This window comes from Chryseobacterium sp. FR054 (assembly GCF_056844565.1).
In genome coordinates this window covers 459,488-574,830 of sequence record NZ_JBXDSA010000004.1, presented here as the reverse complement: position 1 = coordinate 574,830, position 115,343 = coordinate 459,488, and the positions used below count along the sequence as shown (strand labels likewise).

Sequence of the window (115,343 nt, the reverse complement as noted above, 5' to 3'; positions counted from 1 at the left end):
CGAATGTATTCAGTCCTGAAGTATGATTCAGAAGCTGATGAATAGTAATATTTTCATATTCTTTAAGCTGGAATTCCTTCAGGTATTTTGAAGCTTTATCATTCACATTCAGTTTTCCCTGTTCTGCCTGAAGAAGAATAAGAACTGCTGTGAACTGTTTGCTTACAGAACCGATGGCGAATATGGTACTGCTGTCAATTTTAGCTTTGGTTTTAAAGTCAGAATATCCGTTTGAATTCCTGTACAGCTTCAGAGAATCTTTAAATACCGCAACACTTCCGTTGAAATGATATTTTTTAAAAACAGAATCAATCTGCTGTTCAAGAATGGTTTTCTGAAAGGCTGCAATAGTGGAATCGATAACCGCATTTTTATCAAGCGGTTTTTTAGCATGCTCAGAAGAGTTTTTGCAGGCCGTGATAAGGACTGAAAGAAATAATAATGCAAAGAGGGAATTGAAAATTTTCGGCATTTGTATTGAAGTTTATGCTAAAAATAGTCAAAAAGAACAGAAATTAAAAATCAAATCCCGGAATAAGGCTTTCCGGGAACTTATGGTTTATCAATAAACTGTTTTTATGATTAAAAATTATCCATCGCCTGCAATTCAGGTATGCCGGATCAGCATGAAAAAGAAATATCTGAGGTCAGATCAATACCTGGAAAAAATTTAAAAAAATTGGAGGAGGAGGGAGGAATACTTTTTATTTCAGATCGCAGAACCAGAAAATATATTCTCCTTCTTCTTCAGAATCTGTTTTGGGCCTGGGATACGTTTTCTTTACCGTTTCCCCGATTTCAAAAATAACAGGTTTTTTAAAAACAGGACCCTCGAAAGTAAAAGTATGAAACTCTCCGTTTTCCCCGCACGGATCGACATGACCGGGAAGATCCCGGATAAAATCCCTGTCGATAACTCTTCCGGCAAAACTTTTATCGAGATAGGTTTCATTAACGCAGGTAACAATCGTTTTAAACCCCAGGTCAATAAATTCATGAATAAGCTCCAGAGTATCTTTTTTCCAAAGCGGGAAAACCGCTTCCATTCCAATGGTGTTCAGCTGTTCTTCACGGTATTGGCGGAGATCTTCCAGGAAAATATCTCCAAAAACAGAGGCTGTAACTCCCATAGACTGTATATGAGACATTGTTTTATCCATGATTGAGCGGTATTCCTCCATAGACGGTTCTTTGGGAAGCTCCATTTTAATCAGGGGAAACCCTAAGCTTTCTGCCTGCTTTTCCAGGAGTGAAACGGGAACACCATGCATGGAAATGCGTTGGAATTCCTTATTAATACTCGTTAATAAAGATGTTATCTCATATTTATTTTCCTGTATTATTTTAAATAAGGCAAGGCTGGAATCTTTTCCGCTGCTCCAGTTGAAGATGGCTTTGGGTTTCATTCTTTAAAATAAAAATCTTCCAAAAATAGGAAGATTCTGCCAATATATACATTCATTTATAATACCGTATTCCTGTTTATTTAAAATGAAAACCTGATGAAAGGAAAAAGATGAAAATTAGCAGAATTTGACAAGTTCTGTTATTTCCAATATATTATTTTTGGCAATAAAACAGATCGTTATGAACTCTCAGAATTTTTGGAAATCCACACCGGCTAAAATACTGCTGGGGATTATGATGGCAGCCACAGCTCTATTTATTTTTAAGAAAGGTTACAGCTTCGGACAGTGGCTGCAAAGTCTGTAAATATTGAACCATGAATCTTGAATTTTAATCTGAACGCAATGAAAAAAATATACATTTTACTGTTACTGCTGAGTTTTTCCTGGTTCTATTCCCAGGCTAAATCATCATTAAGCAGCCGTATTTATGGGAAAAACGGACAGCCAATGTCCAATGTTACCGTTATGCTTCTGAAAGCGGACAGTGATGTGGTGCTGAAAACAGCTATTACCGATCAGGACGGAAATTTTGAATTTGATGATTTCGTTTCAGAGCCGGTGAAACTGGTTGTTGAACAGCAGGGATATGAGAAGTTTACTTCTGAAACAATCAGTTCTTCAGAAGGAAAAACAGTTTTTCCGGAAATCCGTCTCAGCGCGGCTGCAAAAGAAATAGAAGGGGTTACGCTTACTTCCAAAAAACCTTTTGTCACTCAGAAAATAGACCGGATTGTGGTCAATCCGGATGCTCTGATCAGCAATGCAGGAACAACAGCGCTGGAAGTGCTGGAAAAAACACCGTCGGTAAGTGTAGATATGAACGGTATTATTTCAATGAAAAGTAAATCCGGAGTGCAGGTTTTTATCGATGATAAACCGTCCTATCTTTCCGCTTCTGATCTTGCGGATTATCTGCGCTCAATTCCGTCTTCCAGTATAGAGGCCATAGAAGTGATTGCCAATCCTCCTGCAAAATATGATGCCGCAGGCAATGCCGGGATTATCAATATCAGGCTTAAAAAAAATGCGGCAAGAGGGTTCAACGGAGGAATAAATCTTGCATATGGGCAGGGTAAGCACATGAGATCCAATAATAGCGCCAACTTCAATTACCGCGTAAAGAAATGGAACTTTTTCTCCAATTTCAGCCTGAATAAAAACGAAACTTACCAGGATCTTACCATTACGAGGGAATATTTTACCCCTAATGGAGAGAGAAGTTCTACCTTTACGCAGAATTCTTATATCACCCCAAGCAGCAGAACCCATTCCGCAAAAATCGGAGCCGACTTCTATGCAACACCTAAAACAACTTTCGGTATTGTACTGAGCGGGTTCATCAATCCTTCGGACCGTAATATCGCGAACAATGCAGTCATTCAGAATGCAGATTATGAAACGGTAAGCCTGGTGGAAGCCCAGAATCCGATGAAGATCCGGTTTAAAAATGATGCGGTCAATCTGAATATGAACCATAAATTCACAGACAAGCAGGAGCTGAGCGTTAATTTTGACCATATTAATTACCACTCCAGAGTTTCCCAGAATTTATATAATGCCATACTGAACCCGGACAGAAGTATTGTGGAGCAGACGCAGATGGATTCTGAGCTTCCCTCGGATATCAGGATCAAAGTGGTTAAAGCAGATTACAGCGGAGTAGAGGCGCTGGGTGGTAATTTAGGCTTCGGGGCAAAATCAAGCTTTGTAAAGACCAATAATGTGGCTGATTTCAGAGATGTAATCAATGGAGTAAAGCTACCCAATTATCAGTTTTCAAATGACTTTACCTATAAGGAGAATATTCATGCTTTGTACGCCAATTATTCGAAGGACTTCAGTAAGTTCTCCGTTCAGGCAGGGCTGCGTATGGAATATTCCGATATTAAAGGGTATCAGAAAGGAAATCCGATGGTCAGGGATTCGGCATTCAGTAAAAAATATACAAGCCTGTTCCCTACACTGTATGTGCAGTACAGGGCAGATTCTCTGCAGAATCATGTATTCGGGCTTTCATTGGGAAGAAGAATAGACCGCCCGAACTATAAAGACCTGAATCCGTTTACCTATCCGATGGATAAATTTACGTTCTATGGAGGAAATCCGTTTCTGGAGCCTACATTTTCCTATAATGCGGAATTTAATTATACATGGAATAAAAAATATATTTTCGGACTGAATTACAGCTATATTGATAACCTGATCTCCGAGACGAATGAACAGAGGGATAATATTTATTACAGCCGTCCCGGAAATTTTGCCAAGCAGATCTCTTACGGAATATCATTCAACGGGACCATTCCTGTGACTAAATGGTGGACGTTGCAGTGCTATACCGCACTTTCTTCCAACCGCTTCAGCAGCCAGGTATATACAGAAAGTCTGAATGATTCCAAATGGAACTGGGTCATCATGCCGACCAATCAGTTTGTGATCAGTAAAAAATGGAATGCGGAATTATCAGGGCAATATCAGTCTGCCGCATTGTCCGGACAATTCCTGATTTCTCCGGTCGGTTCGGTAAGAGCCGGAATATCCACCAAGATCCTGAAGGATAAAGGAACACTGAAGCTGAATGTCTCTGATATTTTTTATACCAATAAGATTAAAGGACAGATCAGGAATATCCAGAATGCCAATGCCTCGTGGTACAGTACTTTTGATTCGCGGGTGATCACCTTATCGTTTAGCTACCGTTTCAGTAAAGGGGAAAACCTTAAAGTGCGTGAAAGCGGAGGTTCAGAAACAGAACAGGGAAGAGTGAAAATCTAATTTAAGTTTTTTACCAGATAACAGAGCCGGGCATTAAGTCCGGCTTTTTTGTCACCGGAGTTATTCTATTTTTAGTTTCTTCAGATAAGCATTGTCTATAAGCCTTTGGGTTTAATTTTATGCCGTGGATACATGAATTTTTTATTTATTATGATTTGCAGATCCATTGTATAGGTTTGGACTAAAAGACTTTTGAACCTTTTGCGGTTAAGAATAATTTCCCGGAGATCGCACAAATTACACAGATTTCTATGGATATTTTTTCTCTCGCTGATTTTGCAGGTTGAGCAGATGTTTTATTCCGGATCAATAAAAATCGTAGATTTTTAAAAACTAAGAGAACTTCTATGCTCAAAGTAATTAACCTTAAGCATAACTAAAGTGTTAAAAACTTTTGAACCTTTTGCGGTTAAAAATAATTTCCCGGAGATCGCACAAATTACACAGATTTCTATGGATATTTTTTCTCTCGCTGATTTTGCAGATTGAGCAGATGTTTTATTCCGGGATCAATAAAAATCGTAGATTTTTAAAAACTAAATTGAACTTCTATGCTCAAAGTAATTAACCTTAAGCATAACTAAAGTGTTAAAAACTTTTGAACCTTTTGCAGTTAAAAATAATTTCCCGGAGATCGCACAAATTACACAGATTTCTATGGATATTTTTTCTCTCGCTGATTTTGCAGATTGAACAGATGTTTTAAAAACTTTTGTGCTTTTTGCGGTTAAAAATTCACTACCACAGATGTGCTGTAACTTTTCAGATATACCTGCCGACATATCCTGAACAAAAACACGTGATATGTTCAACCGTCTTTCAGAGCATAATTTTAAGAAGATCAAGCTGCCGAGGGAAAGCAGCCTGGTTAACTTTTCGTCTTTCCGTGAACTGAAGACCGATGTTCTGTTCCGGAGTTTCAGCCTGAAATTTGTAACAGAAGGATGTGAACAGTACCTGATCGACGGAACCTTATTTAAAGTGTCAAAAGGAGAATTTCTGGTAGGAAACCACTTTTCCAACGGAAAATTACTGATCCAGAGTGATAAGGCAGTTAAAGGATTGTGCATAGATATTGCCCCGGAGATCATGTCGGATGTTGCCAATGGCTTCCGCTGTCCGGAAATAACAGAGCATGATCCGGAGCTGGTCACCTTTTTTACTTCGGAAAGCTTTGTGGAAAATAAAAGTCATTTTTCCAACAACAGTATAGGAAGACAGCTGCAGCAGATTTCAAGTCAGATATCTTACCGGAAAGACCATCAGTTTGAATTTAATAAAGAGTTTTACTATCTGCTGGCAGAAAATCTGGTTTCTGTTTACTCGCCTGATTTTTACAGGGTTCAGAAGTTGAATGTATCCAAAATAAAGACCCGGAAATCGCTTTACCGGAAACTGCTTGCCGCTAAAAATTATATGGATGAATATTTTGTATCCATAGAGCATATTGAAGAGGTGGCCAGAGCATCCTCCATTTCGGAATATCATTTTTTCCGGCTGTTCCGGCAGGTTTTTAATGAAAGTCCTTATCAGTATATTACCCGCAAAAAACTGAATCTGGCACTCCGGCTGCTGAAGGATAAAGAATTTTCCCTTACCGATGTTGCTTTGTCATGCGGTTTTGCAGATCTTTCCTCATTCAGCAAGAATTTCAAAAAACAGTTTGGGGTTTCTCCCGGCGGCTTTACAGCATAAAAAAGACCTCATACAATGATGAGGTCCTTATATTATTTTAAAGAAGGCTGTTTTACATATTTCTTCTGTACTTACCGCCTACTTCAAATAAGGCGTTGGTAATCTGTCCCAGAGAACAGTATTTCACAGCATCCATCATCACTCCGAATAAGTTCTGCTGGTTGATAGCCGCATGCTGAAGCTGCTTTAATGCTTCTTCAGACTTATCTTCATTGGCTTTCTGGAAGTTGTGAAGCGATTCGATCTGAGCCTGTTTTTCCTCTTCGGTGGAGCGGATGACTTCTCCCGGAAGTACCGTTGGAGATCCGTCTTTACCGAGGAAAGTATTTACCCCGATGATCGGATATTCACCTGTATGCTTCAGCCATTCGTAATGCATGGATTCCTCCTGGATTTTGGAACGCTGATACATGGTTTCCATTGCTCCCAAAACACCGCCTCTTTCTGTAATTCTGTCGAATTCCGCATAAACGGCTTCTTCCACAAGATCAGTCAGCTCTTCAATGATGAACGATCCCTGAAGCGGGTTTTCGTTCTTCGCAAGCCCCAGTTCTTTATTGATGATCAGCTGGATCGCCATTGCTCTTCTTACAGACTGTTCGGTAGGAGTGGTAATGGCCTCGTCATACGCGTTCGTGTGAAGAGAGTTACAGTTATCATAGATTGCATAAAGTGCCTGAAGCGTTGTTCTGATATCGTTGAAATCAATTTCCTGTGCGTGAAGGGAACGTCCGGAAGTCTGGATGTGGTATTTCAGCATCTGGCTTCTTTCGTCGGCTCCGTATTTCAGTTTCATGGCTTTTGCCCAGATTCTTCTGGCTACACGTCCGATCACAGAATATTCAGGGTCGATACCATTGGAGAAGAAGAAAGATAAGTTCGGAGCAAAATCATTAATATCCATTCCGCGGCTCAGGTAATATTCTACATAAGTGAAACCGTTAGCCAGGGTGAATGCCAGCTGGGAAACCGGGTTGGCTCCTGCTTCTGCAATATGGTATCCGGAGATAGAAACGGAGTAGAAATTTCTTACTTTTTCTGTGATGAAATATTCCTGAACGTCTCCCATCAGTCTTAAAGCAAATTCTGTTGAGAAAATACAGGTATTCTGAGCCTGATCCTCTTTCAGAATATCAGCCTGAACGGTTCCACGAACAGTAGCGATCGTTTTAGCTTTAATTTCGGCATAAGCTTCCGCAGGAATAACTTCATCTCCTGTGATTCCGAGTAATTTTAAGCCTAACCCGTTGTTTGAAGGAGGAAGCTCTCCGTTATATTTTGGTCTTGCGAGGCCTCTGTTGTCAAATTTTGCTTTTAAAACTTCTTCTACTTTAGATTCAAGACCGTTCTCAACGATGTATTTTTCAACATTCTGATCGATAGCGGCGTTCATAAAGAAAGCCAGCAGCATCGGAGCAGGTCCGTTGATCGTCATGGATACAGAGGTAAGTGCATTCACAAGATCAAATCCTGAATACAGTTTTTTAGCATCATCCAGAGTGGCGATGGAAACTCCCGCGTTACCGATCTTTCCATAAATATCCGGTGGTAAAGCAGGATCCTGCCCGTATAATGTTACCGAGTCGAAAGCCGTAGACAGACGCTTTGCCGGCATCTCCGCAGATACATAATGGAATCTTCTGTTGGTTCTTTCCGGACCTCCTTCTCCTGCAAACATTCGGGTTGGATCTTCCCCGGTTCTTTTGAACGGGTAAATTCCCGCGGTGTAAGGGAAGCTTCCCGGAAGGTTTTCCTGGCCTTTCCACTGGATAAGATCTCCCCAGTCGTTGTATTTCGGAAGGGCAATCTTCGGAATTCTTAAATGGGATAAAGATTCGGTTGAGGTTTCCACCTTAATTTCTTTTCCACGAACATAATAGGAATAAAACTCTTCATGGAAAGCTTTTTTCGTGTCATCCCATGTTCTCAGGAAGTCGATATTTTCCTGTTGAAGTTCTTTTTCCGCTTTCTGGTATTCAGCATCTAAAGCTTCATTGGAAATGATATTCTTAACACCGTCAATATGATACATTTTTCTGGCAAGTTCAGCCTGCTTTTCAATGTTGGCATCATACTGTTTGTTGTTTTCTACAATTTCGGAAAGGTAACGTACTCTTTTTGGAGGAATGATCGTTACTTCATCGGTTACTTCCTGCTCAACGAAAGTTTTCAGATCCAGTCCTGCGAACTTGTCATTTACTTTAGAAACCAGTCTGTTATAAAGTTCTGTGGTTCCGTGATCATTGAACTGGGAAGCTTTGGTAGCATATACCGGCATCTCTTCCAGCGGGCTTTCCCACAGAAGATGATTTCTCTGGAACTGTTTTCTTACGGCCTGAAGAGCATCCAGTGCGCCTCGTTTATCAGATTTATTTAAAGCGACAAGATCTGCATAATCAAGCATGTCGATCTTTTCAAGCTGTGTGGAAGCTCCGTATTCAGGAGTCATTACATACATCGAAACATCTGCAAAATCAGATACTTCTGAACCGGACTGTCCGATACCGGAAGTTTCAAGAATGATTACATCCGGGTGTGCCAGTTTCAGGACATTGAGCGCAGAATGGATGAACGGAGATACGGAAACATTGTTCTCTCTTGTAGCCATAGATCTCATATAGACTCTCGGATCGTTGATGGCGTTCATGCGGATTCTGTCTCCCAATAGCGCACCTCCTGTTTTCTTTTTGGAAGGGTCTATGGAGATAATGGCAATCTTTTTATCGGTATTGGAACGGAGGAAGCGTCTTACCAGCTCATCCGTTAAAGAAGATTTTCCTGCTCCCCCGGTTCCGGTGATTCCGATGATCGGAATAACAAGATCTTTGGATTTTTCGTCGATGGCCTGTACCAGTTCAGGTTTTTCTTCTGAGAAGTTTTCTACCGCAGAGATAATCTGGGCGATGCTTGTAGGATTTTCAAAGCTGATGGTCTCAAGATCTTTTGCGGTAACGTCTTTTCCGGTGGCAAAATCGGATCTCTGTACAAGATCGTCAATCATTCCCTGAAGACCAAGCTCACGGCCGTCATCCGGAGAATAAATTCTGTCGATTCCATAGGACATGAGGTCTTTGATTTCTTCCGGAAGGATTACTCCGCCGCCGCCGCCGAAAATTTTGATCTGCGGTGAATTCTTTTCTCTTAAAAGATCGTAGATGTATTTAAAATATTCATTGTGCCCGCCCTGATAAGAGGTTAGGGCAATAGCATTGGCATCTTCCTGGATGGCTGTGTTTACAACTTCTTCAGCAGATTTGTCGTGGCCCAGGTGAATGACTTCACATCCGGTTCCCTGGATCACACGGCGCATAATATTGATCGCAGCATCGTGGCCGTCAAATAATGAGGCTGCAGTTACGATTCTTACTTTGTTGGTAGGAGTATATTTTTGGGTTTCCATAAAAAAATAGAAAATTTCTGAATTTTCAAATATAATAATAAAAAAAGAACTTGTGTTTAGTTGTAAGTCTTTGGTTTATATTCTGTTCTGATATTTTATTTAATTATTTTTCTCCGGTTTTCCGGGGTAAGGTTCAACAGCAGCCCTGCTGAAATTAAGCAGCGTTAATTTCATTTTCCAATGACCGGATTTTCAGATTCTCAAATTAAATTCTCTACTTTTGCATCATATTTTACGGATATGCAGAAAGCTTTGATTTATTTCGCGTTGGGAACAGGGGTAAGTTTCCTTATCAATTACTTTTTTTTAAGCTCAGAGAATATTGCGGTAGATGCCTATTATGCCGTTGCTTTCGGATGTGCATGGGGCCTTGCTTACTACCTCGATACTCCGGAATTTTCACTGCCTAAAAAATTAGGACTGTCTTTTGCCGCGATGGGAGTGCTGGTTCTGATAGGAAGTCTGCTCTTTAATCTTCAGCTTGCCATTCCGTCTATTCTGAAATTTTCTACGGTATTTGTAGCTTATTATTTAATAGCCAGTTTCAGGGGAAGCAAATCGCTGCGCCAGTAAACCTCCGGGATCCGGACATTGTATTTCTGCTTTTAATGGAGCATCAGGAAGCTGATAAGGGCTAATCCGGTTACTAAAAACAGGAATGCAAACATATTGAGGAAGAATATAATTCCTCCGATGATAACGCTTACAACGCCGTGGGATTTATACACCCGGTGGTGGGCAACAAAGAAGTAGATCCAGCCATACAGCACAATTGCAATCATTATTATCCTGATCAGCACGGTGAGAAAAGTGATGTCCAGTGCGTTTGTAATTCTGTTTAGGATCGCAAAAATCAGGATGTTTACCAACAGGAAAGAGAAATAGTGCAGGGTAAAGATGCCATGATCAAAATACCACCATTTTTTCTTCCTGTGGAATATCCATAAAAAGAAGGCGAAAACCGGAAGATAGATGAACAGGGCTTTTGGAAGATTATGAAAAGAGGTTTCCATCAGATTTCTCATAATATCCCCTTTTTTTACTCCCTCTTCTTTCAGGCTGAAAAACTTATGGGCAAAGGCATCATTGATAAAACCGAACAGGCGTTTTTTACCGGCCATTCCTTTATCATATTCCTCCTGTGTTTTATAGCCCAGAAAGCTGCTGTTATCGGATATTTTATTCTCCGTATCCATGGTACTTTCAAGGCCTTCCTGGAAACTCTTTAGCTTCATGGAGTCTTCAACATGTTTCTGTACTTCTGTAAGCTTGGTAATTTTGGCAGAGTCTTTCTGTATCAGTTTTTCCTTTTCAATGGCTTTGTTAATTTCTTTTACGACCTGTTGCTGAGGCTGGGTGCTCAGGGTTATTTTGTCTCCCTTGCCTTTACCTTTTTCTGTATGGCCTATATTGAAGGGAGGGAAAATGGCAAACATAAAGAAGGTAATAAAGCTGACAAATATATAAAGCTTTACGGGAGGTACGAATTTCTGTCTTTTTCCTTCCAGATAAGTGGTGGTAAGTTTTCCCGGTTTGAACAGCAGGTTTTTTACGGTACTCCAGAACTGTCCGTCGTAATGAGTAAAATCTTCTATAAAATGGGTGAAAAGATAATAGAATGGCTGGCGGCTTTCGATATTCTGTTGTCCGCAGTGCGGGCAGTATCTTTCTTCCACCTGGTGCCCGCAGTTCAGGCAGTCTTTATCTTCTCTGATTTTTCCGTGGCTCATAGTTCTGGCTTTGGCGCAAATATAATTATTTCAGGAAATAAATGAATTATACGGGGAAGCTTTTACGGAAATCTTTAAAGTAAAATTAATAAAAAGAAAGAGTTGAGGGAAGAAACTCTTTGCTTTGCATCTGTGTTTTTAGAATCTTTGAAACGTTTTTTTTCAACGGTCATACTTTTTACAAGATTTATGCCAAAAGCATTTCGGGTGATAAAACGATTAAAACACCGCAAGTTAGCCCTCATTATACAGATAAAATAAAATATGTTTTTCTGTTACAAAAATAATTTGTACCTTTGCACACCCTTTTAGGGGTAAATTATGTTTAATCTTTAACTAAAACGTGTGAATACATTAAGTTACAAAACTGTTTCAGCGAACAAAGCTACTGCGAATAAAGAATGGGTTGTGGTAGACGCTGAAGGACAGCCGTTAGGAAGACTAGCTTCTACGGTTGCAAAGATTTTGAGAGGTAAGCACAAAACGAACTACACACCTCACGTAGATTGTGGTGATAACGTAATCGTTTTGAATGCTGGGAAAATTACACTTTCCGGAAACAAGTGGGCTGATAAGACTTATATCTGGCATACAGGATACCCTGGCGGGCAGAAGTCTATGACTGCGGCTGAACTTCAGAAGAAAGATTCTTTAAAGGTATTGGAAAAATCTGTAAAAGGTATGTTGCCTAAAAACAGATTAGGTGCTGCTATCCTTAAGAACCTTTACTTATATGAAGGAACTGAGCACAAACATGAAGCTCAACAGCCTAAAACAATTAATGTTAACGAATTTAAATAATTAATTATGTCTATAGTTCACAAAATCGGAAGAAGAAAAACTTCTGTAGCTAGAGTTTATGTAAAACCAGGTTCTGGAAACATTACAGTAAACGGTAAAGATGCTAAAGAATATTTCTCTACAGACGTGATGGTTTACAAACTGAACCAACCGTTTATCCTTTCTGAGACTGTTGGTCAGTATGACGTTACCGTAAATGTATTCGGTGGTGGTAATACAGGTCAGGCAGAAGCTATCAGATTAGGTATTTCAAGAGCTTTATGCGAAATCAACGCTGAGTTCAGATTAGCATTGAAGCCAGCTGGTTTACTTACAAGAGACGCAAGAATGGTGGAAAGAAAGAAGCCAGGTCAGAAAAAAGCAAGAAAGAGATTCCAATTCTCAAAACGTTAAAAAAGCGTATGGCTATTGGCTTATGGCGGATAGCTTTAGAAAAATTTTTAAAAAATTATTTTTTAACCCAAAGCTGGAAAGCCAACTGCAAAGAGCAAGAAGCCAACAGCAACTTTGCCCGTTACGTTTAGCATCCAAACGCTTCTCCCATCTAAAGAAGTTGTTGATTGTTTAAAAGACGGAAAGTAAACTAACAAAAACAGAAAACATGGCAAAAGCAAATGTAAAAGACCTTTTAGAGGCTGGCGTACACTTCGGTCACATGACCAGAAAGTGGAACCCAAATATGGCTCCATACATTTTTATGGAGAAAAACGGTATTCACATTGTAGACTTACATAAAACAGCAGTTAAATTGGATGAAGCTTGTAACGCTTTAGAAAAATTAACTTCTGCAGGTAAAAAAGTTCTTTTCGTAGCAACTAAAAAGCAGGCGAAAGAAGTAGTTGCAAAACACGCTGCTGAACTTAATATGCCTTATATTACAGAAAGATGGCCAGGAGGTATGCTAACGAACTTCGTTACAATCAGAAAGGCGGTAAAGAAGATGAACTCTATCGACAAAATGAAAAAAGACGGTACGTTCGAAACTTTATCTAAAAAAGAAAGATTACAGGTTGACAGACAGAGAGCTAACCTAGAGAAGAACTTAGGTTCTATCGCTGACATGGTGAGACTTCCTTCTGCTGTATTTGTAGTTGACATCTTAAGAGAGCACATCGCGGTAACTGAAGCTAAGAAACTAGGTATTCCAGTTTTCGGTATCGTTGATACAAACTCTGACCCAAGAAAAGTAGACTTCGTTATCCCAGGAAACGATGATGCTTCCAAGTCTATTGATATGATCCTTAGCGTAGTTTCTGAATCTATCAAAGAAGGTCAGTCTCAAAGAAAAGCTGATAAAGAAAAATCTAAAGAAGAAGGAGAAAAGGTATCTGCTGATACAGATGCTGATTTCGATGCAGAATAATTAAAGATTTTCTTTAATATAGGAAAAACGCCGGATTTAGGTCCAGCGTTTTTTTTGTTTTTTAATTGAATTAACTTCCTTTTTTAGGACAGACCAGCAGGCCCGGAAAATCTGGATTATTGGAAGGTACACCTACTCTGCATACGCCTGAACAGCACATTTCTCCCATATCCAGGTTACAGCCATCCATACAGTTTCTGTATCCTCCTTTAATGGTTCTCAGTTCACCTCTTGTTACTTTTTTTAAGTTTTTCATAGTTTTGTTTTGGTATTTTTCCTACTCTGTAAGCTTTTCGGATTCCGCAGTATTGAGGATTAAATGTAGTAAAAATTTCAATATATAACACCTGACAGGGAATTATTTTTGTTTTCTGCCAATACAGCCTTAGAGAATGATTTTAGACCCTCAGCACGGATTTTTTTTAAATATTTCAGTGAATTATCAGGGGGAACTGCCTGTAATGACTCACTATTCATTGCCCGTCCCATAGCCCCGATAGTAACGGTTACCCCGCAGCTGGCGCAGAAAAGCAAATGGATTGATGAGGGAAAGTGATGGCGTGAGGAGTAAGAGTGGATAGCGGGAAAAAGCTCCTGAAAAATATATTGATCGAAAGAAAAACCCACAGAATAGACTGCGGGTTGATTTTTTATTAATTGGAAAGCTTTATAGAATAAGAGCTTGTGATGAATTTCGTCGCCTGATAAGATGAGCCGCAAAGCATACCGGAGAGCTTATAATTCTGGTTTTTTGGGACCATGGTGTATCCCATTTTCCCGGAAGCGATAGGGATTTTTTTGAAGAATCCGTTTCCGCTGACGGTGAGCACCATATTGCACCTGGAATTGTTCTCTACGGAAATTGAAGTCCTGGGATTGGAAGGAGAGTCCGAATTCAGGAGGTCATTCAGCACATCGGCCGTTTCCGGCTTATAGGTTTTTATCAGTTCATTATACTCTCTTTCGGTATTGGCAGTATTACTGGTTCCGGCTCCTCCGGAAGGGTAGGGATTTCTTACAGGGTAATTCCCGTAATTTACACTGCAGCCGGTAAGGATTACAGAAATTCCGGAAAGTATGAACAGCTTTTTCATGCCTGTTATTTTTTAGATTTTTTCTTTTTCGACGGTTTTGTATGGGGCTTTTCCTTTCCCTCTTTTTCCCGGTCCTGGCTGGCTTCAGGATTGGGAGTACGCGGATTTTCAATGACTACAAATATACTTTTTTTTATATCTTTCTGTGAAGTGTATTTTACATCGCAGACATTGCTGTTGAGACTGTAAGACCCTTTATTGAGCACGATAAAGTTTTCACCATGCGCAGGAACAGCAAGGTTGTAGAAATCTTTTCCTTCAATTCTCAAAATAATATTGCAGTCCGAATTATTTCTGAAAAGCAATATGGCTTCTTTCTTGGTAATGTCTTCATCAAGCATAGCGTTCAGAAGCTTTACCGTTTTTTCCTTATGCTGGTCAGAGGTTTCTGCGATCAGTTTTTTGAATTCTTCGGCATCGGAGGAACTGGAATTTCTCATAAACCTGTTGGGGATATCGGTGATTACCGGTCTGGCTTCCATAGGTCTGGCATTCTTTGCTCCTTTGGTCCATTCGGTGTTCTTCAGAGCGATCAGTTTAGGTTTCAGGACACTCCTTTTGGGATCGTCCGGATGCGCCGTTTTAAGATACTCTTCTATTTCTCTGATATTTGTGCTTTTAAGGATATCTTTGCTTTTTTTCTGTGTGAAAGCAAAGCTGGGGATTAGAAAAGTGAAGAGCAGTACGGTTAAAAAATTTTTTTTCATCAATGTTTCAGTTCATCAGGTTATACGGAATTTTATGTAAGTTATGGTTTTGCCTTTGGAAGAAAATAATTCTTCGTAATAGGTTTTAATATCTCTAAGATGTTCTGTGTTCGGGTCGTATTCCGGGGCTCCATAAATGTCGTGGTGGGCGGTAATGATCTCATACCCCGCACCCTGAAGGTATCCGAGAGTATAGCCGTGGAGGAATTCCGAGTCGGTTTTCAGATGGATAATTCCGCCCGGTTTCAGGAATTTTTTATAACGGTTAAGGAAATCAGGATGAGTAAGTCTGTGCTTGGTACGTTTGTATTTGATCTGCGGATCCGGGAATGTGATCCAGATTTCATCTACTTCGTTTTCGGCAAAGAAGTGATCTACAAGTTCAATCTGGGTTCTGAGGAATGCCACATTATTCATTCCGTTTTCCACGGCTTCTTTAGCCCCGAACCAGAATCTTGCGCCCTTAATATCGATCCCGATAAAGTTTTTTTCAGGAAATGTTCTGGCAAGACCTACCGAATATTCTCCTTTTCCACACCCCAGTTCCAGAACAATAGGGTTGTCGTTTTTAAAGAAATCCTTTCTCCAGTTTCCTTTAAGGGGAAAACCTTCCAAAGCTTCTTCCCTTGTTGGCTGGATAACGTTTGGTAATATTTTGTTTTCTGCGAATCTTGCTAATTTATTTTTGCCCATCGAGTCATTTATAAAATCCCGCAAAAATAGCAAAATTTGCACAGAATACCTTGTCTTTTAAAGATAAAAGACATAGAATGAGCTTATTTGTAGTGGTTATTTGCCTGCTGAACTTCCCAGTGCAACCATGATCGCTTTTTCAATGGTTTTTTGTGAAGCATACTGCGCACCGCATACCAGGCTGGAGAAGAGATACTGGCCTTTGTTGACAACAATTGAGCTTTCTTCATGGGCTGGAACAGCGAGTCTGTATTTGGTCGTTCCTACTCCCTCCATTCTTACGATGATGTTACAGTCGGAATTATTCCGGATCAGGACGATGCTCTCCTTGCTGTTCGGATCGTTATCGAATAATGAGTTTAATATTTTTACGGTACGGTTCTGATGTTCCACCGGGTTTACCGCCATCAGCATATTGAATTCTTCTGCTTCTGCATCAGGTATGGCAGCATTGGCCGAAGGATTTACCACATAGGTATTCTGGGCATTACTTGGCGTATAAACAGCGTTGTATTGTTTGGCGGCAAGTTCAGCTTTATATCTGGCGATCTGCTTCTGCTTGATAATGGCATTCATCTCATCGAAACTGATCTTGGTGGAGGGTCTTCTTTTCAGGAGTGCCAGCATTTCCTGCATATCTTTTACTTTCTGGTCCGCCGGATGGGCATTTTTGATGTATTCTTTCATCATTTCCATTACCCGGGGCTTAAGAACAGATCTTTTGGGATCATCAGGATGGGCATCTCTTAAAAATGCATTGATTTCGTAGATATTTTTACTTTTCAGAATATCCGTATAGTCTTTTCCCTTTTTCTGGGCAGACAGGCTGATGAAGAGAACTGAACTAAAAAATAAAAGTAATTTTTTCATTAACAGATTTTAAATTAAAAAAATGCTTTCTCTTAATTGGTGTTTGGAGTGATTAGTTTTTATATGACAACGAAATATAAGTATGTTTATTTTAAACACGTCATTGTGAGATAAAAATAAACATATTTTTGAATATTCAAAAATATCTGCTATGGATTTTTTAAGCGTTTAATATTGAGAAGGGCCGGATGGGTAATAATCTGATCTGTTTCAGCACTGAATTTTCTCTTGAAAAATGGGCCGGAAACTTCTAGCAGGCAGGTTATTCAATAAGATAACCTGCCCGGATCATTTTATTTGACAATATCCAGGAGGTTGGAATTTTTAAGTCTTTTCTGGTAAATCGGCATATATTTCTCAATCGGAACTTTAATCGCTTCAAAATTGCCGGCCAGCACATAAGCCTGTATGTTTTCAGAGGTATATACAAACTGAAGGAAATTATCGATCAGGTTTTCCGGAATTTTAAATTTAAGGAAGTAGTCTTTTCCCAGGTAGTTTTTAATCTGGGTTATGGAACTGTTCATTTTTTCATAAGCTACATAACGCTGTTTTTTCTTTCTTTCGCCGGAAAGAAGATCATAGATGCTTCCCAGACTGAATGTAAGCCCTCCGTCTCTGAGCCCGGCAATCGGAAGTTCAGGAGAAGTTCCGTCTCCCTTAGGTTCCGGCAGCCCGATTACCTTTTTAATGGCCAGTCCTTTATCTTCTTTTCTTATAGAATTCACGTCATATCTCAGGTTTCCGGTAGGCTTGAATCTGCTGATCACAATTTCCTGAATTTCATAATAAGCAATTTTCAACTCAACCAGATTTCTTTGCTGAAGCATCTGAGGAGTAAGGCGGATGTCCTTTCTTTCTGTAACGATAGAAGTAAAGCGGATAACATCTCCGGGTACGGCAGGAATATTATAATTTCCGTTATAATCTGTCAGTACCGTTTTCTGAGTATTCAGATTGGTAACATATACCTGGTTGAGATACAGAATCGAGTTGTCTTTTAGAAATACCTCTCCGGAATAGTTCTGTGCATGGATCTTTACCAGAAAAACCAGCAGTAAAAGAGTAATTAGCTTATTCATATATGGTGGCAAAATTACATAGAAATACAGCAATTCATACTCAATAAGATCATGATTACAGGTTAAAGTTATATTAAACTTTGTCAGTAAACTGTTAATGAATGTTATAAACCTTTTATCAATAAAAAAATAATTAATAACAGTTAGCGGATTTTGATCTGATACAGGAAAATTATGAATTCAAATATAAAAGATGAAGACCGGAAAAAGAACGTTAAAATTTAATCCGACAACTTTTTTTTCCGGCCGGCTCACCTTATTTTATATCAGATACCTGTTATTTATGTTTTACTAAAAGCCAGCTTGAATATTTTACAGAAATTGAAGAGCCAAATTCTGTCCAGCTGATGAAATACCAGTATGTAGCGGTAGGCACGGGTCTTCCTCCCATTTTTCCATCCCAGATGTACCGGTTGCTGGGGGTTCCTCTGAAGATCTCTGCTCCATATCGGTCAAAGATTCTGAATTCAAGATTGTCATTGGCCATTAGGGCCGAATAGTCAATCTGGTCATTATGGCCGTCATAGTTCGGTGTGATGGTATTGATCAGGTTGATGAGGGCAAACTCTTTTTTTACTTCTGCACAGAAATTAGAATCTTTTACAAAAACCGTGTGATTGCCTCTCGGTACATTATTGAAGACATTTGAACTCTGCCAGCTGACTCCATCCAGGGAATACTGATAAGGGGGAGTACCGCCGTTTACTCCTACTGTAACGGTAGACCCGTTGATTTCAATAGAAGTAATCACAGGAAGAGGAGATTCTGATACCGTAACATACTGACGGTAAACACAGCCATTAAAACCAAGATCCACCCAATAGCTTCCCGCAGTAACATTGGTAATGGAAGGTGAGGTAGCTCCTGTACTCCACAGATAGCTGTCAAATCCAGGCCCTGCATCCAGGGTAGTGGTGGCTTTAGGACAGATAATCTGATCTTTCAGAATATCCGATTTCTTAGACACTTTAAGCGTAATCCTGATTGAGCCTACCTCCGGACAGACCCCGTTCTTTTCAAACCGGATATAATACGTCTGTGCCGCTGTGGTAATGTTTACCGAAGGGGCTATCGGGGAAGTATTATTCTGTGCATCAGCTAAAGTGGCATAGAAAGTATAGGTAACCCCCGGATCTGTTGTAAAGGACGGAATAAGCGAAGCTAAACTGATTGCTTTTACGCCATCCAGATCGTCATCACAGATCGTAACGGATGCAGCATTTGTAATCAACGGGACCTTTGCTCCGATACTGAATTTTAAAGGCTTAATTACTGCGGCACATCCGTCGGGAGAGTCTACTCTGATATAAATTGTAGTCGCGGCGGTATAGCTCCAGTTATTGGGAAGGGTATTGTTGTTTCCGGCATTGGCATCAGCAGGCAGGGCATAGTATCTTACGTTGGTAAAATAAGCCGGGTTATTCAATACAATGGCGGTAATGCTGGATAAGTTGATATTTACTGTCCCGTCGAAATTATCATCACAGAATACACCGTTATAATTATCCTGTACAATAGCCAGGTTGTATAAAGAAAGGGTGATCTGTGCTATATTTTTACATCCGATCGTATTTTTTACAACGGCGTATACGATAGTTCCGTTCGGTGCAGTATAGGTGTTGGGGGCTGTAATAAGTGCTGCGGCATTTTCTGTCTGCGCATCAGTAAGAGTTGGGTAATAGGTAATGGTAACCGGAGAGTTGTTGGTCACATTGGCTGTGCCCAGATTAAATGTTCCCTGTCCGTTGATATTACAGGCCCTGAGTGTTGCATTACTTACCGTCAGCGATTGTGCATTCACGGTTACCGTTACTGTTTCACAATCCGTAAAGACAGGATCGTTACCACAGAATGTATAGGTAAAAGTATCTGTTCCGGAAGTTCCCGGTGTATAGGTGATAACGCCGGTTGTCGGGTTAATGGCTGCAGTACCCAGTGTAGGAGGAGAAACAATTGCAATTGTGGAGATTACGGGAGTTTGTCCTGAGCTGCTGAATGCAGGGGTTATCGTCTGTGAGGTGCACACATTATAGGTGGCGGTACTCAGTTTTGTACAGTTCTGTACTTTAAACTGTTCCGTAACAAGAGGAGCACAGCTTCCCATCGTAACAGAGCAGGTGTAATATCCTGATTGTGTGGGGTTAATAGATGATCCGGTGGCACCGGGGATAATATTGCCATTAACGTACCATTGATAGGAGTCATAAACAATAGGGTCTACTGTCAGTACAATACCGGGAGCACAGTCGCCTCCTGATTTTAGGATGACCGGCTGTGTAGGAAAGCCTGCAAAAAATCCTCCGTATCCGACGGCGTCACTGCCGGCGGTAATTCCGGCGGTAATAGCCTTGTCCGAGACAATGGTAATATTCCCTGAAACATTGGGAATACCGTAAGTAACCCAGTTAGTGGTTCCTGTCATATTGAACGGACCTGTTGTTGCCGGAGGAATTCCTCCGTTTACCGTAACAGTAGCTCCTCTTTCAGTAATAAGATTCAGCTTGGTGGGAATATTCAGAATACCTAAAGGATTGTTGTTGGAAAGGACGTAATTTTCGTTGATAAGGCCCAGTTCGTTGATCTGTTTCGGAAGGTAGCAGTTCAGGGCGGGAATAAAATTGAAACCTCCGGTGGCTACTTCATTTCCGGCAGTAGTGTCCCCGGCAAGAATCTGGTATACATAAGCATTTTTGGACGTTCTGATATAGAGGTTGTAATGATTATTCCCCTGGTTCTGGTATTTGGTATCGGGAATAACAAAATATTGTCCTGTATTCAGAGTGGCAACAGGCGGAATTTCATTATTGACATATATTAAAGTGTTGTCTTCAGTAGCCACAATAATGGCCCCTTCCATATTTGCTCCTATACTGCCGTTTCCTTTTACCAGGGCAAATTCGCTTCCCAGTCTTTCAACGGGCACCGCCTGATCCATTAAAATATCAGAACTGGTGGTAATATTTCCTGCATATTGGCCGTTAAAGTTTCCGTTGGTAACATTCACGGGTTTGTTAGCTGTAATTTTAGCTCCTATGAATCCATCTGTATTCACGGTCCCTATACCGTCCATAATATACGACTGTCCTTTATTCAGGGTGATATTCATGGTGGGGTTGCTTGTGCCTGTGGTTCCGTTTGAGAACTGTACAGAGGGCTTGTATCCGCTTACTGTAACCGTAGTATTGTCCTCTGTGGCCAGAATACTGGCCATAAAATTCAGGATAAGACTTGGGGCAGCTATGGGGGCAGTGGTTACATAAAAGTTTTTTCCTGTGGAAGGAATTCCTTTTGAGGTGATGATTTCCGCGTGATTATATACTGAGAATCTTAAATTGACATAAAAGGGAAACTCTGCTTTCAGATAAAGTCCCTTTGAAGTAGGAGTAAACAGATCCGCCTGCTGAGTGCTGATAATATAGGATCTTAATACGTCAAATTTCTGAGGATTATTTTTGCTTATATTGACGGTGCCTATCAGGTTATTGTTGTTGTAAATACTGACCGGAAAGGAAGTGGTTCTGTTGGTTGATAAATAGAGTTTCTGGAACTGATCAGGATTTCCGGTTCTGTCGATCATAGGGGCAAACCAATGCTCCCTGTCCAGTTGGCCAAAAACAGAGGTGAAAATATAAAATATAAATAAAAAAGATAGAATTTTCTTCATCCAGATTACAGGTTTATCACAAATTTAATAATAAAATATATTAATGCCTTGAAAAAGTAATAAAAAACCACGAATTTAAATTCGTGGTTTTTAAAGTTTTACTGTTTAAATGCTATTCTCTGTTTTTTACCAGGATCCAGCCTGTGTATTTTATGGCAGTCTGTTTATTATCAGACTCATTCCAGCCTATTTCATACCAGTAATTTCCGGTGGAAACCTTTGTGCTTCCGTCTAAGGTTCCGTTCCATTTATATCCGTTGGTGCTGTCTGCCTGGAATATTTTAGTCCCATACCGGTCAAAAATATTAAATACCAGGTTTTTCTTGCCTGCCAGCAAAGAATAATCGATACTGTCGTTGATGCCGTCTCCATTCGGAGTGATTACATTGATCAGATTAGGAATAGTAATTTCAATTTTAACTGGCTCACAGTTATAGCTGTCTTTAACATATACCCTGGCATTTCCCCTGGCTACATTGGTAAACACATTGGAATCCTGCCATTGAATGTTATCTGAAGAATACTGATAAGGAGGAGTTCCGCCTGATACATGAACGGTAACGGTGCTGTTGGAAATTTCAACCTGAGTCACTACCGGATGTTCTGATGCATATACTTTTACCGTCTGTTTGGTAATACAGTCTCCGGTCTTCAGTTTTACCCAATACGTTCCTACGCCCACATTTGAGATGGATGGTGTTGTAGCACCTGTGCTCCATTCATAGCCTGTAAATCCGGGACCTGCATCCAGTGTTGTTTTACCTTCAACACAGATGATCTTATCAGCAAGAATAGCTGACCGTACAGGAGGAAGAACAATAAGAGTGACTTCTGCAATAGTATAGCATCCTCTGGCATTGATCACTTTAATGTAAACCACCCCGTTTGGTGCAATATAATTAATAGGATCAAGGATCTCATTGGTTCCATTATGGGCATCCGTAGGGGAAGGGTAGTATTTTTTTGTGACGCCTGTCTGCGTGGTGACATTGGCGGTAGTAAGATTAAATGTAGCCGTAGCCGGATTTTGTTCTATAAAACAGGATCTCATTGTGAAACTGTTGACGACAGGACTCGAGGATACGGTTAATTTTAACGTTACTTCTTCGCAGTCTGTAAATTCAGGGTCATTTCCACAGAATTTATAAACGATGGTTTCAAGCCCCTGGAAATTATTATTGGGAGCATAGCTTATAACGCCTGTAACCGGGTCTATCGTTGCTGTACCGTTAGCAGGAGGAGTGACGATGGTTACAGATCCCGGAACGAAGGTCTGTGTAGAATGGGTAAAAGCAGGGACAATCTGTTTTACTCCGTTACACATGGTTTCATTTACGGTAGTCTGTGTGAGGCAGGTGTATACCTTATATACCGGTGTAGTAACCGGAGGGCAGGTGCCCACAGTTATTTTTACGGTATAGTTGCCGGATTGTACCGGGGTATATGAATTGGCTGTTGCCCCGGGGATGGGATTGTCGTTTCTGTACCACTGGTAAGTTTCAAAGCTGTCGTCCACTTCCAGAATAATTCCCGGAATACAGTCTCCGGATTGCTTGGCAATAACGGGAATAGAGGAAAAACCTGCAAAATACCCTCCATATCCTACGGCACCACTTCCACCGGCAATACCGGCAGTCACAGCTTTTGTAGAGGTTACGGTAACATTTCCTGTGATATTGGGTACAGAATAGGAAACCCAGTTATTGGTTCCGCTTACCGGATAAGGCCCCTGAGCTGCTGGAGGGGTATTTCCGTTCACCGTAACTGCCGCGCCGGCTTCTGTTAAAATATTTAATTTAACGGTATTGGTTGTAGGGGGAAGAATGTTGATCATCCCTATTTCATCAATTTTTCTGGGCAAAAAACAGTTGAGGGGCGGAATATAATTGAACCCGCCGGTAGCAGCCTGAGAATCATTGGCCACCCCTGCCAGTAGCTGATAGACGTACACATTTTTTGTCGTTCTGATGTACATATTGTAATGGTTGTTGCCCTGATTGATATAATTGGTATTCGATATTTCATTCACCCTGTAACTTTGTCCTTCATTAAGCGTGGCCGCCGGGGTCGTTGCATTATTGATGAATACCTGAGTATTGTTTTCAGTAGCAATGATAAGGGCATCTTCCATCCGTTCATTAATGTTGGCATTTCCTTTTACTATTACAAACTCATTTCCTAATCGGTCTACGGGAACAGACTGGTCCATGATAATATCCGTTCCGAAGCCCAGAAAAGAGCTGGTGGAAAGAGAAAACTGGCCGTTAAAATTTCCATTGGTAACCGAAACAGGTTTGTCTGCCACGATTTTGGCACCGATGAATCCTTTACGGTTCTGTACTATTTCGCCATCTCCTTCAATAATATATGACTGGCCTTTGTTCAGTATAAAAGTTATAGAGGGGTTGGTAGTTCCGGTGGTATTGTTGGAAAATCTTACATCAGGGGAATATCCGGAAACGGTAACAGTTGTATTATCTTCTGTGGCCAGAATTCCGGTGGTAAAGTTTATTCCGCTTGAGTTGGATTGGGTTATCGGGGAGGTTGCAACATAAAACAGTCTGCCTATTCCGGCTTTTCCTTTGGACGTTAATATTTCAGCATGATTCAGTGACGAAAATCTGAACGTAACAAAGTAGGGCTTGCTGCCTTTGGTATACAGCCCCATTCTGACAGGCTTGAATAAATCTGCCTGGGAAGTGGTCATCATATTCTGAAAAGGAACATTGAAGACCTGTGGATTCCCTTTGCTCACATTAACGGTACCAATAAGAACATTATTGCTGTATATTTCAACAGGAAAAGGTGTGGTAGAGTCTGTGGAAAAATATAAACCCTGCTGCTCGGCGGCATTGGTGTTTCTTTTCATCATCGGTGCAAACCAATGCTCTGTATCTCTCTGAGCATATACCATATCTAAGGCAAACAGCATCAGAAGGAAAAAGGTGAGTTTTTGAAAAAGCAAAAGAAAAATCTGCTTTTTACAAGGAAGTAGTTTTTTTACCATATTTAGAATTTTTTATAAATAATTTTCATTTTATTAGATCACAAAAAGACAGTAATGAAATGATGACTCAGACAAAGCATTTCATGATATAAGTTTTTTTTAGCTTTAATGAGAAAATAATGAGATAGGGAAAAATAATATTTTGATAAAAAATAGCAATCTGCTAATAAATATGTTTGTTTTCATCAGAGTAAGGTTAAGTTTTTTACAAATATATCATAATTAATGATCGATTTTTAGGAAATGTTTAAAATGTTTGAATTTTGTTAATAAAAAAACCACGATATATAATCGTGGTTTAAATATTCATATTAAATAATGAGTTTATTCTATATTTTTAACTAAGACCCATCCTGTATATTTAATCGGAGTTTTTTCTTTGTTAGATTCATTCCAATTGATGTGATACCAGTAGGTTCCGGTGAGTATTTTTTTGTCAAAATGTTTTCCGTCCCATTTGTAGTTATTAAACTTATCTCCGGTGAAAACCTTGTTTCCGTATCGGTCGTAAATCATGAAAGAAAGATTTTCTTTATAAGACAGTTCACTATAATCGATGTAATCATTTTTATTATCACCGTTTGGAGTAATGGCATTGATCAGGTTCGGAACGGTAACTTCCACAGAAGTAGGATTACAGTTGTAAGCATCTTTCACATAGAATGTATGCTGACCTCTGGTCATTCCCGTAAATACGTTGGAATCCTGCCAGTTGGTAGGTGTGTCTACCGCATATTTATATGGTGCTTTTCCTCCGTTTGCTATTACTGTAACCGTGGTATTTGAAATTTCAATCTTGGAAATCACAGGATCTTCAGCTTTTCTTACTCTTACCACCTGTGTTAGGAAGCATCCGTTTTTCTTCAGTATTACGGAATATTCTCCAACACCAACCCCCTGAATAGAGGAAGTTGTTGCTCCGGTATTCCACAGGTAGGATTCATATCCGGGACCTGCATCCAGATTGGTTCTGCTGTCGATACAAATATACTGATCTACCAGTAAAGGTGATTTTCTGATAGGAAGCGGAGTAAGCGTAATTTTTGAAACAGCCATACATCCTTCAACAGTTGTTACCTTAACGAAAACAACACCTCCGGTAGCAGGGAAATTTTCAGGAGTGGTAATTTCATTGGTTCCTGCATTAAGATCAGCCATTGTACGGTAATACTTTTTAATGGCTAACGCATAATCTGTAATATTGGCTTTCGTAAGATCAAAATAGGCATAAGGGGCTACATCATACCAACAGGCCGTAATCTCTGCATCTTTTACTACGAAAGGAACTACGGTAAGGTTTAAAGTGATCTGTTCACAATCTGTAAATTCAGCATCGTTGCCACAGAATTTATAGACAATTTTATCCGAACCGTTGAAATTGGCTGTGGGAGTGTAGGTAATTGTTCCGTTAGGATTAACGACTGCCGTCCCATTGGTAGGCGGTGTAATGATCACTACGGTACCCGGCACCGGAGTCTGTGATGAAGATGTAAATGCTGGAGTAATTACTTTGGCTGCACAGATATTAAGAGCCTGAGTCGTTTCTTTTAAGCAGCTGAATACTTTATAAACAGCAGTGGTAAGAGGTGGGCAGGTTCCCATGCTTACTCTTACAGTATAGTTTCCTGAAAGGGTAGGAGCATATACGTTGGTGGTTGCCCCCACAATGATATTTCCGTTTCTGAACCACTGATACCCTTCATAGCTGTCATCCACTTCCAGGATAATCCCCGGAGCACATTCTCCGGAACGCTTTGTAATGACAGGAATTGAAGAGAAACCGGCAAAATAACCGCCATATCCAACGGCTCCACTTCCTGCGGCAATCCCTGCGGTAACGGCTTTTGTTGAGGTAACGGTAACGTTTCCGGTAACATTAGGTATAGAGTAGGACACCCACGCGGTAGTTCCGGCTACGGGAAAAGGTCCCTGTGCTGCGGTAGGAGTGGTAGGCGGTGCTCCGTTGGCCGTAACGGTAACGGTAGCTCCTGTTTCGGTAAGAATATTTAATTTTACATTTTTGGCTCCACTGTTGATGGTTTCCGGAAGTTCTTCTATTTTTCCTATTTCATCAATCCTTCTCGGAAGGAAACAGTTCAGTGGCGGAATATAGTTGAATCCAACCGTAGGAACAGGGTTAACAGGAGCCCCTGCCAGCATCTGGTACACATATACATTTTTAGAAGTTTTAATGTGCATATTCAGATGTCCGCTTCCCTGGTCAATATAAGGATTAACAAATGTACCGTTGGGACCCTGGCCCGCTCTCATCCATTGTCCTTCGTTGAGGACCTGAACAGGAGAGCCTGATCCGTTCAGGTATACTTCTGTATTGTTTTCGGTAGCCACGATAAGAGCATCTTCTATCCCGTCCGTAGTACTTCCATTTCCTTTTACCATGATGAATTCATTTCCTAACCTGTTGACGGGCACGGACTGGTCCATTACGATATCTGAGGAAAGGGCTGTGGTAGCAGGAAGAGCAAACTGCCCGTTGAAGTTTCCATTGGTGACCGAAATAGGTTTGTTCGATTCTATTTTGGAACCGATAAATCCGGATGCGTTGGCAGCAGTGGTATTTGAGCTGTTCATCTGCCCTTCAATAATATAGGACTGTCCTTTATTGAGGGTGATATTCATGGTAGGAACAGTAGCTCCCGTAGTACCATTGGTAAACAGAACTCCCGCATTATATCCTGTAACGGTAACGGTTGTATTGTCTTCCGTAGCCATAATTCCGGTAGTGAAATTAAGGTACATCATCAGGCCTGATGAGGCAAGAATCGGAGCGGTTACAGCATAAAACTTGGTTCCGATACCGGCTTTACCTTTAGAGGTCAATATTTCCCCGTGGTTGGTTACACTGAATCTGTAGTTTGCAAAAAAAGGTTTGGTCCCTTTCACGTACAACCCCATGTTTACAGGCTTGAATAATTCCGTGGAATTTGAAGTGACCATTTTTGCGGTTTCTACATCATATGTTTTAGGATCCCCTTTACTGATCGTTCTTGTTGCCAGCAATTGGTAGCCTGTGGCATTCCGGCTGTATATTTCCACATCAAAAGGAGTGGTAGAATCCGTAGACAAATATAAAGCCTGTTTAGCCGATGAAAGCGCGCCTGATCTTGCTGCCATAGGAGCAAACCAGTGCTCGGTGTCCCTTTGTGCAAGAACCATATTTGCCGTCAGAAAAACCAATACTAAGCTGAGTAAAAATCTTTTCATATGTATGGAATTAGGATTTCTACAAAATTAAAATAATATTTCAAATAGCGTTAGTGAAATGTAAATAAAAGTTAATTTTTATTATCGATTTTTAATTAAAAGCCATCCGGAGTAAGAAACTGATAATTTAGTGTCCGGTTCCGTCCATCGTAATACATACCAGTAAGTTCCGGTTGGAATACTTCGCCCGCTCACTTTGCCGTCCCAGATGTAATTTTTATCTGCAGAGCGGTAAACAGAAGCTCCGTAACGGTCGGCAACCTCTATGCTTACATTTTCTTTTATTTTCAGCTCAGAATAATTAAGAACATCATTGATTCCGTCTCCGTTTGGAGTGATGGTATTCACAAGGTTGATTACCAGAAACTCTTTCGTAACAGGAAGACATCCGTCGGCTCCCAATACATATACCTTATGAATCCCTCTGGACAAGCCCGGGAAGACATTCGACGGCTGATAATTGATTCCGTCAAGGGAATACTGATAAGGAGGTGTACCTCCGGTTACATATACTGTTGCTGTTGACCCGGACATGTCTATTCTTGTAATAACAGGAGCCTGTGCGGTCGTTACGTTTACAGTCTGGCGGTATACACATCCGTTGAATCCAAGATCTACATAATAATTTCCAGGCCCCACTGCGATGGTTGGAGTGGTAGCCCCGGTACTCCACAGATAAGACGTGAATCCCGGGCCAGGATCAAGTACTACTCTTTCAGTAGAACACACTACCTGGTCATGCAGTCTTTCAGATTTTTTAGGCGTTTTTAAAGTCAGTTTAAGAGTACCGGTATTAGGACATCCTGTGGAACTCTGGAACCTTACATAGAAAGTATGTACGGAAGTAATATTCTGATTGGGCGAAATTGCTCCTGTACCTGCCTGTGCATTGGCCAATGTAGAATAGAATGACAGAATGACGTTAGGGTCCAGTGTAAATAAATTCTTATAGTCATTAAGATTTACAGATTCAGATCCGCTAAGGTCATTATCACAGATATCGGCAACTGCATTTGCGGTGATCAGCGGGATTTTGCCTCCTATTGTAAAATTAATCTGTCCGAAAGCAGAAGGGCAGTCGCTTACATTGGAAAATACCCTTACATATACCGTTGTATTGGCCGTGTACGTCCAGTTCGAAGGAAGATTGCTATTATTTCCTGCATTGGCATCTGCCTGGGTAAGGTAATATTTTACGGTGAAGTTGGCAGAATTGGCAACGATCTGTGGAGTTACGTTATTGAAATTTACATTGATAATTCCATCAAAATCATCATCACAGAAACTCGCATTGAAATTCGCTGTATTGATATTTGGAGAGAGGTTTTGCGTTAAAGTAATCTGTGCTGTTTTTGTACATCCGAAGGAAGAGGCAACATTTACATAGATTATTCCCGGCGGACCTGTATAGGTCGCTGGGCTGGCAATCTGCCCTGTTAAATTAGCATTGGTAAAATACGTTGCCGTAGTTCCTGCATCCGGGGAAACAACAGCTGTGGTAAGGTTATAGGTTCCGTTTCCGTTAGTTGCGGCACATGATGCCAGGGTGGCGTCCTGAGTCTGCAGAACATCTATATTGATATTGACTTTGAAATATTCAAAATCAGCAGGATTCCCATTCCCCTGAATGTAGTAAGTAAATGTATCTGTTGCATCAGCCGTGAGACCAGGGTTGGGTGTGTATGTAATCTGTCCGTTGGCAGGGTTTACAGATACCGTCCCGTTGGCAGGCTGTACAATGATGCTGGTCTGTGAAATATTAACAGGCTGTGTTGAGCTTGTAAATACCGGAGTAATCACTTTGGTATTACACGATCCTATATTATAGGTGGTTGTGGAGATCGGGGGACATAATGTATATTCATATTCATAAGTCATCCTGGATTCACAGTTGTTTTTTGTGATATAGCAGGTATAAGTTCCTGCTCCGTACAGTTCAGGATTGATGAAGTAGGTAGTGGCTCCGTTAATCGGATTCCCGTTAAAATACCATTGATAAGAATCATAGCTGCTGTCCACCTCAAGACGAACTCCCGTATAACAGTCGCCTGTTTTGGTAATCGCCGGAACAGAAGAGAATCCTGCAAAATAACCTCCGTATCCTACTGCACCGTCACCGGCTGCGATTCCTGCTGTTACAGGTTTGGTAGAAGTTACCGTTATATTATTGGAAACATTCTGAATAGAATAAGTTACCCAGTTTGGGTTTCCGGTAACAGGATAAGGACCGGTAGCGGCGGCAGGCGTGGCTCCGTTAAAGGTTACCGTTGCTCCTGTCTGGGTAATGATATTTAGCTTGGTGTCAAAATAATCGGTGCCAATTTTGTTGATGAAGCCAATTTCATTGATTTCTTTGGGAAGAAAGCAGCTTAACGGCGGGATAAAGTTCATTCCTCCGGTTGCGTAAACGGTACTTCCGGAAGTTCCTGCAAGAAGCTGATATACATACACATTATTGTTGGAGGAAATACTCATATTATTTCCTGTGGCACTGTAATTGGTTCCCGGAATGATGCGGTGTTCGCCGGCATTAAGAGTGTAGGTATTACCGGAATTTCCATTGACAGTAAGTACAGTACCGTCTACCGTTCCGATAACCAGGGCCGCTTCCATTCCGGAGGCAGCGGGTCCGTTTCCTTTTACCAGCACAAAATCTTTCCCCAGTCTTTCTACCGGAACAGCCTGATCCATCAGTACATCCACATTCGTGCTGTTTTGGGTAGTATAGATACTGTTAAAGTTTCCGTTTGTAACAGAAATGGGCTTGTTAGCCGTAATCTTTGCACCGATCAGACCTCTCAAATTGGCAGTGGAGAGTGTACTTTTAGCCTCAATGATATAAGATTTACCCTTATTCAGGGTAACTGTTCTTGAAGGAGCTGAAATTCCGTCAGAGAAAACAACCCCGGGATTATATCCGGATAATGTTACGGTTGTATTATCTTCTGTGGCAGTAATTCCTACCGTTGAATTCACATGGTCTTTTGCCGAAGTAACAGGAGCTGTTCCAACGAAAAAGTTTTTTCCGATACCCGCCAATCCTTTTGAGGTAATGATTTCAGCCTGGTTTGGAACTGTAAACCTGAAATTGGCAAAGAATTTTTTGTTTCCTTTTACATATAATCCCATAGAATTGGGCGTAAAAAGATTAGACAGGGTGGAAGCAATCATGTACTGATAAGGAACGGTTACCTGAACCGGATTTCCTTTGCTTACCTGTACTGTGGAAAATACAGTATTGTTGTTGTAAACCTGTACCTGGAAAGGAGTTGTTTCGTTGGTAGACAGGTATAAATAACACTTAGGAGTTCCCTGAAGAGAACTTGCGGACATTGGAGCAAACCAGTGCTCCGTATCTAATTGCGCATTAACTAATAAACAGAAAAATGTACAAAAAGCGAGTAGAAATTTTTTCATGCGTTACTATAAGGGCCGCAAATTTAAGCATTAATAATCAATTTTTTATAGAAAAAAATCAAACAATTGATCTTTATTATGGTATTGCTGAATATTTAAAATTTGCGTCATATTTTGTTAACACCAATAAATGATCTTTTTTATGCTTTACCCACTGTAATGCAGGAAGGTTCTTCCGGTTAATATATATCTGTTAAGCTGAAGGCCGGTAATACTCTTTCTTTTTTTTAACCTATTTTTTTCTTCAGTTTATCTATAACCGCTAAAAGTGATTTGCGGTTTTTGGCTGTATGGTAAAATGCGGGCAGTTTTTCCAGCAGCGTAAAGTGAGTACGATCTTTATGCTCCCGGAGACCGGCCGCAATGTAGTTTTCCAGATATTCCAGATGGCTGCCGTTATAAGCACAGAATATCCCTTCTTTAAAAGTGTGCTGCAGCCATAACTCTGCTCCGAAATAAACGTGGGCAGCTCTTATGCTGAGGGCTTTGGAGCCGGAAATACAGACTTCCATCGAAATGTCTTTATTATAGCCGCATTCAGGACAGTACAGTCTTGCTTTTCTCTGTTCCATGTCAGTTTTGGCAAATGCTTTATGTTCGCAAACGGGGCAGACTATCCAGACTTCATTGTAGAAATCGGAGGCTGTTTTATTCTGGTCGGCGAAACGGTTTTTCTCAGACATTTTCCTGTTAAATAATAGTTTTTAATGGATGTTGTTTGATATCGGATTTTGTTTTTTATAGCTCACTGACTTTTCCTCTGGCTGTGATTGTATAGGTTTTGATGTTCTCACCAGGTTTGTAATAGTGTATTTCCAGAGTGGAAAAAGTATCATAAGCTTTTTTTGTTCCGAGGTTTACATTTTGTTCTCCCATAATGGCCTTAAACCGGATACCTTTACTGCCTTTCTTTAATGTAACTTTAATATTTTTAACTACAAAATCAGAGGGGGCTTTTTCTAAAGCAGTAACATCAAACGTGCATACTGCTCCGGTATCATCAATATTTTTCTGAACACTGTATTTTTTTTCCACAGCATCGGAAAAACCTTCAGGCAGCTGAACATTCTGATGTATCAGAACCTCATTGTCCGGTGTTCCGGAAGGTTGGCAGGCAGTACATATAAGACCTAAAAACAGGACAGTAAAAAAGGAAATGGTTTTCATAATTTGTTTATTTGTTGGTTGTTCAGTCGTACCAGTAAAGAATTTTTATGGTGTAGCCGTCTTTTGCAAAAGCTTTCAACAGGGCTTTGCCAAGATATTCGTTGTTCCGGGTCTGCCTTATTCCTGTGAAGAACATATTTCCTGTGCTCTCATATCCCGGAATATCCCTGCTTTTTCCAATATAACGACGGGTAATCTTTACTGCATCCTGCCGGGTTTTGAATATCACATTAATATCCTTACCAACCCCTGTGATTTCAGACAGAAGGACTTCCTGCTTTTCTGTGTAATGAAAATTTCCTTTCATTTCGGTCTCCACAGACAAAATTCCATTATGGATACGATAAGGAGTAACGACGTTTAAGGTATCTTCAAAACGGCCGGAATTTGACTGCAGCTTCATGTCTTTCTTCAGATAAAGATTCAATGTTGACTCAATAAGGGATTTCTGGGCGGACAGGAAAGATCCGGCCAGAATAGACAGTATCAGAATATATCGGTGGAGAAGATATTTCATAGCTGACAGTTTACAGCAAAGCTACACCATAAGACCGACTAAAAAAATACCCCAAAAGAGGGAGATTCTATTTGAGGTCCGGAGCCAGATAAACCGGAACCTATCCGATTGATTATTTCAGCAGTATGGATATGAAAAGCCCCGGAAAGCAATAAGCTCCGGGGCATAATATTATTTTGAATCAGATAGATTAAGCTAAGCTTACTCTTACGAATCCTGTTACTTTAAGGTCTCCGTTTACAGATTTTACATAATCAGCAACTGAGATACTTCCGTCTTTAATGAAATCCTGGTGTACCAAAGTATTGTCTTTGTAGAATCTCTGCATTTTACCTTTTAAGATATTATCGATAATGTTTGCAGGCTTACCTTCTTCAGTAAGTTTGTGTCTTTCGATCTCTAATTCTCTGTCGATAGTTTCCTGAGATACCGCAGTTTCGTCCAAAGCGATTGGGTTCATAGCAGCAACCTGCATAGAAACAGCTTTAGCAGCTTCATCAGCTCCGTCTACTTTAGCAGAAAGTGAAGTGATAGCAGCGATTTTGTTTCCAGCGTGGATGTAAGCTCCCAGGTATGGTCCTTCGATTCTTTCGAAAGCTCCGATCTCGATTTTCTCACCGATTACACCGGTCTGCTCAACTAATTTCTCAGCAACAGTGATCCCGTGGAAATCCGTAGCTAAAAGCTCTTCTTTTGTAGCAGCGAAAATAGCCATTTCAGCTAGTTCGTAAGCAAGCTCGATGAATGCTTCGTTCTTGGCAACGAAGTCAGTTTCGCAGTTTAAAGAAATAACAGCACCTAAAGTGTTGTCTTCGTTTACTCTTGCGATTACAGCACCTTCAGTAGACTCTCTGTCTGCTCTGTTGGCAGCAACTTTCTGTCCTTTTTTTCTAAGGATATCTACCGCTTTTTCGAAGTCTCCTTCAGCTTCAACTAGAGCTTTTTTGCAGTCCATCATACCTGCACCTGTCTGGTTTCTTAATTTCGCTACGTCTGCAGCAACTGGTGTATAAGACATAATATCTATTATTTTTTTATTTAAGATTAGTATTAATTTTTAGCTTAATTTTAAAGCAGTGCAAAGATAATAATTTTAATGATAAACTAAAAAATGACTTTTCACGTTATTGATATATTTAATACTATTTTAAAGACTTGATTAATGAAAAAAATCTTTCTACTCATATTTCTATGCATTTTTGCATTAGGTTTTTCTCAAAAAAAGAAAAAAACGAAAACCAAAACAGTTGTAGAAAAAGAAACGGTGATCATCTATACGGAGCAGGAGGCTGAAACCTCAAAAGAGCCGAGAGTAATTGCCGGTTTCCTGAAACAGAATCCCGGACATGCCAGAACAGACTTTTTTAAAAGAAAACTGGTAGAGATCATTCTGGCAGATCATTCATCTTCAGAAACACAACCTGGCATCAGGCCTGTTGGAAGGTCGGCGGATATTGCTAAAAATACGGATACAAAGAGCGGAAAGACACTGGCTTCCAATACTTCTTCTCCTGCAAAACCTGAAAGAACCGTAAATTATGCTTCTGCAGGATCATTGAAAAGCACAGGTTCCAGTAAATCCGAACCTAGTGATGAAGCTAAAAGGACAGCAGCCATGCTTACCCATATATTTAATAATGACGCAGGAAAAAGTGAAGCTTATGTGAACATCAGAAATAAATCCGGCTGTCCGCTGGTATTGAAAATCAATGGTAAAAAATCGTACAGCCTGAGTGTTGCGGCCAAAAGCCAGAATTTTATCCTGATCGATAAGGGAGAATATGTATTGAGTACTGCCATTTGTGATGCCAGTTACAGTTCTTCAAAAAAGATTACCCAGGATATTGAACTGGTTTTGAATGTAGCAGAATAGAAATAAATTTAATAAGAAGGAAACTAAAGTAAAACCGGCTGAGAAATTTTTCTCAGCCGGTTTGTTTTTTTATCCTTTAAACTGTCCCATTGCAATGAATTTCTCCTGTCTCTGGGTTTCAAGCTCCTGTCCTGTGAATTTGGAAAAAGCTTTGATATTCTGTAAAATAGAATTTTTTAGATTTAAATAAGCGGTTTCCGGATCATAATGAGCACCTCCAAGCGGCTCTTCAATGATTCCGTCGATAAATTTCTCTCTTAAAGCATCTGCCGGAGTAAGGTTCAGGGCATTTGCCGCATCTTCCTTATGATCCCAGTTTCTCCACAAAATAGAGGAGCAGCTTTCCGGAGCAATTACGGTATACCACGTGTTTTCCAACATATATACTTTATTTCCAACACCAATTCCTAATGCACCGCCACTGGCTCCTTCTCCAATAATATAAGTGAAGATAGGGGTTTTAAGCTGTACCATTTCGAAAATATTTCGGGCAATAGCTTCTCCCTGACCTCTTTCTTCTGCTTCCAGTCCCGGGTAAGCTCCCGGAGTATCCACTAAAGTGATTACAGGGATGTTGAATTTTTCAGCAAGTTTCATCAGGCGTAATGCTTTTCTGTATCCTTCAGGATTGGGCATCCCGAATCTTCTGTGCTGTCTTTCTTTGGTTGTTCTTCCTTTCTGGGTTCCTATGATCATTACTTTCTGACCGTCAAGAGTAGCTAAACCGCCAACCATTGCAGGGTCATCAGCGAAATTTCTGTCTCCGTGAAGTTCTAGGAAGCTGCCTTTATCTGTCATTCCCTTGATATAGTCCAGTGCGTATGGACGATCCGGATGACGGGACAGCTGTACTCTTTGCCATGGAGTGAGGGTACTGTAGATTTCTTTTTTCTTTTCTAAAATCTTATCCTCAATCTGGCTGCATGCTAATTTTACATCAACACCACTTTCTTCTCCTACTAAAGAACAAGTCTGAAGTTGATCCATTAGTTCTTTGATAGGAAGTTCGAAACTTAAATATTCCATTTCTTGAAGTAAATTAAATCTTTCAAATTTATGAAAAATTATGAGAACCTATTTAAAATTATTGATAGCATTGTTTATTCTGGCGATACTTTCCTCTTTTCCAAGCGTTTCCAGAATGTCCGGAACATCCGGTCCCTTCAGTTCTCCCACTAAAGAAAGACGTAATGGCATCATCACTTTCCCCATTCCCAGGCCTTTACCTTCTGCAAAATCGTGAACAGTCTGTTTTAAAGTTTCCGCATTGAAGGTTTCCGTTCCGTTCAGTGTTTCAGCAAGATCTCCTAAAATAGCAGACGTTTCTTCATTCCACGCTTTTTTGGCTGCTTTTTCATCATAAGATACCGGAGCTTCAAAGAAAAACTTCCCGTTTTCGTAAATATCTTTAGGGAAAGTAGCTCTCTCTTTCATAAGGCCAATAACTTTCAGTAATTTCTCATCTGAAACACCGGACAGGTCAAGGTCTGTATTTTTTAAGATCTGAAGAAGCTCTTCATCAGATTTCATCTGCATATACTGGTGGTTGAACCATTCCGATTTTTCTTTACTGAATCTTGCCCCGGCTTTATGTACTTTATGAAGATCAAATTCTCTGCACATTTCATCCAGCGTAAGGATTTCCTTATCATCAGCAGGAGACCATCCCAGAAGGGCCACCATGTTGATGAAGGCATCCGGAAGATATCCGTTTTCCCTGTATCCTTTGGACACAATACCTGTTGCAGGATCTTTAAAATCCAGCGGGAATACCGGAAACCCGAATTTGTCACCGTCTCTCTTGCTTAATTTTCCTTTTCCTTCCGGTTTCAGGATCAAAGAAAGATGGGCAAACTGAGGTGCTTCCCAGTTCATTGCTTCATACAGCAGCGTGTGCAGACCAAGAGAAGGAAGCCATTCTTCACCACGGATGACGTGGGAAATTTCCATTTCATGATCATCTATGATGTTGGCAAAATGATAGGTAGGCATCCCGTCATTCTTTACCAGAACCTTATCGTCAAGGGTATTGGTATTTACAGAGAATTTTCCTCTGATGATATCTTCAAGATTAAGAATACGGTCTACGGGCATTTTGAAACGTACCACATACGGTGTTTTTTCAGCCAGCAATTTCTGAACTTCTTCTTCGGAAAGCGCAAGGCTGTTTCTCAGCCTGTTTCTTGTTTTATTGTCATAGGAGAAGACCTCGCCTTTTGCTTCATACTCTGCACGGATGGCATCCAGCTCCTCCGGAGTATCGAAGGCCAGATAAGCGTAATCCGTTTTCAGGATCTGTTCAGTATAACGGTCATAGATATCTCTTCTTTCAGATTGTCTGTAAGGGGCAAATTTTCCTCCTTTTTTAGGACTTTCATCAGGGATGATTCCGCACCATTCCAAAGCTTCTTCAATATATTCTTCAGCTCCTTCTACATATCTTGCCGTATCTGTATCTTCAATTCTCAATACAAATTCTCCGCCCTGGTTTTTGGCAAAAAGATAATCATATAATGCGGTTCTTACGCCTCCTAAATGCAAAGGTCCTGTTGGACTTGGAGCAAAACGTACTCTTACTTTCTCCATTTCAATTAAAATTTTGGTGCAAATTTACTTAAAATTATGCGTTTTTAAAGATGAATTATAAATTGATTCCCGGCTTTTTACGACTTGCAGGTATAAAAAAGATGAAGCTGTTTTCTAGCTTCATCTTATTTTTTTAGCATCAGCAGCTTAAAGAAAAGAACCGGATTTTTGTATTTGATCCTGTATTTTTCTTTCTTCCATTCCAGCTGAAGTTTTTCTTTTTCGGCTTCTGAACGGGGATCAGACAATAAAACTTCATATTTGAAATGAAGGAGCTGCAGACGGTATTTCTGGTAAAGCTGTTTATCTGCTTTAATATAATCAAGATACTTTCCTGTCACTTTTTTATAAGAATCTTCCATCAGCTTCCAGTTTCTTGATAAACTGGTTGGGAGCATTCTGTAATAGAATAACTTTTTATCGATAAAGCCCACCCTGTATCCTTTTGAGGTAAGGCGGAGGTTCATGTCCCAGTCTTCAGTATTGATGTTTTCGTCGAACGGATATTGTACCAGAAGCTCCCTTTTTACAAAAGTTCCGACGTTGGCGGTCCTGTTTTCAGCAACATTTTCGTGGAAAAAATTCGTCATGCTGTCTATTACTCTTTTCTTTTCTTTAGGAGTATAGACTTCTGTTATTTTATCCTCAGCCTGGTAATATCTATACCCATCTGAAAGGATAAAGTCAACAGGATTTTTTTCGATGAAAGCCACCTTCTCCGCCAGGCTGTCCTCCGTATACCAGTCGTCTCCGGAAAGAAGGGAAACATATTCTCCCGAAGCCTGTGCAACTGCTGTATTGATATTTTTGGCAACCCCAAAGCTTTCAGTATTCCTGATCAGCTTATAATGTTGCGTAAACTGTGAAAGTATCCGTTCTGCATTTTCAAATGTTTTGTCTGTGGATGCATTATCCAGAAGAATGATCTCATAGTTGGGATAAGTCTGTGAAATAGCAGACAGACAGGCCTGCTCAATAAACTTTTCATGGTTCATTGTGATGATAACAAGACTTACAGGAGGTAGGGTATTCATAACGGGTATGAAAAATTTTTATTTGGATTAAAATTAAGGACGTATCCTGTATATAAAATAATAATATTCATCCGTGGACTTTCTTACTAAAGCGGGTTGCCTGGCTTGAAGTGAAAAGTATTTGTATATTTTTTCTTCAAAGTCAAGTCTTGGTATAAATTTATGGTAATCTTTTGAAATAAGAATGATATAATCAGGATCTGTTTGTTTCAGATAAGATAGATAGGCATTCCAGTCTTTATTTTTTTTAGTTAATAGCAGGGTGGCATTATTCAGTCCCCAGGTATCATATAAATAACAGTCTGAAAAATAAGCTATTGCTCCGGCATCTGAATTAAGTACCCTGAATTTTATATCTTCCTCTAACGATTTTTTCTTCAGATATTTACCAATATACATAGGTCCTTTCTTTATAGCTTCTAAATAGGGGCCTACATAAAAAGCCCTATGCATATCCAGATACTTGTAATAATTAAAGATACCTAAAATACATAGTACAAACAACGCAATATTTATTTTTTTATTTCTTAAAATATGGATGTCTTCATATCCTAAAAAATAAATATAGTATACAAATAGCGGGTATCTGTAACGGTCAAAGAAATTCATTATTTCATCTATGAAAAAAGAATAATAGATGATGAAGAAAAATAAAGGTGCATAGAATATCAATCTGGTTTTATAGTTTTTAAGAGCAAATACAAGAATTGGTGAAAAGATAAGGGTGACAGAAATGAAATTCATTACTTTTTCAAATGAAAAGTCCCGGATATTTTTCAACAGAAACGGAAGCGGGATCAATACATCATAATAATAAGCCGTATACATGAAGTAAATCGATATGGAAGCCAGTAAACATAAAGCTCTTTTCAAAAATACTTTACTGAAAAGTTTAGTATCGATTACAAAGAAAAATGTAAATATAACAGCTTCTGGTCTGATGAATGGCAAGATAAAAGCCAGTAAACAGCCTATATTCTGATCCCTGTATTTAAGAAAAAGGAATAGAGTTGTTGCAAAGAAAACAGTTTCCAAGCCATGAGAAACCTGAAAAGCTGACCAGACACTGAATAAAACAGAAAATAGAAATATTAATCCCTTACGGAGAATAGATTGATGCGTCCTGAAACTTTGAAGCAAGAATGAAAATACAATGACGATAAGTATAAAGCTAATTCCTTTATTGATGTAAATGGGATTGGTAATAGATTCAAAATTAAAAGACAGGCTTTGAATAAGCATCCATAAAATACTGGTCTGTCCATTCCCCTGAATTGTATCCGCCGGATTGTACCAAGGCTTTCCTTCCTGAAAGAAATGTTTAGAATAGGTGAGAGTAATGTATGAATCATCAAGAAAAGTATCCCTTAAATTATATATGAAATAAAATAATATAGATAAAACCAGAACTGAAAGTAAGGTTAATAGAATATTATTCTTTGTATTTTTTACCATAATAATGTTTCTGGCTCATTACAGCAGAATGTATTTTTCATGATGTATTAAAACCGATATACCACTTTTAAACCTCTAAAAGAATATTCAGTATGTTTCTATTGATTTTGTATCCTCTGATCTGTGTAAAGTTTCTCACTTTTAGTGAAAAACATATGCAAACCTTATGATTGTTTTAATAAAGATTTTTATAAATGAAGTATTTCTTCCAGCTTTTGGGCAAAAATCTCCGGATCCAGTCTGTAATCTTCATGGAAGCCTTCTTCGTCCTGAGGATAGATATAGAAGTTCAGATCGAATTTCATTTCCGCTGCCAGAGTAGAGAAAATAGGAAAGTCTCCCCATACGGCACTGTACCAGGAAAGTCCTTTAGCTCCAGGATTGGCAAAGATCAGATTCGTCCATGCCGCACCACTCGGACCAATGATGTACTCTGCATTATTCACCATATAGATCTGTTCATGAATGTTCAGGTCCTCAAAGAATACTGCCTCAAAACCATGTTTTTTCGAAACATCCAGAACTTCTTCTTCATTATATTTTCTGAACTTAGATTTTCGGGCAATAAATATCCTTTTCACAGGCTGTACCTGTACTTTACTCATATCCAGGCCGTCAAAGCAGATCTTTCTCAGGTATTGAAGAGACTCTTTTGATATTTTAGCAAACCGTGCATCATATTTTTCCCCCGGCATAATATTCGGGACTGCATAATTGATGCTGGTGATGTGCCACAGTTTTTTAAATTGATAATAGTTTTTATCGTGGTTAAGGAATACAATCTTATAATCCTTCAGAAAGAAATGTAACAGCTCTTTCAGATTTTCAACTTTTTCCACATCCGAATCTACAATAATCAGTTTGTTTTTGGCATCCGGAATATGGTTGAAAAATTCAATTTTTGAAAGGATATCAATCAGGAAATGATAATAATTGAATGTAAACGTTCCCCCAAGAAAAATAGCTTCGTCATCATAATAGATGTTCTTATGATTCTTTACCTTAGCCAGTGTCATAGAGTGCTGCATCAGATTCACGGTGTTGTACACATAAATGATCCTGTCATCATCATGCCATCTTTCATAAAAGATCTTCTGCTTTTTGATGTCTAAAAAGTATGTGGAATCAGGAATACATAACACATTCTGAAGTGCAAAGATTTCCACTTCATTTTTAGGTGTTTTTACAGAAACCTGCTGTGACCCGAATGTTTTGGGAAGATAAAGATCTCCTTCATGCTTTTCCTTTATTTTGATTCTTTCTGCACAATATTCAGCAGGAATAGAATCCAGCGGTAAAAAATCAGTGACAAGCCTTTTGGCTTTTCTGAAAAATGATTTGATATAATATTTTCTCCTGAGTGCTTTAAGCTCAAGCTCTAAATTCTCAATTTGTTCCTTTGCATTCATATTCTGTAACTTGGATGACCGCAGATCATGTATCACATTTTCACAGACCCTGTAATGGACAGGTAAGAGGTATTTCTACATTATTTCCTGATAAAAACTGATGGTTTGATCCACCATTCTGTTGATCCCAAAATCTGATTTCACCGATTTCCTGGCATTCAGAGCCATACGGTTTCTCAGATCATGGTCTTCAAAAATAAGACTTATCCTGTTGTGAAAGTTGTCTTCATCAGCAATAAAGCCATTCACAGAATCCTGTATCACCTCTTTAAAAGAATCTATGGCGGAGCATACAACAGGTTTCCGGATAGCCATTACTTCGAGCAAAGATAAGCTAAAATTTTCACCTTTGGATGGGAAACATACCACTTCAGCCCTGTTGATCAGGTCTACGATTTCTTTTCCGTTTCTGTTACCCAGGAAGTGGATGGAATCTCTTATTTCTTCTTCTGCAACATGCTCTTTTACATAATCCGGATAATGATTGGGGCGGCCTATAAAATGAAGGGAAGCTTCAGGGTAATCTTTTTTTAATCGGATAAACTCCCGGATCATGGTGTCAGCTCCTTTTTCAAAGGTGACATTTCCCAGGAAAAAAACAGATCTGGGAATAATCCCGATGGTTTCATCAGGGGCATAGAATTTTTCATCCACACCGTTATAAATCAGTCTCGGATTTTTAATATCAAAAAGGCTTTTGTTGATCTTTTCGTTGTATCTGGAAATCGTAATGATATTCTCCGATTTCCTGAAAGCTTCTTTTTCGCAGAAAATACGGCCTTTGTGTACTTTTTTATATCCGAAATATTTTTCAAGTACAGACCATGAGCCGTGGCAGCGTATCACATAAGGTATATTCTGAGGGATGGCGAGTGCCAGTCCGTCAAAATCGTGGGTTTCGGCAACGTCAAAATGAAGGTTGTTTTTTCTGATCCAATCGCTTATTTTATCCGATATGGCTTTTTTTTCGGAAAGGTAGAGTTTAAAATGAATGGGTTCCAGTACTTTCAGCTTTCCGGTAAAAGATCTCATAAGTTCAAGCGCAGGGCTGGATTTGAAAATATCTTTAATGGAATGAATCGTTACCCCGTCTTCCCGGATATCGAAAGCATATCTGGAGATCAGGAAAACATGTACTGAAATACCTCTCTTTACGAGTTCTCCGGATAAATTCTTATAAAAAGTACCTGTTCCTCCTACTTTTGGGGTCCGGGAACATTTGTACTCTTTGGTTACAATAAGTACATGTTTTATTTCTTTCATGAATTCAGTTTAAAAACAGTATCCACCCAATGATCCAGGGTGTACTTATAATAAACTGCTTCCGGAAGCTTTTCGTATGGTGTTTCAAAAAAATCTTTTTTCACATTACTGAATTTTTTATTCAGCAGCAGAATATTATTGGGATTATAAAAATCGTAACTGGCAATAGTGGGATTATCTGTAATGATCTTTTTTTCCAGAGCCATCGCTTCAAAAATCCTGAAACTGAGCCCGGTCTGATCAGCCCGCATCAGGTCCAGAACTACTTTTGTGTTCTTATAGTAAGAGGGCAGCGCATGATGCGGAATCTTTCTTCTTCCAAACTTAAGTATTTCTATATTTTTTTTGTCGAAGATCTGATTCAGCTTATTTTTCCATCCCTTCTTACCCACCATGTACACTTCAAACTTTACTTTCAGCGAACAGAGCCTGTTGATGAGTACATTTAAGGCGGATAATCTCTTGTGGTCATAGGAAGAGACATAAAACAGATCCAGTTTGGGATTCTGTTTTTCTGCCGGAAGATATTCCAGATAATTATAATTCGTGATCTTTTCGAATCCGAAGTTTTTTACGTCTTCATCATCAAAAGAAAAAACCGTATCAAAATAATGCAGAAGATGAGTGGCAGGGTTCCTGGCCATACTGTCGTAGAGGTAGGCAATATTACGGTCAGTGTATTCCCTGATCTTCCGGTGTATTTCTTCATCTATGGCTTCAGGGTTGATTACAAGGATCTGATCCTGCTTTCCTATTTTTTCAAGAGATTCGAGTATGAAATTTTGTCTTTTATGATATTTCGGATTTTTGCCTAAGAAAATTTTGCTGAAAGTGTTCTTCAAACGTTCACCCGTGTTTTTATGGGTGAATGCTCCGATGTTGATATGGCAGGCCTGAATGCCTCTCTCATTCAGTTTATCCACGATATGCTCATCATAGTGCCAGAAATCGAAACTAATTAAACAAATTTTCATAGTGCAAAAATAAAAAATTCATATTTAAATTTATATTTTTGGCGAAAAGCCCTTCTATAATGAGAAAGAAAATTCTTATCGATGCCGAAAGACTGAAATATCCAAAGTCGGGAATTGCCAATGTATGCACTTCCCTGATCAGGGGATTGGATGAGAAAGTATCTGATTTTGAGTATTCTCTTTATGGTCCCGCGAAAAATATGCCCGTAACGAAGAACAGGTTTACGGTTATAAACTGGAAGTTCTGGCAGAAAAAAATTCCTGTCAGTACCGGATCTTTTTCGCTCATCCATACCGCTCACCAGCTTTCCGATTACTTTCATCAGATAAAAAACGGGCAAAAAAAAGTGGTTACTCTTCATGATCTTAATTTTCTGCATGACAACAGTTCCGGAAAGAAGGTCAAAAAGAGTACCAGACTCGTCCAGAAAAATATAGGAAATGCAGATGCCATTGTATGCATCTCGGATTTTGTAAAGGAAGATTTCCTGAAAAACAAACATCTTTTCACGCTGAATAAGGATGTAAGGGTTGAGGTCATATATAACGGACTGATCTTTCCCGAAATTACAGATTTTAATTCTAAAAATAAATACAGCTTCATAGGAAAAAAATACATTTTGAATATAGGTGTGCTTTTTCCCAAGAAAAACCAGGACGTACTGCTGGATCTTCTGACAGAAAACGACAGGGATCTTGTGCTGGTAACTTCTTCTGCCAAGTCGGCCTATAAAGAAAAGTTTTTAGAAAAAACGAAAGCTTTAGGTTTGGAAAGCAGAGTGCATATTCTTGAAAATGTGGATAATAATGATAAGTATTTTCTTCTTCAGCACTGTGAATCCTACTGTCATCCTTCGTTGGCCGAAGGTTTCGGAATTCCGCCTGTGGAAGCCATGTATTTTGGAAAACCTGTTTTTCTGAGCAGATTAACGAGCCTGCCGGAAATAGGAGGAAATCTTGCTTTCTATTTTGATGATTTTTCAGCAGAAAAGATGCAGCAGGTATATGCATCAGGAATGCAGACGTATGGCGCAAGAGCAGGCGAATATGCATCAGAACTGAAAGAAAGAGCCCTGAGATTCGGCTATACGGAAATGGCAGATGCTTACGAAAAACTGTATAGCAGCCTTTTGAATTAAAGTTTAACTTTTCCAAGTCTCAGTTTCCATTTGAAAAGATCAAAACTGTCCCCTCCTTTGATATCGATTCTCTTGATCTCGAATTTATTTTTCCACGGAAAATAGGCTATATTATTTCCGATACGTACAGCTGAGGTTATACCTGTATTTTCCAGCATGGCAAAAAACTCTTTCTTAGCTTCTCCTTTTTTGGGAAACTGCCCGTAAGGATAGGCCAGAACTTTGGTAAATGGTATTTTGTTCTCTTCAAGAGTACGGATGTTTTTCTGAAGGTCATCTGAAGCTTCCTGAAGGGTAAGCTGTGAGTAATTTCTGTGGGAATGGCTGTGAAGAGCGATCTCTATGAAATCGGTATTTAATGATCTGATCTCATCAAAGGTCATCAGTTTGCGCTGTTCACTTACTTCATCTTTCTGGATAAGTTCTGTGGGTATAAAAATGGTGGCTTTCAGCTGATACTTTTCAAGCAAAGGAATCATATACTGGAGGTTGTTGAGGTAGCCGTCATCAAAAGTCAGGATCAGTTTACGCCGGGTAGTTTTGTTGGCTTCCAGTTCGTTGAAAAACAGTGTGGTATAGTTGTTTTTAATATACTGAAGCTGTTCCTCCAGATTTTCAACGGAAACGGCTAATGCATCTTTTCCGGAGATATTTTTCCCAGGTTTAATTTTATGATACATCAGAATACGGATGCTTTCTGCCTTTGAAAATCCAAGTATTCTCTTAAAGAATCTGAACATGGTTATGTGAATTTAAGATCCCGTTAATTTTTTATGGAATTCAAAACATATAAAAGTTCCGGAGATCCATATTGTGCTTTTTTGTTTGGTGTACATTATACTCTTCAAATTTAATTAAAAATTGAAGGCATCAGCTTAAAAATATATTAAAATAAGGGTTTGTGGGGATGAATGACAGACAGCCACAGTAAAAACCGCGGCTGTCTGATATTGTTTTCTGAGAATCTTTACTGGTTTCTGAGAATCTCATTGATCTTAATATATTTAAGAAAAGTGTAAAAGGCTCCGGTGATGGAAATATAGAATCCTGCCACCCCGTCCATAAAACCCAGTTTGAAAAAATAGGTCTTTATGAAATTAAAAAAAGGAGCAAATACAATTTTAAACAGGGATACTTTTTTACCGTTCGCTATCTTCTTTTCTGCCATCAGCTGTGTGTAGTTATTGATCTTTTCAATGTGATGGGCAATACTTTTGTAGGTGTAATGGTTGATGTTTCCCGGAAGTTTTCCTGTTTTATCCAGGGTGATGAAACTTTCATGAACCAGATCATCGGAATATTTTCCATGTCCTTTCTTAAAAAAGCGCTCTCTCCATACCGTTCCCCAGCCTCCGTACCGGATTATTTTCTTCAGCAGGATATTGTTGAAATGAATTGTGTATACTTTATAAGCGGGATCACTGCTTTTCAGAATATCTTTAATAGCCTGTACGGCTTCTGCATCCGGAACTTCATCAGAGTCCAGAAACAGGATCCATTCGCCGGAAGCCTGTGCCAGTGTGTAGTTTTTCTGGTCACCGAATCCTTCGAATTTTTTTTTGATAAACTTTACTTTTGGAAACCCGGTACAGATCTCCTCAGTTTTGTCCGTAGAAAAAGAATCAACGATAATAATCTCATCTGCGATGTCATAAACGCTTCGGATACTTTTTTCGATGATTCTTTCCCCGTTAAAAATAATATAACAGACTGATAGTTTCATTAACGAAATTCTGTGATCGTTTTTTCAATGATTTTTACGCATTCTAAAAGCTGTTCTTCAGTAATTACCAATGGCGGTGCAAGCCTGATGATGTTTCCGTGGGTAGGCTTGGCCAGAAGACCGTTTTCTTTTAACTGAAGGCAAAGGTTCCATGCAGTGGAACTCTCCGGAGTATCGTTAATCAGAATAGCATTCAGAAGACCTTTTCCTCTTACTTTGGTGATAAGGTCGTTTTTTTCGATGATCTTTTCGATCTCTGCTCTGAAAACCTGCCCCAGATGTTCAGCTCTTTCTGACAGTTTTTCATCAGCTACTACGTCTAAAGCAGCCACAGCCACAGCGCAGGCAATAGGATTTCCTCCGAAAGTGGAACCGTGCTGCCCAGGTTTAATAACATTCATGATATTGTCGTTGGCCAATACTGCAGATACAGGATACATTCCTCCTGAAAGGGCTTTCCCTAAAATAAGAATATCAGGCTGTACATTTTCGTGATGACAGGCGATCAGTTTTCCGGTTCTTGCGATTCCGGTCTGAACTTCGTCTGCAATGAAAAGTACGTTGTATTTTTTACATAATTCAGAAGCGTTTTTCAGGAAGTTCTCATCAGGAACATAAACTCCTGCTTCTCCCTGGATAGGTTCAACCAGGAAAGCCGCGATATTTCCAGCCTCTCTGCTTAAGACGTCTTCCAAAGCAGCTGTATCATTATAAGGGATTTTAATAAATCCAGGGGTGAAAGGACCGTAGTTCCGGTTGGCATCGGGATCATTGGAGAAAGAAACAATAGTGGTGGTTCTTCCGTGGAAATTATTTTCACAGACAATAATCTTCGCGGCATTCTCAGAGATACCTTTTACCTCGTAGCTCCATTTTCTGGCTAATTTCACAGCGGTTTCCACTGCTTCAGCTCCGGAATTCATAGGAAGAACCTTGTCAAACCCAAACAGGGTGGTGATCTTCTGTTCATACTCTCCCAGTTTAGAATTGTAAAAAGCTCTTGAAGTTAACGCCAGTTTCTGTGCCTGGTCTACCAGCGCTCCTACAATTTTGGGGTGAGAGTGTCCCTGGTTCACAGCAGAATATGCTGAAAGAAAATCATAATATTTCTTGCCTTCCACATCCCATACAAAAACGCCTTCTCCGCGGTCAAGAACTACGGGAAGAGGGTGGTAGTTGTGCGCTCCGTGTTTGTCTTCAAGGTCAATAAAATACTGTGAGTTTTTTGTTGTTTCTGCTGTTGACATATGTTTTGGTTTTTGACAAATTTAAGCAATATTAATGAGATGCATCAACAAAAGTGGAATAGTGCGGAGGCCTGAAATTAAAGTATATTTTAAGGGCGAATGAGAGTGTGTCAGTAAATATTTCTTGGTCTCAACAGATCATGCAGGTATTATATCTTTATGCAGCCTTTTTTCACTTGTGAAAATTTTTTATAATGAAATGTATTCTGTTTTCTGAATTACCGTACTGGTTTTCTTACCACCGGTTGAAGTGATGCAGGACGATATATTACCCTGATCATCATAATTGATGCTGCTGGTAACGTTTATTCTGGTTTTATCAGGATAAACGGAAACCGTTTCTACTGCGTTTTTCCTGTGATCATATGTGATGAGGGTAGTTTCCTGAACTCTTCCATTCTTTTTGTTAATGATAAGATCAGGTCTGTCTTTCAGGCTTTTATACTGATATACGGTTGAAGAAATATCGGATGGCTGGTCTGTATAATAGCTTTTTACCTCTCTGATCTGATGGTCCGCGGTATAGTTACATTCCAGGATAAAATTACTTCTGACTGATTGGATGATATAGCCCTGTTTATTGTAATGATATTCTTCAGTTTCGTCAATTTCATTTTTATTGTCTTCATATTTTCCATAACTGCTCTTCCGGATGAGTCTGCCCGTGCTGTCATAGGAAAATACTTCCTTTCCGGTTCCGTCAGAACTTGTAATGCTGTCCAGCCTGCCATTGTCATAATGATAATAAACTGTGAGTTCATCTTCTTTTTCCCTGTGAAAACTGTTTTTGAGAAGAAGACCCGTATCAGAAAAATAAAGAGTCCGGTAGTCCTGTTGAGCTGCTTTATCTGAATAAGAAGTCGTGATTTCAACCTTTTTAACATTCGATTGCAGCCCATGATCCTGTAAAGTTACAGGAGGTCTGAAAAGGAGATTCTGCCTGAGAACGGAATCGTCCGGTTGTTGTGCCGTAATGAATACACACAGAAAAGCGGAAAAGAACAAGTGCAGTCTGTTCATTAAGGGGCGGGTTATTAGTTTGATGTATTTCAGGAGTGCTGTAAAGATAAAAAAAACAGAACGGCGATTGCCATTCTGTCTTTGTTAGTTTTTAATATAAAGCGGCATTTATGAATTTGGCCAGTCTCCGTGGAAGGAAGCTGTTCCAAGATCAATCTGTTCTGCACTTACTACAAAACTGATGTACATACTGTTGTTATCTATTGCATCGAAATCTACTTCGTGCTGGATTACATACCCGTTGTTCCACTTTAATGTTGTAAGTGTTCCTTCTTCATGAGACTTGTTAAAGGTAACTTCTCCTGTTGTAGGCTTATACTTTCCGTTCAGCAAACTTTCCAGAATGTCTGACTTTTCAGTAGCTTCTACCGTAATTTTGATAAGGGCGTTGGAAGGGTCTGATGCTACACGTCCTGAAACGTCCGTAGATCTTGATACACTGTAATTCAGTTTTAACAGTTTCTGACCGTCTCCCCCGTTGAATTTTAAAATTCCTCTCGAATTTTTTTCTGCCATGATTTGTAAATTTTTATGGATTAATATTCTGTGATTTGATTTCTTATGTCACCAAAAATAGAAGTAATTTCGGTAGGAAAAAATAAAATCAGTATAAATTTTAAAAAGTGTAGTAATAGTGCGACTAACAACTGTTAGGTAAATTGAGCTTTGTGAATCAGATATTTATGTGAAAGGAAGTGGGGTAGCAGTTACGGAGATCCTATGGGCAGGAAGGTTGAGCCAATTTGTATATCTGATCTGAAAATCCGGTAAAACAAAAACAGATTTTAAAACAGTACAGTCCTGAATTTTTATTTGTAACCGCTTTTATAAATAATACGCAAAAAATTCCCTGAAAACAGAATAAAGATCCCTTACTTCAAAATAGGCAGGGCTGGAACTTTCAATGTTTTTGAAATGATGTTTCCTGAACAGTTTTTTTATCCGGGTCTGATGATAAAACTGTGATACGGAAATGATCGTATCATATTGTAAGCTGTCTGCTGTTTTCAGGGTATTCACAACGGTCTTTTCAGTGTCATCCCCAAAGTTATCCACAAGAATGTCAGCCGGGGGAATTTTATTCTTAACAAGGTATTTTTTCATTTCCGTACCTTCCCAATAGCCTTCTTTGCCGAGACCACCGCTTACCAGAATATTTCTTACCTGTTTTTTCCGGTACAGTTCAATACTTTTATCCAGTCTTGCCCTTAGCCGCAGCGAAAGAGTTCCGTCTTCATTCACTTTATTTCCGAATACCACGGCAAGGTCAGCTTTCTGCTTTGCATCCGTAAGCCCATCATAAGTAATATAAAGTGAGTGAATAAGAAACCAGGCCAGGCCTGAAATCAGCATATATTTTACAGTTTTTTTCAGCATGATTTTCTCAGTTGAATAAGAACAAAAATAAAAAACTGCCTCAAATAGAGACAGTTTAAAGTTTTTATTTTAAATAATCTTAGTGATTATCATATTTTCTATCCATTACAAAATCTTCCATGAATTTTGTCGTATAGTTTCCTGCAAGGTAATCTTCGTTATCCATCAGTTGTCTGTGGAAAGGAATGGTTGTTTTTACTCCTTCAATATAGAATTCCTCAAGAGCACGTCTCATTTTGGCAATCGCTTCTTCACGGGTCTGAGCCGTAGTGATCAGCTTGGCGATCATAGAGTCGTAGTTGGATGGAATGGTATATCCTGAATAAACGTGAGTATCCACTCTGATCCCGTGTCCGCCGGGAATGTTTAATCCTGTGATCTTTCCGGGAGACGGTCTGAAGTCAGCATAAGGATCTTCCGCGTTGATTCTGCACTCAATGGAATGTAATTTAGGATAATAGTTGATTCCTGAAATAGGAGTTCCCGCAGCAAGAAGGATCTGTTCTCTGATCAGGTCATAGTCAATTACCTGTTCAGTAATAGGGTGTTCTACCTGGATTCTTGTATTCATTTCCATGAAATAGAAATTTCTGTGCTTGTCTACAAGGAACTCGATAGTACCTACCCCTTCGTATCCGATGAATTCAGCAGCTTTTACAGCAGCCTCGCCCATTTTCTCACGAAGCTCATCTGTCATGAAAGGAGAAGGTGTTTCTTCCGTTAATTTCTGGTTTCTTCTCTGTACAGAACAGTCTCTTTCAGAAAGGTGGCAGGCTTTACCGTATTGGTCTCCCGCAACCTGGATCTCGATATGTCTTGGCTCTTCGATCAGTTTTTCCATATACATACCTCCGTTTCCGAAGGCTGCTACGGCTTCCTGAATAGCGGATTCCCAGTGGTCTTTAAGGTCTTCAGCCTTCCAGACTGCTCTCATTCCTTTACCTCCACCACCTGCGGTAGCTTTGATCATGACAGGGTATCCTGTTTCTTCAGCAATTTTTACTGCGTGCTCATAGGATTCAATCAACCCGTCAGAACCCGGTACACAAGGTACACCGGCAGCTTTCATCGTTGCTTTGGCATTGGCCTTGTCACCCATTTTTTCGATCTGCTCAGGAGAAGCACCAATAAACTTAATGTTGTTTCTCTCACAGATTCTGGAGAAGTTGGCATTTTCAGATAAGAATCCGTAGCCTGGGTGAATAGCGTCAGCATTGGTAATTTCCGCTGCTGCAATAATGTTAGGGATTTTAAGGTATGAGTCTTTGCTCATCGCAGGGCCAATACAAACCGCTTCATCAGCAAATCTCACGTGAAGGCTGTCTTTATCCGCAGTAGAGTATACCGCAACGGTTTTGATCCCCATTTCTTTACAAGTACGTAAAATACGCATTGCAATTTCGCCACGATTGGCGATTAATATTTTTTTGAACATCTCTCCGAAATTTTAAATTATAAATTTTGAATTTTAAATTATTTTAAATGAAAAAAGTTTCACCTAAAATTTATAATCTTTAATCTAAAATTCCTTAAGAAGGATCTACTAAGAATAATGGCTGGTCATATTCTACCGGAGTAGCATCATCTACCAGGATCTTAACGATCTTACCGCTGATCTCAGATTCGATCTGGTTGAATAATTTCATTGCTTCGATTACGCAAACCGTTTTTCCGATGGAAACTTCATCTCCTACATTTACGAATACATCTTTATCCGGGGATGGCTTTCTGTAGAAAGTACCGATCATTGGAGACTTGATCGCTACATATTTGCTGTCATCAGAAGCTGCCTCTGCTTTTTCAGCCGGAGCTGCTGCCGGAGTAGCTGCCGCCGGTGCAGGTGCTGCTACTGCCTGAGGAGCGGTGTGGTAAACAGCAGGCTGTGCATATACTGCGTCGCTTCCCGCTAATGGAGTTTTAATAGTGATTTCGAAATCTTTAGTCTTGTATTTTACTTCCGAAACTTCAGCTTTGGATACAAACTTGATAAGATTCTGTATGTCTTTAATGTCCATAAATTTGATATTTGATTTTGGGCCAAAGATACCAAAAAAACATAAAAAACAACAAAAAACCGCCTAATTTTATCAAAATTGAGCGGTTTTTGTATTAAAATGAGGCTTTTTCAGCGAAAAGCGACTCTTAGTTTTCTTCAGTAGTTGCTACTTCTTTTTCCAATACTACTTTACCTCTGTAGTAAAGTTTTCCTTCATGCCAGTGAGCTCTGTGGTAAAGGTGAAGCTCTCCTGTTGTTGCATCTTTAGCTAATTGAGGAACTACGGCTTTGTAGTGAGTTCTTCTCTTATCTCTTCTTGTAGACGACTGTCTTCTCTTTGGATGTGCCATTTTGTAATAACTTTTTTAATTGATGAGCGATGAGATTCATCATCTCATCATATTTAAATTATTTTATTTAATTATTGTCTCTTAACTTTTTCAAGGCATCCCAACGGGGATCGCTTTCATGTTCTTCCTCTTCTGTTTCCTCAATATCTTTCGGGCCGAACTGATCAAGGAGTTCCAGATCTTCATCACTTACATTCGGTGAAAGTTTTTTCATCGGGATAGAAAGCTGTACATTTTCGTAAATCAGCTGTGCCGCATTAAAGGCATGGTCTCCCGCCGGGATTGTGATTACATCTTCTTCGCTGTCATCATATTCTTCCCCGAATTTTACCAGAACCCTGATCTGGTTTTCAATAGGATAGTCGAATGCTTCATTGGTAATATCACAAATCAGCTCCACTGTTCCATGTACTTTGATCTCAAACTCTAAAAAAGTAGTGTGTTTTTCTAAAAGAATATCCACTTCTATTTTAGGATTTGTAAATTCCTGTTCAGTGTCAAATAATTGAAAGAACGTTTTATCTATCTCAAATTTGAACTCGTGCCTTCCGTTTTTTAGTCCGGAAAAGCTTACGTCATAGTTTCTTAACTTGTCCATAAAATGAGTGTGCAAAAATATGCATTTTTTTTATAATAACAAATAAAATCCATCACAAATTAATTTTAAAATTTGTTTTAACGGTTTATGCTTCAGTTTCCTCTGGAAGATCCTCGTCTATTCCATTATCAACAGCCATTTTTCGCGGCTGCAGACGGTTGTTCATCAGATCATTGTATTCACTTCTGTTTTTAAAAATCTGGATGGCAGTAAAGATCGCTTCCGTAAAACTTTGCTCATCTGCTATGTTCTTTCCTGCAATGTCATAGGCTACGCCATGGTCAGGAGAAGTTCTGATGAACGGTAGTGCCGCAGTATAATTTACCCCTTCTTCATAGGCCAGTGTTTTAAAAGGAGCGAGCCCCTGATCGTGATACATTGCCAGAACTGCATCAAAATTCCTGTATTTGTTGGGCTGGAAGAAACTGTCGGCAGGAAATGGTCCGAAAGAAAGGATACCATTGTCTGAAAGCTCTTTTATTGCCGGCTGAATGATCTCAATTTCTTCAGTACCTATAACGCCTCCGTCTCCTGCATGAGGATTAAGTCCCAATACTGCAATTTTCGGTTTCTGAATGCAGAAATCTTCAATTAATGTCTGGTTCAGGGCTCTGATCTGCTTTTTGATCTTTTCTTTTGAAATATTTTCCGCTACCTGTGCAATAGGAATATGGTGCGTGGAAACAGCAACTTTTAAATCGTCGGTTACCAGGAACATCAGTCCTTTTTTGCTGAATTTTTCTTCAAAATATCCCGTATGTCCGGCATGCTTAAAGCCCATTTTTACCATTTCATCTTTGTTGATAGGAGCGGTGACAAGAACATCAATATCTCCTTTCATTAAAGCTTCAGTCGCCATTTCCAGGGAATCAATGGCCATTCTGGTGGATTCTTCCGTAGGAACTCCCAGTTCCACATTCACATTTTCTTTGGTAAGGTTTACCATATTCAGCTTTCCGCCCTGAGCCTGTGAAGCTTCATTGATGTAATTGAAGTTCAGATTGAGTTTGAAAATATTTTTCTGATAGGTAAATAATTTTCCCGAACCAAAAATCACCGGAGTGAAAAAATCCGTAATGGTTTTGTCTTTCAGAGACTTCATAATGATCTCAGGACCGATGCCATTGAAATCACCGATTGAAATTCCTACTCGTACTTTATGGTTTTTTGGGCTCATTTTGATTATCTTTGAAGATTATAATGTACAAATTTAGCAAAAAATAATATGTTCACAGGAATTATTGAGGCAGTAGGCGTAATTGAAAAGATAGAAGAAAAAGGAAGCAATATAGATTTTACCCTTACATGCCCGTTTACCAACGAGCTGAAGATAGATCAGAGCCTGGCGCATAACGGATGCTGCCTTACCGTTGTAGAGATTAAGGAAAACCATTATGTGGTAACGGCTATCAGCGAAACATTAGAAAAAACCAATCTTGGAAAATGGGATGTGGGTACGGTAGTAAACCTTGAAAGATGTATGAAGATGGACGGAAGACTGGACGGGCATATTGTTCAGGGACATGTTGATAAAACGGGTGAAGTAGTGGGAATAGAAAATAAAGACGGCAGCTATTTTGTGACCATCCGGTATGAGGATGACGGAAATTTTGTAACCGTTCCGCAGGGATCAATTACCGTAAACGGAATCAGCCTTACAGTGGCAAAAAGCGAAGAGAAACAGTTTTCAGTAGCTATTATTCCATATACCTGGGAATTTACCAATATGCAGCATCTCAGAACAGGAGATAAAGTTAATTTAGAATTTGACATCATTGGTAAGTATATTGCTAGGTTAATTAAAAAGTAGAATGCCAATCAGTAAATACAAAGGATACAGTTTAAGGAACCGGGTATTTTTCGGTTTTCTGCTGGTATGTTTTTTAAGTGTTGTGGCTACATCGCTTGTGCCTTATTTTGTCCTGAGAAAGAATTCCCAGGAACAGAGCAATATTGAAATGCAGGAGAAAACTAATGCGGTAATGAGGTTCCTGGATTATGCGGTAAGCCGTACCCTTGTAAAGACAGAAGACCTTCCAAAAGTTTTAGGAAACAAGATTTTCGAAATTGCAGACATCAATCAGCACGATATTGTTATTTATGATCTGAAGGGGAATTACCTTCTTTCCAATAAAGATGAAAGCCAGGTAGATCAGAAAGCAATTCCTATCTATATTGTCAATAAAATTCTGGCTACTGAAGCCAGGGTTGATATCAGGGGATATGACAAAACAAAAGAAGCCGGTCTCACTTCTTCTTATCTGCTTTTGAAAAACAATGATCTTGAGCCTATCGGTATTGTATATATTCCTTTGTACCACAATGAATCCGCTTATTTTGATGTTCTGAACCAGTTTGTGAAGTATATTCTTCTGGTGGATATTTTCCTTATTCTTTTCAGTATCTGGATCAGCTGGGTGACTTCTAACGGTCTGGCGAAAAATATTACGAAGTTTTCTGATATGATTACGCGGATCACTCTCTTTGAAAACGAAATGCGTCCCATCAGATATTATAAAAATGATGAATTGAATGCTCTGGCCAGGGCTTATAACAGGATGATCCTTCAGATTCAGGACCAGAAAGAAAGGCTTCGTTTCAAGGCTTCGGAAGAAGCATGGCGTGAAATGGCCAAACAGGTGGCGCATGAAGTGAAAAACCCGCTTACTCCGATGAAGCTTACCATTCAGAATTTTGAAAGAAAATTTGACCCTGAAGATCCTAATATCAGGGAAAGAGTAAAACAGATGAGCAAAACAATGGTAGATCAGATCGATCTTATTGCTACTGTGGCATCTGCCTTCTCAGAATTTGCCAAGCTTCCTGAAAAAAATAATGAAGTGATCAACCTGAATACGGAAGTGGAAGATATTCTTCGTGTCTTCAATGATGACAGCATCTTTATGCATTCCAATAAGGGGAATATTATGATCAATATGGACAGGATTTACCTTTCCAGGATTATTACCAATCTTGTTACAAATGCCAAGCAGGCGGAGAGTGACGAGAGAAAGCTGATCATTAATGTGGATGTAGAGCAGCACCAGAGAAGGGTGATGATCTCTGTACAGGATAACGGAATTGGAATTCCTGAAAATATGTACGAAAGGATTTTTGAGCCGAATTTCACCTCCAAAAACAGCGGCATGGGGCTTGGCCTTTCTATGGTAAGAAAAATGATTGAAGACTATAAAGGAGAAATCACGGTGAGATCGGAAGTAGGAAAAGGTTCCACATTCATTATTACATTACCTACCAATTTATAGTGAAGTCTTTTATATTTAAGCATTTTGAAATCCGGCAGTCAAAAGAGGTCTTCCGGGTCGGAACAGATGGTGTGCTTCTGGGAGCACTGGCGGGTGTGGAAAATGCTTCCCGTGTTCTGGAAATCGGAACAGGAACCGGGCTGATCTCGCTGATGCTTGCCCAAAGAAACAGGACGGCTTCTTTTCTTGGGCTGGATATCAACGGTGAGGCAGCTGCGCTTACAAAATCCAATTTTGAAAATTCGCCCTATCATTCAAGGCTCGCTCATCTGCATCAGGATCTGAAGATGTTTGAAACAGGAGAAAAGTTCAGTTTTATTGTTTCCAACCCTCCTTATTTTGAAGAATCCGGATCTGAAAAAGATAAGATTGCCCGTCAGACCGTCGAGCTGAATTTCAGGCAGCTTATAGAAGCTTCTGTAAAGTTTCTGGCAGAAGACGGAATTCTGTCTGTGATTATTCCTGCGGAAGCGGGAGAAGAGTTTATCAGGGTGGCTGATGAAAACCGGCTGTTTTTAATACGAAGAATCAATATTCAGGGGATTGAAAATTCAAAGGTAAAAAGGCTTATTCTTGAATTTTCTTTAACTGAAAGGCCTCTGTCTGAGTCTGCTTTTATAATAGAAAAAAGTCCGAGACAATACTCGGACCAATATCTTGAACTCACCAAAGAGTTTCATGTCTTTAAGAACAAAGATTAACGGATATTTTACTTTTCCGGTTTTCCTATTCAAATAATTCAGTGGTGTCCAGTACGGATACTTTTCCGTCTTCGCATCTTATGGCTTCTCCCGGGAAATTCTGGATCATATGATAGTCGTGGGTTGCCATTACTACTGCTGCTCCGTTTTCAAGGGCAACCTGTTTCAGTAAGGTCATGATTTCGTTGGAGGTTTCCGGGTCAAGGTTTCCGGTAGGCTCATCTGCAAGGATAAGGTCCGGGTGGTTCAGTAAGGCTCTGGCAATAGCAATACGCTGCTGTTCTCCTCCGGAAAGTTCATGCGGCATTTTATGCTTTTTACTCTTCATATTTACGCTTCCCAATACCTCGTTGATGCGGTCTTCCATTTTGGTCTTATCGCTCCATCCTGTGGCTTCAAGAACGAATCTCAGATTCTTTTCAACAGTTCTGTCGGAAAGAAGCTGAAAGTCCTGGAATACGATTCCCAGTTTTCTCCTCAGGTTAGGGATGTCAGAAGGTCTGAGCTTGGCAAGATCAAAACCAACCACTGCCCCGTGTCCTGATGCTAAAGGAATATGCCCGTAAAGTGTTTTCAGAAGGGAGCTTTTTCCGGAACCTGTCTTTCCGATAAGGTAGCAGAATCTGCCTTTTTTAATGTTAAGGTTAACATCAGAAAGAACAGTGAAGTTTTTTTGCGCAATTTTCGCGTGCTGTAAACTTATGATATTATCTCCGGAGATATTTGTATGTGGCATAATTCGATTTTAACGTGCTATTTCTAAAATATTTTTTGAGATCTTAAAAATAGAAAAAAGAAGCTTAAAGAACCTAAATTTTAGTAAATTTTAACAACAAAAAATGCCTGAAAAACTTCTTTTCAAGCATGATTTGTATATGATAATATAGAAATTATCTCTTAGCGCGTGCAGCACTTACAGTTAATCTCTTTCTGCCTTTAGCTCTTCTTGCAGCCAAAACTCTTCTCCCATTTGGCGTAGACATTCTTTCTCTGAAACCGTGTTTGTTTCTTTTCTTTCTTTCTGATGGCTGGAATGTTCTTTTACTCATTACTATATATTTAAATCGTAATTATATCTATTAATTTTCAGGTTGCAAAGATATAGAAAAAAATATAAGTTACAAACTTTAGCTCTCTTTTTTTGAAATTATTTAATAGGTTTTTTAATCAGTTACTTACAAATCCCGAAGGAAAGGCCGATTGCGGATACAAAAATAATATTTAAATGATTTGTTTAAAAGCTCTATCTTTGAAAACTCAAATTTAAAGAAAAACAGAACACCGGATGTTTACACCTGCAGAACTTTTAGAAATCAATACATTACTTGCACCAGAAAAGAAGATTGTTATCCTTACCCATTATAATCCGGATGGGGATGCTATTGGTTCCAGTCTTGGACTGAAGCATTTTCTGAAAGCAAAAGGTATTTCTGCGGAAGTTATTGTTCCCAATGATTTTCCGAAATTTCTGAAATGGATGCCGGAAGCAAAGAAAGTGATTATCGGGGAATACAAAAGAAAACTGGCATTCGATATGATCAGCAGTGCGGACGTGATTTTCTGCCTTGATTTTAATTCTCCTTCCAGAATAGGGATCCTGGGAGAATGGCTGACGAAAGCCACTGCCAGAAAAATCCTGATTGATCACCATCAGCAGCCGGAAAATTTTGATTTTGTTTATTCTGATACTGTTATTCCTGCGACCTCCCAGATGATCTATCATTTCATTGAAGCCCTGGATGAGGAGCATCTGGTAAATCTTGATATGGCAGAATGTCTGTATACAGGGATTATGACCGATACAGGAGGTTTCCGTTTCCGTTCCACAAGTGCGGCCACTCACAGGATTATTGCAAATTTAATAGAAAAAGGAGCAGACCCGTCTGTAATTACCTCCAATACCTGGGATACCAACACGGTTTCCCGCCTTCATCTCCTTGCCCTGGTATTGGGAAGAATAGAAGTGGTGAATGACGGAAAAGTGGCTGTTCTGTCGCTGACAAGAAATGAACTTAAAGAATTCGGTTTCCAGAAGGGGGATACGGAAGGTTTTGTAAACTATGGATTAAGCATTGCCGGAGTGAAGATGTCTGCTTTCTTTATGGAAGATCTGTATGAAGATTTTATTAAAATTTCTTTCAGAAGCAAGGATGATGTAGATGTTAACCGGTTTTCCAGAAAATATTTCAATGGCGGCGGCCATATCAATGCTGCCGGAGGAAAATCTTACGGCTCTCTGAAAAATACGATCAGTGATTTCAAAAGTTATCTTGAAAAAGATGAACTTTATTAGAAGTATCCTTAAATTTTATCCGGTATTATCTTGAAATGTACAGGCTCATTATGTATTAATGATTTTCTACATATCTTCAGTATGTCCTGCATTTACCTGTTGCTTACAGGTAAAAAGCCTGTTTCTAACTGATATACGCTGCTGTTTCCTGTTAAAAGGTTTGCTGTAAGTTTCTTTCTGTGGATTACATTTAAATCTTATCTGTGTAATCGTTCTGCTATTTTTTTCATCTTTTTAAAAACAGTTTGTCCGGCGGATTACTGAAAAGGATGCCTCCCGGTTTTTCACGCTGACCTTTATTAATCATGAATATGGATTTTTCAAAGATATTCTTGATGGGTGAAATAATAGTTAATAAAAGTGTCTGATTATTTTTTAATATTTGTATTTTAATTGAAAAGATTATAAAAACATTAAAATATTTCATAATATGTAATTTGTTTAGTATTATTTTCGTAGATTAGATGGAACTTACTTAAAAACAATCTATTATGAAAACAAAATTACTCGCGATGTTGTTTGCATTGCCATTCTTAGCAAGCGCACAGTTTTCTCAAAATTTTGACGCAGGGACCACAACTCCCACTGGTTGGACGGTTATTAACGGAGGAGATGCCAACGGCTTTATTTTTGGTCCCGGAGCTCCTAGAAGTGTTTATTCATTACCCAATGCGGCACAGATTAATTACAGTACCGCAGCTCATGATGATCTTTTGATTACTCCTGCAATTACTGTAACGGCAGGTGTTAACACAAGGCTGACTTACTTCGTAAAGAATCAGGACCCTAACTATGTGGAAAGCTATGCGGTAAAATTATCCACTACAACTCCTACTGCAGCAGCATTTACCACGGTATTAACACCGGTTGCCCCCGCTCCGAACCAATGGACTTTCTTTTCCATAGATCTGTCTTCCTACGTAGGGCAAACAGTATATGTAGGGTTTCATGCTACTTCGGCAGACATGTTTAGGTTGCTTTTTGATAATATTAATAGTGATGTTGCTCCTACTGTAATACCGAACTGCCCCGCATTGGTTTCTCCGGCTAACGCACAGACGGGTGTAAATCCAAATGCGGCAACATTAACGTGGACGGCTCCTGCTTCGGGTGCTGCGGTAGACAGCTATGAGCTGTACCTTGATACAAATCCGAATCCTACGACTCTGGTTCCGAGCAGTTATTTATTCGCAGATTTTAATAACCTGCTGGGGAATACAACATATTACTGGAAGGTAGTTGCTAAAAATGCAGCCGGTGTGGCGGTTTCATGTCAGACGAACAGTTTTACCACCGGACCTTCTTTTGCTCCTTACTGTTTTGGGAATTTATTGTTTACCAGCGGTGTTGAGCCGATTACCTCGGTTCAGTTCAGTAATATGAGCAATACATCTTCGGAATTACTTAACAGCCCTGCTCATGAGAACTATGCCAATAAAATAGCTACCGTGGAACAGGGAGGTACTTATCCGATTACTTTCAAAGGGAATACGGATGGAAATAATGCTACGAAATTTGTTGTATTCATAGACTGGAACCAGGATGGAGATTTCCTTGATGCCGGCGAGATATATTTCAGTACCACCGGAACAGCCGTAACGCTGACCAACTCTACCGGAGTGGATACAAAAACAGCCACGGGAAATATCGTTGTTCCGGCTACGGCAACATTAGGAGCCACAAGAATGAGAGTTAAGAAGAATTATGCGACGGGCACCATTTTCTATTTAAGCCCTTGTTATTCTTCAGGAGCAACGCTTACTTCTACTTCGGGAACTACCGGTTACGGTCAGGCTGAAGATTATACGGTGAATGTTGTTCCTGCAGGTTCACTCGCTGTTAATGAAAGCAATGCCAAACCTAAACTGGGAGTGTATCCGAATCCGGTGAAAGATATGTTGAATGTGTCAACGGCAGACAGAAAGATAACGGAAGTTTCATTCTATTCGGCTGACGGCAGGCTGGTGAAATCGGTTAAAGAAAATATTTCCGCCATCAATACTGATGATCTCAAATCAGGGGTGTACATAGTGAAAGTAAAAACATCAGATGCTGAACAGACGTTCAAAGTAATTAAAGAATAATCTGATAACAATAGTATTTAAAGGCTCTCTATCCGGGGGCCTTTTTTGTATCCTTTGGTTTCCAGTTCCAGGCAGGTGTATTCATAAACCTCCCTGAACATTTCATCCAGGTTTTTCTTACTGAACAGGCTGAACTTGGTCATTTTGGGAGGATCGAGAAAAATATCGCAGGATCTGGCTTTGGAATAAACGGATTTGGCAATAGCAAGGTGAAGAATCCTGTCGAACTCCTTCATCAGGCTCATTTTTTTCAATTCGTCATAGCTTATTGAGTTCACATGGGAGGCGATCAGAAAGTCGCATTTATCGATAATAGGTTCAATAGGAAGGTTGTCCAGTACGCCGCCGTCTACATATATTTTCTCTTCAATTCTTACGGGAGGAAGAATAAAAGGGACACTGGATGAAGCGAGAAGTGGCCTGAAAAGTTCGCCTTCGGAAAAAAAATCAACAATGCCGTGCGTCATTTCTGTGGCTGCTACATAAACCGGTATTTTCAGGATTTTAAAATCGTCTTCAGGAAAATGGTCTTTAAAAAGTTTTAAAATGAAATTTGAGCTGAAAATTCCGTTTTTTGAAAGTTTCAGATACGACCGGGAAAAGAAAGTGGTCTGCTTAACGATTTCTATCATTTCATCCGGCGTTTTTCCGAATGCGTAAAAAGCACCTACGATAGAACCGGCACTGGTCCCTGAAATAATATGAGGTTTAAGACCGTATTCTTCGAGCGCCTTCAGAACGGCAATATGGGCAATTCCCCTCATTCCGCCTCCGGAAAGTGTAAGCCCAATAATTGGCGGCTGTTTTTTTTTGAACGAGAATAGACCCATTGAAATAATTATTCCCCACTAAGATACAAGATTTTTTAATATAGGGAACTGAAGTTTTCAGGCAGGTGCAGCCTGTTTACAGGACCAGTCTTTTGGGCAGGTTATGAAGAAGTTCTGTGTTGATGATTTCAGCGCAGATGGAAGGTTTTTCCCAGTGCCCGTTGTGCCCGCAGTCTAGAATATATGATTTTATATTTGTCCTGTCCGGAAGGTTTCTGATCATGACATCCGTTTTTACCGCATTGTCATGTTTTCCTGCCAGAACTAAAATTTTAGCTTCCAGATTTTCCATAACGTGCTTTTTGTCGGTTCTTTCCACCATACCTTTTACACAGGCTAATGCTCCCAGATTGTTTGTTGATAGAGCTGTTTCGAGAGCGGTTTCAATTTTCCCTTCCAGAATATCCCATTCGTTGGGATTGAAAAGATTAGGAACGCCGGCTCTGGCGTAATGGGCAAATGCATCTTTAATGATCCTGTAACTTTTAATGCGCTGCTGCTTTTTCTCTTCATCATCTGCAAAATAAGTCGAAAAAAACAGCGTAAGACTTTTCAGGGACTCCGGGTGTTTTTCGGCAAAGGCAAGTGACGTATAACCGCCCATAGAATGCCCTAACAGATGTACTTTCTGAAGTTTTTCATGATCTAAAACCTTTTTTACTTCATCTGCCATTAGTTCCATAGTGTGAACTTCCGCAAGGATGTCGGACTGTCCGTGTCCCGGCAGGTCAATTTTCAGCAGGGAGAAATCTTTAGAAAGATGAGGTTCCATGTCATTCCAAATCGAAAGGTTTTCCATAAAGCCGTGAAGCAGGACGAGGGTTTCTTTTCCGTTTCCTTTTCTCTCAAAATTCAGCATGATTTCTATTGTATTACAGTTAAACTAAAATTCGTTACCGTTTCAAATTTAAATAAAAAAAGAGCATTGTAAAAATGCTCTTTGCTTTTATTGGGTTAATTCGGTATAAACTTTCTTTTCCCAGGGTTTTATATCGGCGATGCCGTATCGTTCTTTTTTGGAAATCGCGACATTGTCCAGAACATCCACGAAGTTTTTATAACTGGCGTCGTCTGTCGGTTTTATAATCACGGTAAAATTATCCGGAACCGGAGCGTTTTTAAAGGCATCGGAAATAATCTTTGAAATGTTTACGCCATTGAAATCGGTCTCTTTTAAATTACCTGTATTAAGGTCTTTTTCATTGCTCTGGTGATAGAATACCCTGTTGTCTTTCCCGAGGATAAAGGTAACCTGATTTTTATCGTTAATTACAGTTTTAGGGTCGTGAACAGGACTTTTTGCGGGTAATCCCAGATCCATTACATTGGGTTTTGTAAAATTGGTGGTAAACATGAAAAAGGTGATCAGCAGAAATCCCAGATCTACCATTGGGGTCATATCTACCCGGATTAATTTTTTCTTTTGTTTTCCTCCCTGTTTTTCCTGAGTGTTTACTTCGGCCATGGTGCATAGTTTTTAAATGTTAAACAAATAGTAATAAAGACTGAACTTTTAATCTTTATCCGGAGAAATCTATACAAAGTTTATACCTTAATTTTGTAATTGGTAATTATTTTGAAAAATATTTGAATTTTAACGTTTAAAATAAAATAAAGGTTTCTTATTCTGTATTATTTTTTGAAATTTTAAAACTGTTCTTTTATTTTCTGATCAGCAGTTTTTCTGTTGAGATAATATTTCCTTTATGCAGAACCTGTACAGAATATACACCGTTGCTGAATGCTGTAACATCTATGGCGGCTTTGGATTCAGTATATTTCCTGCTGAATAATTTTCTTCCCGACATATCCGTAATGCTTACTACTGCTTCACCGGGAAGAGGGCTGATATAAACCGTATTTTTTGCAGGATTGGGATAAAGTGAAATATATTCGGGTTTTACATTTTCATGGGTTCCCAGTTTTTCAGATCTCAGTTTTATAATCTGGTAGTCATAGTTGGACTGTAACGGTGTAAAAGAGTTGGACATCCCGGCCATGACATACCCTCCATCTGCGGTTTGCTGTACCGCTGATGCATAATCATCATAAGGCCCTCCAAATCTTTTCTCCCAGTCTGTATCTCCGCCGGCAGTTAATTTTACCAGCCAGTAATCATTGGAGGTGAAACTGGCTGCTGCGGCAGTGTAACCCAGCACAACAGATCCTCCGTCATCCGTATTGTCTATACTGAACGCATAATCATACTGCTCGTTTCCAAGAGATTTTTGCCACAGCAGATTTCCGGAATTATTTAATTTTATAATCCAGTAATCAAAATTGCCGTTATTGGCGGTAATATCCCCGTTAGTGGAATTGGAGCTTCCTGCAATAATATATCCTCCATCCGGAGTTGGCTTCAAAGAATTTGCCGTATCTGAAGAAGAGCCACCATAATTTTTCGACCACTGCATATTTCCTGAGGAATCTGTTTTTACAATCCAGTAATTAAGATCACTGCCCGCCACGGTGATACTGCCGGCCATTACATATCCTCCGTCGGCAGTCGTTTCAACAGCCGTAAACTCCTCAAATCCTGGGCCTCCGAAGGATTTCTGCCAGACTATATTTCCGGTCTGGTCCAGTTTCACGATCCAGCCATCCGCATATCCGTTGTTTCCGGTAATGTTACCATCAGCAGAGTCTGATCTTCCTGCTACAATATATCCTTCATCAGCAGTTTGCCGGACGCATTTAGCTATATCGCTGCCACTTCCGCCTAATGCTTTCTCCCACTCTATATTCCCGGTGGGATTCAGTTTTACAACCCAGAAATCTTCCTGACCATGATTGCCGGTAACATTTCCGTTAACCGAGCGGGTAGAGCCGGCTACAATATATCCTCCGTCATTGGTTTGCCGTACGGAATAGGCTTTATCATCTGCCGTACCTCCATAAGATCTATGCCATTCGGTAGTTCCCGCGGCATTTACCTTGATAACCCATTGGTCAAAGAGACCATGATTGCCGAAACCTTCGTCAATGGAAAGTGAAGAGCCTGCTATAATATACCCTCCGTCATTGGTCTGATGGATATCCGGAGATTGTTCTATCCGGCTTCCTCCGTATGACTTCTGCCATTCTATCGAATTATTCTGTGCAGAAAGAGAGGTGAAAACAAAGAGAAAAAAAATAGATTTTGAATATTTCATAAAGTATTGAATTTTTGATGTTAATAATGCGGTGTTTCTTTATTTGCTGATGAGAAGTTTTTCAGACAAGATTATTTTATTCTTATGCAGTATCTGAATAAGATAGGTACCGGTTGTAAATGCTCTGAGATCCATTGAGATTTTCTGATCACTGTATTTCTGCGTGAATACTTTTCTTCCGGATATATCAGTGATACTTACGGTTGTATTGCCGGGCAAAGAACTGATATATACAAAATCTTTTGCCGGATTCGGATAAATATCAGGCTTATGAATAAGGTTGTTTTCAGCAGTGCTTAATTGATCGGATTTTAGTTTTACGATCCAGGCATCACTGCTTCCGTGGTGTCCTGTAATATCTCCGTCTGCGGACTCTGCTGTGCCTGCCAGTATATATCCTCCATCAGAAGTCTGCTGAATAGAATATAGAGTGTCAAAAGCACTTCCTCCCAATGCTTTTTGCCATTGCATATTTCCTTCAGCATCTAATTTGATGATTCCATAATCAGCAAGTCCGTGATTTCCTGTAATATTTCCGTCTATGGATGCGTATTCCCCGGCCATAATATAGCCTCCGTCTGATGTCTGTTGGACAGAATAAGCATAATCATTACCGCTCCCTCCAAGATACCTTTGCCATTGCATATTTCCTTCAGCATCCAGCTTGGCTATACGATAGTTGGAGACCCCAAACGTTACCGGGATTTCAGAGTTTACAGAATTGGAACCTCCGGCAACAATGTATCCCCCGTCTGATGTTTCCCGTATAGATTCCGCAGCATCAGCAAGATTTCCTGTCAGTGATTTTTCCCACTGTATGTTTCCCGAGGGATTTAATTTTACGACCCAGAAATCCTCGTTTCCATGGTTTCCTGTAACGTTTCCATTCGTGGAAGCTGATCCGCCTGCCACAATGTAGCCTCCGTCAGAGGTCTGCTGAACAGAATTAGCTCTGTCATAGGAACTTCCTCCCAATGCTTTCTGCCATTGCAGATTTCCTGAAGAATCCAGTTTTACAATCCAGTAATCAGAAAATCCGTGATTTCCTGTAACATCTCCATCGGTAGAATAAGATTCCCCGGCAATAATATATCCTCCGTCCAAAGTCTGCTGAACAGAATTGGCTATATCTTCTTTACTTCCTCCCAGTGATTTTTGCCATTGCAGGTTTCCTGAGGGATCTAATTTTACAATCCAATAATCGGAGTACCCATGATTTACTGTAACATCTCCGTTGGCGGAAGCGGATTCTCCTGCAACAATATATCCTCCGTCAGAGGTCTGCTGAATAAAGTTGGCAGCATCATAAAGAGTTCCACCCAGTGATTTCTGCCATTGCAGATTTCCTGAAGAATCCAGTTTTACGATCCAGAAATCAGAATCTCCATGATTTAGTGTAACATCCCCATTGACAGACGAAGACTGGCCTGCTATAATATACCCTCCGTCAGAAGTCTGCTGAACAGAATTGGCCTGATCCCAGCCATTTCCTCCCAAAGCTTTTTGCCATTGTATAGAGGGAGCCTGTGCGGAAAGGAATGAAGATATGATAAGGAAGAAAAAAATAGATTTGAAATATTTCATGCATCTTTATTATTGGTTGTCAGTCAACTAAGTTATTAAAAAATAATTTCGTTTAAATAAAAAATGAAAATATTTGACAGAAAATAAAAAAGACTGTCTCAGATTGAAACAGTCTTTTATTTTTATTGCGTGATTGCTATTTATTCTTTTTGTAATAACTGACCCCACATTCCAGGAATTTTTTGAAATCCTCTTTCGGCATATATCCGGAAACCGGAGTGTTGATTACTTTTCCGTCAGGTGTTATTAAAACATAATGAGGCTGGGAGTTATTATTGAAGTTTACCTGCTGGAACAAGCTCCACCGGTCACCAATCGTTTTCACTTTTTTGATCTGTCCGTCCCCAAGATCAATCTTTGTTTTCTGATCTTCAGGAAGCTCTTCCTTATCATCCACATATAAAGAAGCCAGAACAACATCGTTCTGAAGGATTGGCAGGATATCAGGTTCGCTCCATACAAATTCTTCCATTTTACGGCAGTTTTCACATCCGTATCCGGTAAAGTCAATCAGGATAGGTTTGTTCTCTTTTTTCGCAATTTCAATCGCCTTAAAGAAGTCATGTTCAGGATGCATTCCTAAAATCCCGTCTTTCTCGTCATGGAAATAGCTTACATTCAGAGGAGGCAGGATTCCGCTTAACAGCTGAAGTTTCGGGCGGTCTGAAGGAATCAGTCCCTGAATAAGATAAATGACAAAACCGATTCCCAGTGCTCCTAAAATTTTTCTGGTAATAGAGATTTTCGGTTTTTTATCATCATGCGGGAATCTGATCAGCCCGAACAGGTATAAGGCAAGTCCCAAAGCGATAATAATCCATATCGCGATGAAAAGTTCTCTTTTTAAGAAGAATGTTTTGGAAACAAGATCCGCTTTAGATAAGAATTTTAAAGCTAAAGCCAGTTCAACAAAACCTAAAACCACTTTCACGGTATTCATCCATCCTCCGGATTTCGGAAGACTCTGTAAGGCCTGAGGGAATAATGCCAGCAGTCCGAAAACAATAGCCCATGCCAGCCCGAATCCTGCCAGTGCAAAAGTAAGCAGCATCGGAACGTTGGCAGAGCCTGTTACGGCACTTCCCAGTAAGCTTCCCAGAATAGGACCTGTACATGAGAACGAAACAATCACAAGCGTTAAGGCCATAAAGAAAATACCAATGATTCCTCCTGCTTCTTCCGCTTTTGAAGATTTATTGGCAATAGAGCTTGGAAGCGTAATGTCATAATATCCGAAGAAGCTTCCTGCAAAGAAGATGAATATGATGAAGAAGGCAATATTCAGCCATACGCTGGTAGAAATTTCGTTGAAAATATTTCCTGCAATCCCATCAATTAAATGGAACGGCACGCTTAATAAAACGAAGATTAAAAGGATGAAAAATCCGTAGATCAATGCATCTCTTTTACCTTTTGCTTTGTTTTTATTTCCTTTGGTAAAGAATGAAACCGTTAATGGAATCATTGGGAAAACGCAGGGTGTTAATAGGGCAATTAATCCTCCGATGAAACCCAAGAACAGATAAGTCCAGTAATTTTCATCCACCTTTGTTGAGGCGGTCCCGCAGTCGGTCAGCGGTTTTTTGAAATCAAGCGTTTCAATTTTCAGCTGTTTGGGATCCAGTTGTGAAGCTTCAGTAATGGTTACTTCTGCTTTTGCCGGATTTTCTGTAACTGTTTCAGCTACTTTAGCCGAGTCTTGGGCTGCCTGAGCCGTTTCATCGGTTGCCGCTGTTTCTTCAACTCCTTTTGGCGTTACTTTCTGGTTGAACTCTAACGTGTTGGGAGCCAGACAAACCCTGTCATCACAGGTCTGATAGGTGATTTCAGAAGTAACGTCTGCCGGTTTTGCAGGGTCTTTTAATTTAAATTTCTGCTTAAAGCCCGCTGTATTGGAATAGTAGACGATTGTTCCGCCGAAAGCCTCAGAAAATTCCTCATGCTTTTTACCCACTTCGGTAAATTTTCCGATCAGCTCAATATTTTTGCCCGAAACTTTATATTCAGTAGGAATTCCTGTGTCCTCAGGAAGATCTTTGGAATAAATATGCCAGCCGCTTTCCATAGTGGCATTCAAAACAGCTTCATACTGATTGTTACCCAGGTCATTGACGGTGAACTTAAATTTTACGGGATTTTTAATCTGCGCATTGATTCCTGCCGCTAAAAATAGGAGGACTGCTAAAAACCAGTTTCTAAATTTCATTTTACTTTTCATTAAAAATTTTGAGAATACATTTAGTCTTCTCATCTTTTGCATATCTTCTGTCCTGTCTTAAAGGGATGATTCCGAGAACGGAATTGCTGCTGTCGCACAGGATCCAGATTTTTTGCCTCGCTAAAATAGATAATTTTTCGTCCCTAAAAAACTTAGAGACTTTCTTTTTGCCTGAAAATCCTGAGGGATAAATTTCATCACCATCCAGCTGTTTCCGCAAATACACGGGAAACTGTATTTTTTCAGCATCAAACTCCCAGTTAAAAACAGTATTGATTCCATCAATCTCTTCAATAGGATGCTGAAAATTAACGGCAATCAGAGATCCGGCAGGCTCCGGATTTTCAATAAGGATCATTTTATTACTGATTTCCTGTTTTCGGGCCAGATCGATAAGGATTAATTCGCCACGGCCAATCATCAGATGATAATCTTTTGAAAAAAAAGAACTTCCGTTTTCCGCTTTAAAAATTTTTGGAATCTCATTTTCCCGGTCGAAACCGTATTTTTTTAAGATCTCAAATTTTACAAAATCACTTTCCCGGTCCAGCTTTTCCTTTGATAAAATTTTATGGTCCGGGTTAAATACCGTCAGTTTATTTTCAATTTCCTGAATCTGTTTTTCCACAAAATCTTTGGTCTGATTCAGATATAAAATGCTTTTTTTAAAATTGTCCAGAAAATGATCATTGGTTTCCAGAAGTTTCGGCACAATTTCATTCCTGATCTTATTTCTCAGGTAATCATTTTTCTTATTGGAGAGATCTTCCCGGAAATCAATATGGTTTTCTTCAGCATACTGATAGATTTCCTCTTTTGAAAAAGGCAGAAGCGGGCGAAGAATACGGTTGCTGTTCGCAGGCATCCCGCTGAGACCGTTAATCCCGGCTGCTTTGGATAAATTGATCATGAATGTTTCCAGCTGGTCATTCAGATGATGGGCGGTTACCAGAAACTCAAGCTGCTCCTGTTCTCTGATCTTTCTGAAAAAGCCGTAACGGAGCTCCCTGGCCCAAAGCTGAATGGAATTTTCAGGTTTCCTGTCTTTTTCTGACACTTCATAAAGATGAAACGGAATATGATTTTTCTCACAGAAATCCTGTACCGTTTTTTGATCGAGATCCGAATCTTTTCCGCGAAGCTTATAATTGATATGGGCGATATGAATGCTGAATTCGGCATCCTGAAGTTCATCCCTGAAATCTCTGAACAATGAGGCCAGAACCATGGAATCCGCACCTCCGCTTACCGCCAGAAGATAGCTGCGTTTTTCCGGATCGCTGACCAGGTTTTTCAACTCATTTTTTAAACTTATTTTTTTCAAGACGCAGGGTGGAAATTTCTTTTATGCAAAGATAATCCATATAATTCAATTGAATTTCCCTAACTTTGATTCGTCTAAAAATGATTACTTATGAAGATTTTTAAAATTTTAGCAGTTTCTGCAATGGCGCTGGGATTGACATCTTGTGTCAGCAAAAAACAGTATGACGCTTTGAGCACAAACTATAAGCAGTGTATTGAAAATATTGGTGAAAGACAAAGAGAAATCCAGGATTTAAAGTCTCAGAATTCAGCATTGGCCGGTGAAAACAATCTGTTGAAAAGCCAGCACGATGCTTTAAAATCATCTTTGGATGCCTGTCTTTCCAATACAGGAAAAAGTTCAGCTAATATTGATAAACTGGTGGGAGAAATCAATGCCTCCAACTCTTATATCAAGCAGCTGATCTCCAGCAATGCGAAGAACGACAGTCTGAATCTTGCATTATCCAACAAGCTGAAAAGATCTCTGGATAACGTAGCGGATGATGATGTACAGGTAAAAGTTCTGAAAGGGGTGGTAATGATCTCACTTTCGGATAAAATGTTATATAAAACAGGAGATTACAATGTATTGCCGGCAGCTCAGGAAGTGCTTGGAAAAGTGGCAAAAGTGATCAATGATTACGATAAATATTCCGTATTGATTGAAGGTAACACAGATAATGCACCTTTGAACTCTCCTAATCTGCCAAAAGACAACTGGGATCTTTCTGCACTGAGAGGTACAGCCATTGCGAAAGTATTACAGACGCAGTTTGGAGTAGATCCTGCAAGAATTACCGCGGGAGGACGTTCTGAATACAATCCTAAGGCAACCAACATGAGTGTTTCGGGAAGAGCGGAGAACAGAAGAACAGAAATCATCATTATGCCTAAGCTTGATGAGTTTATGAAACTGATGGATATTGCTCCTAAGAAATAATACAGATAACTTATAAATAAAAACAGATCCTGAAGAAATTCGGGATCTGTTTTTTTAATCAAATTAATTCTTCTTTTTTCAATAATGAGATAATTCGCTGTAAAAATGAGCTGGATATTTCGGTTTTAGTTTTTCTTAACGAAGAAACCGCTCTGCTGTCTGGCTTTGCGGTCTTCTGATTCTCCTGGTTAATTTGTTTTTCAGCCACATTCATTGTTTTTTCCTTTAGTGTTTTTACCCTTTGTTCTCTGCAAATGTATAGCTATTATCAATATCAGGGTATCCGTGTTTTTACGGTATTTTGCATTGAATGTATTTTTTTTTCCAATGATGGATTTAGGTACTAACCTCAGTCCGGGATAAGAATATCCGATAGATTCATAGAATTGAATACGTTGTCTAAAAGCAAGCTCCGTAGGAGCGGCCTGATAATCATATCGATTATTACCTCACGCTCCTGGAGCTTCAATACTCATTCAGGTTAATTAGGGACTTTCCTTATATTTTAAGTACATTTGAATAACAAAAAAATTGCAGCATGAGCTTTTTCGAAGAAAAGAATCCTGAAATGGACAGGTATCTGGAAACCCACGCTTCCTCAGAACCTGAAATCTTGAAAAAATTGAGAAGAGAGACCTATCAGAAAACCACCCAGCCGCATATGATTTCCGGTTATCAGCAGGGAAGGCTTTTAACGATTGTTTCTCAGATGATACGTCCTGAAAATGTACTTGAGATAGGAACTTTTACGGGGTATGCTACATTATGCCTGGCTGCCGGACTCGCCAGAGATGGGAAGATAACAACGCTGGATGTAAACGAAGATCTGGCCTATCTGCCAAAAAAATACTTTGAAAACAGCGAATATGCAGCACAGATTACCTTCAGGCTTCAGGATGCCAAAGAATTTCTGAAAGAAACAGACGAGTTTTTTGATCTTGTTTTTATTGACGCTGATAAAGAAAACTATGCCGAATATTTCAGACTGATCAAGCCCAGAACGAAATCAGGCTCGGTAGTGATGTTTGATAATGTCTTATGGTATGGAAAAGTGCTGGAGGAAAATCCTAAACAGAAATCCACACAGGCCATTAAAGAACTGAATGATTTAATCGCAAAAGATGACGATTTTGAAAATCTTATTTTACCTTTGCGGGATGGAGTAAACTTCCTTCGCAGGAAGTAATTAAAGATATGACACCGAAAAATTCAGCGCTGAATTTTTCGGCTTCCTAACTTCTAAATGAATAAAATGAACAAAGGAATTTGTATAGTCACGGTAGCACCGGTACGGGCAGAAGGTTCGGATAAAGCGGAAATTGTTACAGAAATATTGTTTGGAGAAAGTGCAGACATTCTTGAAGTAAATAAAAACTGGACCAGAATAAAGATGCATTACGATGGCTATGAAGGATGGATGGATACCAAACAGCTGAAACCTGTTACCGGTGAAGAGCTGGAAAAAAGGAAAATTACAGTCGTTACTGAAGATTTTTCTTCCGTGCTGATGAATGACGGAAAAACACTTCTCTCTATGGGGTCCGAAGTGGAATTTCCTGTGGTTGCATCAAGAAGAAGTCACGATCTGCGCGAAAGTATAGCCCTGGCTGCTAAAGAGTTTCTCAATGTTCCATACCTGTGGGGTGGGAAAAGCTTTTTTGCCGTAGATTGCTCCGGCTTTACACAGCTGGTCTATAAAATTCACGGAATTAAACTTCCGAGAGATACTTATCAGCAGGCAGAAGCAGGCGTTCCTTTAAACTTTGTTGAAGAAAGTCAGCCAGGAGATTTGGCCTTTTTTGAAAACCCTGAAGGGAAAATTATCCATGTGGGGATCATGCTGGATAACCAGAGAATTATCCACGCTTCAGGAAAAGTAAGAATTGATATTCTGGATTCTACCGGAATCTTCAATAAGGAAATGAATAAGCACACTCACAAACTGAGGGTGATTAAAAATGTTCTTTAGGCTTTAAAACCAGTCTGGGATGGAAAATATTTTACTGACCGCTTTTGATCTTTTAAATTTAGGAATGTTGATCTTCTTCTGGAGATTTACCCTGAGATATTATAAGGCACTTCCTGAGAAAATTCCTGTTCACTTCGATTTTTATGGAAAAGCCGATCATTTTGGAAACAGAAAGTTTTCCTTTTTTATGCCGGCTTTTATAACGGTATTATTTGGAGTGCTTACTGTTGTATTAAGGTTTGAAAATACAGTTAATTTTCCGGTAGAAATTACCGAACAGAATAAAGATTCCCAGTTTCTGATCATGGAAATCTTTGTCCGATGGATGATTACTTTGGCCATACTGATCTGTATGAATCTCCAGGATTATATGTTCCGCTATACCTTTGATGAAAACGTAAAGCCGAGGGTTCCTTTCGGAGGAGCGATGCTGGCTGTTTTTGGAAGTATGATCACCATATTTGTTTTTATTGGTCTGTTTAAATGAAGTCCTTCAATTATCATAAAGCTAAATCTGAAAAATAACCCCGATGTCTTTCCTTTATAATCTTTTCGTCAGTCTTCTCATTTTCGGAATGAAGATTTTCGCATTGTTTAATGATAAAACTAAAAAAGGAGTTGAAGGGAGAAAAGAATCTCTGAATAAAGTGAAAAGTGCTTTTTCAGCTTCCGATAAAACTATCTGGATGCATGCCGCCAGTCTGGGAGAATATGAACAGGGACTGCCGGTGTTGGAAAAACTGAAAGAGAAATATCCCAGTCATAAAATTCTGGTAACCTTCTTTTCACCTTCGGGATATGAGAATGTAATTAAAAAGAAACATATCGCGGATGTAATCTGCTATCTTCCTTTTGATAAGAAAAATATTGTAAAAGACTTTGTATCAGGCATTAATGTTGAACTATTTTTTACGGTGAAGTATGATTACTGGTACAATCTCCTGGCTGAACTTAAAAATAAAGGCACTACCATCTATGTTGTTTCTGCCTTGTTTTATGAAAGCCAGTCGTTCTTCACGTCGTATGGAAAATGGTTTGTAAAGCAGCTTCAGAAAAATATCGATTGGTTTTTTCATCAGACTCCGTTTTCTATGGCACTTGCCAAAAGTGTAGGACTTACCAATTCTTCGGTAGCGGGTGACACGCGGTTTGATCGTGTAAAACAGCTTAGAATGCGTGATAACCATGTAGAATATATCAACAAATTTATCGATGGTAAACAAACCGTGGTTTTTGGAAGCAGCTGGCAGGCCGAAGAGAAGATTGCAGCAACAGTTTTTAGGAAAAATGCGGACCTGAAATTAATTATAGCCCCTCATGATCTGAAAAGAGTTGAGCATTTAAAAAGCATCTTCCCTGATGCTTTGGTATACAGTGAAATTAACAATGCTGAAGCAGCTGTAAAAGAATCTCAGATTTTAATTATAGACAGCATCGGATTGTTGTCAAAACTTTATTCCTATGCGGATATAGCTGTGGTAGGCGGAGGTTTCCATGATGCAGGGCTTCACAATATTCTCGAAGCAGCAACATTTGGAGTTCCGGCAGTTTTTGGAAATCACTACAAAAAAAATCCCGAAGCAGATGATCTGATTACCGCGGAAGGCGGAAGATCCTTTTCTGAGGAAAATGCTGCCGCTGAATTTGTCCTATTTCTCCTCAATAACAGAGAAGAACTGGAAACAATGTCCCAAAATGCAGGCAGATTTATAGACGGGAAACCGAACTCCACAGAACTTATTCTCCGGAAAATTTTATTTTAAAAATCCCTGGCTTTTGATCCCTTTCATGATCTGTTCAATATTTTCCGGAATATCCTCACAGCTTCGGAGCCAGTCCATATCCAGGCCGTTGTTGGTAGATAATTTCAGCAGATAATGGTTTTCTTCTATACCGGATCGGGTTGTTCTCAGGAAGTCATCAATTTCCAGCCAGTAATCTTCATCCAGTTTTTTGGCAAGGATCAGGGCTTTAAATACTTTATTGATGATATAAAGGTATAATTTGTACACATGGTCAAATCTTTGCCTGCTGAGGTCGCTGTTGTATTCTAAAATTTTGTTGATCAGAAGCAGGTTAAGCGAAACATCCCCGAATTTGTCGGTGGTTATTTTTACATGCTCAGTGATCTCTGCGCTTATTTTCCGGATGACGCTCAGAAAATATTTGGAATTGCCGATGTATTTGGAAGCCAGAAGCACCTTTTCTGAAACATTTTCTTCCATGACATTCCTTTTATCGTCCGTAGTTTCAGGATCAATCAGTTCAAAATATAATTTTTTAGACAGGAGCTTGTCTTTCTTCAGCAATCTGAAAATAAGCCTGTCCTTTTCTATATTTGAAAAAGCACTCAGTGCCGCTTTGAATTCTTTTGAATACTCCATCAATTGAAAATTTTAGAATATTTAAGGAACCCGTTCACAGCCCAGTTGGCGGTATAATAAAGTGATTTTAGTGTAGAGAATTCCATGAAATCTTTATACACAAGATACTGATCGATGATGATGTTTTTTTTCTTTCTGGAAACGCTGTTTTCACGCATTCTGTATTTGGCCAGCGTCTTTTTTACAGGCATTCCTTCCGGGATTACTTTTAAAAGGTTCAGCCACATCACATGATCTTCCCGTTTGCTTTTAATAGGAAAGAAAAATTTACCGACCCTCTGGGTGTCATACATCGTGGAAACCGGAGCCAGCCTGCAGGTTTTCAGAAGATTGGAGAACGTAACGATTTTGTCTGCTTCAAAATCTTTAAGAACAGGCTCAAGCTGCTCATTGCATCTTGAATAATTACAGTATACCAGTTCCGCATGATGTTCCTGCATATAACCTGTCATGGTTTCCAGATATTCAGGATGCCAGTAGTCATCGGAGTCCAGAAAGGCAATATATCTTCCTCCGGCTCTTTCAAGGCTTTTATTTCTCGCGTTTCCGGCACCTCCGTTTTTCTCAAGCGTCTCAAGTTTTATTCTGGGATCATTGTATTTTCTGATGATCTCAACGGTATTATCTTTGGAAAGGTCGTCGGTAATCAGCCATTCCCAGTTCTGATAGGTTTGGTTAAGAACAGACTGTATCGTTTCTTCGATAAATTCTGCAGAATTGTAGCAGGGAGTAATAATAGAGACCAGGTCTTGCATTTGTGTCGTTATATCGTTCAAAATTATAAAAATTTCTTTTCATACAGATGCCATGAAGCAATTCCTGCTCCAATTACGACGAACATGCATACAAAACTCATCAGATACGGATTGTAATCGGCAAAAAGCCCCGTTGTCTGAAATGTTCTGATAATCGGGAAATGAAATATATAGATTCCATAGGTGAAATCCCCGTACTTGCCGAAATTATTCAGGAATTTAAAAGAGTAGGCGATATACAGAACAATAATACTGATCATGATAGGAGAGAACAGCTTTATTTTGAAATACAGATCGATCCATACCGTGATTATGGCAATGATGAAGAGAGTGTTTTTATGTTTGATAAACTGATCAAAATTGAAATAAATCAGCATTCCCCCGATAAAATAGCACAGTGATCCCGGCAGTTGTTTGGCCATTGAAATTTTCCCCGCCATTTCAAAATAATTGAGATAAATGAGCGAAAGAAAATACAGGACCATCAGACTGGTATTTCTGTATTTATTATTTTTTCCGAAGAGTAAAAACATCAGGGGAACAGCGATGTAAAAGCACATTTCTATTTTCATCGTCCATAATGCTCCGTTTACAGCCTGGTTGCCGAATACCCCCGGAAGCCAGGGAGCTTTGAAATTCAGGAAAAGAGAATTCCAGAACAAGTATTTATAAACCTGTGTGTTACCGAAATATTCCGAAAAAGAAAGAGTGCTTACCAGACTGAGCAGGATAGCACAGAGAAATACAACCAACAGGTAGGCGGGAACAATCCTGTTGAATCTTTTTTTAGCGTAACTTTTAAGGCTGGATGACCTTTCATAGCTTCGCGCAATTAAAAATCCACTGACCACAAAAAACGAAAAAACAGCAATTTCTACGGGGCTGTTTTCTAAAACAGCAAGCTCTTTGGAGAAGCTTAATGCTCCCAGATGTCCTACAAAGACAATGAAAGCGAGGAGAACACGTATGAAGTCAAAATTGTTTTTCGTTATGTTTTGCATTTTTTTTCTTTGCTACAAAAATAACTTTTTTAATAAAATAAAGGCGTTTCAGCGGGTTCAATATTTATTAAATAAGGCGGTTTTTGCGCTGTACGGTTCCAAAATTGGCAGAAATATGGATTTGTAAAATAATTTTTCACAAAAAATAGTAATATAAATCAAAAAAATTATAATTTTAGCGCTTGAAAATTTGAGTATATGAAGAAATTAGCATTACTATTTGCAGGTTTATCATTATTTGTAGCTACTGGATGTAATGACAACAACGATAATGAAATGGAATATCCGCTGGTAGGCGTATGGCAGCCATACAAAGAAGTTGTTACAACCATAGAGACAGGAGAAACTCCGGTTTCAGACGAGATCACCTACACCACCTGTCAGAAAGATTCCAGATGGAGATTCAACACAGAAACTGTCGGTAAGAGAACAGAGTGGGGAGATTCTGCAACTCCGGGGACGTGTGCTATATCATCAGACCGTAATTTTACGTATACCTATGATAAAGCTGCCAAAACAGTGATCATCAAATACCAGGGAACCGTGGAACCTGATAACGGAAAAATCGTTACCCTTAATGACACCACCCTTAACCTTGCTATAAGAGTAAATACGGAAAATCCTAATGTATTTAAGACGATAACGTATACTATGAAGAGAATTCCTCAACCATAATATATTGACTACCATATAATAAAAGATCTCATCTCCGGATGGGATTTTTTTATTTCATAACGGAACATATTATCAGCCGTTAATTTCTGCCATACTATAAAAATCAATCACACGAAAGGTTATTCAGGCCAGATATTTTCCAGTGCCGGTACTTTCTGTCTTTTACGCTTGAATTTCAGCTCACAAACAGGGGCTGCATGTCTCTCCGGCAATTAATTGAAAATTAAATTCCCATTTGCTTTAAAATCATTATTTTTGTGAATCCCGATTTCGTATATTTTAATTTCCGGAATCAGGTGTTTAACATCTAATATCTATAATAAAGTGTTTTACGATCATCAGCAGATAGAAAAAAAGTGGCAGAAATACTGGGAGGACAATCAGACTTACAAGACTTCCAATAACACAGACAAACCTAAATTTTATGTTCTCGATATGTTTCCGTATCCATCCGGAGCAGGACTTCACGTGGGGCACCCGCTGGGGTATATCGCATCAGATATTTATGCGAGATATAAAAGACATCAGGGGTTTAATGTACTCCACCCGGTAGGTTATGACAGCTTTGGCCTCCCTGCAGAACAGTATGCAATTCAGACAGGACAGCATCCGGCTGTAACAACGGAGCAGAATATCAACCGTTATGAAGAGCAGCTGAAAAAGATCGGTTTTTCATTCGACTGGAACAGAGAGGTAAGAACTTCAGACTCCTCTTATTATAAATGGACCCAGTGGATTTTTATTCAGTTATATCATTCATGGTATAATAAAGATACAGATAAAGCAGAATCTATCGATACGCTGATCCGTCATTTTGAAGAAAAAGGAACAGAAGGTTTAAATGCCAATCAGAACGATGAACTGAATTTCACCGCAGAAGAATGGAAGAATGCTTCCGGATTGGATAAGGAAGACATCCTTTTGAATTACCGTCTGGCATACAGAGCAGAGACTACCGTAAACTGGTGTCCCGCTTTGGGAACAGTGCTGGCTAATGATGAAGTAAAAGACGGAAAATCCGAAAGAGGAGGATTCCCGGTATTCCAGAAAAAAATGATGCAGTGGAGTATGAGAATTTCGGCTTACTCCGAAAGACTTTTACAGGGACTCAATACTTTAGACTGGCCGCAGCCGCTGAAAGATTCCCAGGAGTACTGGATCGGGAAATCTCAGGGAGCGCAGGTGAAGTTTCAGGTTGAAGGCCATGATGAGATTGTTGAGGTATTCACCACAAGACCGGATACCATTTTTGGAGCAACTTTTATGGTGCTGGCCCCTGAAAACCCTTTAGTGGAAACCATTACTACGGATGCACAGAAAGCCGAAGTAGATACTTATATAGAAGAAACTTCCAAAAAAACAGAGAGAGACAGAATGGCTGACGTGAAAAACGTAAGCGGTGCTTTCACGGGAAGTTATGCCGTCAATCCGTTCAGCGGAGAAAAAATGCCGGTTTACATTTCAGATTATGTGCTGATGGGCTATGGAACAGGAGCGGTAATGGCGGTTCCTGCTCACGATGAGCGTGATCACAGATTTGCAAAGAAATTTAATCTGGAAATTAAAAAAGTTGTAGAAACGGAAGAAGATGTCCGGGAAAAATCTTTCGACTCTAAAGATTCAGTTAGTGTAAACTCTGATTTCTTAAACGGTCTGAATTATAACGATGCCAAATCAAAAATAATTTCAGAAATTGAAAACCGGGGAATCGGTCACGGAACCACCAATTACAGACAGCGTGATGCGATCTTCTCAAGACAGCGTTACTGGGGAGAGCCGGTTCCTGTATATTATAAGGATGGAATGCCGTATACACTTCCCGTTTCTGCTTTACCGCTGGAACTTCCCGAAGTGGAAAAATATTTACCGACTGAAGACGGAGATCCGCCATTAGGAAATGCGAAAACATTTGCATGGGACGAAGCGAATCAGAAAGTAGTGGCCACAGACCTTATTGATGACAAAACTGTTTTCCCGCTTGAATTGTCTACAATGCCGGGATGGGCAGGAAGCTCATGGTATTTCCTGAGATATATGGATCCGGATGATCAGGAGACTTTCGTTAAAAAAGAATTAGCAGATTATTGGGGACAGGTAGATTTATATATCGGAGGAAGCGAACATGCAACCGGACACTTACTGTATTCCCGTTTCTGGAATATGTTCTTAAAGGACAGAGGGTATATCAGTCATGATGAGCCTTTCCGTAAACTGATCAATCAGGGGATGATTTTGGGAATGAGTGCTTTTGTTTTCAGAATTGACGGAACCAGCCAATATGTTTCTAAAAACCTGGCTGGAAATTACCAGACACAGAAGATCCACGTTGACGTATCCTTATTAAAAGGAACCTCTGATGAACTGGATACTGAAGCCTTCAAAGCCTGGAGGCCGGATTATGCCAATGCAGAATTTATCCTGGAAGACGGAAAATACATCACGGAGCGTGAAGTGGAAAAAATGTCCAAGTCAAAATATAATGTCGTAAATCCTGATGATATCTGTAATGAATACGGAGCGGACGGTCTGAGACTTTATGAAATGTTCTTAGGACCATTGGAGCAGTCCAAGCCCTGGAATACACAGGGACTGAGCGGAGTTTACGGTTTCCTTAAAAAATTCTGGAACCTGTATTTCAACGGGGATGTTTTCGAAGTTTCCGGCGAAGAACCTTCAAAGGCAGAATACAAAGTTTTACATACCTTGATAAAAAAGGTGGTGTATGATATAGAAAACTTCTCTTTCAATACTTCAGTATCTTCCTTTATGATCGCGGTGAACGAACTTCAGAAATTAAAATGCAACAAACGCAATATTTTGGAACCTCTTGCCGTTATCATCTCTCCATATGCTCCGCACATCTGTGAGGAACTGTGGAGTTTACTGGGGCATGATACTTCTGTTGAATTCGAGAAATTCCCTGTATTGAACGAGGATTATCTTGTTGAAGATGAAATAGAGTATCCTGTAAGTGTAAACGGTAAAATGAAATTCAAAATTTCACTTTCAGCTCAGTTATCTGCCGGGGAAGTGGAAGAATTGGTGATTGCAGACGAAAAAATGCAACAGATTTTAGATGGCAAAACCCCGAAAAAAATCATTGTTGTGCCTCACCGTATTGTGAATATCGTAATTTAAAAAAAAATTAACATTGGCAAATTAAAAAAAATGAGGGGCTTATTTTTTTAAATTTTTAACCCAAATGTTAAAATTGGGGAAAATAAATAAAATATTTAAAAATAATTATTATATCGAAATCGTATTAAAATTTCTTTATCAAAAAAAAGCAAAATGTTTATTTAAGACTCTTGCATTTTAATTAATTTTGCCTTTAATTTACACCCTGTAAAATTTTAAAACAATATAATTTAGTTAAATATGGAAATGAATGTTTCAAAAAATGATGAGCAAGTAGTTGCTAGAAAAGCAGGAGGTTTAAATCCAGCTGTTATTATTCCTATTCTATTTGCTATAGGAGTATGTATTTATTTATTCGTTCTTGGAAGCCCAGGAAACTTTAAAGACGCAGATAAACTTGGAAGTGGATCTGTAGCTTTCTCAAGTGTTGAAGGAAAGGACATTCACCCAGAGTCGTTTTTAGGTATTATCTACAAAGGAGGGGTTATCGTACCAATCTTGATTACTTTCATGATTACTGTAATTGTTTTCTCTTTTGAAAGATACTTCGTTCTTAGCAAAGCTGCTGGAAAAGGAAACTTAGACAACTTCGTAGTTCAGGTAAGAAGCTTACTGAACAAAAACAAAATCGATGAAGCTTTAGAAGAGTGCGACAGACAGCAGGGTTCTGTTGGTAACGTAGTGAAAGAAGGTCTTACTACTTACAAAGCGCTTTCTCATGATACAACTTTAAATAAAGAGCAGAAAATGGTAGCTCTTAACAAAGCTATCGAAGAAGCTACTACTCTTGAGATGCCAATGCTTGAGAAAAACATGATGATCCTTTCTACTTTAGGTACTGTTGCAACGCTTGTAGCACTTCTTGGAACGGTAATCGGGATGATCAAGGCATTCTTCGCATTAGGTTCAGGTGGTGGTACTCCGGATGCTGCTGCACTTTCAACAGGTATCTCCGAAGCATTGATCAACACTGCTTTAGGTATTGGTACTTCAGCAATCGCTATTATCCTTTACAACTTCTTTACTTCTAAAATTGACGGACTGACTTATAAGATCGACGAGATCGCTATGAGCATCCAGCAGTCTTTCGCTGAATTCAACTAAGAATTAGCAAGGATTTTGCAGTAAGTAAAAAGAAGTTTAATTAAAAATCATTCATAATAATGGCGAGAGTCAAACCAAAAAGACACGGAGTAATTACGGACATGACGGCAATGTGTGACGTTGCGTTCCTGCTACTTACGTTCTTTATATTGACCACTCAGTTTAAAAAACCTGACGTGGAGCAGATTAAACCGCCATCTTCAATATCGGAAAAACTTCTTCCTGATGCCAGTCTAATGACTATCAATGCTACTCCGGACGGAAAATTCTATTTCCAGCCAGTAGAAAATGCATCAGAAAGATTAGCCCTTTTGGAAAAAATGGGAGAAAAGTATCACATGACTTTTGATACCAAACAAAAAGTGGCTTTCCAGAAAGTACAGGCGATCGGGGTTCCTATGAACCAGCTGAAAGGCTACCTGGATATGTCTGAAGATGAGCAGAAAAATTATAAGAGTCCTACCGGGATTCCGATGGATAGTACAAATAAGCAGTTAATCGACTGGGTACAGCAGAGTTTAAGCGTTAATCCTGAATACAAATTAGCTATTAAAGGTGACGTTACTACTGAATACCCTAAAGTTAAAAGCCTGTTTGAGGGTTTGAGAGATATTGATTTTCTTAAATTTTGGTTGATTACATCACAGGAAGGAAAACCGTAAATCATTAGAAATGGCAGAAGTACAAGTACAGGATAAGGGCGCCAAAGGCGGCAAGGTACGTTCCAAGAAACAGAGTACCAGAGTTGATATGACTCCGATGGTGGACTTGGGTTTTCTATTGATTACCTTCTTTATGTTCACAACTACATTTAGCAAACCGAACGTTATGGATTTGGGTCTTCCGGCAAAACCGAAAGATGATACTAAAAAACCACCTCCAACAGAAATTAAACTTTCGAACTCTATCTCTATATTATTAGGTAAAGACAACAAAGTATTCTGGCACCAGCAGGATAATACTTCCCTGACTGATCAGAATCTTAACGAAACTACCTTAGACAGAGAAGGAATCAGAAAAGTTATTGAGCAGGCAAAAGCAAGAGCGGCAGATCAAACCAAATTTACGGTGATCATTAAGCCGACTGACGATGCTGTATATAAAAACTTCGTGGATATTCTTGATGAAATGGCCATTACCAAAAGCGAACAGTACGGGGTAACCGATCTGAAGCCGTGGGAGAAAGCTATTTACGAGAAAAAAATAGGAGGTGCCTCTGCACCGGCTGCCACAAAGTAATTTAACCATAAAATTGTATATCTATGGCAGATGAAAATGTATACGGTCAGAATCTTACCCTAGACGAAATCGTATTTGAAAATAGAAACAAGGAATATGGTGCCTATGATCTTAGACATCAGTATCCTAAACTTTTGACAAAATCTTTTATCATAGGAACCGCATTGTTCCTGCTTATGGCTTTGTCTCCGTTCATCTATCTTACGATTAAAAATCTTACAGCTCCGCCTAAACAGGAAGTGAAGGCAGATCTATTAAATATTATCGAAGAAGATCCGATTATCGAGCAGCCTAAAGAAGAAGAACCACCTCCACCACCTCCACCTCCGAAAGAGGAAGAGAAAATTGAGGTTATTCAGAACGTTGTTCCTGAGCCTGTAAAAGCTCCGAAGATTGAAACACCACCTCCACCGATTTCCAGACAGTTGGAAACAACAACCGGTTTACAGAATCAGGAAGGGGTGAAAGCTCCGGCTTATACGCCACCACCGCCACCACCATCTACCGGTACTAAAGCAAGTACCGCAGAGGTGAAAACAAATAACCCTAACGAGATCTACAAAGATGTAGACCAGTCTGCAGAATATCCTGGAGGTATGGGAGCATTGAGAAAGTTCCTGGGGGAAAACTTTGATACTTCCTTAATGGAAGGAGGTGAAGGTACACTTAAAGCCAAGCTTAAATTCGTTGTAGAAAAAGACGGAACTGTTTCCGGAGTTACTATTGAAGAGAAATCTCCAAATGGCGACTTCAACAATGAAGCGATCCGCGTAGTTAAGAAACTGAAAAAATGGACTCCTGCGAAAAGAAACGGGGAGAGCGTTCGTTCTTACTATAGCGTTCCGTTTACAATGAACTTTGAATAGTAATTCTTATTCAACTTATAAAAGAAAAAGAGAGGCATATGCTTCTCTTTTTTATTTTTTTTGGTATTTTTGTTACATGATGTTCAATTGGTTATCCTTAATTACAGGATTGTTTTATATCGTATTGGGAGGTGTAGTTATTGTCTACAAATTTTTCTTTACGATTCTTGAGCCTGCCGTTGCTTATGCATTGGGTGCAGTGCTTATTCTTTATGGTATTTTTAGAATCTATAGAGCACTGGGAAAAATTAAAAATTCAGGAAATGAAGAATAGTTTTAAAGCATTGTTACTCGGTGCTTTAAGTATCATCGCTGTAAGCTGTAAAAAAGAAGATAAATCTCCGTCTTACCATAAAGGAGACCTTACCATTCTTGCGGATGAATCCTTCAAAAGTGTTACTGAAGCACTGGCTGAGGGATATATGATTAACTATCCGGATACCCGCATCAAAGTGGTTACCAAAAAAGAAGATCTGGGTTTTATGGACCTTCTTAATGATAAAGCCAGAATTGCTGTCATGTCCAGAGATCTTAGTCCTGAAGAAAAGAAAGCCTATGAAGAGCAGGTAGACCTGAAGTTTCTTCCCGCTAAATTTGCAGCAGATGCCGTCATTTTTGTAGTCCCTAAAGATTCCCCTAAAGAAAAGATCTCTATGGACGAAATTAAAAACGGACTGGAATCTGATGAAAAAAACTTTATTTTTGACGGAACCAATTCAAGTAACCTAAACTTTGTCGCTCAGAAATTAAAAAAACAGCCTAAAGACCTTAAATTTTCCATTATACCGGGGAATCAGAACATTATTGAAGAACTGGGGAAATATCCGGGAAAAATAGGCGTTATAGGTCTTAATACATTTAGCCGTCCTTATGATAAGACCTCTCAGAGACTGAGAGAAATGGTGAAAGTGCTTCCTGTGGAAGACGGAGGAAAGCTGTATACAGCTGATTCTGATGGGATGCGTGAAATGAAATATCCGTTCACACGTGTTCTGTATTTTTTAACCAACGAAGGAAACTTTAATATCGCCAACGGCTTTATCAGGTATTCATGTACCCAGCTGGGACAGATGATTGTGGAAAAGGAAGGACTGCAGCCTTATAACCTTTATAAAAGAGAGGTGCAAATGCGTTAAAAAAATAAAAATGATATTTTACCCTTCAGAAAAACAGTATTTTGGTCTGAAAATTGTGTAGAATATAACTCAAGTACAGAAAAATATAAAATGAAAGATATAATGATTATGAATGTAAAAAAGATTGCTTTTGGAGCAGCCGTAGTATTTTTTGCCGGTTTCACTTCTGCACAGACGCTGCAGGACGGTATTAACAGCATAGATAGTGATAAATTTGCACAGGCTAAGACTAATTTCACAGATATGATCGCGAAAGAGCCAAGCGCTGCAAATTATTTCTATTTAGGAAATACGTATCTGAAACAGGGAGAACCTGATTATGCCAAAGCAATCGAAAGTTTCAACAAAGGTCTGGCTGCAGACGGTAAAAGCTTTTTAAATAAAATAGGACTGGCTACCGTAAAACTGGGTAAAGGTGATAAATCTGCCATCGCTGAAATTCAGAAAATTGTAGCTGATTCTAAAGAAAAAGATCCTGAAGTACTGTTCAGAGCTGCTGAAGCGTTAACTTTATTTGAGAAAAACAGTGCCCCGGATGCGGCAATTCAATATCTTACAAAAGCCATTGAAAAAGCTGAAAAGAAAGGAGTACCTGCTCATTTCTATTACACTCTCGGGGATGCTTACAGATTGAAAAGAATGCCTGGTGATGCAATGTCTGCCTATGATAAAGCACTTCCTTTAGCTAAAAATAAAGCGTCCGTATACACAAGAATGGCAACTTTATGGATGGCTGCACAACAGTGGCAGCAGGCTAAACAAAATATTGACAAAGCTATCAGTGTAGATGCTACTTACGCGCCGGCTTATAAAGCCCTGGCATCTTATGACATCAGATACCAGCAGAATGCAAAAGCTACCCAGGACCTTATCAACTATACAAAATATGCTGACGAAGATCCGTATACCCAGCTGGAAATTTCTAAATTATACTTCACCAACGAAGATTACGCGAACTCTAAAACGGTATTGGATAAGATCTTTGATAAAATCGATGACCCTATTAAATTTAAGCTGAGAGCATATCAGTCTTATGCAGACGGAAATTATGCGGAAGCCAAACAAAATATGGATACTTTCGTTTCTCAGGCAGAGAAAACAAGAATCCAGCCCGCAGATCAGGGACTTCAGGGACTTATCGCAGCAGGTTTAGCTAAAACAGAAACCGATGCAGCCAAGAAAACTGCTTTAATGAACGAAGCACAGCAGAAAATTGCTATTGCTAAAGGAGCGAAAGATGAAACAATGAAGTGGGATGTGGAAATGGCGAATATTGCCGGTGGAGGAGCGTCCCAGGCTGAAGCGGATAAAGGCCCTACTACTCCTGAAATTGAAGCGCTTAAGAAAAAAGTGATCGAAAATTCACAGGATTCCGATTCATTATTTAAATTAGCGACTGCTTATCAGGATGTTAAAAACTGGAACGGGGCTGTTCTTACATGGCAGAAAATGATTGCTCTTCTTCCTGAATGGGCTCCGGCTTATTACAGTCAGGGATATTCTTATCAGCAGGCAGGAAACAACGACGCAGCAAAGCTGGCTTATGAAAAGTTCATCAGTATAGTGAAGCCGGCAGATAGAGAAGCCAACAAGCAGACGCTTGCCTATGCCTATTTTGCCGTAGCTTATATGGTGAAAGATTCTGATGTGGCAAAAGCAAAAGATTATGTTGCCAAGTCTTTACAGCTTGATCCGAGTTATCAGGATGCAGTAAAACTAAATGCAGAAATCAATAAGTAATTTAAAATTTAAATTATAGATATTAAAACTTCCCATTCCTAATGTTTGGGAAGTTTTTATTTTAAAGCTTATCTTTGAAAGTATGAAAACAGATATACTTGCTTTTGGAGCACATCCTGATGATGTGGAACTGGGATGCGGCGGTACTATTGCCAAAATGATTTCGGAAGGAAAAACATGCGTAATCGTAGATCTTACCAAAGGAGAACTCGGAACAAGAGGAACCGATGAAACAAGAAAAGAGGAAGCCACAGAAGCGGCCAAAATATTGGGCGTCTCTGCAAGGGAGAATCTTGGAATGAAGGACGGCTTTTTGACCAACTCTGAGGAATATCAGATGAAGATCGTAAAAATGATCCGCAGATACAGGCCGGAAATCGTCTTGGCCAATGCAATTGATGACAGACATCCGGACCATGCAAAAGGAGCGAAATTAGTGTCGGATGCGTGCTTTTTATCCGGACTGAGAAAAATTGAAACTGTAATGGACGGAGAAAACCAGGAAGTTTGGAGACCCAAGCATATTTTTCATTACATTCAGTGGAAAGATATAAAGCCGGAGTTCGTTATCGACATCTCAGAACATCTGGATAAAAAAATTGCAGCCTGTATGGCTTTCAAAACCCAGTTTTATGATCCTGCTTCTAAAGAACCTGTTACTCCAATTGCCACAAAAGACTTTTTTGAGAGTCTGACTTACCGTGCCCAGGATTTGGGACGATTATCCGGAGTTGCTTATGCTGAGGGCTTTACGACAGAAAAATTAATTGCTTTGAAAAATTTTGATGGAATTGTTTTGTAATTAAAAAATCTTTCCTATATTTGCACTCACAAAACGGTGATTGTAGCTCAGTTGGTTAGAGCGTCGGATTGTGGTTCCGAAGGTCGTGGGTTCGAGACCCATCATTCACCCAAGAAAAGTACACTTTTAGAGTGTACTTTTTTTATTTCTATATGCTCGCCAAAACTATTTTACGGTGTTGATTATTTGTTTGATAATCCATAAGAAAAGCATATTTTTGCAGCCGTCATAGATTATTATGATAACTGTTGTCTCTAAAAACTAAAACCTGAATTTGAAAACCATGATACCATGAAACTACCACCTGAATTTTATTCTGTTAATTTATCAGTACTTATTGTTCCTGCAATTTAGAATCAAAACATTCCTCAGAAAAGATACAAGCTGTATAATCATTTTAATTATTTCAGTAATCACCTATAAAATGTCTGTGCTAAAGTAGCCGCAGGTGTTCTGTCGGTAATGATACAGTATGCCGTTTAAAAAGACATTTGTCAGTCAAATTGTGATAAAGCCTGTATTTTTTCGTGAATTAATTTGATTTTGGAAGGCCTGCATTTCATATGGAGTTCAGAAACCATTCAAACGAAGCGGAACCGAAAAGCTAAACGAGTAGGAGAAATATTACGAAACTTAAACATGAAGAGATTTAAAACCATGAAAAAACTCTACTTTTTATTTTTAATCCTCAGTTCAATTTCTGCATTTGCACAAACGTATAGTTATACAACATACAATACTTCCAATTCAGAAATAGGAAGCAACTATATTGCGGATATTGAAACCGATGCCAATGGTTTATTATGGCTGGCGACTTCTAACGGGATTTCAACTTTTAACGGAACGGCTTTTACCAATTATAATACGGCGAATTCCGGTATTGCATCCAATTCAATTATAAAAATTCAAATTGACGGTTTAGGCAGAAAATGGATTGCTTCTCAACTCAATGGGATTATTTTGTATAACGGTACAACCTGGACGAATTATACAACTTCCAATTCAGGCTTACCGGCTAATGCAATCAATGATATAGCGGTTGACGGGCAGAATAACCTTTGGATTGCAACAGATTCAGGACTTACAAAATTCAACGGGACTGCCTGGACTACTTATACTTCTGTAAACAACCTGAATTCTGTGGCAACTGACAGTAATAATGGCGTTTGGGTTACCAATGGAGGGGTATTGTATAAATTCAACGGAACTGATTTTGATTTTGTAGCTCAGGGAACCGAACGTATATTGAGAATTGCCAATAATACAGTGTATCTGAAAGGTTCTGATAGCTTAATTACCTTAACAACAAGCGGAACTAACCTTACATTTATCTATCAAAGCACTTCCTGCCTTGCAGGATACAACCCGAAGGCTTTGGATCTTGACACTAACAACAAGGTATGGATTGGCTTTAACGGAGCAGGTTTGCAAAACTTTACAAATTGCACGACCTATACCAGAGAAAATACAAATTCAGGTTTGCCGGATGACTATTTCAGTGCAGTTAAGACAGTATCTTCAGGGACTATCTGGCTGGGAACATTGCAGCTTGGTTTGACGAAAATGACGCCAGGTGATGTTCAAAACGGCTGTTTTCAAAAAATAAGCGCGGGTAGCTTACATAGTGTAGCTATAAAAACTGACGGAACATTATGGGCCTGGGGAAATAATTACTCAGGACAATTAGGAAATGGTACCACAGCTAATTCATCAATCCCGAAACAAATAGGGACAGGTAATAACTGGAAAGCGATAGCCGGTGGAAGCAATCACACAATTGCTCAAAAAACAGACGGAACACTGTGGGCATGGGGAGCAAATTCAGGCCAGTTGGGAAATGGTACAAATACAGATCAGCATACACCGGTTCAGGTGGGAAGTGCTAATGATAATGATTGGAAAACCTTTGACAGTGGAATGTATCATACCGTTGCTATAAAAAATAACGGTACATTGTGGGCCTGGGGGCTTAATCCGTATGGACAGTTAGGTACGGGCAACACTACAACCAGTTTGGTACCCGTTCAAATAGGAACTGCCAATAACTGGTTAGCTGTTCAGTGCGGACAGGATTTTACCGTTGCCTTGAAAACAGACGGAACACTTTGGGCCTGGGGAAGCAATACTTACGGTACTGTTGGAGATGCCTCCAATACCAATAGATTAGTACCGACTCAAATTGGAACCGCCAACAATTGGCAGAGTCTTGGTGTAGGAGCACTTCATGTTGCAGCATTAAAGACAGACGGAACACTTTGGGCATGGGGATATAATGCGAATGGACAGCTCGGGGACGGAACAACCACAGATAAGAATATTCCAACACAAATCGGAACCGCTGCTGACTGGCAGAATATTGCATCCGGAGGAAATCACACCCTTGCAATAAAATCCAACGGAACACTCTGGGCCTGGGGAAGGAATCAATATGGTCAGTTAGGAAACGGACTTACTGCAAATAGTAACGTTCCTGTACAGATAGGCAGTCTTACAACCTGGAAGACTATTGCCGGTGGAATATCACATACTTTTGCCTTAAAAAGCGACGGGACTGTCAGTACATGGGGATTAAATCTTTATGGTCAATTAGGTGACGGCTCTAATGTTGATAAAAAAATACCAACAGCTCTTGCCTGTCCGACTTTAGGTGTTGATGATTTTACCATATCAAAGAATACCATAAAAGCTTATCCGAATCCTGTTCATGACAAGCTGATTATTTCGTTTGATCAGAAGATTTCCTTTGTATCGGTTTATAATGTATTGGGGCAGGAAGTATTGAATAAAGAGGTGAATGCCAACGAAGGCACAATAGATTTTTCCGGTTTAGCACCAGGAGTTTATTGGGTTAAAGTAAATTCAAATGATAATACGAAGGCATTAAAAATCATTAAAAAATAACTGAAGATATTCATAACAAAAAATTAGGTCGGTGAATCATCAGGCTGATGCGACCAGATTTTTGAATGTGATTTACCTGGAAAAGTACACCGTAAAAAGTGTACTTTTCTTGTTTTTATACCTTTCTGCTCCGAAAAGCAAATTGTGTTTTTAATCCTGTTTGTAAATATTAATTGTGTTTATTAATCTTATTTTAGAATATATATAAAAATTATTTATAAAAAACATTATATTTGTGAAAACTAATTACACTATGCTAAGGATTGTTGATATTGATGACCATCAGGAAATCAGAAAAAATATACTCAGTTTCATTCCATCCGGATTCATTATTTCTACCTGCTTAAAGGAATGTGAAAACCTTTAATGCCATTTAATTTTCTGGAATAATACTTCATTACTTATCAATATCACCTATTTTGACCTTACATCAGAACAGGCGAGTAAGTCTTTAAACAGATTTATATAAAATTCCAACGAATTTATTCGTGGCTTCAACAGATATTCATTTGTCAGAATTATTATCTGGCTTTCATTTATTATTGCATCATAATTCAAAAGAAAACACATCCATATAAAACTAATAATATTAATTAAAATCAATAAACTCATGAGAAAACAATCAATTTTTTTAATTCCGGTTCTTGCCCTGATGCTTCTTTTTACATCTTGTGGAAAAGAGAGTACTCCGGTAGAAATAGGTAAAGAATTCAAAATAGAGCAAAACCCTATCACTATTGTAAAACTGGAGGAAGGAAAAGTACTGCGTTCATCAAAAGAAGAAAAGGTACAGATAGCACCAAAAGGGAAGAAATATATCTATCTGGAGGTGAAAAATCCAAAAAGTGAAATGATCTTTCTGAAAGCCTTTAATAAAGAAAAAGAGCTGAAATCAGAGGATGATCTTCAGTATTTTTCCCATGATGTGGAAACCGGATTTGAAGATGCTTATTATCTTGTAGATGAAAATACCAGCATTGACAAAATTGTAATCACTACACCTTCTGAGACTGAATATGTCGTTATGAATCCAGCGGTAACAAAAAGTAAGCTTTCTATTCCTGAAGATGTTCAGAAGATCATTGATTCTTATAGTGGAGAAAAAGCAATCGGGCTAATGGATGGGTTTGCTCCTTATGTTAAAGATGGAAAAAATGTGTACGATGTTGCAAAGCAGGAAGGCCACGTGATTGCAAGTAACATGATGAGTAATAACGCTGAAGTTGATTACTTTACAGAGGATGGAAAGAAATATATTTTCAATGTAAAAAATATTTTTGGTACAAATGCAAAAGTAACCACCTATTGGGACAACGGTAAAATAACAAGTATAGAAGTTGTAGAATAATAATTTTATAAAATCTGAAAAGATCGGTATAGACAGGTTATTATGGTTGGGATTAAACGCAGCCTCAGCAGGCCTCCTGCCCGTAAACAGGATATCGGTATAAAAAATATCCGCAAACCAATATGAAGTTTCGGTATCTTACCTGACGGCCATCTGAAAAAGTACACTTTTTTATAGTGTACTTTTTTATTTATACTGCCTTGTCCTGAAAAAGCAGAGAACTGAATAAAAAAGCCTGCTGATCTGAATGCCTGCCATTAAAAAAGGTACAGGTTTCAACCCTTATGGTACCGAATTGTCTCTGCAGTCAACAGTTCCTCCTGATATTTTTATTCCGTTTGGACCGAATTAAGTATATTTGATGGTTAGTCAATATTTCTTTTAAAACTGATCATGAAATTCAGAAATGATACTCCTTTCTCCGGGCACTGTCAGTAGTTGCTGTACTATTATATCATTTTAAATTTTCTTTTTTTAGAGGAGGGTTTATCGGGGTTGACATTTTCTTTGTTATCTCAGGCTATTTAATGACTCGGATCATTCTGTCCGGGCTCTCAGATAATAACTTCTCCCTTTCTGATTTTTATAAGAAAAGATTGATGAGAATATTTCCTGCACTGCTGGCCATGATTACGTTTTTTGGCATTCTGATCTATTTTTGTATCCCAACCCAATGGCTAATCTATACAAAACAATGTTTCGCAACCAGCCTTTTCTTTTCCAATATTGCATTTTATTACTGGGATGCAGGCTATTTCAGAGGCTCAATATCAGGAATTCATCCTGGAATCACTGCCCTTAAAATAATTATGGGTGATACCATCAGGTATGATGCCGGGAATATCTGAAAATAATGAAACTTATCCGGCTGTTTTTAAGATGATAATAATCTGATTTTCATATTTATTTGTCAGTTTTCATATTGTAGAAATTATTTTAAATCATGATAAACAGTCAAAGCTCTTAAATCATATGGCTTTTTCATTTTTATTTCCTTAAAAATAAAAGATTTAAATAATGTTTTTTTTAATTCGGAAAAATGCTCTTACAGGCTATACAACAGCGGAATGAAGGTACCACAGTGAAAAATTTCCCTATATTTAGTCCACACTAACTTCAAATATGGAAATAAAGGTCACAGTAAAGCAATTGGGTAAAAAACACCCTGTTCTTTCGGAACAGAAACTTGAAATAGAGTATACAGACAATACTATTACGCTGGAAAGGCTGTTAAAGCTGATCGTTCAGCAGCAGGTGGAAGCATTCAATGCAAAATCATTTGAACTGGAAGACGAAGACTATGCTAAAATCCCCACAGACAATTATCTGAATATCCTTACCGATACAGGAAAAGCAGGATTCGGAAGTATCTACAATCAGAAAAAGGCAGATCTGGCAAAAGCTCAGGAAAATGCCATTCAGGCTTTTGAAGACGGGCTGTTTGCCGTATTTTATAATGATGAACAACTTGAAAACCTCACCCAAATCATCGATCTGGGCCTGGAGCATTCCTTTACTTTCATCAGGCTTACCTTCCTGGCGGGAAGCTATTGGTAGAAAAATCACACTAAGCAACAAATATAAATGGAAATTACAGAAAAACTAAAATCAAAGGCTCTCGTCAGCAATTATTACGAAAAAGTAAAAAAAGACCTCACAGCACTGGCAGAAGGCAATATTTCAGCACGTGTCTTCCAGGATAAGCCTGTACTTAAAAAAGAGGTAGCAGAGACTGCTCTGCTGCTGAAGGGTAAGACCAATCATTACCAGCAGCTTACTTTAGGCTCCAAAGAGGCCGAAAAATTAAAAGATTACATCAAACCGGATATCTGGGATGATAAAGATTATTACGAACTGCTCGTTTATTACTTTGGACCTTATGCTGATCTGATAAAGTATGCCTGGAACAAAATGGCTTACAAAATGTATCAGGCAGGATACTACCGCCGTTCATTCCGGGCACCGCATAACGAGAGTTATCTGTTGCTCAATCAGGTGAACCTTTTGCGGGAGCTTGTAAATTTCCCGGTAATCTATAATTACAGCAGCGGTAATCAGTATTTTGATCTTTCACTGGAAGAACAGATCATTTACGATCACGCAATAGCCAATAATTCATCCCAGTTTTATGTATGGTCGGCAGCCATTGATACAGGAAATACAGCCGTCTACAAGTTAATTGAGGATATTATTTTCAATAAACATACAGAAGGAAAAGTATCCAGAAACATTATAAAGGCTCTGCTGAACAGTGAACAGAAGCACTGCTGGGAGCTCGTTGAAAAACTGTTGCTGGCAGCCCAGAGACAGGAAGGTCTCCGGCAGACCATACTGGAAGCGCTGGATGAAACCAGTATAGGAGCTCTTCAGTATATGGTTCACGTGATTCTTGAACACAAGCTCACCCGTTTTTCTTCCGTTGTAAGGGCCATAGATACCTGGACAGGATTGGGATGGGATGCGGAAAAAGAATCTGTGGTGAAAAATATAGTCTCGCTGGCAGATACTTACTTCAGCAATCCCGAACAGATTCCTGCTGCCATAAAAAGCAAAAACAATAACGAGGTCTACATGGCACTTTGGGCACAGGCCGTCTGGGATGTGGAAAAAACAGTCCCTTACCTGCACCAGCTCTTTGATAAAGGAAATACAGAAAAAAAATGTCTGGCGGTAAAGTTTGCGGTGGAAACCGGAGATCCTTATATCCAGATGCCGCTGTTCTATAAAGCAATACAGGAGGACGATCTGCAGGTGCTGGCATTTGTGGGACCTTCTTTATCCTTATTATTAAGTGTCAATACCGACTCAAAATTCTATATCAATAATGCAGATTATCCGGATTTTTTTGAAAAACTCCATGCATTAACCCAAAAGATAGACATAAAGGAAAAAAAATTCGAGGGGAAGATATTCTCATGGCTTAATGCTACTTTTAATAAGAATAATTTCTATTCTTCGATGTTCTATCTGGTAGGAGAAGATGAAAGTAAACTGGATCTGGTGCTTTCTTATTTCGACCAGTTTGAACTTTCATTGCGGGAACAGTTGACGAGGGTACTTTTAGGTGACTTTTACTGCTATTCATTCTCTTACGGAATAGGAAAAAAGAAAAAGGCTGTTACTCCCTTCCAGAAAGAATTTGCTTTCAGAATTATAAAAGACAGGGGAGAATCTCTGATTGCTTCAGGAATCAATGTACTCCTTCAGAATCCCCTGAATAAAGAAGAAGTCATGACTTTCTTCGATATGTTTAAAAGAAAAGGAGGGACGCTCCGTAAAAAACTGATCGAGCTCGTTATTCAGCAGGAGGATGAAACAGTGGTTCCGTTTGTGGATGAACTGATGACCAAAGGTGATGTGGAGCAGAGAACAGCTTCTCTGGACCTCATGCTTCAGCTTCAAAAGAACAGAAGAGTGTCGGCCCGGATCACAGAATGGACCAAAATATATTCTGAAAGGCCAAAGATCTCCGAAAGAGAACAGAACCTTCTGGAGCAGCTTAATCCTTCCGGAAATCAACAGCAGCTTTCCCCTGAAAATGGCTTCGGGTTCTATGATCCTAAAGTTATTTCTGCGTTCGGGCTGCCGGAAGTAAAAGCAGATTCCGTATATGCAAAAGCGGTTAAAAAAGAGAAATACGGATTCACACAGCCATTAAGCCGGATAAAGGCGGAACTGAAAAAGCTGAATGACCTCTACCTGAAACATAAAGACTATGAGTACGAATTTGAAAACTGGGATGGTGCTATGCAGAAACTGCTGCTGGGAAATAGTTTCGTACAGATTAAAAGGAATACCGAAGGTTTTACGGGCGCGCAGTTGACAGAAAACTATCCTTTGCATGAAGTATGGGAGCAGTGGTATAAAGATTCGGGGCTTGAGCCTAGAGATCTTTTCCTGATGACCTTTGCAGAAAGCTGCGACCATAAAAAATTCAGGGATTTTCTTGACAATTATGTGTTTTATTGTAGAGATGTGCTGCCGAATCCTAAGAAAGGAGGTTATTTCTGGGATAACCCTATTAAATATATTCTGGATTCGCTGCAGCATAAATTTGTGTTTGAAGAAAAAACAGACTTCCTGCTGGACATCTGCAGTACATTATTTGCGAATCTTCCGGAAGAAATTATCAATCATAAGGCAAAACAAAACGATTACTATTACAGATACGACGGAAACGGCTGGCAGCAGACAGGCTTTTTCAATCTGTTCCTGGATGCGGTTCCGTTCCGAAAAATTACAGACGAACAGCTGATTAAGCTATGGAATTTATACCGTTGGATGCAGTTCAACGGACTGCCGGAAAATGTAAAGCATACCGTCCCTGATTTCTACTTATTCTGTAAAGCTTATGAGCTGAAGGTAATCACCAAAGACGAGCTGTACGAAGGGATTTTCACCGGAGATTCTGTCATAAGAAACCTCACCACTGTCAAATTCTATCAGAACAGCGAAAAGCTGTTGGAAATCTTCCCTTTCCTGAAACCTGTTATTACAGAAATACAGAATAAATTCCTTGATGTGGAACTTATCCGTGGCGATGCCAATACTGCCGTTTCCCACTTTGTACAGGAGTTCAGGGCGATATACGGAGCAGAAAGGTTTGCACAGATACTGAAAGGGCTGGGTAAATCCGGATTGTATGCCAACTACATATACAGTTATGGCAATGAAAGCATGACCAGGCAAAAGTTATTTTCTTACCTGCTTTCCCAGTGCTATCCTCTGGAAACGGATACCCAGAAATCTTTCAACGAAATAATGAAAAAGGAAAAGATCACAGAACTCCGCCTGATACAGGCAGCTGTGTATGCTCCGCAGTGGCAGAAATTCATCAGCAGCTATTTGGGCTGGAAAGGGTTGGATTCTGCGATCTGGTGGATGCACGCCCATACCAAAACCGGAGCCTATCAGGAACAGAATTCGGAACTGGAAAGTGAGGCGGCTAAATATTCATCGGTAGATATTCAGGAGTTTAAAGACGGAGCTGTGGATAAAGAATGGTTTACCAAAGCTTATAAAGAGCTGGGGAAAGCCCGCTGGGAAATGCTTTACGAATCGGCCAAATATATTTCAGACGGTAACGGGCACCGCCGTGCAAGACTGTATTCAGATACCCTTACCGGAAGCTTAAAGATCAAAGAGGTAACGGCAAAGGTCAAAGATAAAAGAGATCAGGATTTTCTCCGGGTATACGGCCTTGTTCCGCTAAGCAAAACCAATCCGGAGAAAGATGTACTGAGCCGGTACGAATACATACAGCAGTTTAAAAAGGAAAGCCGTGAATTTGGCTCTATGAAACAGGCCAGTGAAGCTTTGGCGGTAAGAGTTGCCTTAGAAAACCTGGCAAGAAATGCTGGCTATCCTGATCCGATCCGTCTGACCTGGGCTATGGAAACCAGACAGATTCAGAATCTGCTGTCAAAAGAAACCCAGGTAACCGTAGATGGCGTAACCGTAGGTTTAATCATTGAAACAGACGGAAAAGCTGAACTTGTGGTATTCAGAGATGATAAACAGCTGAAATCTATTCCTCCGAAAATTAAAAAGGATAAGGCAGTGGTAGAATTGGGGAACTACCGTAAAATCATGCGTGAGCAGTGGACCCGTTCCAGGAAAGGACTGGAAGAAGCCATGATCAGAGGGGATGAATTCCTTTTTGCTGAAATTCAGAACCTGTTTGAACATCCCATTATTGTAAAACACCTGGAAAAGCTGGTATTTATTTCCAATGACGGTAAAATCGGATTTTTTCATGATGGAAACCTGGTGAATTCTCATGGTGAAATTCAGGAACTGAACAGAGAAAATACACTGCGTATTGCCCATTGTGTAGATCTGCATCAGAATTCTGTATGGAGCGATTATCAGCATTACTGTTTTGCAGAAAAGCTGATCCAGCCGTTCAAACAGATCTTCAGGGAATTGTATGTGCCGACACCGGATGAACTGCAGGAGAAATCAGTATCACGCCGTTATGCCGGGCATCAGATCCAGCCGAAGCAGACTTTAGCTCTTCTGAAAACAAGAGGCTGGAAAGTAGATCATGAAGAAGGGCTCCAGAAGGTTTATCACAAAGAAGGCTTCCAGGTGAAACTTTATGCGATGGCAGACTGGTTCTCGCCGGCAGATATAGAAAGTCCTACGCTGGAAACCATAGAATTCCATTCGCTGAAAACGTATAAGAATATTCCTTTTGAAGAAATCAATCCGAGGCTGTTCTCGGAAGTCATGCGTGATGTGGATCTGGTAGTTTCAGTAGCGCATGTAGGAGGGGTAGATCCTGAAGCCAGCCATTCATCCATTGAAATGAGAGCTGTGCTGATGAAAGAAACAGCCCGCCTGTTTAAACTGGATAATATAAAAATAGAAGGTTCACATGTATTGGTGAAAGGCCAGATGGCGGAATACAGTGTGCATTTAGGAAGTGCTGTTGTTCATCAGACTCCGGGGAGGTATTTATCAATTCTTCCGGTACATTCCCAGCACAGGGGAAGATTATTTCTGCCTTTTGCTGATGATGATCCGAAATCTGCGGAAGTCCTGTCTAAGGTGTTACTGCTGGCTAAAGACAATGAAATACAGGACCCTACCATACTTTCCCAGATTAAGAGGGAGCTTGTGTAAAATATAAACGTCAGGCTTTTATAAAACTAAAAAGGTACACTTTCAGCGGTGTACCTTTTGTTATAATACCTGAGTGAAGCTGGGAACCGGACGAAAAAAAATATAAAGATCATCAATACGATAAGAGTTGATCTTTTTTTACTCATTTTATGATATTAAAATTTATAGAGACCATCAGTACCTATGGCTAAAAGTAACTTCCAGCCTCCTTCTTCCATCTCCCGGACTTTTATACCCGGCTCCCCTGGTTAAACTCAGTTTTTTTAATATTCTAAAAGACAGGCATCATTAAATAAGTTGTTATATTTGTTTCCGGAAACTTTAACTATTAAAACATCAGAAAATGGGCATATTCGATTTTATAAGAAATGAACTTATAGAGGTTATTGAATGGGTAGACAACACTACCGATACGGTATTATGGAAATTCCAGGATGAAGGTAATAATATAAAGAACGGTGCAAAACTTACCGTACGTGAAAGCCAGGCTGCCGTTCTGATGAATGAAGGTGAATTTGGAGATGTCTACACTCCGGGACTTCATACGCTTACCACGAATAATATGCCGGTGATCACTACTTTGGAATCCTGGAAATATGGTTTTAATTCTCCGTTTAAAGTAGATGTTTATTTCATCAGTACCAAACAGTTTACCAATCTAAAGTGGGGAACTTCATCTCCGGTTATTATGAGAGATGCCGAACTGGGGCAGATCCGTTTAAAATCGTTCGGAAATTTTGCGATAAAAATAGATGATCCTAAGAAGTTTATTACCGCATTTTCAGGAACCAATTCTTATGTAAAAGCAGACCAGGTTGAGGAAACTCTCCGAAATATTATAGCGAGCAAAATGGCGGAAGGTTTTGCCGAAGCGAATGTTACCGTTCTGGATTTAACAGCTCAGTTTTCTGAGCTGAGCGAAAAGTTAATGCCTGTTTTCCGGAATGAGTTCGATGCTTACGGAATAAGCCTTGAAAAGTTTTTTATAGAGAGTGTTTCTCTTCCTGATGAGGTAGAAAAAATGCTCGATAAGAAAACCCAGCTGAACGTACTGAAAGGCAGTCTTGATGATTTTAATAAAATGCAGGCGGGAATTTCTATGGAGAATATGTCTGAAAACAGTGCGGCCGGGAATGTAATGGGAATGGGGGCAGGAATGCTGATGACCAATGTGCTGAACCAGTCCGCTCAAAGTACTCCCGATACCTCTTCGAAAAATAAAACTGAGCTGATGGATATCCTGAAGCAGTTAAACGATTTAAAAACACAGGGCATTATCACAGAAGAAGAGTTTACCCAAAAAAAGCAGGAAATACTGAAACAATTATAGACTTCTATGGCAAATATAGTGGAGTATCCGTGTCCTAACTGTAATTCGGAGCTCAATTTTGATTCAGAAAGCCAGAGTCTTAAATGTTTACACTGCAGCACACTTATTCCTATTGCAGAAAGTAATGAGTTGATTACTGAGCAGCGGATCAATGCGTTTTTAGATGCTTCAAAACTGCCGGTTGTTGAGCTGAAAGAATTTAGTTTCCGTTGCTCAAAATGCGGAAAAGACAATATATGTACGGAGAATATCGCTTTCTTCGAGTGCCGGCACTGCAAAAATAATATCATTAATACAGACGGGTATCGGTCAAAGCCTATCACTCCGAAATCTATTCTTCCTTTTGAGATTTCCAGGGAAGAAGCATCGGGTATTTTTCAGGGCTGGATCGGCAAAGGATTCTGGAATGATTCTGCCTTGAAGAAACAGGCTCTTAACGATAAAATGGACGGATGCTATGTGCCCTTCTGGACTCTGGATTCTCATACAGAAAGTGCTTGGTCCGGAGAAGCCGGAATTTATTATTATGTAGATATAAAGTATAAAGACCATAACGGACATGAAAAGGTAAAACGGGAGAGGAGAACACGATGGCATTACAAGTCGGGAAATACGGTTCAGTTTTTTAATGATATGCTTCTGTCGGGATCAAAGGAATTTGAACAGAAAACGATGGAGGAAATTTACCCTTATGACTTAAATAAGCTTAAACCTTTTAATGCTCAATATTTATTGGGATGGAGTGCCAAAGCTTATGATGGTGATCTGACCCAGTCCTATAATTATTTTCATCAGTATATAGATGATAAAATCCGGGAAATATGTATCAGCCTTTTAAAGGAGGATACTTACAGAGGATTATCGGTGCAAACCCGCTATTATAACGAGACATTTAAACATATGGTTCTGCCGGTATGGCGATGTCATTATCTGTTTAAAGGGAAATCATACTTTTATATGATTAATGGGCAGACCGGTAAAATTTATGGGAAAAAGCCGCTTTCTGCATTCAAAATAGTTTTTACGGTCATGATGATTCTTGCGATTCTTGCTGGACTGATTATCATTGGCCGGCAGAAATAAAACCTGATGGCCGGTATTGTTCTCTGGTGTTGTTTTATATTAATCGGATTGTATCCGATTGTGTGCTAAATCGTCCCTTCGGGACTCCCTCGTAATAATTTTTTACCGGTTGATCTTTCAAATTTTGAATTCATTGATGGCAAAAGGTTTTTGTTTTAAATGGATGATATTTTCCGGGGGGCTTTGGAAATGCTGCTGCTCAGGAAATAATAGAGAAGAGGGAAATTATGAAAGCCCTGAAGAGCAATTAGTTCTCTGAATAGACACTGTACGTAATTATAGTTAAAAGTAGTTTCCAGCTTCTTTCTTCCGGTTTCCGGCTTTCAAATATTTTATGCTGTTCGTTTTCAGACATAAAAAAAGCACCTTTTCCAGATGCTTGTGTTTTTAGATATTCTTTTTTTTAAACCTCGTCATCAGAATCTATTGTGAATGATCTGCTTTTGAAGTCTTTGTCATGTTTTTCTGAAATTACATCCTCACCCTTCTCGTTAATGATGAAATCTGTGGACTCATTAAACATCTCCTGAAAACTTTTAAAATCTTCTTTGTAAAGATAAATTTTGTGCTTCTCGAATGTAGCTTCCCCATTCTCTCCGAAGTTCTTTTTACTTTCGGTAATCGTAAGATAATAATCTCCTGCTTTCGTCTCGCGCACATCAAAGAAATAAGTTCTTCTCCCTGCTTTTAACACCTTAGTGAAAATTTCATTTTCATGGCGTTCCTTGTATTCACTCATTGTTAGATATTTTTTAATCTTGTTAAGAACAAATATAAAAGAATTCTTTTAATCACAAAATTTTTTTTATGATTTATTTAACAATTGGGAACGAAACGGCTATGCGGTTACAGAATTGGCAATTTCGGTAAGGTTGAGAATTTTGTCTGCTTTTTGAGCGCTAGACTCTCTGTGTGTGATGATTATGGAAGTGGCGTTTCGGATTTTTCTGTCGATATTTTCAAGAATGTTCTGCTCGGTTTCCGTATCCAAAGCGGATAAAGAATCGTCGAAAATAATAATATTCGGGTCTTTAATCAGGGCTCTGGCGATGCAGATTCTCTGTTTCTGACCTCCCGAAAGCATCACTCCGCGTTCACCTACAAGTGTTTTATACTGCTCTTTAAATTCAGCAATATTTTTATCAACGTCAGCAATTTTTGCATATTCCACTACTTTCTCATGAGAAGGATGATCGATGGCAAAACCGATGTTGTTTTCAATGGAATCTGAGAACAGATAGCTTTCCTGTGGAATGTAGCCGATAAACTTCCGGTAGTTATAAAGGTTATGCTCTTTCAGGTTTTTTCCGTCAATCAGAATTTCACCCTCGGTAGGATCAATTAACCGGCACAGAAGAAGAGCAATGGTGGATTTTCCGCTTCCGGTTTTACCCATAATAGCCAGTGATTCACCTGCTTTGATCTTAAAGCTTAGGTTTTCAAGAGCTTTGATTCCGGTATTGGGATAAACATACGTTACATTTCTGAATTCAATATCCCCTCTGATCGGATAGTTCTCAAAGTTGGTATTCACAATCTCTGATTTTTTATCCATAAATTCATTGATTCTCTGCATAGAGGCTTCCGCCCGCTGATTGACTGAAGTTACCCAGCCTACCAGAGAGAAGGGCCAGATCAGGATGTTGATGTACATAAAGAAGTCTGCGATCTTACCTACACTCAGTTCTCCTGCAATATATTTTTGCCCGCCAACCCAGATCACGGAAACATTCAAAAGTCCGATGACAAATAAAATAATGGTAAAGAAATAGGCTTCTGTTTTTGCCAGGTCCAGAGCTTTGTCCTGGTAATCGGTTACTTTAATGCCATAGTTTTTCTCGATGTACTTTTCTTTGGCAAAAAACTTCACCACACGGATTCCCGAAAAGCTGTCCTGTACAAATGTGGATATCGCAGACTGGCTTTTCTGCATGATCTTCGATTTCTTATTGATAATCGAACTTACCTTAAATATAAGATAAGAAAGTACGGGAAGGGGCAGGAGAGTCCATAAAGTCATTGAAGCATCTGTGCTTATCATATATATAGCCGTAATCACGACAAGAACGATAAGGTTAACAACATACATGACACCCGGTCCCAGATACATCCTTACGGCAACAACATCTTCACTGAGCCTGTTCATCAGATCTCCGATGGTCGTCTGCTTATAATCCGTTAAAGAAAGATCCTGGTAATGTCTGTATATTTTATTTTTCAGTTCGTATTCAATTCTTCTGGAAGCTACAATAATAGTCTGTCTCATCATGAAGGTAAAAAAACCGGTGAGAAGAGAGCTGACAACAATGATCGCCACATAGATCAGTACCTGTTTATTGAAGCCCAGACTTCCGTTTTTCATATCTGCAAGCTGGTCCACAGATTTTCCGATAAACTGAACTTTATAAATATTGAAAAAATTACTGGCAATGATAAATAAGAATCCCCAAAACAAAAGTATTTTGTGTTTCCAAAAATAAGGGTTTAAGGTTTTTAGCGCTTTCATAAACTTTTACAAAATTACGAAAATGTGACCATATTACGAATTTCATCAATTTTAAATTTTGTATCTTTGCAGCCATAAAAAGCTCTTTGAATGTTAGGAAGACGACAAATTCGTGAAAAAGTAGTGCAAACAGTGTATTCTTACTACCAGAATCCTGTAAAGTTTGATGTTTTAGAGAAAAATATGTTCTCAGGAATAGAGAAAATCTATTATCTATACATCTATCAGCTGAATTTTTTAGTGGCCCTGAAAGAACTGGCGGAAAACCAGATCGAGATCGGGAAAAACAAGTTCATTAAAACTGATGCTGATATTAATCCTAACCAGAAATTCATCAACAACCAGATCCTGATCAAACTGGAAGAAAACCCGGAAAGGTTATTTTTCACAGGCCAGCATAAACAGCTGAAATGGGATATGCACGATGATTTACTGGTAAAGACTTTCCAGAGAATCACAGCAGGAAAACGCTATCAGGATTTCATGAAAGAAGAAGGATATTCTTTTGAGGATGATCAGAAGTTCATCGGAAAACTTTTTTTAAGATACATTGCTGAAAATGATGATTTTCATGATTATCTGGGAGATAAGGAACTTTCATGGTATGATGATATCCATATTGCCAATTCCATGGTGCAGAAAACAATCGGTTTCCTGAAAGAAGATGAGGAAAGCAGAACCCTGATCAAAATGATCAAAGATGAAGATGATAAAACGTTCGCCAGCAAACTGCTCAGAGATACCCTGAATAACTGGGAGGTGAATGAGAAAAAACTGGAGGAAAGACTGGAAAACTGGGACCTGGAAAGAGTTTCTTTAATGGATAAAGTGATTTTATCTACTGCTATTTCAGAACTGGATAATTTTCCTTTTACCCCTTCAAGAGTTATTATCAATGAATATATTGAAATTGCAAAAGTATTTGCCACAGACCGTTCCAATATCTTCATCAATGGAATTTTAGATAAATATTGTAAAGATCAAAATAGAATTTAACATGAAAAAGACGTTATCAATTATCGCTTTGTCTATTATAGGCTTTGGTTTGGTTTCCTGCAAAAAAGAAAACAAAGAAACCCAGAGTACTGAAACTACCCAGGATTCTACGGCAGCAGGTACAACTGCAGCTACGGAAACTGCTACCCCTCCTGCAACTACTGAAGCAGGTGTTCCTGCACAGGTTTCTAACCAGCCGTCAACTACTGTGGCTTTAGGTGAAAGCAACTTCGATTTCGGAAACATCAAGAAAGGAGACAAAGTAGAGCACGTATACGAAATTACCAATACAGGAAACAATCCGTTAGTAATTTCTGAAGTAAAACCGGGGTGCGGATGTACAGCTCCTGACTTTACCAAAGAACCTATCCTTCCAGGTAAAAAAGGAAAAATCACATTACATTTCGATTCTACTAACTTCGACGGAAACGTTCAGAAATATGCAGACGTATTTGCCAATGTAGATAAGTCTCCGATCAGATTAACGTTCACTGCGAACATTCAACCGTAATTTAACCCATATGTTAACAATCTTTTTACAGGCACAGCCACAGGGATCTTCATCCATGATGCTGATTATGATGGGGGTAATGTTCGTCGGGTTCTATTTCCTGATGATCAGACCTCAGATGAAAAAGCAGAAACAGGAAAAGAACTTCCAGGAAACCCTTAAAGTAGGAACCAGAGTTGTACTTACTTCAGGTCTTCACGGAAGAATTGCGCAGGTTCAGGATGACGGTTTTGTTATTGAAACACTATCCGGAAAGCTTAAATTCGAAAAAGCAGCGGTTTCAAGAGAATTTACAGAAGCCCGTTTTGGAGATAAGGCAAAAGCTGCTGAAAAAACAGCAGATAAAAAAGAAAACGAAACTGAAACAAAATAATTTTTCAGTCTGAAGATATTTCCGGCGCGGGGCCAAACCCCCCCCGCGCCGGATTTTTTATTAAAAAACTTGTAGAGAGATTAATTGAAACCTGACAGGTTTAGGTGGTATCATTGGATGCATATTTAAACTTTGTATTTCAAAAAAATAAGCGAAGCGGCTTTGTTTACCTTAAAATACTGCGCCGTTCCATATCTTTGTTTGCCGTTGCCATTAAAAAAACTCAGTTCAGGTTAGAAAATAACTTTAAGTTGTTCCATTTCATTCAATACAAACAAATAAAATATCTTTGTGCTATGAATCAGAATACAGGTAAAAACGTTCTCATTTTAGGAGCCAATTCAGATGTGGCCAAGCAGTGTATAAAACAGTATCTGGAAAAAGGATTTTCAGTTACTGCAGCTTCCAGAAACACAGCATCTCTGGAAAGTTTTATTATTGAAAACCGGCTGGACCGGACAAAGGTGAGTGTTTTGTATTTTGATGCTGCCGATTTTGATTCTCATCAGAAATTCTATTCCGAACTTTCCGTAAAACCCCATATTGTAGTATATGCAGCGGGCTTCCTCGTGGATAATGAAAAAGCTCTGAATGACTTTAAAGGAGCAAAACAGATGATGGAGGTGAATTATATGGGAGGAGTTTCCATTCTGAACCTTATCGCGATGGATAAAAGCAATAAAAATCTGGAAAGAATCATCGGACTTTCTTCGCTTTCCGGAGTGAGGGGAAGGAAAAGCAATTTTGTATATGGAAGTACGAAAGCGGCCTTTACCCAGTATTTGGCGGGCTTACGCCAGGAACTTGCTTCCGGGAAAATTATTGTAAATGCTTTGGTGATCGGTTATATCAGAACCAAGATCAATGAAGGACTGCAGCTGAATGAATCCCTCATCATGGAGCCTGATTATGTAGCGAAATTCATCGTCAACGCCGGGAATTCTTTTACCATTGTCCCGAATTTCAAATGGAAAATTATTTATCATATTCTGAGAATGCTGCCGGAAAGCTTAGCCGCGAAACTCCCATAATTTTTTTGAATATTACTATTTAACCGGAGTGAAATTCCATTTCGGTATCCTCTTTGCTATGGTAAAACCCGAAAATTATTTCTTCACAGCAGGATTCGGTTACAAATGATCAGTGAATATAATGAGGACAAATCTGTTCCGGTATTCAATCAATCCGCTTTAATGTTTAAAAGCATTTACTTTAGCCTGGAAGTTTAAGGTCTGTTTCTTTGGGAAACATACCCTATTCTCATTTTGTATTTATTTCAAAACCTGCTGTTCGTAGAAATCAATCTGAAATACAAATACTAAAATAAGCAGCAGAAAAATGGACGATTTACAACTGAACAACATTCAAAAACATTGGGATACCTTAATATCTTCAGCCATTTCATGGGCACCGAGAATCTTTACTGCAATTGTTTCTGCATTATTGATTTATCTGATCGGATCATGGATGATCAGAATGATTAAGAAACTTGCTGAGAAAGGGTTCAAAAAACGTAATATGGAAGCTTCTTTACAGCACTTCCTTCTTAATATTATCAACTGGGGGCTCAATATTCTTCTTTTTATTGTTGTAGTTACCCAATTGGGAGTACAAACCTCAGCATTTGTAGCCATGATTGGTGCTGCTGGTCTGGCAGTGGGTTTAGCTTTGCAGGGATCACTGACGAATTTTGCCGGAGGAATCCTTATTTTATTATTAAAACCTTTTAAAATAGGAGATTTTATCTCTACCAATAATGGAGTTTCAGGAACAGTACAGGCCATAGATATTTTCCATACCAAATTGGTGACACCACAAAATCAACTGATTGTTATTCCTAATGGAGTCGTTTCTAATAACAGCATTACTAATTTTACCCAATTGGGAACACGCCGAACTGCTCTGGACATCGGGATTGCCTATGATGCAGATTTAAGACACACCAAAAACGTTTTAATGGAAGTGATTAAAAATAATCAGTATGCCCTTAAAAATCCGGCACCACAGGTTGTAGTAACGGAACTTGGAGACAGTGCAGTGAATGTATCAGTAAGAGTAAGTACCGCTACGGAAAATTTCTGGACAATGAACGAGGAACTTATCATTAGCTGTAAAGAGGCTCTGGATAAGGCCGGAATCGGAATTCCTTTTCCTCAGAGAGATATACATGTTTATAATAAGTCAATTGATGATAAAATATAAGCTCCAGGAGCTTTTAGCTGTCCTGAAAATATCTAACTTTTTAGGACAGCTTTGTGAGAATAAGTTGGCAACAGGCCCCATTTATATAATTGTTTCTTAATAATAAAAAGAATGTACTGGGCTAAGTAACAAATCAATGATATTAATTTCAGATGGAGATGAGAACACCCAATCATATGATCTGGAAATTCCGATTCATCATGCGGTTAAAAATAATATCACGATCAACCTCCGGATTCTCTTAAATTAAAAAAGATTTCATACGAAACAGGGGGTACTTTTCATGTATTTTACACAAAAGAAGAAATTCGAAAATTTAATTTTAGTCAACTCACTGTTGAAAATAAAGGTTTAAGGTCTTTAAAAACATCTTCTTCTTCCATAACTGATGAAAAGCTGGGTAAAATATATAAAGAGATCGAAATGATAGTGAGGCTGTAATCTTTAACAGATAATAAGTCATTCAGGCAAATCCAGCTTTTGCAATTCATTCCCTGCTCTGCAGCAATTCCAATGCCTTCATCATATCAATTCCCCTTCCCAAAACAGGTTTAAACAAATCTCCTTTTTCCCTGATTCTGTCCGGTGCATTATGAATATTGAAATCAGCAGGTTTTAATCCCGGTTTCAGTTCACTCCATTCCAGCGGCATAGAAACAGATGCACCTTCTTTCGGTCTTACACTGTAAGTGCTTGCCAATGTCTGCCCGGTTCTGTTCTGCAGATAATCAAGATAAAGCTTTTTATCATCTCTTTTCTGAAGGCTTCTTTCCAGAGTCGTAATTTTTGGAAGTTTTTCATTTACCTGTCTCATCAGTATATGAGCGAAATCTTTTACCTGTTCAAAATCATATTTTCCACCCATCGGGATGTAAATATGAATTCCCGTACTTCCGGAAGTTTTACAGTATCCTTTTACCTTAACCGATTCCAGAACTTCATTCACCTGTAATGCTGTTTCGATTACCTCATCAAATGTATTTTTCTTTGAAGGATCAAGATCCAGAACAAGATAATCGGGATGTTCCAGATCCGGCAGAGAACTGTTCCACGGGTTGAGATCAATGCAGCCTAAATTATTCAGGTAGGCCAGAGTTGCCTTGTCGTTGCAGTAAATGTAGTCAATAAATTTATCATTGGATTCGGAGTAAACCTGTGTCGTTTTGATCCAGTCCGGAATGCTGTCTCCGGCATCTTTCTGATAAAATCCCTGCTCTTCAATCCCGTTTGGAAACCGGTTCAGAGACAAAGGGCGGTTTTTAAGGTAGGGAAGGATATACGATGCAACAGACTGGTAATAGGCGATCACATCCCCTTTGGTAATACCGTCTTTTGGAAAATAAATCTTATCCTGATTAGTAAGCTTTACCTTATGCTTATTCAGAGTGATTTCTTTTTCAGAACTTTCGGTTTTTTTTGATGGAATCTTGGCTTTCATTGCTTTTGAATGTTTACGGTTTGAACTTACTTTATTTTCAGGATCTGCAGTTTCTGCGGGCTCTTTATCCTCCCGGAGGGCTACAAAAACAGGATGGCGGTAAATGCCGTCTTTAGTGATCTCGGAATATTTAATTTCACAAACCAATTCTGGTTTCGTCCAGGTAACAGGCATATTCGTCTTTGGAATGGTTTCAAACGGAGCTGTTTTTATAATTAATTTCTGAAGCAGCCCGTAAAGCTGTTTTAATAATTCATTGTTAAAACCGGTTCCTGTATGGCCACAGTATGTCAGTTGCCCATTAATCAACTTTCCTAAAATCAATGCACCGAAACTTTCACGTGAGCCTCTGGGTTCCGTAAAACCGCAGATGATGGCTTCATCCGTATTGGTGAATTTTATTTTAAGCCAGTCACCGGTTCTGTAATTTTCAATATAGCGGCTGTCCGATTTTTTGCCGATCATTCCTTCAAGCTTCATTTTTTTCATCTGCTCAAAAAAAGCAGTTCCTTTTCCGGGAATATGATCACAGTATTTAATGATGTCTGTTTCCGTTAAAGCTTCTTTAAGCAGCTCCTTCCGCTGAAGAAGGGGAAGATCTTCCGTAGAATGTCCGTTCAGCCATAGAAGATCAAAAACCTGATAAACCAGAGCCGGATCAGGGTGGTCTCCGATCTGCTGCAACAGCTGAAAATCAGGTCTTCCATTGTCATTATAGGCGACAATTTCGCCATCCAGAATCATCCTGTATTTCTGGGTGCTGAAGTCTTCTGCAATTTTTCCGAATTTTGACAAGAATGATATGCCGTTGCGGGAATAGAAGAGAGGGGCATCATGGCTGAGGTCTGCGATGGCTCTGTAACCGTCCCATTTTATTTCAAAGACCCATTCCTCATCATCAAATGCTTTTTCAGACGGCTTGGCAAGCATCGGCCTGATGAAAGATTTAAGTTTCTTTTCATTCGTTAAGGAATTGAAGTTTCTGAAGCTTTTTTCTGAAGTTATGACTTCTTTCTTCCGTTGCTTTTCGGGCTTTTTTTTTCCTCTAAAAATTTCGTTACCAAAGATTTTGGTGAAGTGTTCTCTTCAGCATCATAAGGACTCTCTGCAAATTCATCCTTATGTTTGATCAGCAGCCAGGCGTTGTCTTCTGTGTTTTTCATTTTCACGAGGGCAAATTCGCCTTTCAGTTTTTTTCCGTGTAAAATAAACTTTAGCGAACCGGCATGAAGTTCTTTCAGCAGTTCCTTTTCATCGGAGAGTTTCGGATTATCTTCCAGAGGTTCGTAGGTTCCGCTGTCCCAGACCTCAACCTGCCCGGCCCCGTAATTACCTTCCGGAATATTGCCTTCAAAATCTTTGTAATCATAGGGATGGTCCTCCACCATCATCGCAAGACGTTTGTCTTTCGGGTCGAGCGAAGGTCCTTTAGGAACAGCCCAGCTTTTCAGTACGCCTTCCATTTCAAGTCTGAAATCATAATGAAGGCGCGTTGCGGCATGTCTCTGAATCACAAAAATAAGTTTTTCCTTGCTTTTTTTTGTTTTTCCCTTCGGTTCGCTGGTTTCGTCGAACTTTCTTTTGCTGTGATAATCTTTAAGAGCCATCAGGATGCGGATTTGGATTTAGAATGCTGTAAACTGGCCTTCAACTGGGCCATCAGGTCAATCACCTTACCTTCTTTGACTGGTTCGGTTTTCGGAGCTTTTATATTTTTGCCTTTTGCTTTCTGTTTAATGATCTTCATCAGTTCATCAGAATAGGTGTCCTTATACATTTGAGGATCAAAGTTCTGTGAAAGCTGTTTGATAAGGCTTACGGCCATTTTCAGCTCGGCAGGCTTGGGGGCTTTTTTTGCGGGCATTTTCAGGTCTGCATAATCCCTGATTTCCTGATCGAATCTCAGACGGTTCAGAACAAGAATGTCATCATTATACGGACGGATCAGCCCGATGGCTTCACTTTCACGGAGCACAAATGTTCCGATGCCGGCCATTCCGGTTTCTTCAAGGGCTTTCAGCAGCAGTCTGTAAGCGTTTTCACCGTTTTTCTGTGGCTCCAGATAGTATGGGGTTTCAAAATAAACACTGTCTACCTCATCTTCCTTTACAAACTGGTCTATGGAAAGTATCTTTGTTTTTTCCGGGCTTGCAGCCGCGTAGTCTTCATCGTCCAGAACGATGTATTTATCATCCATGAGATAACCTTTTACAATGTTTTCCCATTTAACTTCTTTTCCCGTGCTTTCGTTTACTCTTTTGAATTTGATGTTAGAAAAGTCAGATCTGTCGAGCATATCGAGGTCCAGTTTGCTGGTTTCGGTGGCAGAGTAAATTTTAACGGGAATATTTACTAAACCGAAGCCAATGGCGCCATTCCAAATTGCTTTCATTGTCCTACGTTTTTAAAAATCAATCAATTAACATGCCGATAAAAGCACATGTGGTACATTTTATGTCCTTTATTGCCAAATGACAATGGCTTTTACAGCCGGTTTTTCTACCTTTAAATTTCCAAAGAACTGTTTTCAAAATATGGAAGAACTGTTGAATTACATCCGGAAATTCGGAATACTGAACGAAAGAGAAGAGGAACTGATTGTTAAAGGACTTCAGGAAACGGTCATTCAGAAAGGCGATGTTTTCGTAGAAGCCGGAAAAGTAAGCCGTAAAATCGCCTTTGTAAAGGAAGGGGTATTCCGTTCTTTGTATTATAATAAACAGGGCGACGATTTTACCCGCTTTTTCATTTATGAAGGCCGGTTTATCGGAGATTTTCACGGATTTGCCGATCAGGTTCCGTCCAATGAATACATTGAAGCCATTACCGATGCCGTTCTGCTGGAAATAGATTTTGATCATTTTAAAATGCTGGAAAATAAAATTTCAGCCTGGCCGGTTCTTTTTTCAAAGCTTCATGCCTTTGTTGCCGAAAATAAGCTTAAAGTAGCCAGTACCATGCTCAATCTGGATGCCAGATCACGGTATATCCATTTTCTGGAACATTATCCGGGACTGGCCAACAGGGTTCCCCAATCCATGCTGGCTTCCTATCTTGGTATTACACCTTCCTCACTGAGCAGAATAAGAAGACATATTCTTTAATTTCCGTATAAAAGCCAGCGATCATCTATAACAGAAACTCGTAGCTTCCATCCTCCATCTTCCTTCTTAAAAAATCCTTTTTTGCCAAATGACAATGGCCGCCTTTTCTAACGGTCATAGCTTTGTTCCATAAAATTTTAAAATATGGATATTGTATTAGGATTGCAGTGGGGAGATGAAGGAAAAGGAAAGTTCATAGATCTCATCAGCGAAAATTACGACATTACAGCTCGTTTTAACGGCGGAGCGAATGCCGGGCACAGTATTGAGCGGAACGGCAAAAGAATCACCCTTAAATCAATCCCTTCCGGAATTTTTATGAAAGGTGTTCAGAACGTCATCGGAACCGGAGTCGTTCTGGATCCGGTAAGCTTGAAAAAGGAGATCCTGAATCTGCAGTTGTTTGATGAAAGTATTCAGCCGGAAAACAATCTGGTTATTTCCCGGAAAGCTCATTTCGTACTTCCAACCCATAAACTTCTGGATGTTTTTATGGAGGGGAATCCGGATTATACCACGATAGGAACTACCAAAAACGGCATTGCACAGGCATATTCCAATAAGATTTTAAGACAGAATCTGAGAGTGGAAGATATGCATTCCCCGGATTTTAAAAGCAGAACAGAGCAGATTCTGAAAAGGGATTACCGGTTTCTGGCCGGAGGAGATATGGTTTTGCCTTCCCTTGATGAGATCAGCAGTGAATTTTTTGAAGCCGTGGATTTTCTGAAAAAATTCAGATGTACAGATACGGAAATCTATTTGAATCATGCTTTATCTGACGGTAAAAAGATCCTTGCGGAAGGTTCCCAGGCTGTAATGCTGGATATTGATCATGGAACTTATCCTCACGTTACCTCTTCTTCCACTACGGCAGCAGGAGCATGCAGCGGATTAGGTGTTTCACCGAAAAAAACAGGTGAGATCTATGGTATTGCCAAAGCCTATTGTACAAGAGTAGGTAATGGCGTATTTCCGACGGAGATCTTTAATGAAGAAGGTGAAAAGATAAGAACGGTTGGTCATGAATTCGGATCCAATACCGGACGCCCGAGAAGGATTGGCTGGCTGGATCTGCCTGCTTTGAAATATGCGGTGATGGTAAGTGGAGTTACCCAACTGGTTCTGACGAAAGCAGATGTTCTGAGCGGAATGAAGTCGGTCGCCGTCTGTACCCATTACAAACTGGAAGACGGAACTATGGAATCTGTGTCAGGCAGACTTTATGAAAATATAAAACCTGTCCTTAGATGGCTGAAAGGCTGGGATGCAGATGTTACGGCAATAAAAAGCGCTTCAGATTTACCGGATGAATTAAAAGACTTTATTTTCTTCCTGGAAAGTGAACTGAAAATCCCTGTGGCCTATCTTTCCACCGGTCCGGGGAGAGAGGAGATTTTGAAGATGAATTAAAAAAAGCGGGGCAATAATTACCCCGCTTTAAATTTATGCTTTTAAATTCAACTGAATTTCCAGTTCATCCAGCTGCGCTTCTGCAATGGAAGCCGGAGCATCAATCATCACATCACGTCCTGAATTGTTCTTAGGGAATGCAATATAATCTCTGATCACTTCATTTCCGTCAAGGATCGCCACTAAACGGTCAAATCCGAATGCTAAACCACCGTGAGGCGGTGCTCCGTATTTGAAGGCATTCATCAGGAATCCGAACTGTGCTTCCGCTTCCTCTTTGGTGAATCCTAAAAGATCAAACATCTTAGACTGAAGATCCTTATCAAATATTCTGATAGAACCGCCTCCGATCTCGTTTCCGTTAAGAACCATATCATAAGCGTTGGCTCTTACTTTACCGGGATCTGTCTCAATCAGATGAATGTCCTCAGGCTTAGGAGAAGTGAAAGGGTGGTGCATTGCATGGTATCTTCCGGTTTCCTCATCCCATTCAAGAAGCGGGAAATCAACGACCCAAAGCGGAGCGAATTCATTTCCTTTTCTCAGTCCCAAACGGTTTCCAAGCTCCATTCTTAAAGCGGAAAGCTGGGCTCTTACTTTATTTTCATTTCCGGAAAGAATCAGCATTAAGTCTCCTTCTTTTGCTCCGAATTTTTCAATGATTTTTGATAAATCGTCTTCGTTGTAGAATTTATTGACCGATGAAGTCTTCACTCCGTCATTCTGGAATTTCACCCAGACCATTCCTGAAGCGCCGATCTGCGGACGTTTTACCCAGTCAACCAACTCATCGATCTGTTTTCTAGTGTATTCTGCACATCCTTCTACATTGATTCCTACTACAAGTTCAGCTTCATCAAATATTTTAAAATCTTTTCCTTTTACCAGTTCGTTCAGTTCTGTGAATTCCATTCCGAAACGGATGTCCGGTTTGTCGTTTCCGTACTTTCTCATCGCATCGGCGAAAGTCATTCTCGGGAAATCTCCGAATTCTTTTCCGGTAATATCTTTTAAAAGGGTTTTCGTCATTCCTTCAAAAACATTCATTACATCTTCCTGCTCTACGAAAGCCATTTCGCAGTCGATCTGTGTAAATTCCGGCTGTCTGTCCGCTCTTAGATCTTCATCACGGAAACATTTCACGATCTGGAAATATTTATCCATACCGCCTACCATAAGAAGCTGTTTGAACGTCTGCGGAGATTGCGGAAGAGCATAAAACTGTCCCGGGTTCATTCTGCTCGGTACCACAAAGTCTCTCGCTCCTTCCGGAGTGGATTTGATCAGTACCGGGGTTTCCACCTCGATGAATCCTTCGTCTGAAAGGTAATTTCTAACCTTCTGAGCCATTTTGTGACGGAAGATCAGTTTGTCTCTTACCGGTGCTCTTCTGATATCCAGGTAACGGTATTTCATTCTCAGTTCCTCACCGCCGTCCGTTTCATCTTCAATCGTGAATGGAGGAAGCTGGGAGTCATTAAGGATGGAGAGTTTTTCAACTAAAATCTCAATTTCTCCTGTCGGAATATTAGGATTTTTGCTTACTCTTTCAATTACTTTTCCGGTAACCTGAATCACAAATTCACGACCTAATTTTTTAGCCTCTTCCATCAGCTGTGCAGAAGAACGTTCCTGGTCGAAAACCAGCTGGGTAATTCCGTAACGATCC

98 protein-coding genes and 1 tRNA gene (2 of these 99 running past the window's edge) are annotated in these 115,343 nt (G+C 39.4%); 45 read left to right on the top strand and 54 right to left on the bottom strand.

From position 1 onward, the window contains the following. Together AC106S_RS18830 and AC106S_RS18825 are read right to left on the bottom strand one after the other, a co-directional pair. A protein-coding gene (locus tag AC106S_RS18830) for a serine hydrolase domain-containing protein (RefSeq protein WP_482441210.1) crosses the window boundary here: on the bottom strand, positions 1-472 show its 5' portion. The gene continues 662 nt to the left of window position 1, outside the view; the window shows 472 of its 1,134 coding nt (coding positions 1-472); its start codon is at positions 470-472; its stop codon lies beyond the left edge, outside the window. 232 nt (positions 473-704) lie between these two features. Beyond that, positions 705-1,406 (bottom strand): Dph6-related ATP pyrophosphatase, encoded by a 702-nt coding sequence (locus AC106S_RS18825; protein WP_482441209.1) that lies wholly within the window; start codon positions 1,404-1,406, stop codon positions 705-707. Between the two features lie 181 nt (positions 1,407-1,587). Here AC106S_RS18825 and AC106S_RS18820 point away from each other — a divergent pair, with 181 nt between their 5' ends. From AC106S_RS18820 to AC106S_RS18810, 3 genes are all read left to right on the top strand, one after another. Beyond that, positions 1,588-1,713 carry a hypothetical protein gene (locus tag AC106S_RS18820; protein WP_482441208.1) on the top strand — a complete coding sequence of 42 codons (126 nt, stop codon included), beginning with the start codon at positions 1,588-1,590 and terminating at the stop codon, positions 1,711-1,713. Positions 1,714-1,751: 38 nt separating this feature from the next. Continuing rightward, positions 1,752-4,181 (top strand): outer membrane beta-barrel protein, encoded by a 2,430-nt coding sequence (locus AC106S_RS18815; RefSeq protein WP_482441207.1) that lies wholly within the window; start codon positions 1,752-1,754, stop codon positions 4,179-4,181. 804 nt (positions 4,182-4,985) lie between these two features. Further along, positions 4,986-5,876 carry an AraC family transcriptional regulator gene (locus tag AC106S_RS18810; RefSeq protein ID WP_482441206.1) on the top strand — a complete coding sequence of 297 codons (891 nt, stop codon included), beginning with the start codon at positions 4,986-4,988 and terminating at the stop codon, positions 5,874-5,876. A gap of 52 nt (positions 5,877-5,928) precedes the next feature. Here AC106S_RS18810 and AC106S_RS18805 read toward each other — a convergent pair whose 3' ends face one another. Further along, positions 5,929-9,276 (bottom strand): methylmalonyl-CoA mutase family protein, encoded by a 3,348-nt coding sequence (locus AC106S_RS18805; protein WP_482441205.1) that lies wholly within the window; start codon positions 9,274-9,276, stop codon positions 5,929-5,931. Positions 9,277-9,516: 240 nt separating this feature from the next. Here AC106S_RS18805 and AC106S_RS18800 point away from each other — a divergent pair, with 240 nt between their 5' ends. Then, the gene (locus AC106S_RS18800) at positions 9,517-9,849 is read left to right on the top strand and encodes a hypothetical protein (RefSeq protein WP_482441254.1); all 333 of its coding nucleotides are present in this window, start codon (positions 9,517-9,519) and stop codon (positions 9,847-9,849) included. Positions 9,850-9,881: 32 nt separating this feature from the next. On the opposite strand, the gene AC106S_RS18795 is transcribed toward AC106S_RS18800, so the two are convergent. Continuing rightward, the gene (locus AC106S_RS18795; protein ID WP_482441204.1) at positions 9,882-11,006 is read right to left on the bottom strand and encodes a DUF3667 domain-containing protein; all 1,125 of its coding nucleotides are present in this window, start codon (positions 11,004-11,006) and stop codon (positions 9,882-9,884) included. A 345-nt stretch (positions 11,007-11,351) separates the two neighbouring features. Between AC106S_RS18795 and rplM the strand changes: the two genes are divergently transcribed. The 4 genes from rplM (at position 11,352) to rpsB (ending at position 13,170) form a co-directional block, all read left to right on the top strand. Next, positions 11,352-11,807 carry a 50S ribosomal protein L13 gene (gene rplM / locus AC106S_RS18790; protein ID WP_002976217.1) on the top strand — a complete coding sequence of 152 codons (456 nt, stop codon included), beginning with the start codon at positions 11,352-11,354 and terminating at the stop codon, positions 11,805-11,807. Positions 11,808-11,813: 6 nt separating this feature from the next. After that, complete coding sequence (rpsI, locus tag AC106S_RS18785) at positions 11,814-12,200, top strand: 30S ribosomal protein S9 (RefSeq protein ID WP_007843277.1); 387 nt, start codon at positions 11,814-11,816, stop codon at positions 12,198-12,200. An 8-nt stretch (positions 12,201-12,208) separates the two neighbouring features. After that, positions 12,209-12,331, top strand: a complete 123-nt coding sequence (locus AC106S_RS18780; RefSeq protein WP_482441203.1) for a hypothetical protein — start codon at positions 12,209-12,211, stop codon at positions 12,329-12,331. Positions 12,332-12,408: 77 nt separating this feature from the next. Continuing rightward, positions 12,409-13,170, top strand: coding sequence for a 30S ribosomal protein S2 (gene rpsB, locus AC106S_RS18775; RefSeq protein WP_123276884.1), 762 nt, complete (start codon positions 12,409-12,411; stop codon positions 13,168-13,170). 70 nt (positions 13,171-13,240) lie between these two features. Here the strand turns inward: rpsB and AC106S_RS18770 are convergent, their stop codons facing one another. The 14 genes from AC106S_RS18770 to tsf all read right to left on the bottom strand — a co-directional run bounded on the left by AC106S_RS18770 (position 13,241) and on the right by tsf (position 33,631). After that, positions 13,241-13,426 carry a bacteriocin-like protein gene (locus tag AC106S_RS18770; RefSeq protein WP_482441202.1) on the bottom strand — a complete coding sequence of 62 codons (186 nt, stop codon included), beginning with the start codon at positions 13,424-13,426 and terminating at the stop codon, positions 13,241-13,243. 397 nt (positions 13,427-13,823) lie between these two features. Continuing rightward, positions 13,824-14,264: a DUF6759 domain-containing protein gene (locus AC106S_RS18765; protein ID WP_482441201.1), complete on the bottom strand. Its 441-nt coding sequence runs from the start codon at positions 14,262-14,264 to the stop codon at positions 13,824-13,826. Between the two features lie 5 nt (positions 14,265-14,269). Next, entirely contained in the window at positions 14,270-14,971 is a 702-nt protein-coding gene (locus AC106S_RS18760) for a DUF6759 domain-containing protein (protein WP_482441200.1), read from the bottom strand. 15 nt (positions 14,972-14,986) lie between these two features. Beyond that, positions 14,987-15,664 carry a tRNA (guanosine(46)-N7)-methyltransferase TrmB gene (trmB, locus tag AC106S_RS18755; RefSeq protein ID WP_482441199.1) on the bottom strand — a complete coding sequence of 226 codons (678 nt, stop codon included), beginning with the start codon at positions 15,662-15,664 and terminating at the stop codon, positions 14,987-14,989. 96 nt (positions 15,665-15,760) lie between these two features. Then, on the bottom strand, positions 15,761-16,534 hold the full coding sequence (locus tag AC106S_RS18750; RefSeq protein WP_482441198.1) for a DUF6759 domain-containing protein: 774 nt from the start codon (positions 16,532-16,534) through the stop codon (positions 15,761-15,763). Between the two features lie 293 nt (positions 16,535-16,827). After that, positions 16,828-17,616, bottom strand: a complete 789-nt coding sequence (locus AC106S_RS18745) for a hypothetical protein (protein WP_482441197.1) — start codon at positions 17,614-17,616, stop codon at positions 16,828-16,830. A 277-nt stretch (positions 17,617-17,893) separates the two neighbouring features. After that, on the bottom strand, positions 17,894-21,280 hold the full coding sequence (locus tag AC106S_RS18740) for a T9SS type B sorting domain-containing protein (RefSeq protein ID WP_482441196.1): 3,387 nt from the start codon (positions 21,278-21,280) through the stop codon (positions 17,894-17,896). A gap of 112 nt (positions 21,281-21,392) precedes the next feature. Beyond that, positions 21,393-24,287, bottom strand: coding sequence for a T9SS type B sorting domain-containing protein (locus AC106S_RS18735; protein ID WP_482441195.1), 2,895 nt, complete (start codon positions 24,285-24,287; stop codon positions 21,393-21,395). A gap of 324 nt (positions 24,288-24,611) precedes the next feature. Further along, a complete protein-coding gene (locus AC106S_RS18730; protein WP_482441194.1) occupies positions 24,612-27,512 on the bottom strand; it encodes a T9SS type B sorting domain-containing protein in 2,901 nt (966 codons plus the stop codon). Positions 27,513-27,593: 81 nt separating this feature from the next. Then, a complete protein-coding gene (locus AC106S_RS18725; RefSeq protein ID WP_482441193.1) occupies positions 27,594-30,929 on the bottom strand; it encodes a T9SS type B sorting domain-containing protein in 3,336 nt (1,111 codons plus the stop codon). Between the two features lie 227 nt (positions 30,930-31,156). After that, positions 31,157-31,612, bottom strand: a complete 456-nt coding sequence (locus tag AC106S_RS18720; protein WP_482441192.1) for a hypothetical protein — start codon at positions 31,610-31,612, stop codon at positions 31,157-31,159. A 55-nt stretch (positions 31,613-31,667) separates the two neighbouring features. Beyond that, on the bottom strand, positions 31,668-32,096 hold the full coding sequence (locus AC106S_RS18715; RefSeq protein WP_482441191.1) for a hypothetical protein: 429 nt from the start codon (positions 32,094-32,096) through the stop codon (positions 31,668-31,670). A 22-nt stretch (positions 32,097-32,118) separates the two neighbouring features. After that, positions 32,119-32,613: a hypothetical protein gene (locus tag AC106S_RS18710; protein ID WP_482441190.1), complete on the bottom strand. Its 495-nt coding sequence runs from the start codon at positions 32,611-32,613 to the stop codon at positions 32,119-32,121. Between the two features lie 190 nt (positions 32,614-32,803). Then, positions 32,804-33,631 carry a translation elongation factor Ts gene (tsf, locus tag AC106S_RS18705; protein ID WP_482441189.1) on the bottom strand — a complete coding sequence of 276 codons (828 nt, stop codon included), beginning with the start codon at positions 33,629-33,631 and terminating at the stop codon, positions 32,804-32,806. 144 nt (positions 33,632-33,775) lie between these two features. Between tsf and AC106S_RS18700 the strand changes: the two genes are divergently transcribed. Further along, complete coding sequence (locus tag AC106S_RS18700) at positions 33,776-34,486, top strand: DUF6759 domain-containing protein (protein WP_482441188.1); 711 nt, start codon at positions 33,776-33,778, stop codon at positions 34,484-34,486. Between the two features lie 69 nt (positions 34,487-34,555). Here AC106S_RS18700 and AC106S_RS18695 read toward each other — a convergent pair whose 3' ends face one another. The 7 genes from AC106S_RS18695 to AC106S_RS18665 form a co-directional block, all read right to left on the bottom strand. Then, positions 34,556-35,512: an acetyl-CoA carboxylase carboxyltransferase subunit alpha gene (locus AC106S_RS18695; RefSeq protein WP_482441187.1), complete on the bottom strand. Its 957-nt coding sequence runs from the start codon at positions 35,510-35,512 to the stop codon at positions 34,556-34,558. Positions 35,513-35,560: 48 nt separating this feature from the next. Next, entirely contained in the window at positions 35,561-37,072 is a 1,512-nt protein-coding gene (gene gltX / locus AC106S_RS18690; protein ID WP_482441186.1) for a glutamate--tRNA ligase, read from the bottom strand. A 125-nt stretch (positions 37,073-37,197) separates the two neighbouring features. After that, positions 37,198-38,106, bottom strand: coding sequence for a glycosyltransferase family 2 protein (locus AC106S_RS18685; RefSeq protein ID WP_482441185.1), 909 nt, complete (start codon positions 38,104-38,106; stop codon positions 37,198-37,200). A gap of 33 nt (positions 38,107-38,139) precedes the next feature. Further along, positions 38,140-39,561, bottom strand: coding sequence for a hypothetical protein (locus AC106S_RS18680; RefSeq protein WP_482441184.1), 1,422 nt, complete (start codon positions 39,559-39,561; stop codon positions 38,140-38,142). 188 nt (positions 39,562-39,749) lie between these two features. Beyond that, positions 39,750-40,970, bottom strand: coding sequence for a glycosyltransferase family 61 protein (locus tag AC106S_RS18675; RefSeq protein ID WP_482441183.1), 1,221 nt, complete (start codon positions 40,968-40,970; stop codon positions 39,750-39,752). 75 nt (positions 40,971-41,045) lie between these two features. After that, entirely contained in the window at positions 41,046-42,233 is a 1,188-nt protein-coding gene (locus tag AC106S_RS18670) for a glycosyltransferase family 4 protein (protein ID WP_482441182.1), read from the bottom strand. After that, positions 42,230-43,207 carry a WaaS/CpsH family glycosyltransferase gene (locus AC106S_RS18665; protein WP_482441181.1) on the bottom strand — a complete coding sequence of 326 codons (978 nt, stop codon included), beginning with the start codon at positions 43,205-43,207 and terminating at the stop codon, positions 42,230-42,232. Before AC106S_RS18665 ends, AC106S_RS18670 begins: the two co-directional genes overlap by 4 nt. 59 nt (positions 43,208-43,266) lie before the next feature. On the opposite strand from AC106S_RS18665, the gene AC106S_RS18660 reads away from it, so the two are divergent. Beyond that, the gene (locus tag AC106S_RS18660) at positions 43,267-44,346 is read left to right on the top strand and encodes a glycosyltransferase family 4 protein (protein ID WP_482441180.1); all 1,080 of its coding nucleotides are present in this window, start codon (positions 43,267-43,269) and stop codon (positions 44,344-44,346) included. On the opposite strand, the gene AC106S_RS18655 is transcribed toward AC106S_RS18660, so the two are convergent. From AC106S_RS18655 to pdxA, 11 genes are all read right to left on the bottom strand, one after another. Further along, a complete protein-coding gene (locus AC106S_RS18655) occupies positions 44,343-45,086 on the bottom strand; it encodes a polysaccharide deacetylase family protein (RefSeq protein ID WP_482441179.1) in 744 nt (247 codons plus the stop codon). The genes AC106S_RS18660 and AC106S_RS18655 overlap by 4 nt on opposite strands. Positions 45,087-45,313: 227 nt before the next feature. Beyond that, entirely contained in the window at positions 45,314-46,069 is a 756-nt protein-coding gene (locus AC106S_RS18650) for a glycosyltransferase family 2 protein (RefSeq protein ID WP_482441178.1), read from the bottom strand. Beyond that, positions 46,069-47,316 (bottom strand): ornithine--oxo-acid transaminase, encoded by a 1,248-nt coding sequence (rocD, locus tag AC106S_RS18645; RefSeq protein ID WP_482441177.1) that lies wholly within the window; start codon positions 47,314-47,316, stop codon positions 46,069-46,071. The genes AC106S_RS18650 and rocD overlap by 1 nt, the downstream gene beginning before the upstream one ends. A gap of 189 nt (positions 47,317-47,505) precedes the next feature. After that, on the bottom strand, positions 47,506-48,336 hold the full coding sequence (locus tag AC106S_RS18640) for a hypothetical protein (protein ID WP_482441176.1): 831 nt from the start codon (positions 48,334-48,336) through the stop codon (positions 47,506-47,508). A gap of 108 nt (positions 48,337-48,444) precedes the next feature. Then, a complete protein-coding gene (tssD, locus tag AC106S_RS18635; protein ID WP_482441175.1) occupies positions 48,445-48,852 on the bottom strand; it encodes a type VI secretion system tube protein TssD in 408 nt (135 codons plus the stop codon). Positions 48,853-49,161: 309 nt separating this feature from the next. Next, positions 49,162-49,713, bottom strand: a complete 552-nt coding sequence (locus tag AC106S_RS18630; RefSeq protein WP_482441174.1) for a YdcF family protein — start codon at positions 49,711-49,713, stop codon at positions 49,162-49,164. Between the two features lie 79 nt (positions 49,714-49,792). Beyond that, on the bottom strand, positions 49,793-51,148 hold the full coding sequence (gene accC, locus AC106S_RS18625) for an acetyl-CoA carboxylase biotin carboxylase subunit (RefSeq protein ID WP_482441173.1): 1,356 nt from the start codon (positions 51,146-51,148) through the stop codon (positions 49,793-49,795). 94 nt (positions 51,149-51,242) lie between these two features. Beyond that, the gene (gene accB, locus AC106S_RS18620; protein ID WP_482441172.1) at positions 51,243-51,728 is read right to left on the bottom strand and encodes an acetyl-CoA carboxylase biotin carboxyl carrier protein; all 486 of its coding nucleotides are present in this window, start codon (positions 51,726-51,728) and stop codon (positions 51,243-51,245) included. 127 nt (positions 51,729-51,855) lie between these two features. After that, a complete protein-coding gene (rpmF, locus tag AC106S_RS18615) occupies positions 51,856-52,059 on the bottom strand; it encodes a 50S ribosomal protein L32 (RefSeq protein ID WP_007843326.1) in 204 nt (67 codons plus the stop codon). A 67-nt stretch (positions 52,060-52,126) separates the two neighbouring features. After that, positions 52,127-52,657, bottom strand: a complete 531-nt coding sequence (locus AC106S_RS18610) for a YceD family protein (protein WP_482441171.1) — start codon at positions 52,655-52,657, stop codon at positions 52,127-52,129. A gap of 85 nt (positions 52,658-52,742) precedes the next feature. Then, complete coding sequence (gene pdxA / locus AC106S_RS18605; RefSeq protein WP_482441170.1) at positions 52,743-53,834, bottom strand: 4-hydroxythreonine-4-phosphate dehydrogenase PdxA; 1,092 nt, start codon at positions 53,832-53,834, stop codon at positions 52,743-52,745. Positions 53,835-53,882: 48 nt separating this feature from the next. Between pdxA and AC106S_RS18600 the strand changes: the two genes are divergently transcribed. Genes AC106S_RS18600 through AC106S_RS18590 form a run of 3 tightly spaced genes read left to right on the top strand, consistent with a single transcriptional unit; the run spans position 53,883 to position 56,624 of the window. Further along, positions 53,883-54,467 carry a riboflavin synthase gene (locus AC106S_RS18600; protein WP_482441169.1) on the top strand — a complete coding sequence of 195 codons (585 nt, stop codon included), beginning with the start codon at positions 53,883-53,885 and terminating at the stop codon, positions 54,465-54,467. 1 nt (position 54,468) lies between these two features. Then, positions 54,469-55,923 carry an ATP-binding protein gene (locus AC106S_RS18595; protein ID WP_482441168.1) on the top strand — a complete coding sequence of 485 codons (1,455 nt, stop codon included), beginning with the start codon at positions 54,469-54,471 and terminating at the stop codon, positions 55,921-55,923. Next, the gene (locus tag AC106S_RS18590) at positions 55,923-56,624 is read left to right on the top strand and encodes a tRNA1(Val) (adenine(37)-N6)-methyltransferase (protein WP_482441167.1); all 702 of its coding nucleotides are present in this window, start codon (positions 55,923-55,925) and stop codon (positions 56,622-56,624) included. Before AC106S_RS18595 ends, AC106S_RS18590 begins: the two co-directional genes overlap by 1 nt. A 25-nt stretch (positions 56,625-56,649) precedes the next feature. Here the strand turns inward: AC106S_RS18590 and AC106S_RS18585 are convergent, their stop codons facing one another. Together AC106S_RS18585 and rpmH are read right to left on the bottom strand one after the other, a co-directional pair. After that, entirely contained in the window at positions 56,650-57,360 is a 711-nt protein-coding gene (locus tag AC106S_RS18585; protein ID WP_309428526.1) for a cell division ATP-binding protein FtsE, read from the bottom strand. Between the two features lie 154 nt (positions 57,361-57,514). Then, entirely contained in the window at positions 57,515-57,673 is a 159-nt protein-coding gene (gene rpmH, locus AC106S_RS18580; RefSeq protein ID WP_062702430.1) for a 50S ribosomal protein L34, read from the bottom strand. Positions 57,674-57,909: 236 nt separating this feature from the next. Between rpmH and AC106S_RS18575 the strand changes: the two genes are divergently transcribed. Both AC106S_RS18575 and AC106S_RS18570 read left to right on the top strand, forming a co-directional pair. After that, positions 57,910-58,917, top strand: a complete 1,008-nt coding sequence (locus AC106S_RS18575) for a DHH family phosphoesterase (RefSeq protein ID WP_482441166.1) — start codon at positions 57,910-57,912, stop codon at positions 58,915-58,917. Positions 58,918-59,408: 491 nt separating this feature from the next. Further along, positions 59,409-61,001, top strand: a complete 1,593-nt coding sequence (locus AC106S_RS18570; protein ID WP_482441165.1) for a choice-of-anchor J domain-containing protein — start codon at positions 59,409-59,411, stop codon at positions 60,999-61,001. Between the two features lie 17 nt (positions 61,002-61,018). Here the strand turns inward: AC106S_RS18570 and AC106S_RS18565 are convergent, their stop codons facing one another. The 7 genes from AC106S_RS18565 to tilS all read right to left on the bottom strand — a co-directional run bounded on the left by AC106S_RS18565 (position 61,019) and on the right by tilS (position 70,109). After that, positions 61,019-61,831 (bottom strand): patatin-like phospholipase family protein, encoded by an 813-nt coding sequence (locus AC106S_RS18565; RefSeq protein ID WP_482441164.1) that lies wholly within the window; start codon positions 61,829-61,831, stop codon positions 61,019-61,021. 76 nt (positions 61,832-61,907) lie between these two features. Next, positions 61,908-62,690, bottom strand: coding sequence for an alpha/beta fold hydrolase (locus tag AC106S_RS18560; RefSeq protein ID WP_482441163.1), 783 nt, complete (start codon positions 62,688-62,690; stop codon positions 61,908-61,910). An 87-nt stretch (positions 62,691-62,777) separates the two neighbouring features. Continuing rightward, positions 62,778-63,296 carry a biopolymer transporter ExbD gene (locus AC106S_RS18555; protein WP_482441162.1) on the bottom strand — a complete coding sequence of 173 codons (519 nt, stop codon included), beginning with the start codon at positions 63,294-63,296 and terminating at the stop codon, positions 62,778-62,780. Between the two features lie 196 nt (positions 63,297-63,492). Continuing rightward, positions 63,493-64,983: a T9SS type A sorting domain-containing protein gene (locus AC106S_RS18550; protein ID WP_482441161.1), complete on the bottom strand. Its 1,491-nt coding sequence runs from the start codon at positions 64,981-64,983 to the stop codon at positions 63,493-63,495. A gap of 39 nt (positions 64,984-65,022) precedes the next feature. Next, entirely contained in the window at positions 65,023-66,567 is a 1,545-nt protein-coding gene (locus AC106S_RS18545) for a T9SS type A sorting domain-containing protein (protein ID WP_482441160.1), read from the bottom strand. Between the two features lie 136 nt (positions 66,568-66,703). After that, positions 66,704-68,773: a protein-disulfide reductase DsbD family protein gene (locus AC106S_RS18540; protein WP_482441159.1), complete on the bottom strand. Its 2,070-nt coding sequence runs from the start codon at positions 68,771-68,773 to the stop codon at positions 66,704-66,706. A 1-nt stretch (position 68,774) separates the two neighbouring features. Then, a complete protein-coding gene (tilS, locus tag AC106S_RS18535) occupies positions 68,775-70,109 on the bottom strand; it encodes a tRNA lysidine(34) synthetase TilS (protein WP_482441158.1) in 1,335 nt (444 codons plus the stop codon). Positions 70,110-70,199: 90 nt separating this feature from the next. Here tilS and AC106S_RS18530 point away from each other — a divergent pair, with 90 nt between their 5' ends. The 5 genes from AC106S_RS18530 (at position 70,200) to AC106S_RS18510 (ending at position 74,765) form a co-directional block, all read left to right on the top strand. Next, on the top strand, positions 70,200-71,033 hold the full coding sequence (locus AC106S_RS18530) for an OmpA family protein (protein ID WP_482441157.1): 834 nt from the start codon (positions 70,200-70,202) through the stop codon (positions 71,031-71,033). Between the two features lie 538 nt (positions 71,034-71,571). Continuing rightward, on the top strand, positions 71,572-72,219 hold the full coding sequence (locus tag AC106S_RS18525) for an O-methyltransferase (protein ID WP_482441156.1): 648 nt from the start codon (positions 71,572-71,574) through the stop codon (positions 72,217-72,219). A 66-nt stretch (positions 72,220-72,285) separates the two neighbouring features. Further along, on the top strand, positions 72,286-73,002 hold the full coding sequence (locus tag AC106S_RS18520) for a C40 family peptidase (RefSeq protein WP_482441155.1): 717 nt from the start codon (positions 72,286-72,288) through the stop codon (positions 73,000-73,002). Positions 73,003-73,021: 19 nt separating this feature from the next. Next, complete coding sequence (locus AC106S_RS18515; RefSeq protein WP_482441154.1) at positions 73,022-73,489, top strand: DUF1648 domain-containing protein; 468 nt, start codon at positions 73,022-73,024, stop codon at positions 73,487-73,489. A gap of 43 nt (positions 73,490-73,532) precedes the next feature. Continuing rightward, entirely contained in the window at positions 73,533-74,765 is a 1,233-nt protein-coding gene (locus AC106S_RS18510; RefSeq protein WP_482441153.1) for a 3-deoxy-D-manno-octulosonic acid transferase, read from the top strand. Here AC106S_RS18510 and AC106S_RS18505 read toward each other — a convergent pair. From AC106S_RS18505 to AC106S_RS18495, 3 genes are read right to left on the bottom strand one after another with little or no spacing between them, the layout of a single operon-like run. Next, positions 74,757-75,386: a deoxyuridine 5'-triphosphate nucleotidohydrolase gene (locus tag AC106S_RS18505; RefSeq protein WP_482441152.1), complete on the bottom strand. Its 630-nt coding sequence runs from the start codon at positions 75,384-75,386 to the stop codon at positions 74,757-74,759. The genes AC106S_RS18510 and AC106S_RS18505 overlap by 9 nt on opposite strands. Next, on the bottom strand, positions 75,386-76,141 hold the full coding sequence (locus AC106S_RS18500; RefSeq protein ID WP_482441151.1) for a glycosyltransferase family 2 protein: 756 nt from the start codon (positions 76,139-76,141) through the stop codon (positions 75,386-75,388). The genes AC106S_RS18505 and AC106S_RS18500 overlap by 1 nt, the downstream gene beginning before the upstream one ends. 23 nt (positions 76,142-76,164) lie before the next feature. After that, complete coding sequence (locus AC106S_RS18495; protein WP_482441150.1) at positions 76,165-77,142, bottom strand: acyltransferase family protein; 978 nt, start codon at positions 77,140-77,142, stop codon at positions 76,165-76,167. A 198-nt stretch (positions 77,143-77,340) separates the two neighbouring features. On the opposite strand from AC106S_RS18495, the gene AC106S_RS18490 reads away from it, so the two are divergent. The 18 genes from AC106S_RS18490 (at position 77,341) to AC106S_RS18405 (ending at position 101,131) form a co-directional block, all read left to right on the top strand. Next, positions 77,341-77,817 (top strand): lipocalin-like domain-containing protein, encoded by a 477-nt coding sequence (locus tag AC106S_RS18490; RefSeq protein WP_482441149.1) that lies wholly within the window; start codon positions 77,341-77,343, stop codon positions 77,815-77,817. Positions 77,818-78,141: 324 nt separating this feature from the next. Then, positions 78,142-80,955: a leucine--tRNA ligase gene (gene leuS, locus AC106S_RS18485; protein ID WP_482441148.1), complete on the top strand. Its 2,814-nt coding sequence runs from the start codon at positions 78,142-78,144 to the stop codon at positions 80,953-80,955. A 240-nt stretch (positions 80,956-81,195) separates the two neighbouring features. Beyond that, positions 81,196-82,059, top strand: coding sequence for a MotA/TolQ/ExbB proton channel family protein (locus tag AC106S_RS18480; RefSeq protein ID WP_153395982.1), 864 nt, complete (start codon positions 81,196-81,198; stop codon positions 82,057-82,059). 59 nt (positions 82,060-82,118) lie between these two features. Then, the gene (locus AC106S_RS18475) at positions 82,119-82,721 is read left to right on the top strand and encodes an ExbD/TolR family protein (RefSeq protein WP_482441147.1); all 603 of its coding nucleotides are present in this window, start codon (positions 82,119-82,121) and stop codon (positions 82,719-82,721) included. A 10-nt stretch (positions 82,722-82,731) separates the two neighbouring features. Next, on the top strand, positions 82,732-83,298 hold the full coding sequence (locus AC106S_RS18470; protein ID WP_482441146.1) for an ExbD/TolR family protein: 567 nt from the start codon (positions 82,732-82,734) through the stop codon (positions 83,296-83,298). Between the two features lie 23 nt (positions 83,299-83,321). Beyond that, on the top strand, positions 83,322-84,164 hold the full coding sequence (locus AC106S_RS18465) for an energy transducer TonB (protein ID WP_482441145.1): 843 nt from the start codon (positions 83,322-83,324) through the stop codon (positions 84,162-84,164). Between the two features lie 76 nt (positions 84,165-84,240). Then, a complete protein-coding gene (locus AC106S_RS18460) occupies positions 84,241-84,438 on the top strand; it encodes a C4-dicarboxylate ABC transporter (RefSeq protein WP_482441144.1) in 198 nt (65 codons plus the stop codon). Continuing rightward, a complete protein-coding gene (locus AC106S_RS18455) occupies positions 84,428-85,300 on the top strand; it encodes a PstS family phosphate ABC transporter substrate-binding protein (RefSeq protein ID WP_482441143.1) in 873 nt (290 codons plus the stop codon). Before AC106S_RS18460 ends, AC106S_RS18455 begins: the two co-directional genes overlap by 11 nt. Before the next feature lie 90 nt (positions 85,301-85,390). Further along, on the top strand, positions 85,391-87,040 hold the full coding sequence (locus AC106S_RS18450; RefSeq protein WP_482441142.1) for a tetratricopeptide repeat protein: 1,650 nt from the start codon (positions 85,391-85,393) through the stop codon (positions 87,038-87,040). 82 nt (positions 87,041-87,122) lie between these two features. Beyond that, on the top strand, positions 87,123-87,842 hold the full coding sequence (gene bshB1 / locus AC106S_RS18445; RefSeq protein ID WP_482441141.1) for a bacillithiol biosynthesis deacetylase BshB1: 720 nt from the start codon (positions 87,123-87,125) through the stop codon (positions 87,840-87,842). A gap of 35 nt (positions 87,843-87,877) precedes the next feature. Then, positions 87,878-87,953, top strand: a tRNA-His gene (locus AC106S_RS18440). Between the two features lie 546 nt (positions 87,954-88,499). After that, positions 88,500-90,743, top strand: coding sequence for an RCC1 domain-containing protein (locus AC106S_RS18435; RefSeq protein ID WP_482441140.1), 2,244 nt, complete (start codon positions 88,500-88,502; stop codon positions 90,741-90,743). 610 nt (positions 90,744-91,353) lie between these two features. Beyond that, positions 91,354-92,091: a hypothetical protein gene (locus AC106S_RS18430; RefSeq protein WP_482441139.1), complete on the top strand. Its 738-nt coding sequence runs from the start codon at positions 91,354-91,356 to the stop codon at positions 92,089-92,091. Between the two features lie 428 nt (positions 92,092-92,519). Next, positions 92,520-92,939 (top strand): acyltransferase family protein, encoded by a 420-nt coding sequence (locus tag AC106S_RS18425; RefSeq protein ID WP_482441253.1) that lies wholly within the window; start codon positions 92,520-92,522, stop codon positions 92,937-92,939. Between the two features lie 274 nt (positions 92,940-93,213). Then, positions 93,214-93,648, top strand: a complete 435-nt coding sequence (locus AC106S_RS18420; RefSeq protein WP_482441138.1) for a hypothetical protein — start codon at positions 93,214-93,216, stop codon at positions 93,646-93,648. A 27-nt stretch (positions 93,649-93,675) separates the two neighbouring features. Beyond that, positions 93,676-98,718 (top strand): DUF5724 domain-containing protein, encoded by a 5,043-nt coding sequence (locus AC106S_RS18415; RefSeq protein WP_482441137.1) that lies wholly within the window; start codon positions 93,676-93,678, stop codon positions 98,716-98,718. Positions 98,719-99,061: 343 nt separating this feature from the next. Next, positions 99,062-100,048 carry an SPFH domain-containing protein gene (locus AC106S_RS18410; RefSeq protein WP_482441136.1) on the top strand — a complete coding sequence of 329 codons (987 nt, stop codon included), beginning with the start codon at positions 99,062-99,064 and terminating at the stop codon, positions 100,046-100,048. A 6-nt stretch (positions 100,049-100,054) separates the two neighbouring features. After that, positions 100,055-101,131: a TFIIB-type zinc ribbon-containing protein gene (locus AC106S_RS18405; protein ID WP_482441135.1), complete on the top strand. Its 1,077-nt coding sequence runs from the start codon at positions 100,055-100,057 to the stop codon at positions 101,129-101,131. A 403-nt stretch (positions 101,132-101,534) separates the two neighbouring features. Here AC106S_RS18405 and AC106S_RS18400 read toward each other — a convergent pair whose 3' ends face one another. Together AC106S_RS18400 and AC106S_RS18395 are read right to left on the bottom strand one after the other, a co-directional pair. Continuing rightward, positions 101,535-101,870, bottom strand: coding sequence for a DUF3276 family protein (locus AC106S_RS18400; RefSeq protein ID WP_027375472.1), 336 nt, complete (start codon positions 101,868-101,870; stop codon positions 101,535-101,537). A 99-nt stretch (positions 101,871-101,969) separates the two neighbouring features. After that, positions 101,970-103,637, bottom strand: coding sequence for an ABC transporter ATP-binding protein (locus AC106S_RS18395; protein WP_482441134.1), 1,668 nt, complete (start codon positions 103,635-103,637; stop codon positions 101,970-101,972). Between the two features lie 90 nt (positions 103,638-103,727). On the opposite strand from AC106S_RS18395, the gene AC106S_RS18390 reads away from it, so the two are divergent. The 5 genes from AC106S_RS18390 (at position 103,728) to AC106S_RS18370 (ending at position 107,719) form a co-directional block, all read left to right on the top strand. Continuing rightward, a complete protein-coding gene (locus AC106S_RS18390; protein ID WP_482441133.1) occupies positions 103,728-104,633 on the top strand; it encodes a transcription antitermination protein NusB in 906 nt (301 codons plus the stop codon). Between the two features lies 1 nt (position 104,634). Further along, positions 104,635-105,144 carry a DUF1573 domain-containing protein gene (locus AC106S_RS18385; RefSeq protein ID WP_482441132.1) on the top strand — a complete coding sequence of 170 codons (510 nt, stop codon included), beginning with the start codon at positions 104,635-104,637 and terminating at the stop codon, positions 105,142-105,144. Between the two features lie 10 nt (positions 105,145-105,154). Next, a complete protein-coding gene (yajC, locus tag AC106S_RS18380) occupies positions 105,155-105,517 on the top strand; it encodes a preprotein translocase subunit YajC (RefSeq protein WP_482441131.1) in 363 nt (120 codons plus the stop codon). Positions 105,518-105,813: 296 nt separating this feature from the next. Further along, complete coding sequence (locus AC106S_RS18375; protein WP_482441130.1) at positions 105,814-106,548, top strand: SDR family NAD(P)-dependent oxidoreductase; 735 nt, start codon at positions 105,814-105,816, stop codon at positions 106,546-106,548. A 307-nt stretch (positions 106,549-106,855) separates the two neighbouring features. Then, positions 106,856-107,719 (top strand): mechanosensitive ion channel family protein, encoded by an 864-nt coding sequence (locus AC106S_RS18370; RefSeq protein ID WP_482441129.1) that lies wholly within the window; start codon positions 106,856-106,858, stop codon positions 107,717-107,719. A gap of 487 nt (positions 107,720-108,206) precedes the next feature. On the opposite strand, the gene ligD is transcribed toward AC106S_RS18370, so the two are convergent. The 3 genes from ligD to ku all read right to left on the bottom strand — a co-directional run bounded on the left by ligD (position 108,207) and on the right by ku (position 111,549). Then, positions 108,207-110,087: a DNA ligase D gene (gene ligD, locus AC106S_RS18365; protein WP_482441128.1), complete on the bottom strand. Its 1,881-nt coding sequence runs from the start codon at positions 110,085-110,087 to the stop codon at positions 108,207-108,209. A gap of 71 nt (positions 110,088-110,158) precedes the next feature. Continuing rightward, positions 110,159-110,764 (bottom strand): DNA polymerase ligase N-terminal domain-containing protein, encoded by a 606-nt coding sequence (locus AC106S_RS18360; RefSeq protein WP_482441127.1) that lies wholly within the window; start codon positions 110,762-110,764, stop codon positions 110,159-110,161. Further along, the gene (gene ku / locus AC106S_RS18355; protein WP_482441126.1) at positions 110,764-111,549 is read right to left on the bottom strand and encodes a non-homologous end joining protein Ku; all 786 of its coding nucleotides are present in this window, start codon (positions 111,547-111,549) and stop codon (positions 110,764-110,766) included. Before ku ends, AC106S_RS18360 begins: the two co-directional genes overlap by 1 nt. A gap of 142 nt (positions 111,550-111,691) precedes the next feature. Between ku and AC106S_RS18350 the strand changes: the two genes are divergently transcribed. Both AC106S_RS18350 and AC106S_RS18345 read left to right on the top strand, forming a co-directional pair. Next, complete coding sequence (locus AC106S_RS18350; RefSeq protein WP_482441125.1) at positions 111,692-112,261, top strand: Crp/Fnr family transcriptional regulator; 570 nt, start codon at positions 111,692-111,694, stop codon at positions 112,259-112,261. A 144-nt stretch (positions 112,262-112,405) separates the two neighbouring features. Beyond that, positions 112,406-113,674 carry an adenylosuccinate synthase gene (locus AC106S_RS18345; RefSeq protein ID WP_482441124.1) on the top strand — a complete coding sequence of 423 codons (1,269 nt, stop codon included), beginning with the start codon at positions 112,406-112,408 and terminating at the stop codon, positions 113,672-113,674. 33 nt (positions 113,675-113,707) lie between these two features. Here AC106S_RS18345 and aspS read toward each other — a convergent pair whose 3' ends face one another. Continuing rightward, positions 113,708-115,343: the 3' portion of an aspartate--tRNA ligase gene (gene aspS, locus AC106S_RS18340; protein WP_482441123.1), read on the bottom strand. It continues 119 nt past the right edge of the window; only the last 1,636 of its 1,755 coding nucleotides appear in the window; its start codon lies off the right edge, out of view; the stop codon is at positions 113,708-113,710.

Bases quoted from the DNA above. Each gene is read 5' to 3' on its own strand.
- AC106S_RS18820 (WP_482441208.1), top strand. From the start codon at position 1,588: ATGAACTCTCAGAATTTTTGGAAATCCACACCGGCTAAAATACTGCTG.
- AC106S_RS18540 (WP_482441159.1), bottom strand. From the start codon at position 68,773: ATGAAATTTAGAAACTGGTTTTTAGCAGTCCTCCTATTTTTAGCGGCA.
- AC106S_RS18515 (WP_482441154.1), top strand. From the start codon at position 73,022: ATGGAAAATATTTTACTGACCGCTTTTGATCTTTTAAATTTAGGAATG.
- AC106S_RS18570 (WP_482441165.1), top strand. From the start codon at position 59,409: ATGAAAACAAAATTACTCGCGATGTTGTTTGCATTGCCATTCTTAGCA.
- AC106S_RS18400 (WP_027375472.1), bottom strand. From the start codon at position 101,870: ATGAGTGAATACAAGGAACGCCATGAAAATGAAATTTTCACTAAGGTG.
- AC106S_RS18500 (WP_482441151.1), bottom strand. From the start codon at position 76,141: ATGCAAGACCTGGTCTCTATTATTACTCCCTGCTACAATTCTGCAGAA.
- AC106S_RS18730 (WP_482441194.1), bottom strand. From the start codon at position 27,512: ATGAAAAGATTTTTACTCAGCTTAGTATTGGTTTTTCTGACGGCAAAT.
- AC106S_RS18575 (WP_482441166.1), top strand. From the start codon at position 57,910: ATGTTTACACCTGCAGAACTTTTAGAAATCAATACATTACTTGCACCA.
- AC106S_RS18630 (WP_482441174.1), bottom strand. From the start codon at position 49,713: ATGCTGAAAAAAACTGTAAAATATATGCTGATTTCAGGCCTGGCCTGG.
- AC106S_RS18490 (WP_482441149.1), top strand. From the start codon at position 77,341: ATGAAGAAATTAGCATTACTATTTGCAGGTTTATCATTATTTGTAGCT.
- AC106S_RS18740 (WP_482441196.1), bottom strand. From the start codon at position 21,280: ATGAAGAAAATTCTATCTTTTTTATTTATATTTTATATTTTCACCTCT.
- AC106S_RS18370 (WP_482441129.1), top strand. From the start codon at position 106,856: ATGGACGATTTACAACTGAACAACATTCAAAAACATTGGGATACCTTA.
- AC106S_RS18665 (WP_482441181.1), bottom strand. From the start codon at position 43,207: ATGAAAATTTGTTTAATTAGTTTCGATTTCTGGCACTATGATGAGCAT.
- AC106S_RS18765 (WP_482441201.1), bottom strand. From the start codon at position 14,264: ATGAAAAAGCTGTTCATACTTTCCGGAATTTCTGTAATCCTTACCGGC.
- trmB (WP_482441199.1), bottom strand. From the start codon at position 15,664: ATGGGCAAAAATAAATTAGCAAGATTCGCAGAAAACAAAATATTACCA.
- rocD (WP_482441177.1), bottom strand. From the start codon at position 47,316: ATGTCAACAGCAGAAACAACAAAAAACTCACAGTATTTTATTGACCTT.
- AC106S_RS18725 (WP_482441193.1), bottom strand. From the start codon at position 30,929: ATGAAAAAATTTCTACTCGCTTTTTGTACATTTTTCTGTTTATTAGTT.
- AC106S_RS18745 (WP_482441197.1), bottom strand. From the start codon at position 17,616: ATGAATAAGCTAATTACTCTTTTACTGCTGGTTTTTCTGGTAAAGATC.
- AC106S_RS18660 (WP_482441180.1), top strand. From the start codon at position 43,267: ATGAGAAAGAAAATTCTTATCGATGCCGAAAGACTGAAATATCCAAAG.
- AC106S_RS18480 (WP_153395982.1), top strand. From the start codon at position 81,196: ATGGAAATGAATGTTTCAAAAAATGATGAGCAAGTAGTTGCTAGAAAA.
- ligD (WP_482441128.1), bottom strand. From the start codon at position 110,087: ATGCTTGCCAAGCCGTCTGAAAAAGCATTTGATGATGAGGAATGGGTC.
- ku (WP_482441126.1), bottom strand. From the start codon at position 111,549: ATGAAAGCAATTTGGAATGGCGCCATTGGCTTCGGTTTAGTAAATATT.
- AC106S_RS18510 (WP_482441153.1), top strand. From the start codon at position 73,533: ATGTCTTTCCTTTATAATCTTTTCGTCAGTCTTCTCATTTTCGGAATG.
- AC106S_RS18600 (WP_482441169.1), top strand. From the start codon at position 53,883: ATGTTCACAGGAATTATTGAGGCAGTAGGCGTAATTGAAAAGATAGAA.
- AC106S_RS18640 (WP_482441176.1), bottom strand. From the start codon at position 48,336: ATGAACAGACTGCACTTGTTCTTTTCCGCTTTTCTGTGTGTATTCATT.
- AC106S_RS18585 (WP_309428526.1), bottom strand. From the start codon at position 57,360: ATGCCACATACAAATATCTCCGGAGATAATATCATAAGTTTACAGCAC.
- AC106S_RS18465 (WP_482441145.1), top strand. From the start codon at position 83,322: ATGGCAGATGAAAATGTATACGGTCAGAATCTTACCCTAGACGAAATC.
- AC106S_RS18750 (WP_482441198.1), bottom strand. From the start codon at position 16,534: ATGAAAAAATTACTTTTATTTTTTAGTTCAGTTCTCTTCATCAGCCTG.
- accB (WP_482441172.1), bottom strand. From the start codon at position 51,728: ATGGACATTAAAGACATACAGAATCTTATCAAGTTTGTATCCAAAGCT.
- AC106S_RS18550 (WP_482441161.1), bottom strand. From the start codon at position 64,983: ATGAAATATTCAAAATCTATTTTTTTTCTCTTTGTTTTCACCTCTCTT.
- AC106S_RS18680 (WP_482441184.1), bottom strand. From the start codon at position 39,561: ATGGTAAAAAATACAAAGAATAATATTCTATTAACCTTACTTTCAGTT.
- AC106S_RS18505 (WP_482441152.1), bottom strand. From the start codon at position 75,386: ATGGAGTATTCAAAAGAATTCAAAGCGGCACTGAGTGCTTTTTCAAAT.
- AC106S_RS18780 (WP_482441203.1), top strand. From the start codon at position 12,209: ATGGCTATTGGCTTATGGCGGATAGCTTTAGAAAAATTTTTAAAAAAT.
- AC106S_RS18760 (WP_482441200.1), bottom strand. From the start codon at position 14,971: ATGAAAAAAAATTTTTTAACCGTACTGCTCTTCACTTTTCTAATCCCC.
- AC106S_RS18545 (WP_482441160.1), bottom strand. From the start codon at position 66,567: ATGAAATATTTCAAATCTATTTTTTTCTTCCTTATCATATCTTCATTC.
- AC106S_RS18715 (WP_482441191.1), bottom strand. From the start codon at position 32,096: ATGAAAACCATTTCCTTTTTTACTGTCCTGTTTTTAGGTCTTATATGT.
- AC106S_RS18415 (WP_482441137.1), top strand. From the start codon at position 93,676: ATGGAAATTACAGAAAAACTAAAATCAAAGGCTCTCGTCAGCAATTAT.
- AC106S_RS18405 (WP_482441135.1), top strand. From the start codon at position 100,055: ATGGCAAATATAGTGGAGTATCCGTGTCCTAACTGTAATTCGGAGCTC.
- AC106S_RS18450 (WP_482441142.1), top strand. From the start codon at position 85,391: ATGAAAGATATAATGATTATGAATGTAAAAAAGATTGCTTTTGGAGCA.
- AC106S_RS18435 (WP_482441140.1), top strand. From the start codon at position 88,500: ATGAAAAAACTCTACTTTTTATTTTTAATCCTCAGTTCAATTTCTGCA.
- rpsI (WP_007843277.1), top strand. From the start codon at position 11,814: ATGTCTATAGTTCACAAAATCGGAAGAAGAAAAACTTCTGTAGCTAGA.
- AC106S_RS18375 (WP_482441130.1), top strand. From the start codon at position 105,814: ATGAATCAGAATACAGGTAAAAACGTTCTCATTTTAGGAGCCAATTCA.
- AC106S_RS18430 (WP_482441139.1), top strand. From the start codon at position 91,354: ATGAGAAAACAATCAATTTTTTTAATTCCGGTTCTTGCCCTGATGCTT.
- AC106S_RS18650 (WP_482441178.1), bottom strand. From the start codon at position 46,069: ATGAAACTATCAGTCTGTTATATTATTTTTAACGGGGAAAGAATCATC.
- AC106S_RS18345 (WP_482441124.1), top strand. From the start codon at position 112,406: ATGGATATTGTATTAGGATTGCAGTGGGGAGATGAAGGAAAAGGAAAG.
- AC106S_RS18595 (WP_482441168.1), top strand. From the start codon at position 54,469: ATGCCAATCAGTAAATACAAAGGATACAGTTTAAGGAACCGGGTATTT.
- AC106S_RS18360 (WP_482441127.1), bottom strand. From the start codon at position 110,764: ATGGCTCTTAAAGATTATCACAGCAAAAGAAAGTTCGACGAAACCAGC.
- AC106S_RS18410 (WP_482441136.1), top strand. From the start codon at position 99,062: ATGGGCATATTCGATTTTATAAGAAATGAACTTATAGAGGTTATTGAA.
- AC106S_RS18800 (WP_482441254.1), top strand. From the start codon at position 9,517: ATGCAGAAAGCTTTGATTTATTTCGCGTTGGGAACAGGGGTAAGTTTC.
- AC106S_RS18735 (WP_482441195.1), bottom strand. From the start codon at position 24,287: ATGGTAAAAAAACTACTTCCTTGTAAAAAGCAGATTTTTCTTTTGCTT.
- AC106S_RS18700 (WP_482441188.1), top strand. From the start codon at position 33,776: ATGAAAAAAATCTTTCTACTCATATTTCTATGCATTTTTGCATTAGGT.
- AC106S_RS18530 (WP_482441157.1), top strand. From the start codon at position 70,200: ATGAAGATTTTTAAAATTTTAGCAGTTTCTGCAATGGCGCTGGGATTG.
- AC106S_RS18695 (WP_482441187.1), bottom strand. From the start codon at position 35,512: ATGGAATATTTAAGTTTCGAACTTCCTATCAAAGAACTAATGGATCAA.
- pdxA (WP_482441170.1), bottom strand. From the start codon at position 53,834: ATGAGCCCAAAAAACCATAAAGTACGAGTAGGAATTTCAATCGGTGAT.
- AC106S_RS18670 (WP_482441182.1), bottom strand. From the start codon at position 42,233: ATGAAAGAAATAAAACATGTACTTATTGTAACCAAAGAGTACAAATGT.
- AC106S_RS18815 (WP_482441207.1), top strand. From the start codon at position 1,752: ATGAAAAAAATATACATTTTACTGTTACTGCTGAGTTTTTCCTGGTTC.
- AC106S_RS18795 (WP_482441204.1), bottom strand. From the start codon at position 11,006: ATGAGCCACGGAAAAATCAGAGAAGATAAAGACTGCCTGAACTGCGGG.
- tssD (WP_482441175.1), bottom strand. From the start codon at position 48,852: ATGGCAGAAAAAAATTCGAGAGGAATTTTAAAATTCAACGGGGGAGAC.
- AC106S_RS18350 (WP_482441125.1), top strand. From the start codon at position 111,692: ATGGAAGAACTGTTGAATTACATCCGGAAATTCGGAATACTGAACGAA.
- AC106S_RS18825 (WP_482441209.1), bottom strand. From the start codon at position 1,406: ATGAAACCCAAAGCCATCTTCAACTGGAGCAGCGGAAAAGATTCCAGC.
- AC106S_RS18770 (WP_482441202.1), bottom strand. From the start codon at position 13,426: ATGAAAAACTTAAAAAAAGTAACAAGAGGTGAACTGAGAACCATTAAA.
- rpmF (WP_007843326.1), bottom strand. From the start codon at position 52,059: ATGGCACATCCAAAGAGAAGACAGTCGTCTACAAGAAGAGATAAGAGA.
- AC106S_RS18655 (WP_482441179.1), bottom strand. From the start codon at position 45,086: ATGTTCAGATTCTTTAAGAGAATACTTGGATTTTCAAAGGCAGAAAGC.
- yajC (WP_482441131.1), top strand. From the start codon at position 105,155: ATGTTAACAATCTTTTTACAGGCACAGCCACAGGGATCTTCATCCATG.
- AC106S_RS18455 (WP_482441143.1), top strand. From the start codon at position 84,428: ATGAAGAATAGTTTTAAAGCATTGTTACTCGGTGCTTTAAGTATCATC.
- rpsB (WP_123276884.1), top strand. From the start codon at position 12,409: ATGGCAAAAGCAAATGTAAAAGACCTTTTAGAGGCTGGCGTACACTTC.
- AC106S_RS18395 (WP_482441134.1), bottom strand. From the start codon at position 103,637: ATGAAAGCGCTAAAAACCTTAAACCCTTATTTTTGGAAACACAAAATA.
- AC106S_RS18555 (WP_482441162.1), bottom strand. From the start codon at position 63,296: ATGGCCGAAGTAAACACTCAGGAAAAACAGGGAGGAAAACAAAAGAAA.
- accC (WP_482441173.1), bottom strand. From the start codon at position 51,148: ATGTTCAAAAAAATATTAATCGCCAATCGTGGCGAAATTGCAATGCGT.
- AC106S_RS18475 (WP_482441147.1), top strand. From the start codon at position 82,119: ATGGCGAGAGTCAAACCAAAAAGACACGGAGTAATTACGGACATGACG.
- AC106S_RS18385 (WP_482441132.1), top strand. From the start codon at position 104,635: ATGAAAAAGACGTTATCAATTATCGCTTTGTCTATTATAGGCTTTGGT.
- AC106S_RS18460 (WP_482441144.1), top strand. From the start codon at position 84,241: ATGATGTTCAATTGGTTATCCTTAATTACAGGATTGTTTTATATCGTA.
- AC106S_RS18525 (WP_482441156.1), top strand. From the start codon at position 71,572: ATGAGCTTTTTCGAAGAAAAGAATCCTGAAATGGACAGGTATCTGGAA.
- AC106S_RS18685 (WP_482441185.1), bottom strand. From the start codon at position 38,106: ATGAATACCCTACCTCCTGTAAGTCTTGTTATCATCACAATGAACCAT.
- tsf (WP_482441189.1), bottom strand. From the start codon at position 33,631: ATGTCTTATACACCAGTTGCTGCAGACGTAGCGAAATTAAGAAACCAG.
- AC106S_RS18390 (WP_482441133.1), top strand. From the start codon at position 103,728: ATGTTAGGAAGACGACAAATTCGTGAAAAAGTAGTGCAAACAGTGTAT.
- AC106S_RS18495 (WP_482441150.1), bottom strand. From the start codon at position 77,142: ATGCAAAACATAACGAAAAACAATTTTGACTTCATACGTGTTCTCCTC.
- AC106S_RS18520 (WP_482441155.1), top strand. From the start codon at position 72,286: ATGAACAAAGGAATTTGTATAGTCACGGTAGCACCGGTACGGGCAGAA.
- AC106S_RS18420 (WP_482441138.1), top strand. From the start codon at position 93,214: ATGGAAATAAAGGTCACAGTAAAGCAATTGGGTAAAAAACACCCTGTT.
- AC106S_RS18810 (WP_482441206.1), top strand. From the start codon at position 4,986: ATGTTCAACCGTCTTTCAGAGCATAATTTTAAGAAGATCAAGCTGCCG.
- AC106S_RS18610 (WP_482441171.1), bottom strand. From the start codon at position 52,657: ATGGACAAGTTAAGAAACTATGACGTAAGCTTTTCCGGACTAAAAAAC.
- AC106S_RS18710 (WP_482441190.1), bottom strand. From the start codon at position 32,613: ATGAAATATCTTCTCCACCGATATATTCTGATACTGTCTATTCTGGCC.
- AC106S_RS18470 (WP_482441146.1), top strand. From the start codon at position 82,732: ATGGCAGAAGTACAAGTACAGGATAAGGGCGCCAAAGGCGGCAAGGTA.
- AC106S_RS18805 (WP_482441205.1), bottom strand. From the start codon at position 9,276: ATGGAAACCCAAAAATATACTCCTACCAACAAAGTAAGAATCGTAACT.
- bshB1 (WP_482441141.1), top strand. From the start codon at position 87,123: ATGAAAACAGATATACTTGCTTTTGGAGCACATCCTGATGATGTGGAA.
- gltX (WP_482441186.1), bottom strand. From the start codon at position 37,072: ATGGAGAAAGTAAGAGTACGTTTTGCTCCAAGTCCAACAGGACCTTTG.
- rpmH (WP_062702430.1), bottom strand. From the start codon at position 57,673: ATGAGTAAAAGAACATTCCAGCCATCAGAAAGAAAGAAAAGAAACAAA.
- AC106S_RS18675 (WP_482441183.1), bottom strand. From the start codon at position 40,970: ATGAATGCAAAGGAACAAATTGAGAATTTAGAGCTTGAGCTTAAAGCA.
- AC106S_RS18560 (WP_482441163.1), bottom strand. From the start codon at position 62,690: ATGCTGAATTTTGAGAGAAAAGGAAACGGAAAAGAAACCCTCGTCCTG.
- AC106S_RS18720 (WP_482441192.1), bottom strand. From the start codon at position 31,612: ATGTCTGAGAAAAACCGTTTCGCCGACCAGAATAAAACAGCCTCCGAT.
- AC106S_RS18565 (WP_482441164.1), bottom strand. From the start codon at position 61,831: ATGGGTCTATTCTCGTTCAAAAAAAAACAGCCGCCAATTATTGGGCTT.